At 44.1% G+C, this 115,343-nt stretch carries 72 protein-coding genes (2 of these 72 cut by a window edge); 46 read left to right on the top strand and 26 right to left on the bottom strand.

Translation table 11 applies throughout. The features are described from left to right. A protein-coding gene (gene narQ, locus R7E47_RS04880; protein ID WP_042522694.1) for a nitrate/nitrite two-component system sensor histidine kinase NarQ crosses the window boundary here: on the top strand, positions 1-163 show its final stretch. It extends 1,574 nt beyond the left edge of the window; the window shows 163 of its 1,737 coding nt (coding positions 1,575-1,737); its start codon lies off the left edge, out of view; its stop codon occupies positions 161-163. 4 nt (positions 164-167) lie between these two features. Next, complete coding sequence (locus R7E47_RS04875) at positions 168-782, top strand: response regulator (protein WP_031777156.1); 615 nt, start codon at positions 168-170, stop codon at positions 780-782. A 90-nt stretch (positions 783-872) separates the two neighbouring features. Here the strand turns inward: R7E47_RS04875 and R7E47_RS04870 are convergent, their stop codons facing one another. Next, positions 873-1,046 carry a hypothetical protein gene (locus R7E47_RS04870; RefSeq protein WP_005373524.1) on the bottom strand — a complete coding sequence of 58 codons (174 nt, stop codon included), beginning with the start codon at positions 1,044-1,046 and terminating at the stop codon, positions 873-875. A 261-nt stretch (positions 1,047-1,307) separates the two neighbouring features. Between R7E47_RS04870 and R7E47_RS04865 the strand changes: the two genes are divergently transcribed. Together R7E47_RS04865 and pepT are read left to right on the top strand one after the other, a co-directional pair. Next, positions 1,308-2,171: a DUF6279 family lipoprotein gene (locus R7E47_RS04865; RefSeq protein ID WP_005389049.1), complete on the top strand. Its 864-nt coding sequence runs from the start codon at positions 1,308-1,310 to the stop codon at positions 2,169-2,171. 170 nt (positions 2,172-2,341) lie between these two features. Continuing rightward, positions 2,342-3,571 carry a peptidase T gene (gene pepT / locus R7E47_RS04860; RefSeq protein ID WP_053304524.1) on the top strand — a complete coding sequence of 410 codons (1,230 nt, stop codon included), beginning with the start codon at positions 2,342-2,344 and terminating at the stop codon, positions 3,569-3,571. A gap of 82 nt (positions 3,572-3,653) precedes the next feature. Here the strand turns inward: pepT and R7E47_RS04855 are convergent, their stop codons facing one another. Further along, entirely contained in the window at positions 3,654-4,118 is a 465-nt protein-coding gene (locus R7E47_RS04855; RefSeq protein WP_005373515.1) for a dCMP deaminase family protein, read from the bottom strand. A gap of 419 nt (positions 4,119-4,537) precedes the next feature. Between R7E47_RS04855 and vmeY the strand changes: the two genes are divergently transcribed. Beyond that, entirely contained in the window at positions 4,538-5,665 is a 1,128-nt protein-coding gene (vmeY, locus tag R7E47_RS04850) for a multidrug efflux RND transporter periplasmic adaptor subunit VmeY (protein ID WP_017635193.1), read from the top strand. An 8-nt stretch (positions 5,666-5,673) separates the two neighbouring features. Further along, complete coding sequence (vmeZ, locus tag R7E47_RS04845) at positions 5,674-8,826, top strand: multidrug efflux RND transporter permease subunit VmeZ (RefSeq protein ID WP_086047498.1); 3,153 nt, start codon at positions 5,674-5,676, stop codon at positions 8,824-8,826. Between the two features lie 89 nt (positions 8,827-8,915). On the opposite strand, the gene R7E47_RS04840 is transcribed toward vmeZ, so the two are convergent. Then, entirely contained in the window at positions 8,916-10,685 is a 1,770-nt protein-coding gene (locus tag R7E47_RS04840; RefSeq protein WP_025767924.1) for a methyl-accepting chemotaxis protein, read from the bottom strand. Between the two features lie 100 nt (positions 10,686-10,785). Further along, a complete protein-coding gene (gene arfB / locus R7E47_RS04835) occupies positions 10,786-11,199 on the bottom strand; it encodes an alternative ribosome rescue aminoacyl-tRNA hydrolase ArfB (protein WP_017635196.1) in 414 nt (137 codons plus the stop codon). A 76-nt stretch (positions 11,200-11,275) separates the two neighbouring features. On the opposite strand from arfB, the gene R7E47_RS04830 reads away from it, so the two are divergent. Beyond that, entirely contained in the window at positions 11,276-11,878 is a 603-nt protein-coding gene (locus R7E47_RS04830; protein WP_017819896.1) for a beta-phosphoglucomutase family hydrolase, read from the top strand. 88 nt (positions 11,879-11,966) lie between these two features. On the opposite strand, the gene R7E47_RS04825 is transcribed toward R7E47_RS04830, so the two are convergent. Continuing rightward, positions 11,967-12,959, bottom strand: coding sequence for an OmpA family protein (locus R7E47_RS04825; protein WP_238855362.1), 993 nt, complete (start codon positions 12,957-12,959; stop codon positions 11,967-11,969). Between the two features lie 459 nt (positions 12,960-13,418). Between R7E47_RS04825 and aroG the strand changes: the two genes are divergently transcribed. The 3 genes from aroG (at position 13,419) to R7E47_RS04810 (ending at position 17,575) form a co-directional block, all read left to right on the top strand. After that, complete coding sequence (gene aroG / locus R7E47_RS04820) at positions 13,419-14,471, top strand: 3-deoxy-7-phosphoheptulonate synthase AroG (protein ID WP_238855363.1); 1,053 nt, start codon at positions 13,419-13,421, stop codon at positions 14,469-14,471. Between the two features lie 159 nt (positions 14,472-14,630). Continuing rightward, on the top strand, positions 14,631-15,803 hold the full coding sequence (locus tag R7E47_RS04815; protein ID WP_025767923.1) for an MFS transporter: 1,173 nt from the start codon (positions 14,631-14,633) through the stop codon (positions 15,801-15,803). A 209-nt stretch (positions 15,804-16,012) separates the two neighbouring features. Further along, positions 16,013-17,575 carry a methyl-accepting chemotaxis protein gene (locus R7E47_RS04810; protein WP_065275191.1) on the top strand — a complete coding sequence of 521 codons (1,563 nt, stop codon included), beginning with the start codon at positions 16,013-16,015 and terminating at the stop codon, positions 17,573-17,575. 141 nt (positions 17,576-17,716) lie between these two features. Here the strand turns inward: R7E47_RS04810 and tkt are convergent, their stop codons facing one another. Further along, positions 17,717-19,708, bottom strand: coding sequence for a transketolase (tkt, locus tag R7E47_RS04805; protein WP_042522667.1), 1,992 nt, complete (start codon positions 19,706-19,708; stop codon positions 17,717-17,719). A gap of 125 nt (positions 19,709-19,833) precedes the next feature. Then, complete coding sequence (tal, locus tag R7E47_RS04800) at positions 19,834-20,784, bottom strand: transaldolase (protein ID WP_005373488.1); 951 nt, start codon at positions 20,782-20,784, stop codon at positions 19,834-19,836. 466 nt (positions 20,785-21,250) lie between these two features. Here tal and R7E47_RS04795 point away from each other — a divergent pair, with 466 nt between their 5' ends. Beyond that, complete coding sequence (locus tag R7E47_RS04795) at positions 21,251-22,252, top strand: sugar-binding transcriptional regulator (RefSeq protein ID WP_005387670.1); 1,002 nt, start codon at positions 21,251-21,253, stop codon at positions 22,250-22,252. A gap of 165 nt (positions 22,253-22,417) precedes the next feature. Here the strand turns inward: R7E47_RS04795 and R7E47_RS04790 are convergent, their stop codons facing one another. The 5 genes from R7E47_RS04790 to moeA form a co-directional block, all read right to left on the bottom strand. Further along, a complete protein-coding gene (locus tag R7E47_RS04790) occupies positions 22,418-23,248 on the bottom strand; it encodes a sulfurtransferase (protein ID WP_053304520.1) in 831 nt (276 codons plus the stop codon). A 129-nt stretch (positions 23,249-23,377) separates the two neighbouring features. Then, the gene (locus R7E47_RS04785; RefSeq protein WP_053307245.1) at positions 23,378-23,878 is read right to left on the bottom strand and encodes a hypothetical protein; all 501 of its coding nucleotides are present in this window, start codon (positions 23,876-23,878) and stop codon (positions 23,378-23,380) included. Between the two features lie 12 nt (positions 23,879-23,890). Next, positions 23,891-25,996 carry an LruC domain-containing protein gene (locus tag R7E47_RS04780; protein WP_213965429.1) on the bottom strand — a complete coding sequence of 702 codons (2,106 nt, stop codon included), beginning with the start codon at positions 25,994-25,996 and terminating at the stop codon, positions 23,891-23,893. A 176-nt stretch (positions 25,997-26,172) separates the two neighbouring features. Further along, complete coding sequence (gene moeB / locus R7E47_RS04775) at positions 26,173-26,922, bottom strand: molybdopterin-synthase adenylyltransferase MoeB (RefSeq protein WP_017635207.1); 750 nt, start codon at positions 26,920-26,922, stop codon at positions 26,173-26,175. 9 nt (positions 26,923-26,931) lie between these two features. After that, positions 26,932-28,167, bottom strand: a complete 1,236-nt coding sequence (moeA, locus tag R7E47_RS04770) for a molybdopterin molybdotransferase MoeA (RefSeq protein WP_054576110.1) — start codon at positions 28,165-28,167, stop codon at positions 26,932-26,934. Positions 28,168-28,454: 287 nt separating this feature from the next. Here moeA and folE point away from each other — a divergent pair, with 287 nt between their 5' ends. After that, a complete protein-coding gene (gene folE / locus R7E47_RS04765; protein ID WP_005373478.1) occupies positions 28,455-29,108 on the top strand; it encodes a GTP cyclohydrolase I FolE in 654 nt (217 codons plus the stop codon). Between the two features lie 44 nt (positions 29,109-29,152). Here folE and R7E47_RS04760 read toward each other — a convergent pair whose 3' ends face one another. Together R7E47_RS04760 and clcA are read right to left on the bottom strand one after the other, a co-directional pair. Further along, positions 29,153-30,100, bottom strand: a complete 948-nt coding sequence (locus R7E47_RS04760) for a TDT family transporter (protein WP_005373475.1) — start codon at positions 30,098-30,100, stop codon at positions 29,153-29,155. A 261-nt stretch (positions 30,101-30,361) separates the two neighbouring features. Further along, positions 30,362-31,765, bottom strand: coding sequence for a H(+)/Cl(-) exchange transporter ClcA (clcA, locus tag R7E47_RS04755; RefSeq protein ID WP_005373473.1), 1,404 nt, complete (start codon positions 31,763-31,765; stop codon positions 30,362-30,364). Positions 31,766-32,235: 470 nt separating this feature from the next. Between clcA and R7E47_RS04750 the strand changes: the two genes are divergently transcribed. After that, positions 32,236-32,850 carry a hypothetical protein gene (locus tag R7E47_RS04750; protein WP_242542021.1) on the top strand — a complete coding sequence of 205 codons (615 nt, stop codon included), beginning with the start codon at positions 32,236-32,238 and terminating at the stop codon, positions 32,848-32,850. Here R7E47_RS04750 and R7E47_RS04745 read toward each other — a convergent pair. Further along, positions 32,831-33,244 (bottom strand): helix-turn-helix domain-containing protein, encoded by a 414-nt coding sequence (locus R7E47_RS04745; protein WP_005373470.1) that lies wholly within the window; start codon positions 33,242-33,244, stop codon positions 32,831-32,833. The genes R7E47_RS04750 and R7E47_RS04745 overlap by 20 nt on opposite strands. A 95-nt stretch (positions 33,245-33,339) precedes the next feature. Between R7E47_RS04745 and R7E47_RS04740 the strand changes: the two genes are divergently transcribed. The 5 genes from R7E47_RS04740 (at position 33,340) to R7E47_RS04720 (ending at position 39,164) form a co-directional block, all read left to right on the top strand. Next, a complete protein-coding gene (locus R7E47_RS04740) occupies positions 33,340-34,248 on the top strand; it encodes an aldo/keto reductase family oxidoreductase (protein WP_005387688.1) in 909 nt (302 codons plus the stop codon). Positions 34,249-34,615: 367 nt separating this feature from the next. Next, complete coding sequence (locus R7E47_RS04735; RefSeq protein ID WP_005373466.1) at positions 34,616-35,620, top strand: response regulator; 1,005 nt, start codon at positions 34,616-34,618, stop codon at positions 35,618-35,620. Continuing rightward, positions 35,620-36,057 (top strand): PAS domain-containing protein, encoded by a 438-nt coding sequence (locus tag R7E47_RS04730; RefSeq protein WP_005373463.1) that lies wholly within the window; start codon positions 35,620-35,622, stop codon positions 36,055-36,057. The genes R7E47_RS04735 and R7E47_RS04730 overlap by 1 nt, the downstream gene beginning before the upstream one ends. A gap of 86 nt (positions 36,058-36,143) precedes the next feature. Next, positions 36,144-37,685: an NAD(P)H-hydrate dehydratase gene (locus tag R7E47_RS04725; RefSeq protein ID WP_318083892.1), complete on the top strand. Its 1,542-nt coding sequence runs from the start codon at positions 36,144-36,146 to the stop codon at positions 37,683-37,685. A 435-nt stretch (positions 37,686-38,120) separates the two neighbouring features. Then, entirely contained in the window at positions 38,121-39,164 is a 1,044-nt protein-coding gene (locus tag R7E47_RS04720) for a GMP reductase (protein ID WP_318083890.1), read from the top strand. Positions 39,165-39,310: 146 nt separating this feature from the next. Here R7E47_RS04720 and R7E47_RS04715 read toward each other — a convergent pair whose 3' ends face one another. From R7E47_RS04715 to R7E47_RS04705, 3 genes are all read right to left on the bottom strand, one after another. Then, positions 39,311-40,600: a linear amide C-N hydrolase gene (locus R7E47_RS04715; protein ID WP_318083888.1), complete on the bottom strand. Its 1,290-nt coding sequence runs from the start codon at positions 40,598-40,600 to the stop codon at positions 39,311-39,313. A gap of 471 nt (positions 40,601-41,071) precedes the next feature. Beyond that, positions 41,072-41,398, bottom strand: coding sequence for a hypothetical protein (locus R7E47_RS04710; RefSeq protein ID WP_005373454.1), 327 nt, complete (start codon positions 41,396-41,398; stop codon positions 41,072-41,074). A gap of 87 nt (positions 41,399-41,485) precedes the next feature. Then, positions 41,486-43,177, bottom strand: a complete 1,692-nt coding sequence (locus R7E47_RS04705) for an FAD-dependent oxidoreductase (RefSeq protein WP_318083886.1) — start codon at positions 43,175-43,177, stop codon at positions 41,486-41,488. 283 nt (positions 43,178-43,460) lie between these two features. Between R7E47_RS04705 and R7E47_RS04700 the strand changes: the two genes are divergently transcribed. After that, positions 43,461-43,934 (top strand): DUF1842 domain-containing protein, encoded by a 474-nt coding sequence (locus tag R7E47_RS04700; RefSeq protein ID WP_005373450.1) that lies wholly within the window; start codon positions 43,461-43,463, stop codon positions 43,932-43,934. Between the two features lie 134 nt (positions 43,935-44,068). Here the strand turns inward: R7E47_RS04700 and R7E47_RS04695 are convergent, their stop codons facing one another. After that, the gene (locus R7E47_RS04695) at positions 44,069-47,242 is read right to left on the bottom strand and encodes an AAA family ATPase (protein ID WP_017819913.1); all 3,174 of its coding nucleotides are present in this window, start codon (positions 47,240-47,242) and stop codon (positions 44,069-44,071) included. Between the two features lie 868 nt (positions 47,243-48,110). Between R7E47_RS04695 and R7E47_RS04690 the strand changes: the two genes are divergently transcribed. The 4 genes from R7E47_RS04690 (at position 48,111) to R7E47_RS04675 (ending at position 60,872) form a co-directional block, all read left to right on the top strand. Continuing rightward, positions 48,111-49,409 (top strand): hypothetical protein, encoded by a 1,299-nt coding sequence (locus R7E47_RS04690; RefSeq protein ID WP_085569137.1) that lies wholly within the window; start codon positions 48,111-48,113, stop codon positions 49,407-49,409. Beyond that, positions 49,402-50,364 carry a formyltransferase family protein gene (locus R7E47_RS04685; RefSeq protein WP_318083883.1) on the top strand — a complete coding sequence of 321 codons (963 nt, stop codon included), beginning with the start codon at positions 49,402-49,404 and terminating at the stop codon, positions 50,362-50,364. Before R7E47_RS04690 ends, R7E47_RS04685 begins: the two co-directional genes overlap by 8 nt. Before the next feature lie 146 nt (positions 50,365-50,510). After that, a complete protein-coding gene (locus tag R7E47_RS04680; RefSeq protein ID WP_176311468.1) occupies positions 50,511-51,125 on the top strand; it encodes a phage tail protein in 615 nt (204 codons plus the stop codon). 120 nt (positions 51,126-51,245) lie between these two features. Continuing rightward, entirely contained in the window at positions 51,246-60,872 is a 9,627-nt protein-coding gene (locus R7E47_RS04675; protein ID WP_318083881.1) for a tandem-95 repeat protein, read from the top strand. Positions 60,873-61,386: 514 nt separating this feature from the next. Here R7E47_RS04675 and R7E47_RS04670 read toward each other — a convergent pair. Beyond that, positions 61,387-62,790, bottom strand: a complete 1,404-nt coding sequence (locus tag R7E47_RS04670) for a PLP-dependent aminotransferase family protein (protein ID WP_318083880.1) — start codon at positions 62,788-62,790, stop codon at positions 61,387-61,389. A gap of 360 nt (positions 62,791-63,150) precedes the next feature. On the opposite strand from R7E47_RS04670, the gene ampC reads away from it, so the two are divergent. Then, positions 63,151-64,302: a class C beta-lactamase gene (ampC, locus tag R7E47_RS04665; protein ID WP_005373435.1), complete on the top strand. Its 1,152-nt coding sequence runs from the start codon at positions 63,151-63,153 to the stop codon at positions 64,300-64,302. Positions 64,303-64,396: 94 nt separating this feature from the next. Continuing rightward, positions 64,397-65,041, top strand: a complete 645-nt coding sequence (locus R7E47_RS04660) for a CatB-related O-acetyltransferase (protein ID WP_017635780.1) — start codon at positions 64,397-64,399, stop codon at positions 65,039-65,041. Positions 65,042-65,387: 346 nt separating this feature from the next. Here the strand turns inward: R7E47_RS04660 and R7E47_RS04655 are convergent, their stop codons facing one another. Next, on the bottom strand, positions 65,388-66,350 hold the full coding sequence (locus tag R7E47_RS04655) for a peptidoglycan DD-metalloendopeptidase family protein (RefSeq protein ID WP_318083878.1): 963 nt from the start codon (positions 66,348-66,350) through the stop codon (positions 65,388-65,390). A gap of 253 nt (positions 66,351-66,603) precedes the next feature. On the opposite strand from R7E47_RS04655, the gene R7E47_RS04650 reads away from it, so the two are divergent. The 4 genes from R7E47_RS04650 to R7E47_RS04635 all read left to right on the top strand — a co-directional run bounded on the left by R7E47_RS04650 (position 66,604) and on the right by R7E47_RS04635 (position 85,553). After that, positions 66,604-77,145 (top strand): tandem large repeat, encoded by a 10,542-nt coding sequence (locus tag R7E47_RS04650; protein ID WP_318083877.1) that lies wholly within the window; start codon positions 66,604-66,606, stop codon positions 77,143-77,145. 768 nt (positions 77,146-77,913) lie between these two features. After that, the gene (locus R7E47_RS04645; protein ID WP_318083875.1) at positions 77,914-79,632 is read left to right on the top strand and encodes a hypothetical protein; all 1,719 of its coding nucleotides are present in this window, start codon (positions 77,914-77,916) and stop codon (positions 79,630-79,632) included. Between the two features lies 1 nt (position 79,633). After that, positions 79,634-80,869: a TolB family protein gene (locus R7E47_RS04640; protein ID WP_054574686.1), complete on the top strand. Its 1,236-nt coding sequence runs from the start codon at positions 79,634-79,636 to the stop codon at positions 80,867-80,869. After that, complete coding sequence (locus tag R7E47_RS04635; RefSeq protein ID WP_054574685.1) at positions 80,862-85,553, top strand: OmpA family protein; 4,692 nt, start codon at positions 80,862-80,864, stop codon at positions 85,551-85,553. The genes R7E47_RS04640 and R7E47_RS04635 overlap by 8 nt, the downstream gene beginning before the upstream one ends. 132 nt (positions 85,554-85,685) lie before the next feature. Here R7E47_RS04635 and R7E47_RS04630 read toward each other — a convergent pair whose 3' ends face one another. Both R7E47_RS04630 and tssH read right to left on the bottom strand, forming a co-directional pair. Beyond that, the gene (locus tag R7E47_RS04630; protein ID WP_318083871.1) at positions 85,686-87,317 is read right to left on the bottom strand and encodes a sigma-54-dependent Fis family transcriptional regulator; all 1,632 of its coding nucleotides are present in this window, start codon (positions 87,315-87,317) and stop codon (positions 85,686-85,688) included. Next, positions 87,304-89,982 (bottom strand): type VI secretion system ATPase TssH, encoded by a 2,679-nt coding sequence (tssH, locus tag R7E47_RS04625; RefSeq protein ID WP_318083870.1) that lies wholly within the window; start codon positions 89,980-89,982, stop codon positions 87,304-87,306. Before tssH ends, R7E47_RS04630 begins: the two co-directional genes overlap by 14 nt. Positions 89,983-90,438: 456 nt before the next feature. Between tssH and R7E47_RS04620 the strand changes: the two genes are divergently transcribed. From R7E47_RS04620 to tssG, 13 genes are all read left to right on the top strand, one after another. Next, a complete protein-coding gene (locus R7E47_RS04620; RefSeq protein WP_005373415.1) occupies positions 90,439-90,957 on the top strand; it encodes an Hcp family type VI secretion system effector in 519 nt (172 codons plus the stop codon). 72 nt (positions 90,958-91,029) lie between these two features. Continuing rightward, positions 91,030-93,108 (top strand): type VI secretion system tip protein VgrG, encoded by a 2,079-nt coding sequence (gene tssI, locus R7E47_RS04615; RefSeq protein WP_054730208.1) that lies wholly within the window; start codon positions 91,030-91,032, stop codon positions 93,106-93,108. A gap of 2 nt (positions 93,109-93,110) precedes the next feature. Then, positions 93,111-93,593, top strand: coding sequence for a hypothetical protein (locus tag R7E47_RS04610; protein ID WP_130546348.1), 483 nt, complete (start codon positions 93,111-93,113; stop codon positions 93,591-93,593). Between the two features lie 111 nt (positions 93,594-93,704). Then, positions 93,705-95,024 carry a hypothetical protein gene (locus R7E47_RS04605; protein ID WP_318083867.1) on the top strand — a complete coding sequence of 440 codons (1,320 nt, stop codon included), beginning with the start codon at positions 93,705-93,707 and terminating at the stop codon, positions 95,022-95,024. Continuing rightward, on the top strand, positions 95,005-95,997 hold the full coding sequence (locus tag R7E47_RS04600) for a DUF2169 domain-containing protein (RefSeq protein WP_005386096.1): 993 nt from the start codon (positions 95,005-95,007) through the stop codon (positions 95,995-95,997). The genes R7E47_RS04605 and R7E47_RS04600 overlap by 20 nt, the downstream gene beginning before the upstream one ends. Continuing rightward, positions 95,990-96,934 carry a hypothetical protein gene (locus tag R7E47_RS04595; protein ID WP_318083866.1) on the top strand — a complete coding sequence of 315 codons (945 nt, stop codon included), beginning with the start codon at positions 95,990-95,992 and terminating at the stop codon, positions 96,932-96,934. The genes R7E47_RS04600 and R7E47_RS04595 overlap by 8 nt, the downstream gene beginning before the upstream one ends. A 237-nt stretch (positions 96,935-97,171) precedes the next feature. Further along, the gene (locus R7E47_RS04590) at positions 97,172-99,172 is read left to right on the top strand and encodes a serine/threonine protein kinase (protein ID WP_053349228.1); all 2,001 of its coding nucleotides are present in this window, start codon (positions 97,172-97,174) and stop codon (positions 99,170-99,172) included. Next, positions 99,159-100,733, top strand: coding sequence for a type VI secretion system protein TssA (tssA, locus tag R7E47_RS04585; protein ID WP_136976740.1), 1,575 nt, complete (start codon positions 99,159-99,161; stop codon positions 100,731-100,733). Before R7E47_RS04590 ends, tssA begins: the two co-directional genes overlap by 14 nt. Positions 100,734-100,759: 26 nt before the next feature. After that, a complete protein-coding gene (gene tssB, locus R7E47_RS04580; RefSeq protein ID WP_005373381.1) occupies positions 100,760-101,266 on the top strand; it encodes a type VI secretion system contractile sheath small subunit in 507 nt (168 codons plus the stop codon). Positions 101,267-101,274: 8 nt separating this feature from the next. After that, a complete protein-coding gene (tssC, locus tag R7E47_RS04575; RefSeq protein WP_005373378.1) occupies positions 101,275-102,750 on the top strand; it encodes a type VI secretion system contractile sheath large subunit in 1,476 nt (491 codons plus the stop codon). Positions 102,751-102,811: 61 nt separating this feature from the next. Then, positions 102,812-103,222, top strand: a complete 411-nt coding sequence (tssE, locus tag R7E47_RS04570) for a type VI secretion system baseplate subunit TssE (RefSeq protein WP_033906409.1) — start codon at positions 102,812-102,814, stop codon at positions 103,220-103,222. A gap of 10 nt (positions 103,223-103,232) precedes the next feature. Next, positions 103,233-104,981, top strand: coding sequence for a type VI secretion system baseplate subunit TssF (gene tssF, locus R7E47_RS04565; RefSeq protein ID WP_042523535.1), 1,749 nt, complete (start codon positions 103,233-103,235; stop codon positions 104,979-104,981). Continuing rightward, complete coding sequence (tssG, locus tag R7E47_RS04560) at positions 104,978-105,976, top strand: type VI secretion system baseplate subunit TssG (RefSeq protein ID WP_042523537.1); 999 nt, start codon at positions 104,978-104,980, stop codon at positions 105,974-105,976. The genes tssF and tssG overlap by 4 nt, the downstream gene beginning before the upstream one ends. A gap of 54 nt (positions 105,977-106,030) precedes the next feature. Here tssG and R7E47_RS04555 read toward each other — a convergent pair whose 3' ends face one another. Genes R7E47_RS04555 through R7E47_RS04545 form a run of 3 tightly spaced genes read right to left on the bottom strand, consistent with a single transcriptional unit; the run spans position 106,031 to position 111,245 of the window. Further along, the gene (locus R7E47_RS04555; RefSeq protein ID WP_005373369.1) at positions 106,031-106,483 is read right to left on the bottom strand and encodes an Lrp/AsnC family transcriptional regulator; all 453 of its coding nucleotides are present in this window, start codon (positions 106,481-106,483) and stop codon (positions 106,031-106,033) included. Between the two features lie 31 nt (positions 106,484-106,514). Beyond that, positions 106,515-109,904 carry a type VI secretion system membrane subunit TssM gene (tssM, locus tag R7E47_RS04550; RefSeq protein WP_318083863.1) on the bottom strand — a complete coding sequence of 1,130 codons (3,390 nt, stop codon included), beginning with the start codon at positions 109,902-109,904 and terminating at the stop codon, positions 106,515-106,517. Between the two features lie 27 nt (positions 109,905-109,931). Continuing rightward, positions 109,932-111,245, bottom strand: coding sequence for a type VI secretion system ImpA family N-terminal domain-containing protein (locus tag R7E47_RS04545; RefSeq protein ID WP_005386112.1), 1,314 nt, complete (start codon positions 111,243-111,245; stop codon positions 109,932-109,934). Between the two features lie 503 nt (positions 111,246-111,748). Here R7E47_RS04545 and R7E47_RS04540 point away from each other — a divergent pair. The 4 genes in view from R7E47_RS04540 to tssK are tightly spaced (at most 11 nt apart) and all read left to right on the top strand, a layout consistent with a single transcriptional unit that may run on beyond the window. Then, positions 111,749-112,348 carry a hypothetical protein gene (locus R7E47_RS04540; protein WP_017633753.1) on the top strand — a complete coding sequence of 200 codons (600 nt, stop codon included), beginning with the start codon at positions 111,749-111,751 and terminating at the stop codon, positions 112,346-112,348. Between the two features lie 9 nt (positions 112,349-112,357). Further along, on the top strand, positions 112,358-113,851 hold the full coding sequence (locus R7E47_RS04535) for a type VI secretion system-associated FHA domain protein (RefSeq protein WP_213889011.1): 1,494 nt from the start codon (positions 112,358-112,360) through the stop codon (positions 113,849-113,851). Next, on the top strand, positions 113,844-114,344 hold the full coding sequence (gene tssJ / locus R7E47_RS04530) for a type VI secretion system lipoprotein TssJ (protein ID WP_130546340.1): 501 nt from the start codon (positions 113,844-113,846) through the stop codon (positions 114,342-114,344). The genes R7E47_RS04535 and tssJ overlap by 8 nt, the downstream gene beginning before the upstream one ends. 11 nt (positions 114,345-114,355) lie before the next feature. Beyond that, positions 114,356-115,343 carry the 5' portion of a type VI secretion system baseplate subunit TssK gene (gene tssK, locus R7E47_RS04525; RefSeq protein WP_154204268.1) on the top strand. It continues 338 nt past the right edge of the window, so the window shows 988 of its 1,326 coding nt (coding positions 1-988); the start codon lies at positions 114,356-114,358; its stop codon lies off the right edge, out of view.

The following is a 115,343-nucleotide window of genomic DNA, read 5'->3' as shown; positions in this document are numbered from 1 at the left end:
TGAACATCAAGACGAAAAATTAAATCATTACGGTATGAGTATCATGCAAGAGCGGGCCGCTAGACTGCATGCCGATCTGCACATCGAAGCATCGATAAACAAAGGTTGTACCGTAAAATTAGAATTCCAACATAGTAAGGAAGTAAACAGTGACAGTGTGTAAAGTAATGCTGGTGGATGATCATCCACTCATGCGAAGAGGTATCCACCAGCTTTTAAGCTTTGAGCCTGAGTTTGAGGTCATTGCAGAAGCAAGTAATGGCGCGGATGCAGTAGCGAAAGCGCATGAGCTAGAACTGGATCTTGTACTTCTTGATCTTAATATGAAAGGCATGTCTGGCCTTGATACTTTGCAAGCACTGCGTGCAGATGGCTGTGAAGCCAGAATTGTCATTCTAACCGTTTCAGATAGCCCAGCAGATATAGAAGCAATAGTTCGAAGTGGTGCCGATGGCTATTTATTGAAAGACACTGAGCCTGATGAGTTGGTTGAGTTGCTAAAACAAGCGCACCAAGGGGACAAGGCATACAGCCAAGAAGTTTCTAAGTATTTGAGTGAACGTTCAGAGCAAGAGGACGTGTTTGATACACTGACCGATCGTGAATCGCAGATCTTAAGAGAGGTGGCAAGAGGTTTCCGCAACAAGCAAATTGCCGATCGTCTTTTTATCTCTGAGTCTACGGTTAAAGTACATATGAAGAGTTTACTTAAAAAGCTTCAAGTTCCTTCTCGTACTGCAGCAACCGTCCTTTATCTTGAGCGCTTTGGCGACATCAAATAACATTGTTGGATTTTAATCTATAATAATAAATAAAATCAAATAGTTATATGGATTCTGACGAATAAAAAAACCGCCTTTTAGGCGGTTTTTTTACTTGTCTGGGCGAATAGAGTACAAGTCACTGTTGTGCTTACCACACTCCAAATAGTACTGATAAGCCACTTTTTTGCTTTCAGCAATGACTCTCATGCAGTGCATTTTCCCCTGTTCAAAATATCGAATCTCATATTCTACACTGGTATCAAGTTGCTCAGCGGCTGCCATACTTCGCCTCCATAAACCATCCAAAAAACATCCATGCAAATTATATGCCGTTATAGGGAGCGTCGTTCGGTACGTTTTTTAGCCGATAATTGCGCTCTAACTCACTTTTTTGCGGATAGCTGTGATCAAAAAGTTAATTTCAAACTCTATATATTATTAAGGTGGCAATCAATATTTGTCACACTGGTGTAAGTTTGCCGCAATACTAAGTGATACAGGTTGAGTATAGAACTTAATCAACAGAAAAGGGAATACGAATAAGTGACTAAATTAAAGGATGTATCTAATAAGGCGCTTCGTTATGGCCTTCTATTTTGTTTCGTATTTCTGCTTGCCGGTTGTGCGAAAAAGTTTTTATACAGCAATATCGATTGGTTCGTGCTCGATTACTTAGAGGACTATGTCTCGTTGCAAGGGGAACAAGAAGTCCTAGTGGAAGAGCGCTTATTATTGTTGGCAGACTGGCACAAGAAAGAGGAGTTACCATTATATATCGAACATTTAAAAGACCTTGAGAGATTAAAAGCGAGCGATATCACCTTAAATTACTTACAACAAAATCGAGATAGAATGCGAGCGCATTACGATAGAGTGGTAAGCAAAGCAGCACCAGATCTTTTTGCGTTAAGTTTGCAATTAACGAAAGAGCAAGAACGCGAGTTTTTGAGTAATGTACAAGAACATTATCAAGAGCGAAACGCAAAATATGCCGATAAGACAGAAGACGAAGTGCGTGAAATTATTCTGGATAACACTGAAGAGTGGATGGAAGAATGGCTAGGGAATCTATCAGGAAATCAGCGTCAATTAGCTCAAAGATTTTCTCAGCAAGTTATTTTAAACAGCCCTTTATGGAGAGATTATCGAGCCACGGTATATCAAGAGCTCGAATACTTGTTCGACAACAAATCTAATGTTGTGACTTATCAAGATATATTTATGCGACTCTTGTTCGAGCCAGAGAGTTATTATAGTGAGCAGCTTTCTCTGAATATTGACTCTAACTTTGCATTGGTTGATCAACTGACATTAGATGTTTCTCGTTCGATGACCGATAAGCAATGGCGTCATTTTCGTGAAAAGGTTAAAGAGTGGCGAGTACTGGCAGAGGAACTTTTAGATTAAATTCATGCTTCAATGAGCGAAAGCAAAGCGCAAAAGCCTTTCTTATCAAAAAATGATTCAAAGCAAATTCTTATTGAACTAAGAGCGTAACATAGCGTGAGGTTTGATGAGGCAACGTCAGCTTATCAATGCGTGATAAGGCCTCATCGTACAAAACAATGAGAATAAATATGAAACATTTAGTTGAAAGATTTCTTCGATACGTCACGTTTGATACCCAATCCAATCCACATGTGACGCTTTGCCCAAGTTCACCTGGTCAGCTTGTGTTTGCTGAGTTACTTAAAAAAGAGATGATCGAGCTTGGTTTAAGTGACGTGACTTTGGATAAAAATGGCTATTTGATGGCTAAACTGCCAGCCAATATTGACTATGAGGTTCCTCCTATCGGCTTCATTGCCCATATGGATACCGCGCCGGATGCATCTGGCAAAAACGTAAAGCCGCAATTCATCGAAGATTACCAAGGTGGCGATATTGCATTAGGGTTGGGGGATGAAGTGTTATCTCCCGTGCAATACCCCGATTTACATCACCTACATGGCCACAATCTTATTACTACCGATGGCACTACATTACTTGGCGCGGATAACAAAGCCGGTATCGCAGAGATTCTTTCCGCGGTAGCTCTGCTACTGGAAAACCCAGACATTCCACACGGCGACATTTGTATCGGCTTTACTCCGGATGAAGAAATCGGTCGTGGTGCAGATTTGTTTGACGTTAAAAAATTTGGCGCGAAATGGGCATACACTATAGATGGTGGCCCGCAAGGTGAGTTGGAATACGAAAACTTTAATGCAGCAAACGCTGATGTAATTTTTCATGGTGTTAGCGTTCATCCAGGTACTGCAAAAGGCAAAATGGTCAATGCGATGAACTTGGCTGCGAAATTTCAAGTTCAAATGCCCCAAGATCAAACTCCGGAAACAACCGAAGGTTACGAAGGGTTCTTCCATCTAAAATCGGCAGAAATGGGCGTTGCACGAAGCGAGCTAGGTTACATTATTAGAGACTTTGACCGTCAAAGACTTGAGGATCGAAAAGCCTTTATGCAGAAACTCGTCGATGAAATGAACACGGGTTTACGCCATGGTTCTGTAGAGCTAAAAATAAAAGACAGCTATTACAATATGAGAGAAATGGTTGAGCCTTACCCTCATATCATTGAGCTGGCAAAGCAAGCGATGGAAGCGTGTGATGTGGAACCGATTATAAAACCTATTCGTGGTGGTACAGATGGTGCTCGTTTATCTTTTATGGGTTTGCCGTGCCCGAATATCTTCACCGGCGGTTTTAACTTCCACGGAATTCATGAGTTTATTTCTGTTGAAATGATGGAAAAATCAGTACTCGTTATCGTCAAAATTGCTGAGCTTACAGCGAAAAAACACAGTTAAAAGACTACGTCGAGACCTCTTGCAGATTTAATAACAAAATAGCCCAGATCTTCCTGGGCTATTTAAATATTAAGATGGAATACTAGCGCACGTCTTTGTCTTCAATTTCAATGTCTTCTAGTGGTAACCAGTCGACTTTCACACCCGCTTGATCGAACATATCTTGACTGACTTGGATTTTATCTCCCCAGCGAGATAAAAAGTCTTCAGACTGCTCAGGGCAGTGTACGTGTGAGATCCCTGTTTGAATGATCTTTGCCGCGCAGTTAGGGCAAGGAAAATGCGTTACCCAAATATCACATCCGTCTAAGTCACGTTTTGAGAACAAAATTGCGTTCTCTTCCGCGTGCAGTGTTTTAAGGTATTTCAACTCGCGCTCATCGGTGTCGACACTGTCAGAAACACCATGCGGATAGCCATTAAATCCAACAGATACAATGCGATTCTGTTTAGTAATAACGGCACCGACTTGTGTTGATGGGTCCTTACTCCAAGATGCCACTAGTTCTGCCATCTGGTAAAAGCGTTTCGCCCATTTAGAAATCATAGTCATCCTCTCTGTCGAAGGCGTTGAATTAATTGAATGATAACCCATTTATATTAAAAAAATAGTCAAAATCGGGGTCTTGAGTATGAAGGCGTCACTTTTTACCTTTTTAGCCATAAAACGTTCTTATCTTGAGCACTGAATCTCACTTTACGCCCGAATACAATACTCCCGTTAGTGTTTCCAAACTCAAATTAAAACTCGCGATCTCCTAAGGCGTATATTAAATAGTTATGATTGAGTTGTATGTATATTGCTCATTGAATACCACTGTTAACTAAATTACTTTATTTTCCTTTTGTTTCTCATGTTTACATTTAGAAACACCTTGGGCGCTTTTCAGTGAAGTTTTCAGTGGCAGCAAGGAGTAAGGTTGATAGGAATTCAACAATATCCTGTTCTATAAAGACGGTAAATACATGCAAAAGAAACCACTTGTCGCACTAATGGCGGCTACAGCAATCCTCGCTGGATGCGGGGAAGCTAATAATGCCCAAACGAAAGGTCAAGCGCCTCTCGTAGTGACTCAGGATGTCACGGTTATCGACTACCAACCGAGCAAGTCTTATATCGGTCGCATTGAAGCAGTAGAAGATACCAATATTACCGCGCAGATTTCTGGCTACTTAAAAGCTCGTCACTTTGAAGAGGGGCAAATGGTAGAAAAAGGGCAGCTCCTTTACTCTATCGAGCCATCTTCTTTTGAAGCCCAAGTCGCGAGTGCTAAAGCCGCACTTGCACAAGCTAAAGCGGCGCTAAAAAAAGCCGAATTAGATCATACTCGAGGTAAAAACTTGTTGCCTCGCGGTAGTATCTCTCAATCTGAGTTTGATGCTTTAACTGCGGCACTTCTTGGTGCGAGAGCAGAGCTAGAAGCGGCAAATGCTCAACTTAAACTTGCTGAAGTTAACCTTTCCTATACTCAAATCCGAGCACCTTTTAGCGGACGTATTAGTGATACCAAAGTGAGTACGGGTGATCTGGTTTCTCCATCATCTGGCGTGCTGACAACTCTGGTGAGTTTAGATCCAGTTCATACCTCATTTAGTGTGAGTGAGCGTGAGCGTTTAGCTATGGGTATGGATCAAGTAAAAGGTGATGGCTCGGCTGAATCAAACCGCGTTGAAGTTCAGCTTGAACTGGAAAATGGACAGTTTTTTGAGCATCTTGGTAAGCTTGATTTCTTAGGTAATCGTATTGACACCAAAACGGGTACGATTGCTATGCGCGCGCTAGTGCCAAACCCAGAGCAGAAGTTACTTCCGGGTCAACACATCAAAGTGAACTTGAGAGATAAGAACACGAAAGACGTTATTGTTATCCCACGACGTGCCGTACAGACTGACTTAGAAGGTGACTTTGTGATGGTGATGGCTGAGGGAAGTGTGGCAGAGCGTCGTAACGTCGAGCTTGGCCCTCAGGTTGAACAAGGCATTATCATTCGAGAAGGGCTCGATCAGGAAGATACGGTTATTACACAAGGCCTACAACGTGTGCGTAATGGTGTAGAAGTGCGCCTTCAAGCACCTGCTGAAGATAAGCAGTAGGGGGCACTATGTTAAGTCGTTTCTTTATTCAGAGACCTAAATTCGCGCTGGTTATTTCGATCATATTAACGCTAGCCGGCGCGATCTCACTGGCGATTTTGCCAGTGGCTGAGTACCCACAGATAAGCCCGCCATCAGTAAGCGTTTCGGCTTACTACACTGGCGCGAGTGCGGAAGTTGTCGAGCAGGCCATTGCGGACCCCATAGAGACCTCAGTCAACGGCGTTGAGGATATGATATACATGTCTTCAAAGAGCGCGAACGATGGCTCTTACAGCCTAAACGTCACGTTCGATGTTGGCACCGATCCAGATATGGCGCAAGTTAACGTGCAAAACCGCGTGTCACAGATTGAGTCAAAACTTCCTCAAGAAGTTCGCATGGTTGGTGTGACGGTGAAAAAGCGTTCACCTGACTTGCTGATGGTACTTAACTTCTATTCACCTGATGGCAAATACGATGATCAGTTCTTGATTAACTACATTAACTTGAATGTAAAAGATCAGTTGGCTCGTGCGAAAGGTATCAGTGAAGTTAACGTGATTGGTGGTGGCGAATACGCAATGCGTGTTTGGTTAGATCCTGAAAAAATGGCCAACCTTAAGCTAACCACGTCAGACGTATACGCCGCTTTGGCTGAACAGAACGTTCAAGTTGCGGCAGGGCGTGTAGGTGCAGCACCATACAACAATCCGCAAGAAGTTCAGTTTAACCTTGTGACCAAAGGTCGCTTGGAAAGCGTGAGTGAGTTTGAGAACGTAGTCCTTCGAGCTAATCCCAATGGCTCTACGGTTTATCTGAAAGATGTTGCTCGCGTTGAACTAGGCAAAAAGTTCTACGATGGTAACGGTAAGTTCCGTGGCCAGGACGCGTCAATCGTTGCGTTGTCTCTTCAATCGGATGCGAATGCGTTAGAAAGTGGTCAGGCCGTCATGGAGCTCCTTGAAGGCTTGAGCAAAAACTTCCCAGAGGGAATGGAATACGAGACCAGCTACGATACAACCGTGTTCGTATCTGAATCGATCAAAGGGGTAGTAAAAACACTGATTGAAGCGATTCTATTGGTGATTGCTGTAACTTACTTGTTCTTGGGTAGTGCGCGTGCAACGTTGATTCCTGTTGTCGCGATCCCCGTTTCTCTGATTGGTACGTTTGCCATCATGCAGGCAACGGGCTTCACCATTAATACGGTTACTTTGTTTGGCTTGATCCTTGCGATTGGTATCGTGGTGGACGATGCGATTCTGGTTATCGAAAACGTCGATACTACCATGGCGAAAGACCCAAGCATTTCACCGCGTAAAGCGACGTTGCTAGCGATGAAAGAAGTAACGGGACCAATCATCACGTCGACCTTGGTTCTACTTGCGGTATTCATACCCGTCGCCATGCTGCCAGGTATCACCGGTATCATGTATCGCCAGTTCGCTTTGACCATCTGTATTTCGGTTGTGATTTCATCCATCAATGCATTGACGCTGTCTCCAGCACTTTGTTCTCTGGTATTGAAGCAGGGTGGGGGCAATACCGCTAACTGGTTCCAGGCTTTCAACAGAGGCTTAGAGCGCATCACTACGCGTTATGGCCAGATCGCTGGTTTCTTGGTGAAGAAGTCTTTACTGCTCGTGACGTTCTTTATAGTTGCTATCGCAGCGGTCACTTTCTTTGCGAAAACCACCTCTACAGCGTTTGTTCCTCAAGAAGATAAAGGCATTTTGCTGGTTAACGTACAGCTACCAGATTCAGCCTCTTTATCACGTACTGAAGAAGTCACCAATGATTTAATGAAAATGATCGGTGAAGAGCCTGGTGTGGATGGTGTGACGGTTGCGAACGGTTACTCGTTTATGACAGGCGCAGCAGCATCAAACGGTGCTTCTGTATTTATCAAATTGCATGACTGGGATACTCGTAACTCGCTGCAAGGAGAGCACTCTGCTAATGCTATCGCGGCACGTATTAACGGGCGAGCGGCGACAGAGTTACCTCAAGCGGTTGTTTTTGCGATGGGACCACCGGCGGTTCCAGGTATGGGCGCTGCGTCTGGTTTTGAGTTTGTGCTTGAAGACACGCTAGGGCGAAGTCGTACCGACTTGTCGATGGTCATGGGAGAAATGATCCAAGCGGCTAACCAAGCGCCTGAAATTGCCTACACGTTTAGCACGTTCCGCGCGAATGTTCCGCACTACTACGTTGATATCGATCGTGAGAAAGCGCAGCAATTAGGTATTTCGCTGTCGTCTATTTTCCAAACCTTGCAAGGCAACTTAGGTTCGCTTTATGTGAATGACTTCACCATGTTTGGTAAGAACTTCCGCGTAACCATGCAAGCTGATAGCCAGCACCGTAGCAGCATGGAAGATCTAGAGCGTTTCCATGTTCGTTCTTCGAACGGTGATATGGTCCCGTTAAGTACGCTAGTGAGCTACGAGCAAGTGTTTGAGCCTGATGTGGCGTGGCGTTACAACATGTACCGCAGTGCTATCATTCAAGGCCAACCAGCTCCGGGTTACTCTAGTGGTGATGCGATTGCAGCAATGGAACGCGTTGCTGCTGAAGTTCTTCCGCAAGGGTACACGTATGAATGGACAGGTATGGCTTATCAGGAAGTGCTTGCGGGCAACCAAGCCATTTATGCGTTTGCGCTGGCTTTGATCTTCATTTACTTGTTTATGGTGGCTCAGTATGAGAGTTGGAGTATTCCACTGGCTATTATTTTGGTGGTCCCAGTAGCAACGTTAGGTTCCTTCCTTGCGTTGAATCTAACTGGCACGCCGCTTAACTTGTATGCCCAAATTGGTCTTGTCTTGCTCATAGCCTTGGCGGCGAAAAACGCAATTTTGATTGTGGAGTTCGCCAAGCAAGAGCGTGAAGAAAAAAATGCTGATATCGATAGTGCAGCGGTTAAAGGAGGCACGTTACGTTTCCGCGCTGTGAATATGACATCTTGGTCATTTATCCTGGGTATCTTCCCGCTTATCTTTGCCGCTGGTGCGGGGCACGTGAGTCAAAACTCACTCGGCGTGTCGCTGATTGGTGGTCTATTGTGTGTGCTTCTAGCAGGTACATTCTTGATCCCAGGCTTCTACGCCCTGGTGCAAAGACAGCGTGAGAAAGTTCATGGCGGCAACACCAAGCTGGTTCCTCTTGATGATGAATAATCACATCCGAAGTGCGCAGTAAGCACGAAGTGACAATTGAAAAAAAGCCCGAAGCAATGATTGCCTCGGGCTTTCTATTTTGAAAAGGGTTATTTTAGCGCAGTTTTGAATTGTGCAACGGCTTCATCCATATCATGAGCTTGAGCAGAGACAGAGTTCACTTCATGCAAGCATTCCTGAGCGGATTGCATGTTATTCTCAGATATGGCGTTTAGCTCGGTGATTGAACCGCTAACTTGGTTCATCACGATACCTTGTTCTTCAATTGCTGAAGCTATGCGCTCCGAATTACCTTGAATTGAATGCATGTCAGTAATGATCTGTTGCAGGCTAGAATCCAGTTTTTCAGAAGCATTAAGTGTTTGTTGCCCTTGATCGTTACATTGATCAATATCAGCAACAACTGTAGACATTTGAGTTTGAATATCTGCAACGACCCGCGTGATTTCCTCAGTGGATTGATGAGTTCGGCTAGCTAGGGCGCGTACTTCATCGGCAACAACTGCAAACCCGCGGCCTTGTTCGCCTGCTCGCGCGGCTTCAATTGCTGCGTTGAGAGCTAGTAGGTTGGTTTGCTCTGCAATCTCTTGGATGATGTTCACGGCACCACCAATTTTATCTACATGCTGATTCAGCGAGCCAATCGACTGCTGGCTGTTTGATAAAATCGTGGTTAGTTGACCGATGTTGGTTACCGTCGCCTCAACAACTCCTCGACCTTGTTCGGCATTATTCGCTGCCTGATGTACGCCTTCTACCGCAACTGATGTGCTCTCAGAGATTTCACCTATTGTGGCAACCATTTGCTGAACTGCCGTCGCCATTGATGCTGTGTGGTCAGTTTGAGTGTGGAATTGCTCCATAACGCCTTCTAACTCACGATGCATATTATCGGTACTTGCAGTGAGTTGCGCCGATTTTTCTTGGGTACTACTAATTAGATGCTCAAGCTTATCCAATAGGTCATTGAGGTGATGACTGATATCAAATAGCTCGTCTTGACCTTTCAAATCAGATCGAAGTCCCATGTTGTTCGTTTCGCTGATACTTCGAATGGTGCCAAGTAAGCTATTCACTCGCGTATTGATTGAACGTGAAATTTGCCAAATCAATGCGAAAATAACGACTAAGATCAGAGCTGTAATGACCTGCTTGATGGTCGACATTTGTTCATCACGTTGTGCGGCAGCAGAGCTAAGGGCTGTGGAAAAGGTTTCAAATTGCTCTTCTACGGCATGGGATAATGCGCGAGTTTCACCGAGTAGGCCTTTGTCATAAGCAACCCCAACAACTTGCTTTTGGGCCGCCAATTGCTTACCTGTTTTGATAAGCTCCGGAGCATATTGCCCCTCAAGCAAGTCACTATTGAATAGTCCTGCTTTTACCGCAGAGTCAAAACGGACTAATGCCAATAACTGCTGGTGGTCTGAACGTTGTTTAGCTTCTAATAGTGCTTGTTCGTAACCGGCGAGAAGCCCACTCTTTGAATCAAGCCCGTATCGTTGGTAAGCGCTGACCAGATTCTGAAAGCCCCTTTGGTATGCGAGCAAGTCTTGCTTAAATTGTTGACTGGAAGGTAATTCATTACTCTTGAGTATGTTCGCAAGCTCTTTTTCTGTGTCTATAAACTTGTCAACATTGGCGTCAAACTTATTTAGATATTTGTCATTACTACGCAGTAGGAAATCTTTTTCATTTCTGCGTAAGTTGAGTAAGCGTATTTCTAGATCACCAACGAGTTTGATGGCGTGATTAAGATCATTGCTCTTATTTTCAAAATGGGATGACGTACCCAAAAGGGCCACGATGCCTAAAATGGCGATAACTCCGAGGAAGTAGAGTTTTTGCCTAATAGTCATATTGTTGTTTCCTGAATAAGTAACTAAAAAGAGAAATCCAATGAGATTTCCAAGGGCTAGCAAACGTTGTTCAACTAACATGTCGAGAAAACGACATGCACTAATACAGCACTTTTTTACGTTGCTGTTTTTTCGCTCCGTGCTTGTTTTTTGTATCAAGTCGTCGGCGTTGAGAAGCGCGGGTTGGTTTCGTTTTAATACGCTTCTTCTCCTGTAAAGCGGCAGCTTTTATCAATGCTTGAAGCCGATTTAGGGCGTCTTCCTTATTTTGTTCTTGTGTCCGAAATTGTTGCGCTTTGATGATGATCACGCCATCTTTACTTATACGACTATCAGAAAGTGCAAGTAATCGCTCTTTGTAAAAGTCAGGTAAGCTTGAATGCCGGATATCAAAGCGCAGGTGTATAGCGGACGCCACCTTGTTAACGTTCTGGCCACCATTTCCTTGAGCTCTAATTGGGGATAATTGAATTTCCCACTCTTGAATTGTGACGGAGTTCGAAATTTTGAGCATGATAAGTAAATGCCGGTAAGGACGATTGAAAGAGCTGATAAATTAACATTACAGATGCACAAATAGAAGAAAAGACATGAGCACGATTGATTTTAGACCCTATGAGGGATTCATATTTGATATGGATGGTACTCTAATCGATACCATGCCAGCCCACTTGGCAGCTTGGCAAGCAACTGCTGAGCGTTTTGATTTTCCGTTTTGCCAGGAATGGTTTCACAGTTTGGGAGGGATGCCGAGCTTTAAAATTGTTGAGGAACTAAATCGTGTGCATGAGCTTTCATTAGATCCTAAAACTGTCGCGACATTTAAAATGGAAACATTCGCTGCTATGGAGCTTCATGGTGACGTTATTCCTTGCACGAACATCGTGTTAGAGGAATATTTAGGCCATAAGAAAATTGCAGTCGGGACTGGCAGCCAACGAGAAAGTGCCATGCGCTTATTAAGCCATGCAGGTTTATTAGACAAGTTGGATGTTGTAGTAACCGCGAGTGATGTAGAGAACCATAAACCCTTTCCAGATACCTTTTTGGTGGCCGCGGAACAACTCGACTTGGAGGCGTCACAGTGTCTTGTGTTCGAGGATACTGAGTTGGGGAAGCGAGCTGCGCATGCAGCTGGTATGGATTGCGTTATGGTGCAAGATAATGAGTTGATCTTTTTCCCAAAACCATAGTGGCAATATCCCTTAATATGAGATCAAAATGGGGTGCAAATGCACCCCATTAATTTTTACCACATCATCGATCATGAATCATAGATGCTTATTCTGGTTGAACTAGCTCTTGGTATTCAAATGAAGGTACCACAACTTCTACGCGACGGTTTTTCTCACGACCTTCGCGAGTGCTGTTGTCAGCAACTGGGTTTTCTTCACCCATACCTTTAACTGTCAAACGATCTGAACCAATGCCAGCTGCGGTTAGGTAATCAGCAACAGATTGAGCACGACGCTCAGACAGTTTTTGGTTGTATGCCGCAGGGCCTGAGCTATCCGTGTAACCAGTAATCTCTACTTGAGCTTGAGGATATTCGTTCAAGAATGAAACAAAGTTGTCCAGACGTTCAGAAACGGACTCTGTTAACTTAGCACTATCGAATTCAAACGTACCTGTACCGTACTCTTCTTTGTGCACCTTGCTCATCATCACTGGTTCTGGATCTGGCTCGATCACTTCTTCCGTTACAACTGCTGCAACAACTGGAGCTGCTGCGAATTTGTAGTTAACACCGATACCAAAGAAGTTAGCATCCATGTCGTCCCACACCTCGTCAGACATATCTTGGTAGCGTTGGTATTCAGCGCGAACACTCCAGTTTCTATCGATCGAGTATTCAGCACCCAAAGAACCTGTTGGGACAAAGTCTGTTTCGTCATCAGACATCATGTAAGCACCACCGATCTTAGCAAATAGATTCCAAGAGTCGTTTAAGTGCCAGTTGAATTTAGGTGCAAGTGTTAAAGCCGTTAGATTGCCGTCAATCGTATTAATCGTATTAGCCCCTGACCTAGAGTTTCCTTCATAGTCGCCTAAGAAGTCTACGCCGTACTCTAGCCCGATGATATCGGTAAAGTCATAACCGATATGTAGTCCTGCACCGAACGCTTCATCATCACAAGGGCTATTTAGATAGCAAGCGTCGTCAAGTGTAGTCATGCCCACTTTGCCCCCGATGTACATTTCAGCTTGAGCAGAGTTTAAAAGCGCGCTACTACCAGCTACCACTGCTGCTACTGCAATTGCTACTTTGTTCATAATGTTTCCTTGTATTGATTGCATATTAACTTCTACTTCGTTTTATCAAAAAATTAGAAAAAACCAGCGCTTATAAGAAATTAGTTTAATATTCTAATCATTTCATATCAAGCAACAATATATTTGAACTTGATCAACATTTACTACCCAAAAATACCTCACAAACTTCTGATATTTCTTACATTGTAGTAAAGATTTTTTGGTGCATAAGAAAATTGATGATTATTTTGAACTTTTTTTCGTAAACTTTACTTTACATTGTGCGCGATGGTTAACAGGTGGTTTTTATTTGCATTTATTTGCAAAAACTGATTGCAAGTCTACGCCTAAGCCGATAAGTTACTTAAACGCTAGACAGAAAATGACCACAGCCCTTGATGCTGCTCGCTTTGTGAACAATGTTGCAATGAGTTCAGTTGGTAAAAATGGGGTCGGAAATAAAACCAGGAAGTAGAAGTAATGTTTCAAACTGATGATGTAAGAATAAATAGAGTAAAAGAGTTATTGCCACCTGTTGCAGTATTAGAGAAGTTCCCAGCGACTGAAACCGCTTCTTCGACCACTTTTGATTGCCGTAACGCCATTCACAATATTCTTGAAGGAAAAGACGATCGATTACTCGTGATCGTTGGCCCGTGTTCTATTCACGATCCGGCTGCCGCGGTTGAGTACGGTAAAAAGCTAAAAGTACTACGTGATGAACTGGGCGAGCAGCTTGAGGTTGTTATGCGAGTTTATTTTGAAAAGCCGCGTACGACCGTTGGTTGGAAAGGCCTTATCAATGACCCTTACTTAAATGACACCTATAAGCTAAATGATGGTCTACGTATCGGACGTAAACTCCTTCTTGATCTAACCGATATGGGCTTGCCAACGGCAAGTGAATTCTTAGATATGATCACACCTCAGTACGTGGCGGATTTGATCAGTTGGGGCGCTATCGGTGCTCGTACGACAGAATCTCAGGTTCACCGCGAGCTAGCTTCTGGTCTTTCTTGTCCTGTAGGTTTCAAAAACGGTACAGACGGGAATATTAAAATAGCGAGCGACGCGATTCGTTCTGCAAGCGCTTCCCATCACTTCCTTTCAGTAACAAAATACGGTCATTCCGCGATCGTAGAAACCGCTGGTAATCCAGACTGCCATATTATTCTACGTGGCGGTAAAGAACCAAACTACAGTGCAGCACATGTAGCTCAAATTAAAGATGAGCTGGACACCGCAGCTCTGCCGAAAAAAGTGATGATTGATTTTAGCCATGCTAACAGCTCGAAGCAGTTCAAGCGTCAAATGCTGGTGTCTGATGATGTATCCGAGCAAATCTCTGCTGGCGAAGAAGCCATTTTTGGAGTGATGATCGAGTCTCATTTAGTTGAAGGTCGCCAAGACTTAGTGGATGGTAAAGCTGCCACTTATGGTCAGTCGATTACTGATGCATGTATTGGTTGGGAAGATACGGAAACGGTACTTCGTCAGCTTTCTGATGCAGTAAAAGCGCGCCGCAACAAGTAAGCTCAACAGAAAAACTTTTTAAAAGCGAAAAGTGAATAGTGAAGAGCCAGAGGTACTATGCCTCTGGCTCTTTTTGTTGAGAATTACTCTCATATCTTTCTATTGTTTCTGCTTTCCTATATGTTATCTGTATACGTCGTAACCAAAAGGAATTTGGAATTGAATCGTAATGTATGGCTTCTATCCCTCTGCCAAGCCTTATTAATGACAGGGAATATTTTACTCATATCTGTTATTGCCCTTATTGGCAAAACACTTGCGCCGTCATCAAGTTTTATCACATTACCAGTTGCACTGCAGTTTTTGGGACTGATGGCCGCGACAATTCCTGCGTCGCTAATTATGGGCAAGTTAGGGCGTCGCCTTGGTTTTAGCCTTGGTAATGTCATTGGCATTTTGGGTGCTAGTCTAGCGACGTATGCATTAAGTCAACAAAACTTCTATCTGTTCTGCATGTCTACGTTTTTGCTTGGTGTTGGTATAGGTTTCGGTACTCTATACAGGTTTGCTGCCATTGAAGTGTGTGAAGAGTCGGCAAGGCATAGGGCGATTTCGATATCTATGGCGGGTGGGGTGTTAGCGGCGATCCTTGGACCTAATTTGGCGGTGTACTCACAGCAGTGGTCAGGTGATGGCTTATACATTAGTGCATTTGCTGTGCTTGTCGTGCTTTATATAACTGCGTTGGTTGTGCTACAAACCATTCGTTTTCCACCTGCACACACGCAGGCGCTACACGCTAAGGCGGATAAGCTGAGACTGATTATTCGTCGACCTAATTTCATGCTAGCAGTTATCGCGGCAATGGTTGCGTACGCGGTGATGAACATTTTAATGACAGCAACTCCTTTAGCGATGATTGGTTGTGGCTTTGATTTTGATAAAGCGGCGGGAGTGATCGAATGGCACGTGTTGGGTATGTTTGCTCCTGCGTTTGTCACGGGCCGTCTGATAGAGCGGTTTGGCGCTAAGAATATGATTTTGGCGGGTGGATTGCTATTTGTTGCTTGTATTGGAATTAATATACATGGAGTGTCTATCTGGCATTTTAGTCTTGCTTTAATCCTGTTAGGAATAGGGTGGAACTTTATGTTTATCGCAGCAACTGGGCTGTTTAGTCAAAGCTATGAAGCGAAAAACAGAAGCAAGGCTCAAGCGTTTAATGAATTCTTCGTGTTCAGTTGTGTCACCATCACCGCATTACTATCTGGTTGGCTTGAGTCTACCGTAGGTTGGCAGAATCTTAATTTGTATGTTCTTCCATTTGTGTTACTCGTTATCGCGATGTTTGCGTTAAAAACGAATAAAAAGCCAGAATCACAAACCGCTTAATTAAGTCTTAATATATAACCCGGCCTATCGTGTCGGGTTTGTTTATTAGCTCAAATCAACAATCTCTTCTTTATGTTTTTATCGATAATGTGAATTCCCACAATAAAAATGTCGATTTGATAAGACTTTTTATCTAACTTTTTGTAATAAAAATAAAAATCCTGTATATATCTTGCCGAAAATCAATAAAAACTAAAGAAGTTTCGTCTATGTCAGCCAATATTTCTCATAAAGCTCAAGAAACTCTCGTGAGGGAGTCTGAGGAACTCGTCTCAACAACGAACTTACAAGGTGTTATTACATATTGTAATGAAGCCTTTTGCCGCGTTGCTGAATACACTCACGAAGAACTTGTCGGTCAGAACCATAATATAGTTCGTCATAATGATATGCCTAAAGCCGCTTTCGGTGATATGTGGGCACGCCTTAAACAAGGTAAAGCCTGGCGTGGAATGGTTAAGAATGCCACTAAGTCTGGCGGTTACTATTGGGTTGATGCTTATGTCACCCCTATCTACGAAGACAACCATGTTGTTGGGTATCAATCAGTGCGCGTGAAACCAAAGCGAGAGTGGGTTGATATTGCGACAAAAGCCTACAAAAGCATGCGTGCTGCAGAGAAGTCTGGTCGAACTTGGTCGTTGAAAATCAATGAAACCATTCGCTATGCGATTCTACTTGGTGCACTAACCGCACCTGCAACCGCATATGCGTTGTCTGTTGAAGGGCCGTTGGCTTGGCTTGCAAGTGCGTTACCTGCAAGTGTTCTGGCTCTGTTATTCCGCCAAGAGTTAATTGATACACCTCAGCAACTTAAAAAGTTACAAAAGCAATATGACAGCGTAAGTCGCTTGATCTATTCCGGTAACACGGCATTTTCGATTGCCGATTTCCATATCAAAATGCTATCCGCAAGAATTCGAACCGTGTTAGGAAGAATGACTGACTCCGCATTGCCTTTGCAGCATTGCGCCGAAGAGCTTAGTCAAACAACGGCAGAAGTCTCAGCTGCATTAAATCAGCAAAATACCGATATTCATCGTGTGCGAGATGCTACCCAAGAGGTGGAGTTGTCGGCAAATTCGGTTTCTTCGAGTACCAATGATGCCCATATGTTGATTGATGATACATTGAAGTCATGCTTGATGGCGAAGGAGACCATTGATCAAACGCACACCAATCTAGCGCAATTAAGCCTTCAAGCTGAAAAAGCGACGGAAACGACGTATCAACTGAGTGATCAGGCGCAGAAGGTGAACCATTTGATGGAAGAGATTGGTGGAATCGCAGAGCAAACCAATTTACTGGCACTTAACGCGGCGATTGAAGCAGCAAGGGCAGGGGAGCAAGGTCGTGGTTTTGCTGTTGTAGCTGATGAGGTCCGCGCGCTTTCTGGGCGTACATCCAATGCAACTGAACAAATCCAAGCTTCTATCTCCACTATGTTGGCAACGATTCAAAGTTGGCAGAAAGATATTCTGGCAAACAAAGAGCAAACCGATGCCTGTTCTCAAGTAGCAGAACAAAGCGCGTTGCGTTTGTCTGAAGTTGAACAGATGATGCAAACCATGAGTGGGCTGATGGTTGATGTAGCAGAAGCTGCGAATAACCAGTTAAAGCTATCTAGTGATGTAAACCAGCACATTCATTCTATCGCTTCGACCGCAGAACAAAACTTGGCAGCAACACATTCAGTTGAGCAAAATAGCCGACAGTTGAAAGACCAAGTACAAGATTTCTATCAGCTCGCACTTCGATTTGAAGACAAATAGTCGTAACGAAAGTTGTGATGTTTATGTCCTGGCTGCGTTTATACGAATAGGAGCCAGATAAAAGAAAGCCCCGCCATTGCTGGTGGGGCTTTTCAGTTTTCACATTCGCAATAGAGAAAACTGACTATCTTTTTACTGCAATTACGCGAGTAGCTCTTTTGCTGTGTTCACTACGTTTTCAGTCGTGAAGCCAAACATTTTGAATAGTTCGCCAGCTGGTGCAGATTCACCGAATGAAGTCATACCGATGATGCGACCGTCGAAGCCTACGTACTTGTACCAGAAGTCAGCAATACCTGCTTCAATTGCGATACGTGCTGTTACGTCTGATGGCAGTACAGCTTCACGGTAAGCGGCGTCTTGTTTGTCGAATGCGTCTGTTGATGGCATTGAAACAACGCGTACTTTCTTACCTTCAGCAGTTAGCTGTGCTGCTGCTTCTACTGCTAGTTCAACTTCAGAACCTGTTGCGATAAGGATTAGCTCTGGCTTGCCTTCGCAATCTTTCAGAATGTAAGCACCTTTCGCGATGTCTGCTACTTGTTCTGCTGTGCGCTCTTGTTGCGCAAGGTTTTGACGAGAGAAGATAAGTGCTGTCGGTGCATCTTTACGTTCAATCGCTAGTTTCCAAGCTACAGCGGACTCAACTTGGTCACATGGACGCCATGTGCTCATGTTTGGTGTTAGGCGTAGCGATGCCATTTGCTCAACTGGTTGGTGAGTTGGACCATCTTCGCCAAGACCGATAGAGTCATGCGTGTACACTTGGATGTTCTGAATTTTCATCAGCGCAGCCATACGCATTGCGTTACGTGCGTACTCCATGAACATTAGGAATGTTGCGCCGTAAGGAACGAAACCACCATGTAGCGCGATACCGTTCATGATCGCTGTCATACCGAATTCACGTACGCCGTAGTGGATGTAGTTACCAGAGAAGTCGCTTGCTTCTAGAGACTTAGAACCAGACCACATGGTTAGGTTAGAAGGTGCTAGGTCAGCAGAGCCACCCATGAACTCTGGTAGTAGAGCACCAAATGCTTCTAGAGCATTTTGAGACGCTTTACGTGATGCAATGTTTGCTGGGTTAGCTTGAAGATCAGCAATGATTTGGCTTGCTTTCTCTTCCCACTGTGCAGGAAGCTCACCGTTTACGCGGCGTTTAAATTCAGCTGCCAGCTCAGGGTACGCTGCTTCATAAGCTGCAAATTTCTCGTTCCACGCTGCTTCCTTAGCTGCGCCTGTTTCTTTCGCTGACCATTCTGCGTAGACTTCTTGCGGAATTTCAAAAGGACCGTGCTCCCAACCTAGTTCTTTGCGTGTTGCTGCGATTTCTTCTGCACCTAGTGGCGCACCGTGACAATCGTGTGAACCAGATTTGTTTGGTGAACCAAAACCGATGATAGTCTTAGTACAGATAAGTGTAGGACGTGGATCCGCTTTCGCCGCTTCAATTGCTGCGTTGATTGCGTCAGCATCGTGACCATCGACTGCAGGGATTACGTGCCAACCGTAAGCTTCGAAACGCTTAGGTGTGTCGTCAGAGAACCAACCTTCAACGTGACCGTCGATAGAGATGCCGTTGTCATCCCAGAACGCGATCAGCTTGCCTAGACCTAGAGTACCTGCAAGAGAACATGCCTCGTGCGAAATACCTTCCATCAGACAGCCGTCGCCCATGAACACGTAAGTGAAGTGGTCAACGATGTCGTGGCCTTCTTTGTTGAACTGTGCTGCTAGCGCTTTTTCAGCTAGAGCCATACCAACCGCGTTAGTGATGCCTTGACCTAGCGGACCCGTTGTGGTCTCGATTCCTGGCGCGTAACCGTACTCTGGGTGACCAGGAGTTTTAGAGTGAAGCTGACGGAAGTTTTTCAGATCGTCGATAGACAACTCGTAACCTGCAAGGTGCAGTAAAGAGTAAATCAGCATTGAGCCGTGGCCGTTAGACAGTACGAAACGGTCGCGGTCTGCCCACTCAGGGTTTGATGGGTTGTGGTTTAGATGAGAGCGCCAAAGAACTTCAGCGATGTCAGCCATACCCATAGGTGCACCTGGGTGACCAGAGTTAGCTTGTTGAACACCATCCATGCTTAGCGCACGGATTGCATTTGCTAGATGTTTACGATCCATAGTGATTACTTCTCGATATTTGATTTAAATAGAGGGAACTCGCCGAAACAAGTTCAAATAGAATTTTTTGAAAATAGTGCTGATGGTAAAAGCGAGTAGACGGGCTACTCGCTTTTGGTAAGCAATTAAAGCTTAGCTTCGATCATCGCTTCTAGTTTGCCTTGGTCAACGGCGAAGTTGCGGATACCTTCAGCCAGCTTCTCAACAGCCATTGGGTCTTGGTTATGTTCCCATAGGAACTCTGCGTGAGTCATTGGTGCTGGACGCTCAGCTGCGCCTTTAGAATCAACTAGTTTCTCAACTACTTCACCTTCAGCTGCTTCTAGTTCTGCAAGTAGAGCAGGAGCGATAGTTAGACGGTCACAACCAGCTAGTTCTAAGATCTCACCGATATTACGGAAGCTTGCGCCCATAACTACAGTTTTGTAGCCGTATTCTTTGTAGTAGTTGTAGATCTTAGTTACAGATAGTACGCCTGGATCTTCTTGAGCTTCGAAGTCACGGCCTTCTTTCGCTTTGTACCAGTCCATGATACGACCAACGAATGGCGAGATTAGGAATACACCCGCTTCTGCACAAGCACGTGCTTGAGCGAACGAGAATAGAAGCGTTAGGTTACAGTTGATGCCTTCTTTTTCTAGGATCTCAGCTGCGCGAATGCCTTCCCAAGTTGAAGCCAGTTTGATAAGGATACGGTCGTTAGTGATGCCAGCATCGTTGTACATTTTCACTAGTTGACGAGCTTTCGCTACGCTGCCTTCCATATCGTAAGATAGACGAGCGTCTACTTCTGTAGAGATACGACCTGGGATAGTTTTTAGGATTTCTTTACCGATGTTTACTGCAAGCATGTCACAAGTATCTTGAACTTGTTGAGCTTTGTCGTTGCTCTGTGCTTTAGCGTATTCGATTGAAGCATCGATTAGAGGTGCGTACTCTGCGATTTGAGCGGCTTTAAGGATAAGAGAAGGGTTAGTTGTTGCGTCTTCTGGCTGATACTTTTTAATTGCATCAATCTCGCCAGTGTCTGCTACTACAGTCGTTAGTTTACGAAGTTGCTCTAACTTGTTGCTCATAATCGATCATCCTATTTAAATGGGCTTAAGCGTGATTTTTGTTATCACAGCTTGTGCATTTGCAAGCGAGTTAGCTAACCGTCTCATCGCATTTAATGAGACATCTGCTCAGCCAACTACGGAAAATTTCGTTACCGAACAAATGCTATGAACATTTGATCGATAGCTGAGTAAATGATGTGTCCATATTTATCCTATCTATGCTGAAAGTCAATCGCTGAAATGGACTTATAGTGAACTTCATCAACGTTTTTTTACTGTGTGTTTAGTGGTTAACCCAAATAAACGTTTGCCCTTATTGTTCAAAGCTTGAGCGTTGTCCAAGAGGGTAAAAAATTGTAGTGAGAAAATGTTATTGCGATGAGCAAATGTAGCGTTTAAATTGATAAAGAACATATGCTAAGTCAATGAGCATATGTTCACTTATTGCATACAATATCGATCCTCTTAAAGGGCGAGAGAAACCATGAGCAGTTCTAATCAAGATATTTCCATTGAAAACACGGATTTGTTGACAGAGATTTCCGTCGCGTATTATCAAGACGGTGCGACTCAGGAAGAGATATCGAGAAAATTTGCCATATCACGCGCAAAGGTTGGGCGAATGCTCAAGCAGGCGCGTGATGAAGGCATTGTTGAAATTACCGTTAAATACCATCCGGTGTTCAGCGCCAAGATCGAACAACGTTTGATCGAGCGATTCGGCGTTAAGCGCGCGCTTGTTGCTCTTGATCAACCGAATGAAGAAGCGCAACGACTACAGGTATCGGGATTGGTGTCCAATTATCTCACTAGCACGCTCAAAAACGGCATGGTGGTGACGGTCGGACAAGGGCGCAACGTGTCGTCTGTCGCTCACCATATTGGTGTTATTACGCCGCGTGATTGTAAATTTGTGTGTGGCATTGGTGGTATTCATCCGCGTGGCGGTATGTATAACGCCGACCATATTTGTCGTCAGTTGGCGAAGAAATATGGGGGGACCTCTGAAACCCTTTATGCGCCGGCTTACGCAGAAAACAGAGAACAGAAGTTGGCCTTTATGCAAAATGCAACCGTGAAACAAACGCTCGACCTAGCACGTAAAGCCGATGTCGCTTTGGTTGGTATTGGTGACATGAGCGAAAACAGTTACATGGTCGACTTAGGTTGGTTTACGCCTGATGAAGTGGTTCAGTCGAGACTTCAACAAGGTGTGGTAGGGGATTTTGCAGGTTATGACTTCTTTGATATTCACGGTAATGTAGCGAACACGGTAATGAGTGACCGAGTAATTGGACTTGGTATTGAAGAGTTTCGGCCGATCTCGGAAGTCATTGCGATCGCAGCAGAGAACAGCAAGCCGCTCGCTCTACTCGGAGCATTAAGAACTGGAGCGATAGACGTGATCGCCACGAGCGTTAGCAACGCATTAACCGTGCTCAACTTAGATGAGCAAATGCACGGCAACGCGACATCTGAACGCTAACGGAAATAGTCGGCTTTTGATGTAGTCAGGCTATGAGGAGGGACAAATCACTCATAGCCAGTTTCTATTTCGAAATGACAAGTTTGGTTTAAAAGCTGCGTTTAGTTTATTGGAACACATCATCTTTAGATAAACGTAAGATACTATGTTAAACAGACACTTGTCTTAACGCTCGATAGGTAGAGAGTGGTCAGCACCCCATTCGGTCCAAGAACCGTCGTACACCGACAGATTGTCTAGACCAATTTGATACGCCGCGAGTAATAAAATGCATGCGGTTACACCGGAACCGCAACTAAAAATAATCGAATTGTCACTATCTATCGTTAGTGCGCTAAATATCTGTTGCAACTCTGAGTTTGGTTTAATGTGACCGTTGGTCAAGAGTTCTTGAAACGGTAAGCAAACCGAATTTGGAATGTGACCACTACGTAGACCTTCTCGTGGCTCAGGCACTTCACCAAGGAATCGTGCTTTGGCTCTGGCATCGATGATGTTGGCACTTTTATTGGTTGAATGAGCAAGAACATCTTGTGCACTCAAAAAGGCATTTTGGTTGAGCTTACCCGCAAAGTTACCTCTTTCGCTTGGTTGCGATAGGGTACTTTCAACAGGGAATCCGGCTTCAATCCAAGCTGGAAGACCGCCATTTAAGACTCGAACATTATCATGTCCCATAGCTTTGAACATCCACCAAGCTCTTGGCGCGGCTAAAGTGCCAGAGTTGTCGTAAACCACAATCAAATCTTCGTTGTTCAAACCGAGTTGTAGCGCACTTTGGTTGAAGCCTTCTTCTGTTGGCATCATATGCGGCAGGGAAGAACCGGGTAAGCAAAAGTCATTGTCGTAATCAAAGCGTAAAGTATTTGGAATCCACTTATCTTGAATCTTTTTACCTTCAGAAGGGATTTGAAACGCAATACTAGCGTCGAGGAGCTTGACGTTAGGTTGGCCGAGAAGGCTATTGAGTTCATCAGTACTAATCAGTGCTTGCATTGTCTTTAGTTTGCTAGGTGGATAATCTTACTGTTTTACAACAAAAAAATCGCATGTTCAAAAGAACGATGCGATTTTTAAGTTAAAGATTGAAGATTTGTTCTGAAAGACAGCTTTCGATTTACCCAGTTACATGGTCCAAGTGTTGTCTCCAGAAGTAATCACTTTCTGAATTGGGTCACTACCGTCATAGAACCAAATTTCAACAAGTAGGCTACCTTGGCTATCAGAAACATTAAAGTCGACATTTGCTGTACCATTGTTGAGTGGAACCGATGCGACTTTGCTTGGGTATTTTGCATCGTAGTTACCTGAACTGTTCTCGACAAACTCTTTGTACACGCTTAGGTGTGCTCGTTGTGAAGAGAAACCACTGATGTCTACATTGAGCGTACCTTCCGTCACTGGGTTGTAGCTAAAGCCATCTGGTACTACTAGATCCTGCATGGTTGCATCTTCTACAGTTACGGTAGTCTCTTCTACGGTTGTTTCTTCCTGTTGGGTTGTGTCTTCCTCTGCAACGGTGGTTTGGGTTGGTGGAGGTGGTGTACTGTTACCACCTCCGCCGCCACCGCCTCCGCCACAAGCCGTTAGTGCTAATCCCATGATGATTGTGATAAGTGCTTTCATAATGTTATCTCCCTATGGAATGTAGCATTTGTTAGGTGTTGGAGCGGTGTGCCAATCTGTGCTTAGTTCGCCACCAGACTCAGCCCAAGTTTGGAAGTGAGGGTATGCATCGACCATGTCTACACGCTCTAGCGGCCAATCCCAATCTTCTACTATTAACAGTGCCCAAGGTAAGTTGTTTGCTGTTTTGAAGTACACACCTTGTGCAGGGTCACTGGCATCGACGCCGACACCGAAGAGGTTTTGGTCATCAAACTGTTCTGTTGGTGCTTGGTCTGCTAAGTGAACTTCCCACTTACGCCCTGGTTGGAAAGTAATACCATCGCCATGGTAAGTGCCCGGTGTTGCAAAGATGAACGGGTCGTATGGCATGGCTTGAATGGCTGAACGGTCAGATCCTTCAGTGAAGTACACATTCAAGGTAAAGGTGAGTGAGACGTTATCATCACAGCCAGACTCTGTGCGGAAGTAGCTACAGCTGCTCGCCGCGTGTGTGCTTAAGTCTTCACTGATGATGAAAATTGCTTCATCAGAAATACTTTCCAAGCCATTAGATGCTTGTTCTACACCATTGAAGGATAGTGTTGTTAATCCGTTTTCAATCGAGCTTCTCAATACACCCGGTAGTCGGATTGCGAAGCCATTTTTGTAACTTGCACCGTAAGCCGCTAGGTCGCCAGTAATTTGAATACTCTCAACATGACCCGCAAGACTGGTTTCGGTGATGCGGAATTTTACGACCACATCGTTCATGTCGTAGTCTGCGGTGTATGGCCAGTTATCTTCGTAAGCGACGGTGGCGTAATCTTCTGCACTCGGGAAATATTCCACTGAGTAACCATTACCAGTGATGGTAATTGGGTAATCTTCCACCTCACCAGACGTCGAACCACCATCGTAGTTTAATCCGGTTTGTTGGCTAAAGCGGAATCGGCTCCAGCTAGACCCTTCCGTTGCAGCGGTTGAAACTACAAACGGTAGGGGATTATTACCCGCAGACAGTAATTCGTCAGTAAAGACTTGTTCGCCTTCATCATCAAAGTCACCATCGCGGTTCCAGTCAAACCATGCTGATAGGTAGCCAGAAGTGGAAGCCGTCACATTCACAATTGAACTTAAGCCTGGGTCAAGTGCGGATACAAAACCAACACCATCTTCATCAGCTGTGCCAACAGAGTTGTCGTTTGCTTGACCGTCGGCATCACCATCTGGAGCGACTGAACCAAGCCAAGTTACACCGTCCACCTCATGGCGAGGACCGTTTGACGCAAGCGTGGTGTGGTAGCTGTCTGGAGCATCACCAAAATCAATTGGCTCGTCTTCGTCAATCACTGGAGCATTTGCACAACGTGCTCCATCATTTTGGCTTGAGCTTGGACCGTTGGATACAAACTCAACCGCAGGAACGATACCTGCTGCGATATTGGCTGCGTTACCTTCCGAAAGGTCAACACGATAGATTTTGCCGTCTTGGTTGCGTGACACGTAGTAGTTGCCGTTTACATCGAAGTAGCCAGCACCAAATGTGCCTAGCTCGCCAGTGTCACCTATCGCAGTCGTATTACCATTCGATGGGTTGAACTGGTATAGCACTCCAGAGTTATTGTCGATGCCGTAAAGGGAGCCGTCGCCTGGGTGGAATGCAAAGTCGGTTAGATTCACCGTCGCTGTTGAGCTGATTTTCACGATGCTCAATGTCGCATTTGGATCAGAATCGAGCGGAGAAAGGTCAATGGAGAAAAGTCCTTTGCCTTTGCGGTACAAGTAGTAGACGTGGTTGTAAACGTCACCTACGTAAAACGTGTGGTCAGTAGGAAGACCCGAAACATCAAGTGTCTCTGCTTGGAAGTCTTGACCAAGGCGAACAATCTTTTTGTTTGTGGTGTCGTAGCCGTAGATATAACGGTCAGTGAAGTTAAAGCCTACACCGTTGATGCCCGAAGCCAAACCTGTGTCGTCCTCTAAAAGAGTCGTAGAACCTGTAACCAAATTGACGCCATAGATTTGAACCGGGGTTGATTGGAACAGGTATGCTTTGCTTGGGCATGTGTCAAATGGCGCCGCTTGTGCATAAGCGCTCGCTATTAGAGACCCAAGTAGTAGTGATGTCCTTTTCATAATTCGCCCTCTCATTGGTTCGTGATATATGCAATGAAAGGAATGTGCCAACTTTTAAGTTGTTGAATTTTATTGGGTTAATATTTGTAAGAAGAAGGGTTTTAAATCTGATTGTCAAAATGAGAAAAAAGCCCAGCATCGAGTTGGGCTTTTTGGGAATGATTAGAGGTTTAGAACTAGCTACAAACCGGACAGGTGGGCATTTTCATCAGATTCATTTCTCGCCAAGACATGCTGAGCGCGTCCAAAATCAGAATTTTGCCTTTCTTTGGTTGGCCGTAATCAGCAATCACTTTAATCGCTTCCATCGCTTGTACTGCGCCAACAATACCCACAACAGGCGCCATGACTCCGGCTTCGACACAACTTAACGCACCGCTGCCGAAGAGGGCACTTAAGCACTGGTAACATGGTTGCGCTGGGTCATCATAAGTAAACACACTCACTTGGCCTTCCATGCGAATGGCCGCGCCTGAAATTAGCGGTGTTTTGGTCGCAAAACATAGGCGGTTAAGTTGATTACGCGTATCGACGTTATCTGATGCATCGACAACAATAGTGTGCTGCTTAATCAGGCTTTCTAACGCTGTATCATCAAGACGTTTTGCGATGGTATCTACGATAATGTGCGGGTTAAGCTCGCGTAGTGCATCGGCCGCCGAGTCTACCTTCTTACAACCAATATCCGCATCGTGGTGCAGCACTTGGCGCTGAAGGTTAGACAGCTCGACGATATCATCATCAATCAGCGTGATTTTACCTACACCAGCAGTCGCCAAATATTGGCTTGATGCGCAGCCTAAACCGCCAGCACCAAGCATTAATACCGATGCTTGTTTGAGTGCTTCTTGTCCTTCAAAGTCAAACTGACGAAGAATGATTTGGCGGTTGTAACGCAACATTTCCTGATCGGAAAGAATATCCACAACGACTTCCTAGTAAAGGGTTGAGTTGAATAGTTGAATCTGAACCGTTTCGCCCACTTCAACTCGGCCGCGTTCACGTTCCAAGACAACAAAACAGTTCGCTAGGCTCATTGAGCGGAATGCGCCAGAGCTTTGGTTACCGGTTGTTTCAACCACAAACTTGCCATCTTCCAATGTGTAGATACCACGTTGGTAATCGGTACGACCTGGCGCTTTCTTAAAGGCGGTTTTGGTTGTTGCTGGAATAGACTCGGGTGCTTTCCATTCGGTGTGGCCTGCAAGTTTTGCCAGCATTGGTTGAACAAGCACGTACATAGTAAGAACTGCAGAAACAGGGTTACCCGGAAGACCACAGAACCAAGCAGTGCTTAGCTTACCAAACGCGAAAGGTTTACCCGGCTTGATTGCTAGCTTCCAGAAACCGATCTCACCAAGTTCTTCAAGAATGTCTTTTGTGTAATCCGCTTCGCCAACGCTGACTCCACCAGAGGTAACAACGACATCAGCCAACGTTTGTGCTTGTTCAAAGGTCGCTTTGAGCGTTTCTGGGCAGTCGGGGATGATGCCTAAATCGACGGCTTCACAACCAAAGTTTTCAATCAACGGTTTGATGCCGTAACGGTTGCTGTCGTAGATTTGACCTTTGTCTAACGGTTCGCCTAGTGGTTTAAGTTCATCACCAGTAGAGAAGAACGCAACTTTGGGTTTACGCACTACTGTCACATGGCTTATACCAAGAGACGCAATCATCGGAATATCGCGAGGTGTTAAACGTGCACCTTTTGCCAGTACGATGTCGCCTTGTTTGATGTCGTCACCTGTTGGGCGGATGTTGTTTTGTGGCTTCACGTCGGTTTGGTTGAACTGAATGCCAGCATCTGTTACTTCAGTGTTTTCTTGCATGATAACGGCATCACAACCCTGTGGGATTTTTGCGCCAGTCATGATGCGAACACAGGTACCTTGAGGCCATTCACCTTCAAAAGGTTGTCCTGCAAATGATTTACCTGCCAGAGGCAATACAGAAGATGACTCAAGATCTTGAATGCGAATAGCGTAGCCATCCATTGCTGAGTTATCGAACGGCGGTACGTGGATAGGAGACAAGATATCTTCTGCCAGTACAAAACCGAGTGCTTCAGCAAGTGGAAGAGAAAGCGTTGTTTGGATAGGTTTGATTCGCGATAACATTTTGTCCATCGCTTCTTCAATTGGCATCAAGCCAGGTGCGTCGCAGCAGCCCATTGAGAAAATCCTGTGTTCTTTTGTTTTGTGGCAACTTTACCATAAAAGGGGACTGAGTAAGAATGTCCACCTATAAAATATGGGTGTAATTATTCAAAAATCCGAGTATCCTTGTCAGCCATCCAAAAGGGGTAAAAAACCTGCGGAGCTCAAGAAAATCAGCTCAGTACCTTCATCTGATGTGACTTGGTGTAAAGACACGAACTGAGCAACTCAAAGCGAAAAGTATGAATGCAATTTTGATTGGGTTTGTACGAAGGCTGAAGTAAAACAAAAGAGGAAGTGGAATGTCAGGTCTTAGCGAGTCAGCGAAGTTAGTAAAAGAAGCGCTAGAGCAACGCGGTTTGGAAACGCCAATGCGTCCAAACAACGTAAGTCGTGAAGAGAAGAAAGAGAAGATCGAACACCACATGCGTGAGATCTTAGGTCTACTTCAACTTGACCTTACCGACGATAGCCTAGAAGAAACCCCTCACCGCATTGCTAAGATGTACGTTGACGAAATCTTCTCTGGTCTGGATTACTCCAACTTTCCTAAAATCACGGTGATTGAGAACAAGATGAACGTGAGCGAGATGGTTCGCGTGAAGGACATCACAGTGACCAGTACTTGTGAACACCACCTTGTGACCATCGATGGCAAGGCTGCTGTGGCTTACATTCCACGTGGCAAGATCATTGGCCTGTCAAAGATCAACCGTATCGTTCGCTTCTTTGCCCAGCGTCCACAAGTTCAAGAGCGTATGACTCAGCAAATTCTTGTTGCACTTCAAACGTTGCTTGAGTCCGATGATGTGGCAGTGACGATTGACGCAACACACTACTGCGTGAAATCTCGCGGTGTGATGGATGCAACCAGCGAAACCACGACAACAGCATTGGGCGGTATCTTCAAAAGCAACCCAGCAACGCGTGCCGAGTTTCTGCACGGTTTACGTTAGGTAACCAAGCACTATTCTAAGAGGATGGCAAACGCCATCCTTTTTTATGCTTGTTTAGAAAATGACTTCATGATTTCTGGCCAATACATTTTGACGTAACCTGCCGATACCCAAACAACCAATACAGTCGCGATACTGAGCTCTAGAAAACCAAAGTCGTGCAGCCAGTGCCAGTGAGGGTGCGATTCGGCAAAAAAAGAGGTTAAGCGATGCATTGCGATAGCGCTGATCACGGAAGGAAAGGTTACTGCCGCGATAGAAGGTTGAAACTTCAAGCGAAGTAAGCGGAAGTAACATAAGTAGATCAATAAAGTCATAGTGATGGCGATCCCTGCCAATGCGCCTGTTAGTATCGGATCAGGTAAGGGAAAGTTCACCAAGTATGCTGCTAATGACAAGTTTACCGGCGCGGCCATAATCGCGAGGGTCGGTCTTGCTCGCCTTGGTAGAGAGCCGAAAAACACTAAACGATACAACACGAGTGGCAGCATGAAGAAATAAATGCCGATGCACATCATCGCTAATGTTTCGGAGAATAAGTTGTGACCTAGTTGAGAACCGGCTAGTGAACTACTGATTAGCCCCACCGGATAAAGAAACCAACTCGGTACGATATTGGACATTTTGAAGTTCATTAGCTGAAAGCTAAAAAACAGCACCATCATAGTAAAATGCAGCAAAAGCGCCATAAACCAAAGTGGATAAGCGATGATAGGTGCTACAGCGGCAAGATAATCTGCAAGGATCAGTAACGCCATACTCATTGGTGCCATTAAACTACCACTCAGTGGGTGACGAATGTCGACCATGAATAATCGTGGATTCGCGGCATATTTTATGAGTACAGGGGCGAGTAAAAGTGCGCCGAGTGACGCCAAAAATGGGCGTATCGGTTCACCAATCTCAGGAACATAGAGTGCCCAAGCTTGCCCTAAACCTATCATACCTAGTGCCAACGCGGCTTGAGACGGCGGGACACTATAAAACTGCACAAGTCTTCTCCAGTTCAAATCTACTCCATTTGATTTTTGCCTGAATGAAACGAAACATGACGATTTGGGTGAAATGCTCTATTTAAGTAGCGAATACTAACAAGTATGGAGAGGGGTTTCTCATGAAAGGTGGTGAGCAAATATCAGAAAATGATAATTTTGTGAGTTTGGTATCGAATATTTGGGAAAAGATGCAAAAATGCAGAGTTTGTCGCTCCAAACCCTTCGATAGTCTGGAGCAAAGTGATAACAAAGAGGATGTTATGTTGATTGATTCTCCGGTAGATCCTGCTGGCGTAACTTTTCGTTTTTGATTGTGCGATGCAGCAGCTGGCTGTAAATAGGTTGTCCACCCAACAATTGAGCAATAATCACAGCGCCCAAACAAGTAATGATCAATGGCAGGATTAAGTAGTAGTTATTCGTCATTTCAATCACTAACAGAATACCAGTAATCGGTGCACGTACCGTTGCTGCAAACAGGGCACCCATGCCCGCAATCGCAAATACACCAGGCTCGATATCAAGCGCAGGGAGTAAGACATCAGCACTTGCTCCGAACGCATAGCCAAATAAGGTTCCCAGAGCAAGCATAGGTGCAAAGATGCCTCCCGGCGCACCAGAACCAAAACAGAGCAGGGTTGTAATTACACGACCAAAGAAAAGCAAAACTAAAATGGATACCGAGTAGTTACCGTTAGTAATGTCAGGAATAAGGCCGATACCACCACCAGTTAGTTGGGGTACGTACAAAAGAAGCAAGCCAAACACGCCTCCCAGTAACGAACCTACAATCAAGTAGCGCTTACGATCGTTTTTGTGAATTGCGACAAAACTGTCTTGTGCCACGGTAATCAGTTTATTGAAGATCACGCCAAACACGCCAAACAATGCGCCAAGCAATAAAAACAGCCATAGGGTTTGAAGCTCTGGCGACTGGTATTGCGGCATAGTGATAACGGCGTCTTGCCCGTTGATGGCGCGAAACACTATGTTCGCCATAATGGCAGAAATGATCACTGCGCGAATTGAGATCAAAGAGTAGCGAAACTGAGGTCGCATTTCCTCCACAACGAACATAATGCCTGCGAGTGGGGCATTAAAAGCCGCAGCCAAACCGCCAGCAGCACCAGAAGCGAGCAGGGAGTGGCGGGTATCGTCATCCTTTACCCGGAATATATCGGTCACCATTCGACCTACAGCACCACCCATTTGAACGGTTGGGCCTTCACGACCCAGCACCATACCTGAGCCAAGTGCGCCCATGCCGCCGAAGAATTTTACTGGTAGAACTCGCCACCAGCGCACTGGACGAATATTATCCATTGCCCCTTCGATTTCAGGAATACCAGAACCTGCCGCTTCTGGCGCAAAGCGGTGCACAAGAAAATAGCCAATAAAAGCTAAAAGTGCGCTAATGAGAACCGCTGCCAGCCACAACGGTAGAACATTACCAATTTCGCTTCTTAACCATTCTGTTCGTGTTTCAGAAACGAAATGAACGGCAAGCTCGAAATACGTACCGACAAAACCAGCCAACGTACCCACAATGGCGGCCATAATGAGAACAGAAAATGGTGTTGACCCTCGAGAGACAAACTGGTTAATCGCATCTTTCGGTACGTGCGCCAACACAGATTTCACAATTCTCTCGCGTTTGGTCATTAACAAGCTCTCCTGTTGCTGGGGGAAGGGACGAAAGAAAGTATACGCTTCGCAGAGTCTAGACCTAATCAATAAAGATGCAATTTAGCTTTTCACTATTGAGTGTTCGAAGTATCGCGATATTATTCATTCACTCAGATTGTGCTATTGCTCTCATAATTTAGGATAAAAAACTTGTTTTTTGAGAAAAATGAACCATGCTTTAATTGTAAAGCAACATGACTGCTTCAGAAGGAGGGATGTGAGGTTTTACACACAATTTGGATGGATTCAAACCCTACGGTAAGTCCTCGTTTTATGTTCGGGATGCATCAATAGACATCGCCGATTCGCACACTCACGATTGAGTAACGAGGTAGAGGCGCACGAACATGTGCGCCTTCTTAATTTCTGCGTTATAACTTTCATCACCATAACTTTCATCGCCACCTGCCACTATTTTTCTCTTGAACATTTTCTTGCAGTTAGTAATGTCTTGGTTCGATGTCAACCAACTAGAGCAGTGCATGCGCTTTTATCTTCGACTCTTACTTTCTTTATGTTGTTGTTCGGTAACGTTTCCGGCACTTTCAACGCCGAGCTGGTGGCAAGACACGTTGTCAGCTATGCCATATTCCAATCTAAAAGAACGTATAGAAAAAAGTGGGAGCTGGTATAGTTGCGAAGTGCAGCTGCTAGACAATTCAACGTTTATCAGCGCATTTTGTTTGGATGATTTTTCGTACTACCAGCAGCACTTGTATGGTGAAGTGGTTTTGAGAAGAGAAAGTGCTCAGTTCTCGTTTCTCACTGAATACGAGTGGCAGCGTCTGAATGACTTACTTCTCAACTTAAGAAAGGATGGGTTAGTTTTACGCAGAGTTACTATCGGACAAGAACACTATGATGTCGTTGAAGCTCTGGAAAAGAAATCTTCCGAGCTTGTCGATAAAGAAGTTATTTTGTTGATGAACCGCTATCCACAAGAAGCGATTCGAAGTTTGCTTTGGGTAAAACCGGACGAGTTTCTGACGCCATCACCGTCCTTAAATGTGCAATTGCGCAGTGATGGCGAAATTATCGAGGTCAAAGTGACTCGTTTTTAGATTCTTTATGGAGAGATAGGAAGGTCGCCATTGCAGACTCATCCAAAAAACCATCCGATTTTTTGTGAGCGCGCAGGTATTGATAGCCTGCGATTAGCTTGCGGTGTATCTCTTCTGCATCGTCTGACAACGGCTGATTCATAACGTGTTGAAAGGCAAGTTTGTACGCATCCATATCCACGACTTCAGCACGGCGATATAAATAACCACATCCCGTTGCTAACCATTCAAGAGAGCAATTGGCGCGCATTGCAATTTGATTTGCTTTAGTTAGGCTAGGTTCACTGCCTTTAAGGTATTTGCGTATTAAAGCTTCAGACACATCGACGCGTCGAGCGAACCCGCTGATGCTTTCTTCTCCGATCAGGGTGGCTAGGCGTTGGGCAAAAGACATATTTCGTACTCCAGTTCGAATTGCGAAAGTTTACCCGTTGAGCCGGTACGAAAACAAGACTACGATGAATGCAGATCAATTGAAGGAGAAAACCCATGGTTGCAAAAGTAGTAACTGCACCAAAAGGCCCAGAGTTCTCAGAGCTGGTTCAAGGATATTGGCGTGCAGTTGAGTGGGGAATGACGGCTCAAGAGCGTTTGTCATTTCTTAAGCAACACATTGAGTTAGGCATTACGACGGTCGATCACGCCGACATCTACGGCAATTACGAGTGTGAGGCGTTGTTTGGTGAAGCGCTAGCTTTAGACAAGAGTGTTCGTGAGCAAATTCAGATCGTGACGAAATGCGACATCAATTTGTGTGGCGATAAAACGCCAGAGCGTAAGATCAATCACTACGACACGAGCTCAGCACATATCTACCAATCGGTGAATAACTCGCTAGAACGTTTGAATGTGGATGAAATCGACGTACTTTTAATTCATCGTCCTGACGTGTTAATGGATGCAGACGAGGTTGCAGAAGCATTTTCTGAGCTTCATAAAGTCGGCAAAGTGAAGCACTTTGGCGTGTCTAACTTCACTCCACGCCAGTTTGAACTGCTGCAATCTCGCTTAGGTAAGCCGTTGGTTACTAACCAAGTGGAAATCAACCCACTTAACTTTGAGGTTGCACACGATGGAACGCTTGATCAAATGCAAATGTTGCGCACGCGACCAATGGCTTGGTCTTGCCTCGGTGGTGGTTCAATTTTTAGTGGTGACAGTGAGCAAGCTGTTCGTGTCCGTAACGAATTAGAAGCAATTCGTGAAGAAGTGGGCGCAGCGAGTATTGACCAAGTAATTTATGCCTGGGTACGTCGTTTGCCATCTAACCCTATTCCAATCATTGGTTCTGGTAAAATCGAGCGTGTGCAAACTGCAGTCAATGCATTGAATATCGAACTTACTCGAGAGCAATGGTATCGAGTATGGGTGGCTTCTAAAGGTCACGGTGTGCCATAGAATTGATATCTTATCGATGAAATTGTTATTAAAGGCATCCTCTATCAGGGTGCCTTTTTAGTTTTAGCGCGTTACTGTTTACCCATTATGGAAATGGAAAGAATGAAATTCGAGCAAAAATGGGCTTTGGATGTTTGCTGCAACTTTTTGCTTACTTTGGGTGGAGGAGTTTTACCCATGTTTGTTTTATGTCACTAAACAGCGAATGTGATGCTTGCTTTTTAGTCATTTTGTTCACTCATTCATTCATATTGCGTATGCTTATCGAATAATAAAGAAATAAAAAACTCGTCAGTTTTCTCGTATTACATGCTGTAACAATCTGTTAGACTCCGGCGCAGATTGTGGAATATAAAAAGGTGATTGAATGTCTTTTCCCGTACTCATCTGTGATGATTCAGCGTTAGCACGCAAACAGATGGCGAGATCACTACCAGCCACATTGAATGCCGATATTACGTTTGCTATCCACGGAAAAAACGCGCTAGAAGAACTCGAAAAAAACGAGTTTAAATTGATGTTTCTTGATTTGACCATGCCAGAAATGGATGGCTTTGAAACACTAGAGCACATGCAACGGTTGGGGGATAAAACTCCGGTGGTTGTGGTGTCGGGGGATATCCAACCTAAAGCGAAAGAGCGCGTGTTCGCACTGGGTGCAAAAGCGTTTATTCAAAAACCGATCGCCAAAGATGAACTCAAGAAGGCGCTTAAAGAGTTGGTCGAGCCAGAACCTCGTCCTCAAATTATCACGCCTGTCTCTATTGAGTTACCGATTTTACGTCGTCGCGATATTTACATGGAAGTGGCTAACGTTTCAATTGGTCGAGCAGCCGATGCGTTGGCGCGTCACTTTGATGTGTTTGTGCAACTACCTCTGCCGAACGTCAATATCTTTGAAGTGAGCGAACTTCACATGGCCCTACGCGACTTGGCGTCGCATGACAACGTATCGGGTGTTTGTCAGGGATTTTGTGGCGAAGGTATTGCTGGCGAAGCGCTAGTGATCTTGAGTGACTCAAGCGTATCTGATCTCAAAAAGTTGATGAAAGTACCAGCAGACAGCGAAGAGCTAGAAGAGCTTGAGCTGCTAATGGATATTTCTAATATTTTGGTGGGGTCGTTCTTAAATGGTTTAGGCGAGCAGTCTGAAGTCCGATTCTTCCAAAGTCCACCAGTACTCCTTGGTCAGCATATCTCAATTGACTCGATCATTGAATCTACAACTGGAGCATTCAGCCGCACGATGACATTCGAAGTGAGCTACAACATTGAAGGAACGTCGATTCGTTGTGACTTGTTGTTTATGTTTGTGGATGAATCCTTGCCGCTGCTTGATAACAAACTGTCTTATCTAATGGAGGAGTTCTAATGTTGAATATGCCAGCAGAGTTTGAACAATTCCATTGGATGGTGGATATGGTACAAAACGTCGACATGGGCTTAGTGGTCATTGATCGAGATTACAATGTACAGGTCTGGAATGGGTTTATGACTCATCACAGTGGTTTGCAGTCTCATGATGCGATAGGTCGTTCTATATTTGATATCTTCCCTGAAATCCCACAGGAGTGGTTTAAATTAAAAACAAAACCAGTGTATGACCTAGGCTGTCGCAGCTTCATCACATGGCGACAACGACCTTACTTATTCTGCTGTCGCAATGTTCGACCAGTTACGCAGCAAGCGGAGTTTATGTACCAGAATGTTACGTTGAACCCAATGCGCACACCGACTGGAAAAATCAACTCGTTGTTTTTGTCTATACAAGACGCGACGGCTGAAGCTCTGATGTCTCAGAATCAATAGCGATAAAAAACTTTCTCAAAAGCCAAGGTCCGCCTTGGCTTTTTTGTATACTTATAGTTGTGTTTCCCAATGCGTAGAACGTGAATATGGACTTTAATCTCGCTCTAAAACTCTACACCGCAGAGCAAGTAAAAAACGGTGAAACGCTGGCTGCGCAAATGGCTGGTGTTTCTATGTATAGCTTAATGCAACGCGCTGGTATGGCCGTGTATGAGCGCTTTTTACATCTGTATCCTAAATCAAAAAATATCTTAGTGATTTGCGGTAAAGGGAATAACGGTGGCGATGGTTACGTATTTGCATCTCTTGCGAAACAAGCTCAACTCAATGTACATGTTTTCCAAATTGGTGATGTATCTGTGCTAAAAGGTGATGCTTTGCGCGCATACCAAGACTGGCAGTCAATCGACGGTGTTAACAATGATTGGGATGAATGGAATACCGCATTGCTAGAAGCAGATGTGATCATCGATGCCATGTTAGGCACTGGTTTAAGCGGTGAGGTTCGTTCGGAGTATCGTCGCTATATTGACCAAATTAATCAAATTCATACCCCTGTGATTGCAGTCGACGTTCCTTCTGGTCTGTCTGCTAATACAGGTGCAGTTTTAGGTGATGCTATTCGTGCCGAGCATACTGTAACCTTCATTGGGGTTAAGCAAGGCTTATGCACTGGACAAGCGAGAGATCGAGTTGGCGAGCTCTACTTTTGTGGTTTAGGCGTCAATACTAAGTTTGATACTATCGAAGTAGAAAGTGCATTAGGTATTGATCATCAGGTTGTTTCAAGATTAATGCCCAAGCCAAATCCAACGGTCCATAAAGGTGACAACGGGAAGTTGCTTTGTGTTGGTGGCAATCAAGGGATGTCTGGAGCGATTCGTTTATGTTCCTCCGCTGCGATTAGAGCCGGAGCGGGTTTAACTGCCGCAATTACTCACACGAGTAGCCTTATTCCACTGCAGGTTGGTTGCCCAGAAGTAATGAGCCAGAGCATCACCGCTGACTTACTCAGGGATACTGAGAACGACTTAACTAAACGCATTCGCTGGGCTGACGTATTCGTGTTTGGTCCTGGCTTTGGAGATGATGAGTGGGCTTATCAAGCCTATCAATATCTGGCTCAAGAGCAGAAACCTAAAGTTGTTGATGCTGATGGCCTCAATATTCTAGCGATGCTGAGCCAGCGATGCGATGGCACTCTGGTGTGCGACAACCATCGAGTGATCACGCCGCATCCTGGAGAGGCAGCTCGACTACTAAATGTAACCATTCAACAAATAGAAAGTGACCGATACTCTGCTGCAAGACAACTGCAAGAGCGTTATGGCGGTGTAGTGGTTTTAAAAGGCGCGGGGACGCTTGTTTACGATGGAACGAGAATGTACGTCTGTCTAGCGGGTAACGCCGGAATGGCGACGGGGGGAATGGGAGATGTGTTATCTGGAGTCATTGGTGCATTACTAGCCAAAGGTTTACCAATTTCTGTTGCCGCACGTTTAGGTGTGGTACTTCACAGTCATGCTGCCGATATAAACGTGAGTCAGCATGGTCAAATTGGTCTTTTGGCAAGTGATGTCGTTAGCACTCTTCGTACCGCTATCACCCAAGAGCTCTATCGAGTTTAATTAGATTTCATGCATTGCTGAGAAAATTCGTCGATTTTTTTGAGTACTTTTTTCGAATTAGCAGGGCATCTTAGTATTAGGTGATTGAGTTTTAGGCAGATTTGAGAGGTGATGCGTTTTAATTTTTAAGATATGACGCAAAGGTTTGCGCAATGGGTTAACTTAAGTGCTTTCTCAAGTTGTTGATAGTTATAAATAATAAGAGGTTTTGGTGACTTGGGGAGCGTTTTTGATATGCGATTTTCAAGATGGTATCACAAAAAAAATTCAAATATCAGACTTGTAGGAAATAAATCACAGCCTATAATGCTGAAAACCGGAGCGTCTGCCAACGCTCCGGTTTTTTTGTGTCCGAAGAACAGTGAACTCGTCTGCCAACGAAATCACTACGCACTCTGAAATGACACATATACATATGAATCAAGGAATTACACAATGCGTATCGAACAAGAACTTAAGTTAGGTTTTAAAGATGTACTGTTTCGCCCGAAACGTTCTACCCTTAAGAGCCGTTCTCAAGTAAATTTAACCCGCGATTTTACATTCAAGCATAGTGGTCGTCAATGGTCTGGTGTGCCAGTAATCGCAGCAAACATGGATTCGGTTGGTAGCTTTGCAATGGCTAAAGCCCTAGCTGAGCATGGTGTAATGACCGCTGTTCACAAGCATTACACGGTAGAAGATTGGGCTGAGTTTGCTAAATCAGCAGATAAAGTAACCATGAATAACGTTATGGTGTCTACTGGGACATCTGACGCAGACTTCCAAAAAACCAAAGACATCATGGCACTTTCAGATGAATTTATTTTCATTTGTATCGACATTGCAAATGGTTACTCAGAGCATTTGGTCGAGTATGTTGAACGCGTGCGAGCAGAGTTCCCAGACAAGGTCATTTCTGCAGGCAACGTGGTTACTGGTGATATGTGTGAAGAGCTAATCCTAGCTGGTGCAGACATCGTTAAAGTGGGTATCGGCCCAGGCTCTGTATGTACAACTCGTGTAAAAACGGGTGTTGGTTACCCGCAGCTTTCTGCAATCATCGAGTGTGGTGATGCAGCGCACGGCCTTGGTGGCATGATCGTCGGTGACGGTGGCTGTTCTTGTGCGGGTGACGTAGCGAAAGCATTCGGTGGTGGCGCGGATTTCGTAATGCTAGGTGGGATGCTAGCGGGTCACGAAGAGTCAGGCGGCGAAGTGATCGAGAAAGACGGCGAGAAGTTCATGAAATTCTATGGCATGTCGTCGAAGAGCGCGATGGACAAGCACTCAGGTGGTGTCGCTGGCTACCGTGCGGCCGAAGGTAAAACCGTATTATTGCCATACCGTGGTAGTGTTCAGGGCACTATTCAAGACATCCTTGGCGGCGTTCGCTCAACATGTACATACGTAGGTGCAGCAAAGCTTAAAGAGCTAACCAAGCGTACTACATTCATCCGTGTTCAAGAACAAGAGAACAACGTGTTCGGTAAAGAGTAAATCGACTGAATGTAAAAAGTGTAAAAGCAACCATACGTTATATCTATAGCAGATAAAACTATACTATATGCAGCTATGAGCCAGAGTGAGATTGATTTCTTACTCTGGCTTTTTGCTTCTCATTTGTTTGCGCTTCAAAATTAACTCTAAGCGATTTTAATAGTTGGTCGAGATTCGACTTGTTCAAACGGTAATGATGTTGTAACTGGCATGAGCTGTAAAACGCTTGAAATCTGACAGTCTCTATTTAACCCAATATAGTCTTTGACATTAGCGACTCGCCAAGTCATGTCTCCGTAAGTACGCAGATAGAACGCGGGTGATTGATGACTGTTATGTCTAATAACGCTCCATTGGGTAATATCACTAAAAAAGACTTCAGGGTTATCGGATGTCTCAAACTCATTCGCCATGATGCCCAAAGGTATATCAACGCGATTAAGTAGCTTTTGTCCGAGTGAGAAGGCTTCGTCGAAGTTAGTTGGTTGTTCGCTTAACTGCTCAATTGCATAGGTTTGTACAAATCGAGACGGCGGTGTTGGGTCGGCGGGTAGACCCATCAAGCCAGCGCCATTGATTGATTGAAGTGGGCCAGGCACTTGGACATGACGTTGCATGGTTGCTTCATTGTTCGGTTCTGGGTTGTAGTTGCGCAAATTGGAAAAATAAGAGAGGTGATTGACATGCCAATGGTAATTTGGGCAGTTAGTCATTACTCCAACGTAGGAGTGGTCCACAACCACTTTATAATCATCAAAGTCGTATTCGGTACATTGATAGCGTGCTTGCTGATTTTCCTCTTTGCTGAACATATCGCTTTCTTTGAATGCTCGATAGATATGCATATTACCGTTAAGAAACTCAATGACGGCACTGTCATTATTTGCATCGTGAATCACGAAATGCTGGTCCAAAGCCATGTTGTCACTCTCTGTTTCACCAGTTGAAATAGTCGAGTTAAACACGTAAACGGGGTGGGTGGTGAAGTAGGTCACCATCTCGTCCACAGTATTAAACGTAGACAAGATAAAAGTACCAAACAGGCCGCTGCCTAATGCAAAGGCATCATCAGGGATGTGAGAGGTCGATACATTTTGATTGAGAATGGGCAAGTACAGTGACCCAACAGAAAGGCCAGATTCATTAATGCCATCAGCTGTTAAAAGAGGGTTATTATACCGGGTAATGGCATTGCAGTGTATGAAGCTCAACTCTCCCTGCCAATTTGCTCGAAACTCACATTCTTTACTGTGACGTTTTGGCGGCTGACCATTGAAAACACGGTCGGCTTTTCCGTCGGAAGTAAAGGTCGTAATTTGGTAAGTTTGTTGGGCTCTAAACCAAATCTCGGTCTGAAGGTTAACTGCAAACTCCATGGTTCTAGCGGATAAGGTTTGGTTGTTGCAACCATAATTGATATTAACATCTGTACACATAGCCATGCTTTCCGTTGTTTATCTTGAATGATGAATATCCAAGAAACCCTCTGAATCAAATGCTTAGAGATTACGTGGATATAGATGAATTGCGCTTTAGTAATGGTTTTAGCCATTGAGATAAGCGCATGCTATTAAGTTAAGCATTCAATCAAAAAACGTCAGTAGCAGTTTAGTATCAGTTGATAGAGTTAAAATAAAAAGTGATGTATTAAGTAAAACTCTTTGATCTTAGAAATTAATAATATATTTATTTTTTCAATCTTGGTTACTCTAGATTTAAAGTTTATTTTAAAAGTGATTTGTATTTATTCGATTATCTTGCAGTGGTGATATAAAGTGAGAACATAAAGTTAACAATTTCAGATTGTGATTGAAAATGGGGAGAGTCTTCAATCCAAATACCGAGAAATGAAACTGCCCGAGAAGTTGTGCAACTGTCTCGGGCGAAGTGATGAATCAGGTGAGCAGCTATAAAGTTTTCTCACAAGAACCGCTAAGTGGTGGAGATATTTTTAAATTATCATTAAAGATTTCTACAACGACGGGGCCTTTATTTTCATCTTTTGCATAGTATGCACAGGACTTGTCCCCAGTATAGGTTTTACCTGCCTTTTTGAAACTGTAATACCAGGAGTCATGGGTAGCGGCACCGGATTCAAAACTAGCAGATTCAGATTGTTCGCCAATATTCAAGTCGAAATGAACCTCCATTTCCGGAGAGTCTTTAAATCTCACATATCCGGTGATTTTATCGTTGGAGTTATTTTTAACGTAAAATGACCCCTTAGTTGTCATAATTTTTCCTCTTTTTTAATTTCTATACGTGATAGAACGGCCAAATGACGTTCTGTTAATATATGCTTTTTAAGATGCATATTGATGTTAAATGATGGTCTTATTAGTTCTAAGGTGATTAAACTTATCCTTAGCATATTTTTCTTTTATACCGATTAAGTCGCGGTAGCTTCGATCAAAATAAACGCTTGTCGGAATTGCCGGATCTTTAAAGCTGATGAAGGCACCATAGGTTCCCGGTATATCAGCTTCTCTGGCTTTATCAATCCAGTCCATGGCTCTGTTTACATCAACAAGTCCTGGGTTATTTTGTAGTTCTAGTTTTTGCTTTATCTCTTCATTCCACCAGGTTTGGTATTGGACTGTATATTGACACTGGCGGTAGGGGAAAGATATGTCTTCAAGGTCGTCTGAGTGATGATAAAAACCGCCAGTGATCGCCCCTAAGGTTACGTAACTAAATAGCCCTTGATCGCGGTTTTCTGGCTTTATCAAAGGTGAAGTTAAGCTTTGCAAAAGTGCAGTATAGCCTTCTGGTTTAAGACCTCGCTCTGACACCAATCGCGAAGTGATTTTGTGAGGTGCTGGGGCGTCATAATCGGGAGGGAAAGGAGAACCGTTTTGACACAAAGAATCGCGCCCCCATGTGCTCATCAGGGAGTGATCGTATTTCTTCCCGTCAAAGTCAGTGCCATGTGCTTCATAGACTTGAACTAAATCAGGGAAGCAAGCGCCAAATTGAACGGCTATAAATTGGTGAAGATCTTGTTCTGTTCCTTCCCAGTAGCCATACATGGTGCAGTGATGGCTGATGGTTTCAATATCACAGTGGTTAGATGATTCAGGCAGAGCATCAATTTGCAAGTTGGTGCCAAGAAGTTTAGGCGTATCGAGGCTTTTTATAGCCTGCTCCCAATTTTTTAGCACATCTATGGTAGGGTGCGTTGGTATTGGCTGAAGCATACCGTTGATTTTTGGATAGAGGTTCCACTGAAGCTCGAAGCGGTGGATCTCTTTGGGTAAAGGGAATGTTTTTACGCGTAGCTCGGTAACAATGCCATAGCTCATGCCTCCGCCGCCTCTTAGTGCCCAAAATAGGTGAGGGTTGGACTCTGCTGAGACTTCTGTGATCGTACCATCACCCAATACCACGGTTGCACTCACTAGGTGCTCACAACACATGCCGTATTTTCGCGTCCAAGGGCCCCATCCTCCGCCTTGAATATAGCCAGTCAACCCAACTGTGGCACAGGTTCCATGTGCAATCATTCGATCATGCTCTGCAAGTTTTGGTGTCAGTTGATAGAAGCGATAGCCAGCACCAATGGTGGCAATATTGTCACACAATTGGAAGGTCTTAATTCTGCTCACGTCAATCAAAATGACGTTGTCACCACTGCATTCACCTGCGTGATCATGCCCTCCTGAGCGAACACGAATCGGGAGATTGAATTGAGTTGCTGTTAGATAGGCTTGCTGAACTTCTTGCGTACTTTCGCACATGACAATGACAAAGGGTTGGTGTTGATAGCGAGTATTGAAGATGAGTGACTCGACTTGATATTGGTTCAAACCGGGAACCGGTGAAACCGTGTTTTCAAGAGGTGTCAGTAATCGTTCTTTAGGAAAACCGCACTTATCCATTTTCTGAATAAACAGTTTGGCATTATTGACTGAGATTGAGTACGCGCTAAGTACAGCGAGGCGTTGTATTTGAGGGTTAGGGTGCTGTTCTACCACTTGGTTTTCTTTAGTTCCCTGCATCCATTCATGTTCCATTATTTTTTCCATTTGGCTTATGTATTGAATAGTTGTTCAAATATTAAACCAAATGCATACATTCACCATATCAGTTTGGTATCAGTTGTTCTGTACAAATCGCCAAAAGCATCAGCGAGAGAGCAACAATATCTGGTTGATGAAAAGAACGATCGGCATCTGCGTGACCGTGGATAATTTATGTGGTCAAGTAGATCTGAGCCTAAATTGATACTGAACCAGAATGACGTGTTATCTACATTGAATGGGTCACTAACGACAATAAATTCAGTTGGAGAACACAATGAAAATGGACTCAAAAGAATCACAAGCAATTTTTACTGCTCATTATCAAATTGGTAACGGCTTACCTGGAGGAGTGAGCTTCGATGTTAATCTACTCGTGGCCAGCGAAGACAAATCAATAGTGGGTAAAGGACATATCTTTCAGGCAGTTAACCCACCGTTAAATGTGGTGTCTGATCTCAATGGTAGTTTCAACTATCAATGCACGATGCGTGATTGTCATATCATGGTGACGTTGCAGGGCTACCAGCCTTATCTAGGCATTGCTCCTTTAGGAGCTGATCTTCATAACGTAACGCTCAACCTCCTACTTAATGATGATTGGAAGTCAGGCGTGGCATTCTATCGATATAAAAATAGTTCAGGTAAATGGATTGAAGCAGCAAATCAACGCGTTACTCTACTTTTGCCTGAGCATGTTCCTAGCATCGAGAACTTTAAGGTGGAGCAAAATGATCTTGCGCCAGCATAAATCTCATCAGCGATGACACTGTGCCAAAACACAGATATTCGATGGTTTCGAATATCTGTGTTTGACGAGGTAAATCGAGTAAACACGATGACTTGACGGTGCAATTAATCGACTTTCTTCGTTTATTGAATATTTCATGGTTGAGTAGATGTGGAGAGCCAATGGTCGAGCTCATCAACACTTATTTGAGCCTGATTCAGTTGATGCTTACGCGCGGCCTGATTGAAGTTTAACAACTCAGAGACGGAGCTGGACTGGTCGAGTAAGGCAAGCATCAGATTCGCTTGTTCAATATAAAAATCACCCCATGGATGCGGATCTTCTTGGGTGAAGTTAGACAGCTTATCGCGATATTTTCGAAGTAGCGTAGGCTGCTTATACTGCCACGCTACTTGGATTCCTTGTTGGTAAAAGCGTAAATAGTTATGACCAACACAGGTAGATTCTAGCCAAGCCTCACCAGTGCGCAAAGCGGAGAGGGCCGTTGATTCATCGCCACAAATAAGTGCCTTGGTAGATACGAGCCAAGGACCAATAAAATTGTGTAGCTTATTGATATGAACAAGATCTAGAGCCGTGTCGATGTCCGAAAGGGCTTTCTCCTCTTTTCCCTGATACCAGTGCAATCTTGCACTGGACTCCAAAAGAAAAGCGACAAATCGATGAGCATTAAGCTGTTTTGAAAGTTGTAGAGCGGTCGAGATTTCGTTTTCAGCTTGCACCAAGACATTACGGTCGAGAAAGATCCATGCAGCCGTAAGCCTAGAAACAATTTCTGCTCGGCGGTTTGCCGTGAGATAGGCAAGATTCGAGGCATGCTGAGCCTGTTTTAGTGCTTCGTCAGATTGCAGTTGATAGATCATCACTGTTGCCAGCATGTAGCGATTAGCAGTTTCAATCGAAAGCAACTGATGCTCTTCACACAGTTGCAAACACTCGGTTAAGTGCTCGTATGAGCGAGCCATTTTTCCTTGTGCGTAGGCACAATCACCGAGGCCGCCAAGCGATTTTGCTTTCGCGCGAAAACAGTTTGCTCGTTGACTGTAATCTAATGCAAGTAAATGTTCTTTCTCACATTCGTCTAGCTGCCCAGTGGGGAACAGCATATTACCTCTCATCGAGTGAATTTCACACAAAGATTTATTTAACGTCAGCTTTTCGCACAGGGCTTGGGCTTGGTCTAAAATCGACATCGCTTGTACAAAGTTGTCGGTTAAACGGTAGGGGTTAATGAGGTCTAAATAGTATTGAACACGTTCAGAATCATTTTCTGTGTGATGAATCGCTTGCTCAAGAACCTCAATACTCTCTTTGATGCGTCCCATCGAATACAGGCAGTTTCCTTTCATATTTAGTGCATACGCCATCTGTGCTTTAGGTGACTCTTTAATAGCGTATTCAATAAGAGTCAGTGCTTTTTCAAATTGATAATTGCTCAGGTAATGTTTGGCGGTCTGGTCAAGAACAGTAAATACACCTTCGCCCTTGGCATGATTGATATGGACTGCATATAAGAACCGATCTCGGTTCTCATACCATTTTGCGCAGGCCATGTGTATTTTTGAACACTGTGACTTGTCTATTTGACGGAAAACAGCATTACAAATCAAATCATGATGGAAAAGGTATTGATCGCCATTGAGTTTTACTAAGCCAGCGTCGACTAACTTATCTGGTACGTAGCCGGGAATTCGAGTGATTTCACGCAGTTGCTCCAGTTGAAAGTACTGCCCCAACACAGATGCAGTACAGAGTGCTTGGCGATCTTGGGCTGGAAGTTGAGCTAATTGTATCGAAACTAAATGTTCCAATGACTCCGGAACGTCTTTATCAAACTGAGAACAAAGTAGTGTTTGGCGTAAGTATAGAGGATGGCCTTTCGCAAGCTTTATACAGTCATTGATATGTTTATTCTGTTGGCATGTGATTGAGCAAGCTAACTCGTAAGACTCTTCAGATGATAACTCCCTAAGTTCGATTAGATTCACGTTGGCAAACCAAGATTGTTTGGAACTAAGTCGTTTTTGCTGCCTAAACGTCAGAAAGAGTAAAATATTGGTGTTTGTAATATAAGGTAGCAGTGTCTCAAGAAATGCCAACATTACCTCGTCGGCCCAATGGACATCTTCAACAATAATCAAATGCGGTTTGCTGGTCTGCCGTTGTTGAATTAAGAAAGGGATAGATTGCTCTATCGTTTGTTTCAGCGTTTGGAACTCCATTAAGTTCAGCAGCTGTTTTTCTGATTCGTTGAGTGTTACCCCCATTAACCAATAAAGGCAGAGATGGAAAGAAGAGGGAATTGATGACTCGACAGTCTGCTGACGAATAGAATCATCGGTATCTTCACGAGTAAATGAACAAATTGCCCGAGTGAATATATTTTGAGGGGACAAGAGATCAGCACTGCCATGATTCAGGATTTGAATCTCTGTGGTTAAACACGAAGAACGACTCAAAGACGAAATGACCTGGTTGAGTAGGCTGGTCTTTCCTATCCCTGCGGTACCAGTAATACAATACGTTTGGCCTGCTTCTTGTTTTTGCCATCGCTTGATTCCGCTATTCAATGTTTCTAGTTCAAGTTTACGCCCTACGAAACAGTCAGTATGGTTTTGGTGCAAGGATACAAAATGCCAGTTGTTGAAGTCTGGCTCTCCTGTTAGAAAAGGTTTTATTGGTCTGGCACAATTGGACGAGATAAAGCAAGGACAAGCAGCTATTTCTCCCCAAGGGATTTTAACTAGGATTTCATTGATTGGGGTTATCGCATTCGGATGTTCCGATAGCTCAGTGATTCGATGCATGTATTTCACATTGATAAAAGACCGAATCGAAGCCGAAAGAGCAACCTTTAATTGAAGGGCTAGTTGTCGAATTCGCTCAAAAATATATTCGTCCGATTCCTGTAAAGACCAAGTAAGAACAAACGTTCGGTTTTGTATTATGGGTGTAGTGTTTTGGCTGAGAAGTAAGGTTTGCAGAGCCTTTGCGGTCAAATCACACTTTGCTTCGATTGCAAAAATAAAAAAATATGGTGGTGATGAAGATACATTTGTAAATAATGGTTCTGAGGCCCGATCTATTAAAAGGTCCTCTACGGGGACAGAAAAGTATTCCGCGAGATTGGATGCGGTACGATACAGCACATTCGCCCCAGACTCTGCTCGCTTTATAGAAGCAATAGATACGACAAAACCCTGTTGAAAGCATTCTTCCGCCAGTTTTTCTTGGCTCAGTCCTAATTTCTTTCTCAGTTCTTTGAGTCGTAATACGTTGAGTGGAATTCTTCCATCCCTATTTGCCATATTTCACTCCGTTGTAACGTATAGCTTTTCCCAGTAAACCTGAATCGATTGGATATGTTGAGTGAATAAATTTATCTTATTTCACCACATATATAATACTAGTAGTTAAAATGTTATATACGAAAATGAAATGGGCATTTTAATCTTCAAACCACCTTAATTCATTGTTATATTAGTGGTGTTTTTTTATTAATAATTTTGATATTTATTTTTGTGAGTTCATGTTTTTCTTAATAAGTTTTTTGAAATATCTTTAAACTTATATCTTTTAAAAGATTGCACACCTTAAACTTATATTGGACTTCATTAAACTTTAAAAATTAAATTCTTTAATTTTAGAGATATAAATTGACAATCTTATTTTTAGTGTTTTTTTTGATCTCTATTCTGGCTAACTGATTTTTTCTAGTCTATAAATCAAATATCGGCAATTTCAAAATAACTGCCGAAAAAATTATTTTAATTTAAATATTATAAATAGTTGGCTTTATACTATGGATATTGGCTTTTTCTGCCTGTTAAAAGGCTTTCATATTACACCACACTTGAGTGCCGCGCTTACCTCTATTAAGGAGACTGCGTGGCTGCCATATGTCAAACGATCTTGCCATCGAGGGGATTGGCAAGCGCTTGCTTTAGAAGAATCACATCGAAAGGCCTATTACCCTAACTATTTACTACTCTCTGAATTTACAGGATTAGAACTGTTTTTATCTCAATTTTTCTGCCCAATTTTGTCAGTACGGTTTATGAAGTTAGAGCCGGGAGCTGAGATATTGTAACGCGGACCTCTGGCATATGTTTTTCTCAAGTACAGGTGTGTTACATCATTAACTACTGCTACAGCGGCAAGTGAGGTTCATGAATTATGCAAAAAGGCTCATCTATAGAATTCTACCAGCAACGTCCTCAATCTCGTGAGACGGTCGGTGTTGAAGAAGTGCAGCAACAAACTCAACAGTTTGGTTTTGCTGAACCCGAAATGGATGAGCTGCTTAAGTACTCATTACGGACTCAACTTGAGGCTATGCTCCCAAACCAACTCAGCACGGCTGAACGCCAACGGCAACTGAAAGAGAGTTTCGCTGCGGCAGTTGAGCTCGTATTGAAGGAGACGAAAGTTGAGCACCGAACACTGGTGCAAGCCTTTCAGAGCATGTATGGCAACGCTTGCCAATCTCTTTCTCTGGCTAAACTCACTCAAGAGGAACTGACCCGACAGTACATTTCCACGTCTGGGCTGGTGATGTCCCCACTTAACTGTAAACACACCATCAAAGATGTGTACCGAATTAAAGGCTTTGCGTGTGGTATAAACAAAGCTATCCAACATATGCTTGCCAACAAGTCACAGGTTAAAGTGCTTTATCCAGCTTGCGGCCCCTTTGCACCATTGCTGCTGCCTTTACTTGCTCACTACAAACAAAGTGATCGAATTAGCGCAGAGCAGCTTCAGGTGACACTAGTAGATATTCACCCCGGAGCCATTAAAGCACTCAATCAATTGATCGCGGATCTCGATATCGCAGACTACATTGAAGCCTTAGTGGAAGAAGATGCTACCCAATTTTCGCCAACTCAAACGTTTGATCTCCTGATACTTGAAGCGATGCAGCATGGCTTTAGTCGGGAAGGGTTCCTCAGCATCGCGAAACATTTGGTTCAATATTTACATATTCAAGGCGAAATGATCCCCAATCAGGTATCTGTGCGCGCCATGATGGTCATCGGGGAGACGGAATTTAATCAACAATGGGAAAAAGCAGAGTATGCACATTCCAACCATTGCCAGCCGGAAGCGATCGATGATCGAATTGATCTGGGAGAAATTCTTAACGTCAATAAAGCCATGTTGCTCAGAAGCGAGATTTTTGAGCTAGATGGTGGAATAAAAATGCTGCAAGGCAACACCATTGAGCTGCCGAAAGATGTGCCAGATATGGCAAAACGTATCCTCGCCATTTACAGCCATATCGATACTTACGGAGATGCGATGGTCGGACAATACGACTCTGGTATTACCCATCCTAAACCCGACATGACTTTTTATGTGGATGCCAAGCCCAAAGCTGTTGAACACCATTACTTTGAAGCGAAGGGAGGGGATAAGGTCAGTTTCTATTATCAGTTAACCGGATTGCCAGGTTTTGTCGCCACCCATGGATGATTTCGATATGCAGCAAAAATACGTCGTTTTTACAGGAAGTTGTTACGCCTTGCCCATCATTCAGTTGTTGGCACAACAGCATAAATTGGCGGGCGTGGTAGTACCGGAAGGAGAACTAAATCCTGACTTACAGCAGCTACAGAGCTATCTGAGCGCTCAATCGATTCATATTGCTCAGTATACCGCCAATGACAGCAGTGCTTTGATAGCGCAACTCGATGTTTGGCGAGTCACGGATGGCGTTATCTATTTGTTCAGGCACATAGTTCATTCCTCGCTGTGTCAGTTTTTCAACGGAAACTTGTACAACATTCATCCGGGAAAGCTGCCCGAGTATCGAGGCCCGATGCCTCTCTATTGGCAATTAAGAGACGGTTTAGACACCTTTAGCCTCACCCTTCATCGTCTTGAGGCATCGGCTGATTCCGGCGCTATAGGAATGGAGTTAGAGGTACCATTTCACCCGTTTGAGACCTTAACCAGTGCTCAGAAAAAAGCGTCACAAATGACGGCTAAGCTGATGTATGACTTCCTCATCGCGCAACAAAAGCAAGGGCTGGTTTGGCGTGAACAAGTATCAAACCCCAACGAAGTAGCACGAGCAGTAAACCAACATGATCTGCACATTCGTTGGAACGTGCAAACGAGTCGCGAAATCGTCAACTTAGTGCGAGCAGGCAATCATGACTTCGGTGGTGCGATGTTGAGCTTGCCAAGTGGTGTCGCCAATGTTTTGCAAGCAAGCGCAATGGAGACTTCTTTAGTCGGTGTTGAGGCGGGGAGCATTCTCGAGATCAGCCCACAACATGGGTTACAAGTGAAAACGTTAGATAGCGCCATATCAATAGATGTTATTGCTACACCGCAAGGCGTGTTTTCGGGTTATCGCTATGCGCAAATGGCTGGGCTAGATGCTGGGATGTCATTGCTCCAGCACGCTTCAACTTGTGAGTAAATAAATATCTCAATACGGTGCTTTGCGGCAGTGATGAAGCCCGTAACGGTATTTAGTAATGCGAGATTGGAAAGTTTTAACCAACCACACCAATTTCGTTATGAGCTGGTTTTAACTTAAGTGTATACGTTGAAAGGAAGAACAGTATGGCTACAGAACCGTATCTTGGGGCACTAACCGCATTTGGTGGCAATTTTGCAATTAGAAATTGGGCAATGTGCTCGGGGCAAATGCAGGCAATTGAAGATAATCCAGCGCTCTTCTCTCTAGTTAGCACTCTATACGGAGGTGACGCCCGAACTACCTTTGGTTTACCTGATTTGCGTGGCCGCAGTCCAGTTGGTGTAGGCACACGACCTGGGGGGATGGATTATCATCAGGGAGAAAGATTGGGTACTGAACTGGTAACTATTGATATAACTCAAATGCCAGCACACTTACATACGGCAATTTTTACCCCTCTTGGCACTTCTGCACCTGTAACAGGCAGGATGCAGGTTGCTACCAATGCTGCAAATACACAGGTACCCGATAGTAATTCGTATATAGCGCAAAACTCTACCCCCGGGTTCTATAAACCGACGTTTCAGCAACCAGATTTGACCGAGATCGAAGGCTTAAGTGTGTCTGGTAGTGGCTCGGGCGGAGGTACTGTAACTGTGACTGAAACAGGCGGTTCAATGCCACTTAATATTTTGAGCCCGGTATTGCCGATTAATTGGTTAATTGCCACTGCGGGAGTATACCCACCGCACAGCTAATCAACCAAGAAAGAATTGGCTGAATCTTTAGCTAATCCTTTCCTATAAAAAAATTAAATATTTAAGTTGATTATGATAACCCGGCCATGTTGATAAGGCCGTCATCTTCAGGAGAGGAAAATGAGATTACATCGTCAGGTTGCGATCGCAATTACAACAGCATGGGTGTTCTCAGCGTTTTTTTCCGGTGGAGCCTGGGCTGCACAGCAAACGATTAACTACTCTAATGGTTCAGGTTCCAATTTTAGTGAGGTGGAGACCGGCGTCACAGGGGGTATGCCCTCAGTCACTCTTACCAATGCAGGTACTGTATCTATGGTATTAGATGCGGGCACTAGCTCGGATGGCACTCCGTTTACTGGCCTAAATGACCTCAGATTTGTAGCTGGTGTTCTTTACTCAAATACCATGATTAATGAGTTCAACAATCGTGGCTTCCGCTTTTTTGAGAAATCAAGTACTAACTTCAGTTTCGACGAAATTACCTTTATGCAGGGGTCGGCCCGAGACTCAGATAAAACGTATCAACTTGTGTTAACTGGCTTCTCTAATGATACTCAAACAGTGACCGAAACTGTCACCTTGCCAAAAGGTGGTGAAGCAAACTCAGGGTTACAGGACTTGTTTACCCTGACCCGTGGTACAGATTTTAATGATTCGGCATGGCAGGACGTTGATACAGTGACTATGGCGTTTACCCGAAGTCCGGGTGCTGACTCTCGTTATCTTATCAGAAGTATCAAGATTGATGACGCTGCGGTTTCAGACTCTACCGCGCCTACTTTTGTCAGTGCGAGCTCAACTCCCACTGATGATGCAACCAATGTTTCTGTTAGCAACAACATCGAGATTGCCTTCGATGAAAATATTGAGCTGAAGAGCGGCAATATTACCATTCGTAATGTTACCGACAGTCGCGACTTTGAAGTATTTAATGTTGCCACTGAAAGCGATGGCACAACAACATCACCAGGCGCTGGTCGCATCAGTGTTACCAACAATAAAGTTTACTTAAACCCAACCAGTGATCTGGCAGGGAACCGGACCTACGCCATTCATATTGAATCCAGTGCCGTGGCTGACAGCGCAAATAATAGCTTCGCTGGGATCATCGATGATGCCACATTTAACTTTACGACAGTCGATACCACGCCAAATGCGCCATCTACACCCGATTTAGATGCTAGTTCGGATACCGGGCCATTAAATACTGATAATATTACCAGTGACACTACACCAACGTTTAGTGGGACTTCTGAGAGTGGATCGATCGTTACTTTATACAGTGATCAAGTCGGTGGAGGTGCAACGGTTATTGGCACAGGCACTGCTACTGGAGGAAACTGGCAGATAACAACCAATGAGTTGGCGTCTGGTATTACACATGCAATAAGTGCTAAAGCGTCTGATAGCGATGATAATGTTAGCTCGGCATCCAACGCGTTAAGTGTCACCATTGATACAATAGCACCATCCGTAGTGAGCATTACCACGCCGATTGAGGCTGACAGTATCGTCAACGCTGCAGAAGACAACGATGTGTTGATCGCTGGCTCCGGCGCGGAAGCAGGCAACAGCGTGACCGTGACTATCACAGACAATAACAGCTCTGTCAGTCGTACGGTGACGGCCGACAACTCAGGCAACTGGACGCTGAGCGGCAGCGAGCTGGATGTCAGTGGCCTGAACAATGGCACCCTGACGGTGTCTGCAACCCAAGCAGATATAGCAGGTAATATCTCCACCGCAGCTAGCCAGAGTGTTACCCTAGACAATGCAGCCCCATCAGCAGTGACCATCACCACGCCGATTGAAACCGATGGTATTGTCAATGCGGCAGAAGACAACGACGTACTGATTGCTGGCTCCGGCGCGGAAGTAGGCAACAGCGTGACCGTGACTATCACGGACAATAACAGTTCTGTCAGTCGTACGGTGACGGCCGATAACTCAGGCAACTGGACGTTGAGCGGCAGTGAGCTTGATGTAAGTGCGTTTAACAACGGCACCCTGACTGTGTCTGCAACCCAAGCAGATATAGCAGGTAATACTTCTACCGCAGCCACCCAGAGTATTACTCTGGACAATGCAGACCCATCTGCTGTAATCATCAATACGCCGATTGAAACTGATGGGGTCGTCAATGCGGCAGAAGACAACGACGTACTGATCGCTGGCTTCAGTGCGGAAGCAGGCAATAGCGTGACCGTGACTATCACGGACAATAACAGCTCTGTCAGCCGTACGGTGACGGCCGACAACTCAGGCAGCTGGACGTTGAGCGGCAGTGAGCTTGATGTCAGTGGCCTGAACAACGGCACACTCATAGTTGCTGTGACGCAATCGGATACGGCGGGTAATACCTCCAGAGTGACCACCCAGAGCATTACCTTAGATAACGCCGCACCATCAGCTGTGACCATCACTACACCGATTGAAACCGATGGTATTGTTAATGCAGTGGAAGATAACGATGTGTTGATTGCTGGCTCCGGCGCGGAAGCAGGCAACAGCGTGACCGTGACTATCACGGATAACAACAGCTCTGTCAGTCGTACGGTGACGACCGACAACTCAGGCAACTGGACGTTGAGCGGCAGCGAGCTGGATATCAGTGGCTTGAGCAATGGCACCCTGACTGTGTCTGCAACCCAAGCTGATATAGCAGGTAATATCTCCACCGTAGCCACCCAGAGCGTAACCCTAGATAACGCAGCGCCATCCGCTGTTACCATTTCCACGCCGATTGCAATCGACGGTATCGTCAATGCGGCAGAAGACAATGATGTGCTGATTGCTGGCTCCGGCGCGGAGGCTGGCAATAGTGTGACCGTGACCATCACGGACAATAACAACTCAGTCAGTCGTACGGTGACGGCCGACAATACCGGGGCTTGGACGACTATTGGCAGTGAGTTTGATGTAAGTGCGTTTAACAACGGCACCCTGACGGTCGCGGCGAGCCAGAGCGATGCGGCGGGCAACACCTCCAGTATAGGTAGCACAACAATTACGTTAGATAACGTGAGGCCAACTGTTTCTTTGAGCAGCTCAGACCTTGATTTGATCTCTGGCGAAACGGCGAGTATCACGTTCACCTTAAGTGAGTCCTCAAGTGACTTTACTGAGTCAGATGTCACCGTCACTGGCGGCAGTTTGTCTAACTTTGCGGGCAGCGGTGACAATTACACGGCCACCTTTACGCCGGATAGAGACAGTACAAGTACAGCGACGATTAACGTGGCGGCAGATTTCTTTACCGATGCTGCCGGGAATAGCAACACTGCTGCGCCTCAACTGTCTATAACCGTTGATAGTTTAGTGCCGAGTGTGACTATCTCCAGTGATAAATTGGCGCTGAAAGCGGACGAAACGGCGACCATTACCTTTACCTTAAGTGAAGCGTCGAGCGATTTTACCGAGGCGGATATCACGGTTAGTGGCGGTACTTTGTCTGGTTTTGCTGGCAGTGGTAGCAGCTACACTGCGACCTTTACACCAACGGAAGAGAGTGCGACGAGCGGTACTATTGAAGTTGCCACAGGCACATTTACCGATGCCTCTGGTAACACCAATAGTGCAGCTACACCACTTTCCATCAGCGTCGATACTGTGCTTCCAACCGTTAGTATCACTAGCTCCAGCGCTGCGTTGAAAGCGGGTGAAACGGCAACACTCACGTTTACCTTGAGTGAAGCCGCAACTGATTTTTCCGAAGCCGATGTGACCGTGGCTGGAGGAACTCTTTCTAACTTTGCGGGCAGTAGCGCCAGTTACACGGCTACCTATACACCTGCAGAAGAAAGCACTGAGGATGCAACTATTGATGTTGCAGCCGAGAAATTTAGCGACGCAGCTGGCAACCTCAATACAGCAGCGACTCAGTTGTTGATCTCAGTGGATACGGGGATCCCGACTGGACATAGCATCAGTATTGATCAGGAGAGCATTAACAAAACCAACGAACAGGCGATGAGCTTTACCTTCGCAGCAGCTGAAGTGAACGCGATGTTCACTTATAGCGTGACCGACGGTACCACGACCATTGACGGCGCTAGTCAAACAATTTCTTCGGAGACCATGCAAGTAACGGGCATTGACGTCACTGTTTTGCAAGAGGGGACGTTGACAGTAAGCGTGGTGGTAACCGATGTCGCAGGCAACGCATCTGATGCAGTGACGGATACTGTGACCAAACGCTACGATGTCGCGCCAACGGTAGTTGATGATAGCTTCTCGACTGAGGAAGATACGGCGAAACAATTTAATCTGTTAGCCAACGATTCCGATGTTAATGATGACATGGTCGCTTCTTCTACAACGATTAAAACGCAACCAATTAAAGGTCAGGTGTCGATCAGCAACGGCGTTGTTACCTATACGCCAAATAATAATGAGACAGGCACAGATAGCTTTACCTATACCGTGAAAGATGCCCTGCTGCAGGAGTCGCAAGAGGCGACAGTGACCGTCGCTATCATGGCTATAAATGATGCGCCAGTCGCTAAAGCGCTGACCATCAACACCGACGAAGATACCGCAAGCGCAGCAGTCAGCGCGCGTAGTCAAGCGGAGGATGTTGAAGATGGCATCCCAACGGGTGATTTATCGTTAGTTAGTTTGCCTCAAAAAGGACAAGTAGCCATTGATCAAACTGTAGGCACTTTTGTATATACGCCGAATCCGAATGAAAATGGTAGCGATAGCTTTACTTACACGATCGCAGACAGTGAAGGCGGCGTTTCTCTTGCGGCCACGGTCAGCGTCAATATCGGTTCCGTCAATGACTCACCAGTAGCGGAGGAAGACAGTTTTACTTTTGATGAAGATATCACATCGACACTCGATATTTTAAGTAACGACAGTGATATTGAAGATGGGTCATTCACCCCGAGTAGTATTACCCTGCAAGATCTTGGTCAAGGAGAGGGGGTATACAGTTTTGCCACGGTCAGTGTCAATGTCGATGGGACCTTAAAGATTGTGCCAACAGCGAACGTTAATGGTCAACATAGCTTTACCTACATGCTAACCGATAGTGGTCAAGCAGTCTCAGTGCCTGCAACCGTCACGCTCAATATTACGCCAGTGAATGATGCCCCCGTTGCTGTTGATAACAGTGCACAACTACTAGAGGGAGGCTCCTTCGAGGTCAATGTATTAGGCAATGATAGTGATGCCGATGTTGGAGACAGTTTTGAACTCACTAGTGTCACAGTCGTCGATACGCCAGCACATGGCAGTGTGAACGTGACGGCGTCAGGAGCGATTGTTTACAACCCCAATGAGAACTACTTCGGTGAAGATAGCTTCACCTATACGGTGGCAGACTTAGCAGGTGCTGTATCTAACGCCGCAACAGTGACCATGACAGTAACACCAGTCAACGACGCACCAATGGCGCAAGCACAGTCACAAACGCTTGATGAAGACAATAGTTTGGTGATCACGCTGGTTGGTTCAGATATTGATAACGATGATGACACTCTGCAGTATCTTATCACTGAGCAAGTCAGTCATGGCGTGCTAGAGCAGTTGACCAATAATAGTTGGCGCTATACACCAGAAGCGGACTTCAATGGCTCCGACTTCTTCTTGTTCAAGGTCAACGACGGTGATCTCGAATCGACAGAGGTTCGTGTCGATTTGACGGTTAATGCAGTCAACGATACACCAACCGCGACCGATATCAGTGCTACGGGAGAGGAAGAAATACCGCTGACCATTACTTTAAATGGTAACGATGCAGAAGGCTCATCTTTGAGCTATCAAATTGTAAAATCGCCAGTCAACGGTAATGTTACCGTCACAGGCAATCACGCGGTTTATACGGGTAACAGTAACTTCTTTGGTCAGGACAGTTTCACTTACAGCGTAAGTGACGGAGAACTTACCTCTGGAGTGGCGTTAGTGACCATCACGGTGAATAACGTTAATGACGCGCCAGTGATTACGGGTACCCCATCGGCGCAAGTTGATGAAGATAGTGTGTATCAGTTTGTGCCCGCGGCATTGGACAATGACCCAGCGGATACTCTGACCTACTTGATAGCTAACAAGCCACCTTGGGCTACATTTGACAAGACAACAGGAGCGCTTTCTGGCACGCCAAGTAACCGTTATGTGGGGACTTATCCAGGTATCGTGATTAGCGTATCCGATGGCACTATTTCTTCCTCATTGTCAGCTTTTTCGATTACTGTGAATAACGTTAACGATGCACCCGTTATCTCTGGTTCACCAGCAACACAAGTGAATGAAGACAGCACCTATCTGTTCACGCCACAAGTGTCAGATGTTGACAGCCAAGCCTTCACCTTCAGTATCGTGAACAAGCCATCTTGGGCTAGCTTTGATGCATCAACAGGCACGCTTAGTGGTACACCAGATAATGGTGATGTTGGCAAATATCAGGGCATTGTTATCTCGGTTTCTGATGGTCTCACGACCACAATGCTCAATAGATTCAGTATTGTGGTTAACAATGTCAATGACGCGCCAGTGATCAGTGGCACTCCTGCTCTTACCGTCAACGAAGGCAGTACGTACCGCTTTGCGCTGCAGGCATCGGATGTTGATAGTAGTAGCTTGAGCTTTTCAATCCGCAATAAACCATCATGGGCAACCTTTGATAGAGCAACTGGGTTGCTAAGTGGTACGCCGGAAAATGAGCATGTTGGCAGCACCAATAATATTGTTATTAGTGTCTCAGACGGTGAGCTAAGCACATCTTTAGCAGCGTTTAGCATCACGGTAATCAACGTTAATGATGAGCCAGTGGCGGTTAATGATACCTATGTCTTTACCGAGAGTAACGATGGTAGCTACTTATTGGATGTACTCAGCAACGACAGCGATGTTGATCTAGATACATTACAACTGGAATGGGTTAAACCTACATCTGGAACGGCAACGATTGTGGGCAGTCAAATCCAATTGGTAACGACCTCAATTGGTACAGTGGCAGTGCAATACAGTGTGAAAGATGGTAACGGTGGAAAGGCCACCGCGAAAGCAATTGTGACAATTAAAAGTGCGAAATTGGACGCACCAACAATAGCCGCACCTTCAGATATCGAAGTGAACGCAACTTCGCTCTTTACTAAAGTTGCATTAGGCTCTGCTGTGGCACGAGATAGTACAGGCAAGCTATTACCTGTTTCATTGGTCGACAGCACGACCTTTTTCCGACCTGGAACTAATACGGTCTATTGGCGCACTCAAGACTCTGATGGAAACGTCGTTGAAGCTAGTCAAACGGTAACAGTGTATCCACTGATAAGTATCTCCAAAGATGCGCAAACCACGGAAGGCACCAATCATAGCGTATCGATACACCTTAACGGTCCTTCGCCGAGCTACCCAGTAATCATACCTTATACGGTTTCAGGAAGCACGGACAGTGATGACCACACGCTCACCTCTGGTGAAGTGGTGATACCTAGTGGTACCGAAGGCAAACTTTCGTTCGAACTACTTAATGATGGACAAAATGAGGGCGTTGAAACCTTAGTGATTGATCTGGACAGCACCCTTAATCTAGGTAGTAAGCGTCGTTACACCTTGACAATCTTTGAAGAGAATGTGGCTCCGAAGGTCACGGTAAGTGTATCTCAGGCGGGGGAGCAGCGGAGCCAAATTGAAAATGGTGTTGAACCGGTCGCAATCACGAGCAGTGTTAGTGATGCCAATATGTCCGATATACACAGTTTCAGATGGAGTAGTGATAGCGATGTACTTAACCAAGCGATTGCGGGGCAGATGTACAGCGAAACATTGACTTTCTCTCCGCAATTACTGAGTTCAGCGATTTACAATTTGCAATTGACAGTTACTGACAATGGCACTCCACCATTATCAGTGACACGGAATGTCTATTTAGAAGTGGTACAAACATTGGCGGAGCTCGGGAGTGAAGACAGTGATGGCGACTTAATCCCGGATGATCAAGAAGGTCATAATGATAGTGATGGTGATGGTATCCCTGATTATCTTGATGCAATTTCTGACTGTAACGTAATTCAACAGGTTGTGTCAGAAAAAGATCGCTTCCTCATTGAGGGGCAGCCAGGTGTCTGTTTACGCAAAGGAATAACCATTCTGACTAACGCAACAGGAGGAGCTTTATTGCTGGATGAGGAGCTTCCTAAAGATATCAACATGAAGAGCATAGGGGGAATCTTTGATTTTGTAGTAACTAATTTGCCGCTGCCCGGCCAAAGCTATCAATTAGTTTTGCCTCAGCGTTTACCTGTTCCAGCAAATGCAGTGTACCGAAAGTATAACGCTGAACAGGGGTGGATAGACTTTATTGAGGATGCTCAAAACACGGTTTCTTCTAGTGCTGGCGAGGCTGGTTATTGTCCGCCACCAGGGCACAGTTCATGGTCACAGGGTCTGACTGAAGGTGACTGGTGTGTACAACTTACCATTGAAGACGGTGGTCCGAACGATGATGACGGATTGGCTAATGGCAGTGTCGTTGACCCTGGCGTCGTTGCCGCTCGTGTAAGCAATAATACACTCCCTCAAGCGATTGACGACAATGCGTTTGTTAGTCTCAATGGTACGGTGACGATCGATGTATTGAGCAATGATGCTGATGGTGATGGGCTGAAGGTAAGTCGCGCTTCTGTAGATATTGGTAGTGTTAGTGTGGTTGATAACAAACTAAGTTATGTCACTCAACCACAGTACTACGGGGAGGCTTTGATCACTTATAGCGTAACGGATGGTAATGGTGGAACGGGATCGGCGAAGGTGACGGTAAATGTGGTAAACAGTCAGAATCCGAATGCGGTGGACGATAATATTACCACCGATGATCGTACCCCTGTCACGGTTTATGTCCTTGCTAACGATACCGATCCGGATAACGACACATTGAAGTTGGTTTCAGTCCAAGCGCAGTATGGGCAGGCGGTCATGAATGCAGATCAGAGCGTGACCTATACCCCTACCTCAGGGTTTGAAGGCAATGATGTGTTGACATATATCATTCAGGATAGCCAAGGCCTGCAAGACGCGGGGAAAGTTATAGTGACCGTTAAGTTGGTAAGAGATGTAAAGGTTGAAAATACTTCAGCAGGATCATTGGGTGGCATGGTGTTGATGCTTTTGATTTTGTTAGGAGCCATGCAACGTTATGGAAGAAACAGTGCTCTAGCACTAATTGCTGTGTTTAGTTTTAGTAGTCAAGCGGGCTGGTATGTTGATGTTCAAATGGGGTCAAGCCATGCAGATGAGCGTGATGCTGTTAAAGGTGATAACGTAATCTCTACTGACAACACCGGGTTCTATCGCTCTGTCGGGTTGGGATATACTTTTTCTGATCAATGGTCTGGAACTATTCGTTATATTGATATGGGTGAAGGTAGTGCTACATTGCGTAGTGCTACTACTTCACCAGAAGACTATCACGCCAATGTCGCATCTATAGCCCCACTCCTTGTTAAGGGCATGGGCTTCGACATCGGTTATAAGTTCTGGCAATACAATTCATGGTCCGCAAAACTGAGTTTGGGGGGCTTGTTCTGGGATACCGATATTGAAAGTACGTATCAAGGCAGCAAGATAACGACGGAAGTGGATGGTTTTGATGGATATATTGGTGCAGAAATTGGCTACAACCTCTCAGATAATTGGGAGATCGGTATCCAAGGCGCTCGTTATTTTTTACATGAAAATGATGTTGATATAATTGCGGTACAACTTCGTTATTTTTTTGAGCCGTTAACAGCGTATTAACCTAGGGTTTGGTATTTTTCGATAATTTGTATCCTAAGCGATCATGAAGCGATATGGTAAATTACTGGAGATTAATGTCGTGATTGTGATCTTTATTATATAGGTCAATACTCTATAACAAATCCTTAATTACCTTGAAGTCTTTTCTTCTTTAACATCTAGCGAAAGATAGTGTTTTGATAGAGTGTTAAGCAGAACTTACTGTTCGATATTAGAAAAATAAGGTTCATTGAATGCTCGATGTGAACTTAACTTAAAAGAAGATGATTTACGCAATAGGGTTGTTGGTAGTGCTGCAAATGTCAGCGTGATACGTCGCTTTACTTTGAACCTAGTACGTTTACAGTCGAAGAAATATAGTGTTGGGGCTGAAGCCAAACCAAGCGTGTCAGAGCGACACAGTTCGTATTGAACCCTTATTGGGTTGAAAAGCGTTCCACGCTGGCTGTCGCCCTGATGCTGATAACTGCGACGATAAATTGATACCGAGCAAAACGATAATTTTATATCTGTTTTAATCCAATATTGATTGAATAATATCAAATGCTTTTTCTATTTTTTGGGTAGGAATAATGCCAAATCCAAATAAGAGGGCATTAGAATGATTGTTGATAGAAAAATGCGATGATGGGTAAACCGCTACATTTGATGAAGCAAATTTATTCATCATTTGTGTCGCGCATCCCGATACTTCAGCTGCTATATGCAATCCACCTTGGCTTGGAATACGTTGTAAGCAATCTATGTTGTCAATTAATTGAGTGAGTTTATGGTACCTTTCGCTGTAGATTTTATTCATATTGAGTAAATGGTGAGAGAAATGACCGTCACGCATGAATTCGTCAAGTAGGATTTGAGACACTACAGATGTACTTCTTCCCAAGTGCCATAACATATTTGAAATTGGCTCTATTAAAGACTTTGGCGGAATCATATAGCCAATGCGTATGCCGGGAAATAGTATTTTAGAGAAACTGCCTATCATAACGACGCAGTCATTTTTGTCTTGTGACTTGAGAGCTTTCTTACTGGTATTGAGATAGTGATATTCCGAATCATAATCATCTTCGATAATGATTGCGTTATTAACTTCTGCCCATCTCAGCAGTTCTAACTTCCTGTCAGCTGAGTAGCTAAAGCCTAAAGGGAACTGATGACTAGGCGTTGTATAAATAATTTTGGCATTAGAAGCGATTGATTCAACGACAACACCTTGGTCGTCCATCGGCACGGAGCCTATTTGCGCGCCAAGTAATCGAGCTTGATTTCGAAAAACAGGATATCCTGGATCTTCCGTCGACACGAGATCCCCGGGAGAGAGTAATGTAAGGAGAGTCGTCATTATTGCCTGCTGGCACCCTTGAGTAATGATGATGTCTTCAGGGTCACAGATTACGCCTCTCGAGTGTCTCACATACTCGCAGATAGACTCTCGTAAACAAGCTAACCCTTGTAAATCACCGCCATGTGCAAACTCTGGAGTTAATGCATTGAGCCTACTCAGTCTTGAGTGTCGCCAAATATGCTTTGCTATTCTCTGATGATCAGGAACGCCTAAAGTGAAGTCATAGTCTAGATTCTTTGGTGCGATGATCTCTGGCTTCTTCGATGCGTTAGTGCCAAACACCCCTAGTTGGTAGTGTTTTATTGGTCTCTTATCTTGATTCACCGTTTGTTCTAGAGCATTACTTACGTACGTGCCAGATCCTGCCTTTTTTACTATCCACCCCTCGAACTGAAGTCGCTCATACACCGAAATGACAGTGTTTCTTGCTATGCCTAACTTTTTCGACAGCATGCGGGTTGACGGTAATCTCTCATTTGATCGTAATCTGCCTTCTAATATCCCTTGGTATATCTCGGAGTAAAGTTGTTGGCTGGTGACTTTTCCAGTTTCGAAGTGTAGTGAAAATGGCATCGTTTTCTCTGTAGACGTTGAAAAGTGGTTCTAAAGCGTTGTGAGGATGTGGATCTGTATATACCAAGTATATCTACCTAGTATACCGTTATCGTGATATGGAGAAAGCGTAATTGAGTACACTATTTCCCCATTTTGGAAACGGATGTTACTTACATTCGTATCTAACCGGCCTACCTATCAACGGTGATCAGGTTTAGACCTGTTTATATCGCACTAAAAATTTGAAGACACAGTGTTATTCATCGAGGGTTAACGATTGGAGTTCTTCAAGTCAGGATTACTTTTATATAAAAAGTTAAAAGCCTTGGAATAAACTAGAAATTAATTATAAGTTAAAATTAAAAAATTGAGGGTTCAATGAAGTTAAACAATGCCTTGCTGGCCATTTTATCGCTCACTTCTTTCGTCACGTTTGCGAAAACGGAGTTAACGGTTAGCAGTCAATTAAAGAGCGTAGTTGATGAATGCGCTAAAGGATTAATCAACGAATACGACATTCCGGGGTTGGCTGTTGCAGTAACGATTGATGGTAAACGTTATTTTTATAATTACGGTTTGGCTGACGTAAGTAAGGGGAGTTTAGTCACCAACGACACAATTTTTGAACTCGGCTCTATCAGTAAAACTTTTGCTGCTACTTTGACTGGGTACGCCCAAGAAAAAGGTAAGCTAGACATGGATGACAAGGTCAAAGATTATATTCCAGAATTAGAGAATAGTGCTCTGGGTAATACCAAGCTAGTTAATGTCGCCACCTACACTGCAGGTGGTCTACCATTGCAATTTCCTAGCGAAGTAACGAACGACGCTGAAATGATGCAGTACTACAAAACGTGGAAACCGGAGTACGAAGCCGGTACTAAGAGGAAGTACTCAAACCCTAGTATTGGTCTATTTGGCTACATCGGTGCCTTGAGTATGAAGTCAGACTATACGGAAATGATGGAAACCGTCATCCTGCCTGAGCTCGGTATGACCAATACCTTTGTCGATGTACCAAAGGATAAGCTTAACAACTATGCTTTTGGTTATAGTTCTGAGGGAAAACCCGTTAGAGTTAATCCAGGTATTCTTGATGCACAAGCCTATGGTATTAAATCAACAAGCTTAGATATGCTTCAATATATCGAAGCAAATATGGGTCAAGCGCAACTTAATACTGATATAGAAAATGCGCTAGAGAGAACTCATACTAAGTATTTTGATACCGACACGTTTACACAAGCCGTAGGATGGGAGGGTTATGATTACCCCGTTTCACTTTCGCAATTATTGAAGGGTAACTCCAGCGATGTAATTCTCAAAGCTAAACCGGTTCAAGCAAGTGTATCTGGTACTCTCGGTCGTGACGTTTGGTATAACAAAACGGGCTCAACAGGTGGCTTTGGGGCATATGTCGCGTATGTACCCTCTGAAAAAATAGGCATAGTGATTCTGGCGAATAAAAACTACCCTAATGCAGAAAGAGTAGAGGCTGCTTACCATATTATTAGCTCAGTGGTGAAGTAAATTTTAGTGGTAATAGGCACTACGTAATTATTAGAGCTTATTTAGATACATACTATCTACAGTGTTTTATTAGATAGTATTTATAGGAGTATTCATGAAAACTAAGCATTGGTCTAAGGTGACTTTGCTACATGAAGTTGTTACGAACCCAAATATAACGATTAAAGGTAAACATAGTTATTACAGTGATTGTTGGGACGCCGGTTTTGAAGAGTCTGTTGTAAGATATCTACAAGGCGATGAGTTCAGCCGAGATTGGGAACCAAAATGGAAGATTGATAAGTTACATATAGGTGATTTTGTCTGTATTGCAGCGGAAGTTGTGATTGTTATGGGGGGAAACAGTACACATAGAGCTGATTGGTTCTCCTTGTACCCATTTATGGACTTTATTGAAGAAGCGTACGTCGGGAAAGGAGATACTCATATTGGCGATGGCGCCTGGCTCGGTATGCGATCCATGATAATGCCGGGTGTGACTATCGGAGAAGGAGCAATCGTTGCGGCAAACAGTGTGGTGACGAAAGATGTTGAGCCTTACAGCATGGTTGCGGGTTCACCAGCTAAGCATGTCAAATATCGCTTTTCTCGAGAGACGATAGACGAACTGCTTGCTCTTAGGATATATGATTGGCCTGATAAGAAAATCGACAGCCTGAAGAGATTTTTATGTTCAGACGATTTAGAAGGGCTGAGAAAGGCAAGCGCTGAATATGATAGAAACCATTCAGTATCATGACAACGTCACCATTTAAAAAATCAGAAAGAGGCCATTGTTGGGCCTCTTTGTATTAAATATCTAACCAATACAATGAGTAATCATTTTATTCTTTTATTGATTTTTTATGTGAATATGATAGTGGCGCGTACCACTTGCGTTCAAGAACAAGAGGACAACGTGTTTGGTAAAGGGGAAACCGATGGAATATCGGGAAACTATAATTATAAAGAGCCGCATGTAGCGGCTCTTTTTGATCCTGAAATTGGTTAGTGCGACAGACTACGAAGCGCTCAGAGGGTTACGAGGACTCGCTTCAGATAAATGAAGAAAGAGCGAATCGAAGTGGCTGTTGTTACCTGTTTGACTACTTATACCGTTGCCATTCCGCTGTTAATTCCGCTTTTTCTTTTCTCGCTGCAATCAGCATTTCTATATTTACGTCAGTGTTTGGGTGCCTTTGAATGTATCGCTCGTAATCAACCGGAACACCATTGATGTGCAGTTCAAGATGTAAATGCGGCCCTGTTGTTCTTCCTGTGTTACCCGTTTTCCCTATCACTTGTCCTCGGCTGATCTTCTCACCAACATGGACGTTGCGCTGAGATAAGTGTAGGTAGCGTGATACAGAGCCATTTGTGTGGCGGATATTAATGTAGTTGCCGGCAAAACGGTTGTAGCGGGACTTTAAAACGACGCCATCAGCAATACTACGAATCGGTGTACCTACAGGTGTGGCATAATCAGTGCCTAAGTGCGGAGTCGTTATATTGGTCACTGGATGTGTTCGCTTTAAGTCATAGTCAGAGCTCACTCTGTAGTTTTTATCAAAGGGTGAAGAAAACATGAACTGATTATTTATCGACACACCATGCTCATCAAATACGTTACCGTGACCATCATTGATAATAAATAAATCAGTTTTACTGCCTGAATAGTAAAAAGAACTAATGTAAGTTTCATTTTTACTATTTAATTTAGTTCTTAAGATAAAGTTATCACCTCTTTTAATAGAGTCAATAATATTAAACTTGCTTTTGATAAGTGCTAATAGCAAGTTGATCTCTTTTTGACTCACTCCTGATTTTAATAATGAAGCGACAAAAGAGTATTCAACAACACCGATAGTGATTTTTTGCCTACGAGTCTTCTTTTTAATTGATGGCTGCACATTCTCACTTTCGAATTCTAAAGGCTTGATGGTAGGTAGCCTATCCACAGGAGTGAGGAAGTAGTGAGAAAGCGATACGCTAATCAATATGATTAACGCAGTAGTGATAAGGGCTACGGTAGGAGCTTGCACACTCCTTTTTATTATTAAAATAGTCATTAGTTTTGTTGATTTATCAATACTGACAGTTGTGCGTAGAGTATAATATTTTAAATAAAAACTAGCATTAAAGCATGAGTAATTCCTCTGTTTTAACTAAGTTAATAATTATAGGATGTGATAATAATTTTAATAATTCAGTCAAAGTGACGGTTGGCTTGGTGTTTATGCCTATTTTGTTGGTGTTAATGTCACGTTGAGAAAATATTTTTCAATAATATAATCTCGGGAAAATATATTTTGCCAAATTACTATGTTCGCTAAAAATACGCTGAAATTAACATTAGGTCTTACGCTTACATCTCTTTTATTGAGTGCATGTGGTGGTGGTGATGGAGGAGACAACACACCTCCAGCTAGAAGCAAAGGAAGCATTTCCGGTATGGTGTTTGACGCCCCAGTCAATGGCGCCAAGATTGAGGTTTTCGAGTTCAAAAATGGAAACTTAGGTCGGAAGTTGGCTAACACGACGTCTGATGCCTTCGGAAACTATCTGCTAGAGTTTGAATCGTCGTCAATGCCTCTTTTTGTTGTTGCAAAAGAGGGGAGTTATACCGATCCGTTTACAAATGAAACGGTATCTGTGAGTAATGCGAAGACACTTAAATTTGAAGGTGTTGTGAACTTTAAAGAGGGGAGTGAGCAAAAGTTAATGCTTACTCCGCTGTCGAACTTGGCAGCAGGCTTGGCAAAGTACAAAATTTCTCAGGGGGCCACAGATGAAAGTGCCTTTTCAACTGCTTTGGATAGTATCAATAGCATGTATGGCTTTGACGTAAATGAGACCAAACCTATTGATATTACCAAAGGTGGGCAAAGCAGCTTTGCTAGTGTAGGGCATCAATACGGCGCTTTATTAACAGCATACTCGTCTTACTCTTACGATCTTATTAAAAAATACGGCAACAGCGATAACGTCTACACTTCGATGCACTTCGCTGACATCCAATATCGGGATGTTATTGCAGATGGTGTTCTTGATGGTCTTGAAGTGAGCCAGACTTCCGGAGCAGTGACTCCCCTCAGCTTTGGACAGAAAAAGATAAACAGCGACGTTTATACACGTGACTTATCTCAACATGTTTTGATCGTGGTAAACGACCCAAGTATCAATATTTCTGGTACTGATGCTGCCGACTATGTCGACTTTAGTAAGAAGCTTAATGACTTAGGTACATATGGCAGTACAGATGGCGTCATTCCACCGCGAGATGGGACGGAGATTGATACCACAGCGCCTATCGTGACACGCATTGACCGTGATGTACTTGCTGGCACCGATAAAGTTGATCTAAAAATTGTTGATGATATCGGTGTAGAAGACGTATCCGCTTTTATTCAATATCAGATTAATGGCTCTTGGTCTGGTGAATTTCAATGTAACGACATACAAGATTTTGGAAGCACATTCTGTTCGGTTGAATTTGATGATTTTGAAGTTGGCCTTCGAGAGACCAACGTTAAAGTTAACATTAATACCAAAGAGATCGATAGTGTAGATATGAACCCTGCCACAGGGCTCTCAAACGTAACAGCAGCACGGTTAGTCTTATATACAGCGGATGTACTGGGTAATGAGTTAATTCCAGGCAGCCATTCGGGTCTTCATATCAACTTTGAATGGGATAACGATGCGCCTGTTATCGATATTACATCGGCGAGTGCAATTAATAACCAACTTAAAGAATACGTTCTGAAAGGGGTTGTAAAAGAAAGCTCGCAAGAGATTAGTTCGGTCAGTATTTCATTTAAAGATGGCTTACATGAGGGCGTCACATGTTCTCCTGTCACTGTAGAGTCTGGAAATGCTTGTGAGTTTAGTAAGGCTTACCCAACTGATGAATTCCTATCTACGACGGTCTTTGAGGTTCGAGCGAAGGATAGCAAAGGCAATACGGGCTCTGCGCAGCATGCAGTAAGTCGTGACGATCAAGCGCCAGCACAGACGATAACCTATCCTGAAGGTACCTCAATGACGTACGTAAATGTGGGTTTAGATGGTGAACGAACCACTTACGATGGTATCTACTCTCAAGATACGTACACCCCAGACAATGTTCAAGCAAGCCGCGATTTCCTGAAGATTGATTATGCGTACGCAAGTTTAGGGATTCAGAACTCATTAAAAGGGATAGATTTTAGTAACTTCAACGCTAATTTATTGAAAGAGAATAAAATCCCTTATGTTCGTGTGAAAGTTTCAGACGTAAACACCGATACGGTTTTAGGCTCCAACGCTAATAAGCTTAAGCTCGTCGTCAAGTACTACGTAAGCCAAAACAACGATAACAACTACTCACTTCAGCAAGTTATTGACACAACCGCATCCGATGACGATTACATCGCAAAAATTCCGCACGAAACGCTGTTAGATAGCAATGGGCGAGTAGAGGATGTCATCTATTACATTCCTTTTGTAAGAGATATTTTGGGTGACAGCTTTAAATCGGTATCAGAAAACAGTAGTCAAAAGTTAGTCATTCAAACCATCGATGAGTCTGATAACGAAAGCACTCCAAGAGAAGTATATTTTAGAAGTAGCTTTGACCTACCAACCATAAAAGTGGTGACACCATTTATTGGTGCGCGAGCTCAACTTGAAGGGTTGAGCCCAAGTGGTGAATTCACTTCACTTGCAAGTTGTACCACTATCCAGCAACTGGAAAGTGACCAGTCCATGGCTCTTGACGTAGCGAGTTGTGAAACCACAACTGACGTAGTGAATTATGATTTCATGCGTGTTCGTTTAATTGGTATCGAAGGCAGTGAGCCATACTATTACCAATGGAAAAGAGATCCAGGGACCAAGAAAGTAACGGTTGACTTAAACAAGGCCAATATTGGTGTGTATTTTAAGCTCAAAGGTTCTCAAACTTACTATATTACTGAACTATCGACATATCAGACTGGTTTGTTTGATTTCCAGTGGGATCAAGTGACAGCGGGAGAGAAAACTTCAGAACGTGCGATTCAAATTCTTGATGAGGTGCGCTACGCGTTATCAGGTACGAATAACAACTCATTCTTTGGGTTTGACCCAACGGTTGTGTCTTATGCAACCAATGAAATGCTTACGACTAAAGCGATTCCAGACAAGCCATCAAATGACTATCTACACCGATTCCTTGTTGAAGCAATTGATAGTATTACCGAGAGAATGCCAAGAAATAACTCATTAGATTTTGCATCTGCTATTTACGATGATTTTAGCTACGATGGAAAAGCAAATGGTATAGGGGCCGGAGGAAGTCAAGTTACGCTCGATTCTTACACGTTTGGCGCTGAAACTTACCGAAAAGACCTGGCGCAATCCTATTATGAAATCATGGCGAGCAAATACGGTATTGAGACCAATATCGCGCAGCTCTATGCTGATGATATTTCGATGGCTAATCCTGACTTAAATGGTAAGAACATTTTTGATTCAGAGGGTAGCAGTATCGATACCTTGCCTCCGCAGCCAAAATTAACCATTGAAAGCGGCAGAGAGACGATGGTTGGTAATAGGCTTTATATCGCTGGCGAGGTTGTTTCTAAAATTGTCCTAGACGATCCTTCTGGTATTGTAGGAACCGACGCTCACGGCCCGAAGTTTAGCACGATGTGGTATCAAGCCAATGAGCCAAACATTGAAATACCACTGGACATCAACATCGTAGAAAACTCAGACAGCAGCAATGCTTATCGAAAAGAGTACTTCTTCACCCTTAACTCCCAGTCTAGTGAACTAAAAGATATTATAGAGTTTGCCGTGGAGACCAGTGCTATGGACCCACATGGCAATGCGTATGGTTATAATGGTAAATCTCCGTTTATAGAATCGGTGTTTATTGATAACGATTTCCCTAAGGCCAGTTACCTTCCACCCAATGATGTCGATGGTAAACCTGTAGAAAACGGTATTTATTTAAATGCGAACAATACTCATGAATTAACCTTCAAGGTTGAGGATATTGTTGGTGATAAGCTTGCCTCGAGGGGCCTTGTTTTCTACCAGCAAACCGGTGAAAAAGTAACATACACACCAGAAAACTTTGCAAGTAACTCGAAAGACGCGTTTAAAGTCAAACTATGTACGGGCGAGATTTGTTCAAATCAAGGCTCTACGATTTATCCTGGTGATGGAGATTGGTTAGTTGTTGCAGCAGCAGAGGACAACTTAGGTAACTCCGTTTCAGAGTTAACTAGCACCGCTCCGAGATTCAATATTCGTATCGACTCTGAAGCTCCTATTGTAAAAAGTGAGCAGGTTCAAAGCCGTTTAGGTGGTAATAACCAATGGGCACCTGTCATTGATTGGGGGACGTTAAGCTCAGGCAATAACGTAAAAATAGATTTACGCCGCGGATCTGGTCAGGCTCTGACATTAGAAAGCTGTGACCCTCTAACAGAGGCGTGTGACGTACCATACCTAGTTGGTGAACAGCCTGACGTCAAAGTCCAACTGGTTTCAAAAGCATTTGATTACGATGAATGGAATGAATTTTACGTCACTGCGACGGACAACGCTTACCCTGCCAATGTTAGTACAACAGGGAAATTTACCTTCCAAGTCGATAACAAAGGCCCTGAAATCATCCTAAATACGCCTTGGGTTGAAGACACATTGTCTAAAGAGAACTATGTCATAGGGCGTGAGTTCAATGTGCGATTTAAATCCGTAATAGACGATTCAGACCTTGAGCAAGTCTCGCTGTATCAAAGTGGTAAAGATTCGCCAATTAAGACAATTGTGCCAACGGATTCATCTAAAGAGTTTGTCATGTCTCTTATCAAGAGTGACACAGATAAAATAGACATTTCTGAAGATGAAAAAACAACGTCATTGTATGTAAAAGCAACCGATATATATGGTTTTGAGTCTAGTTCTAACACGCACAAGGTTATTCTTGATCGTGATGGGCCAACATTAGGATTAAGTGGTTTCAATGCGAATGACTACTACTTAGGTAACTATGTCTTTGACCTAACGGCGCTAGACCTAAATGCTAACGGTGATGTTTCAATTAATGGCGTAAATAGAGAAAGCCTAGAGTATTGGACGTTTAGCGATCTGGAACCATTACCTGGCTCTCCTGGTACAAAAATCAATGAGGATCTCAAAGTGAGCCTTGGTGATTTAGGTACGGGTACACACAAGATTCGTTTAAAAGGGTCTGATGTTCGTGGCAACACAACCTTAACCAGTGATGAGCAAGATTTTACCGTAAAAGTATACAACTCCATCCCGCAGGTGACGCTGGCGATGAGTTACACGGATGGAACGCCAATTACAAACAACACCATCTATCAAGATGGGAATATCGTACTTACGCTTGATATTGTTGATGATAGTGGCGTTGATCGAATTGACTCAACGTATAGATTCTCTGGAGAGCAAAACGGGACTAACTTTACGTTCTCAGAAACCGCAGATGGCACTTGGACTGCAACGTTGCTTTCTACACAAATTGCCAAAGATGGTAATTATGAACTTGATATCAAAGTTTATAACAAAGTTCGTTACCTTGATGAAAAAGACCGAAAGGTTGGAAAAGTAAACCAAACCTTTAGCGTACAGCGTGAAGGCGTGGTTCTAACAATTGAAAGCCCGCTGGACTTCCAAAATTACTTATCTGATGGTGTTCTTGATGTCACCTTTACTACATTGAGTGCGGTCAAAGCCAAAACGTTAGAGTGTTGGGTTCGTGAAGAATACAACTCTCTGGATGCGCCACCAACTAATGAGCAACCAACTTCTGGTGTTATCAACGTATCGCAAGAACCTTACAGTTGTAGTGTCAATGTTGGGCAAAACATGACCAAAGCACCTGTCACTTTGATCACTAAAACCTTGGGTACAAATGGGCGTGAAACGATCAACAAGTTCAATTTCTCGATGGTGGATATTGATGCACCGACAGTCGTAGATGGTAACTCATACAGTTTTAAAGGAAGTGATGTTTGGTTTGATGAAGCTTTGAAGAAGAAGATGCTCACATTTGAGCTCTCTTTCAATGATGCTTTATCAGGCGTGAATACCGAAAGTTCAGATGAATATCCAAAGTTGGTTCGTAATCTTGGCAACAAAGCTTATACACCAACGACTTGTGCCAAAGGTGTTGGAAATATCAAGTGTACGTATTCTGAATCCTATGCCGATATTATTGATGGCCTGAGTACAACTCAAGAATACAAAATCAAGAACTTATCTGATTTAGCAGGAAACTTGACGCCAGAGCACGATCTACTGCTTGAATTACCTAAAGGTTCGGTAGTCGTTGAAATTACTGATCCGGTTGGAAACACAACCATTAATGGTCAGCAGCTTGTCGCCAAATTCAGAATTAAGCTGTATGAAAACTCTAGACTAGACAATGTGATGGCCAGGTTTGGAACGGAATCCTACAACTATAAAGATAATCCGGAGAAGTTTGCACAATTAGAGGTGTGTGCAGATGATCCAACCTACAAGTGTTCAACATTTACAAGTGAACTTCCTAGCGATGCGGATGGAAAAACGATCAGGACAACGATTACCGCAACGGATGTGTGGTCGAGAGTAGGTGAAGCGACCGTTGATATTAAAGTTGACAACACACCTCCAAGTGTTGGCGATGAGATTATCGTAACCGAATCGCCAACAAATCCTGATAATGTTCGTTTTCGTTTTGACATAACGGACACTGGTAGCAGCCTGGCAACAGTAAACTACTCGGTTTTAAACCCGAGTTATCAAGAAGAAAGAGTAGAGGATGGGAATGGTTCATCTACGTACTTTGAACTACCGAAATCTCAGTTAGAGGGGCGTGGTTCAATCACAGTAGACATCAAAGCGACAGATAGCGTCGGACTGTATTCTGATATCAGAAAAGTCATTGATATTAGTGTTCCTAAAGTCACAGTTGATTTCGATGGAATTACGAGTTTGCAGGGTGGGAAACTGTTTTTAACCAAGGCAAGCCAGCCGTTTACGGTATCTACGGTGGAAGGAGAAAGAGTGAAAGCTTCACAATATTCTGTGGAGCTTATTCCAAGCCTCGGTGATTCCTTGCGTTACTCAGGTGATGTTATCTCATCTAGTGGTAATGGAATGATGAACTTTGCCGTCGATAACCAAGGGTCATATACCCTTAAGGTGACGGTGACGGACTCAGTTGGAAGAGAGAATACAAGCTTTGAATTACTAGGCAAAAGTTATGATGGAAAGGTTATCGAATCTATTGTTGATTATGACGCTCCAAGTATTTCGGGCTTAAGTGCTAATCAAACCTCTAAGGTGCCGACAAACGATAAGTATCAACTAGAAATTAGTGCATACATTACAGATAAAAATTTAAATCTCGTCACGTCAAAAGCGGTGAGTGGTGGCAGCACTGTGGCTCCTCAAGCGATTACTGAGCCGACAACCGAAGCGGGGCCTTATGTCATAAGCTATTTGTTACCGAAAGGCGATCATACAATCACGGTGGCAGCAACAGACAAGGTGGATAACAAGAGTGAAAGTTCTATTGACGCGCATGTGGAAGCGGCAACCGTTCCCGGGCTAAGTATCTCTACCGCCTCAAGCGCCCCTCTTTTTGGAGGCGAAGAGATTACGCTTGCGTTTAACTTTACAGAAGAAGTTACGAACTTTGATATCTCAGATGTCCATCTTGTCGCTAGTGATAGCGGTGTAACAGGAACGTTAAAACAAGATACTTGGTCGACTTCAGACAATATTACGTGGACGGTTAACTATGTCAGCCCAGAAAAACAAGATAAAAATATCACTATTCAGGTAGAAGACAATAGCTATCAAAGTACCAACACCATTCCTGGAAAAGGAAGCAGCTTAAGTATCGCGGTTGAAGGAACCTTACCAAAACTAACCAATGTGACATTTAACCCCGAGCATCAGAGCGTGGGGCAAAGCGTGAGTGTCTCGCTTGAGTTTGATAAAGAGATCCAAGAGGCGACCGCTACGCTTGGCGGCAATCGCATTAGTTCTCTGTCAGCAACGGCAGATAAAAAGGTCTGGGTTGGTGATGTACAAGTTCCGAGCACCGCGCTGTTAAGTGTCGACTTGGTTGTTAGTCAGTTTAAAGATTTGACTGGCAACATAGGTGAGGATAACACCGCTCACGAATTGCCAATCACGCCAACCTTAGCTATTACGCCAGTGGGCAGTGTGGATGAAACGCATGCCGCCACGCTACAATTCGAAGGTACGTCGACACGTTTTGACGGCCAGTCCCTGCGTCTTGAAGTGAAAGCCCAAGGCAGCGCGACGGTATTGAAAAGCAGCAGCGCGACAGTACAAGCCGGTGGCACTTGGACCAGTAACGCGATTGATATGAGTCATCAAACCAATGGCACTTACATCGTGATGGTGACGGGGACGAATTCAGCGGGCATTGAAGTGAGTGAAAGCCAGAGCTTTACACTCGCGCAGTCTCTGCCAACGCTGACTAACGTGACGTTTACGCCTGAGCACCAAACCATCGGCCAAAGCGTGACGGTGACGCTGGAATTCGATAAAGATCTGCAATCCGCCGCAGCGGAGTTAGGTGGTACAACGATCACTTCATTAGTGGCAACCGCGGACTCAAGTGTTTGGACTGGTGATGTGGTGGTACCAAGTACGTCGGAGCTCAATGTGGCGTTGCTTGTTCGTGACTACCAAGACTTATCAGGGAATACCGGAAGTCAGAGCACGGCTTACTCCATGCCGATCACACCAACCTTAGCTATTACGCCAGTGGGTAATGTGGATGAAGCGCATGCAGCCACGCTACAATTTGAAGGTACGTCGACACGTTTTGACGGTCAGTCCCTGCGTCTTGAAGTGAAAGCCCAAGGTAGCGCGACGGTACTAAAAAGCGGCAGCGCGACAGTACAAGTCGGTGGCACTTGGAGCAGTGACGCAATGGACATGAGTCACCAAACCAATGGCACTTATACCGTTATGGTGACGGGGACGAACTCAGCGGGCATTGAAGTGAGTGAAAGCCAGAGCTTTACACTCGCGCAGTCTCTGCCAACGCTGACTAACGCGACGTTTACGCCTGAGCACCAAGCCATCGGCCAAAGCGTGACGGTGACGCTGGAATTCGATAAAGATCTGCAATCCGCCGCAGCAGAGTTAGGTGGTACGACGATCACTTCATTAGTGGCAACCGCGGACCCAAGTGTTTGGACTGGTGATGTGGTGGTACCAAGCACGTCGGAGATCAATGTGGCGTTGCTTGTTCGTGACTACCAAGACTTATCAGGGAATATCGGTAGCCAGAACACGGCTTACTCCATGCCGATCACGCCGACCTTAGCCATCACGCCAGTGGGCAATGTGGATGAAACGCATGCCGCCACGCTACAATTCGAAGGCACGTCGACACGCTTTGACGGTCAGTCCCTGCGTCTTGAAGTGAAAGCACAAGGCAGCGTGACGGTACTAAAAAGCGGCAGTGCAACAGTACAAGCCGGTGGCACTTGGATCAGTGACGCAATGGACATGAGTCACCAAACCAACGGCACTTATACCGTGATGGTGACGGGGACGAACTCAGCGGGCATTGAAGTAAGTGAAAGCCAGAGCTTTACACTGGCTCAGTCTCTGCCAACGCTGACTAACGTGACGTTTACGCCTGAGCACCAAGCCATCGGCCAAAGCGTGACGGTAACGCTGGAATTCGATAAAGATCTGCAGTCCGCCGCGGCGGAGTTAGGTGGCACGAAGATCACCTCATTAGTGGCAACCGCGGACCCAAGCGTTTGGACTGGTGATGTGGTGGTACCAAGTACGTCGGATCTCAATGTGGCGTTGCTTGTTCGTGACTACCAAGACTTATCAGGGAATACCGGAAGTCAGAGCACGGCTTACTCCATGCCGATCACACCAACCTTAGCTATTACGCCAGTGGGTAATGTGGATGAAGCGCATGCAGCCACGCTACAATTTGAAGGTACGTCGACACGTTTTGACGGTCAGTCCCTGCGTCTTGAAGTGAAAGCCCAAGGTAGCGCGACGGTACTAAAAAGCGGCAGCGCGACAGTACAAGTCGGTGGCACTTGGAGCAGTGACGCAATGGACATGAGTCACCAAACCAATGGCACTTATACCGTTATGGTGACGGGGACGAACTCAGCGGGCATTGAAGTGAGTGAAAGCCAGAGCTTTACACTGGCGCAGTCTCTGCCAACGTTGACTAACGTGACGTTTACGCCTGAGCACCAAGCCATCGGCCAACGCGTGACGGTAACGCTGGAATTCGATAAAGATCTGCAGTCCGCCGCAGCGGAGTTAAGTGGTACAACGATCACTTCATTAATGGCAACCGCGGACCCAAGTGTTTGGACTGGTGATGTGGTGGTACCAAGCACGTCAGAGCTCAATGTGGCGTTGCTTGTTCGTGACTACCAAGACTTATCAGGAAATACCGGTAGTCAGAACACGGCTTACTCCATGCCAATTACACCGACAATACACCTAGACGTTATCAACGATGTTACTGGAGTGGAAAGCGTGACAGTAAGTGGTAGCAGTGAACGATTTGAAGATGGTGAGTTCATAGATATCAAAGCAGTCGACGCTGATGGTACAGAAGCCACAGGCATGGCAACCGTGCTTTCAGACTCATGGACAACTGATTTAGATCTTTCAGGACTGAAGGAGGGGGTAGTGACGATTTATGTAAATGGTACCAACAAGCTTTCCGCCTCTGCCGAAGAGGCTCAAGCAACATTTAACTATGATCGTTTCGCAAGTACAGCCTCCTTAGGTGCTGTTTACAACCGATATTTTAGTGATAACAAAACTTTAAAAAATGCGGCATAAATAAAGCGAGCGTTTAGCTCGCTTTATTTCTTTGGGACTTTTTGTGATATTTATCAAAATAATTGCCTTTATTGATAAGTTACTCGAATTAATGAATCGTCTTAATACAAGGCTGAATAACTATAATAACTAGGCCAATGTTGCTTTTAGGTGTGTATGACGTGATTGTGATGGTCGCTCGGCAGGTGCTGTGGTGAATGTGTCGCGTTGAAAATCTTTTTAAATATTATATATTTACGCTCGTTTCTATACTCTGAGTATAGTGTTCTGCATGAGGTCGATGGGTAATACCTCGCCTCTTTAACTCGCGATGAAGCAAATTTAATCCTAGCAAGCTTCAGAGCAGTTACTTTTGTGAGTGCGTAATGCGCTCACCTTTTTATTTAAACTTCCTCAGTAACAGTCAATTTGTTGTTTGTTGCTGAGGAGGGCACCTCATAAACTTCTGAATTTCCTCGTGCTTACCTGAAGCGCACGTGACTACAATTTTTGTTAACTTCAGTCCATAAATTAAATTTTTTTTAGATAGTAAGATTTTACCATTTTGACAGAGTGGGTGATGTTACTGGCTTTTATTGTGGTCAAATCGCATGTTTTGATAGCAAAAATCACCATTTTTTTAGTGTTTTTGATTTCGGGCGATTTTTCTATCTCGTTGAAAATAAATGGCTAAGTAAGTAGGATACGCAGACCAAATCGTACTTGTAAGCCTTATCAGCTTAATTGTCACCGCAGCCATATTTACGATGTTGGTTGTGGAGAATTCAAATGCATTTAGTTTGCAAATTTATACTTAGCTCGAAGCTATCCTCCAACGAGCTATCTTATGTTCTTACACCGGACGAGTGTATAGGGCAGCTTTCGCGTTTGCGAAATTCAGATGACATTCTTAGAAACCTCCCTAAAGAGTTGGCGCAAAAGATTTCCATCTCTGCCAAAAAAACGACCCGCGCATTACTAGCTGCTATAAGAATCGAATTGGGAAAAGGCAATTGGGTGTCATTATCTACCGTTGCACGTCGGTCGCCATTGACGGACTCTCAGCTGCAAAGCTTCCCTAGACTTAAATCACTCGTTGACTCTGTACCTGCTTCGAATGAAAGCAAAGCTTTTAAAGCAGGATACAAGCAGGTTACCGACGATGTTGCTTTAGTTCGTAGTTACACGCATGTCCCCTCTGAGCCAAGTCCAGATCAAAAAATCGTTGTCGAGTTTGCAGGGCAGTGGTCTAGCAACGCGGCATGTTTGATGTTGGGAAAAACCGAAGCTCAAAAAGAAAAAGTGACTGTAGGCAAGGCTGATACAGAAAACAAACACCGCAGCCTCGCGACGTTTAAAGATCTCGATGCTGAAGGTAAAACGCTTTATATCAAAATTCCTTGCTCCGACCAGCCTCAGCCAATCTTGCTTAAACTCGCCGAAGACCTGCAACCCGTTGATAAAGAAACTCAGATGGATGAGTGGGACAACGTGTTGGTGCCAGTAGTTCCAGTTCATAAGAGTGATTCAGGGTATGTATCTATCGATCGCGGTTATATTTATGTCGTTTGGCAATCAGAAGTTTGGCGAGAAATCCAAGTTCAAAACGACGGACGCTTTTCTGATGTCGATCTATCACTCTACCAAAGCACTAAGTCCTCGCCTCAAAGATCAGTCGATATTAGCTTATATGACGAAGACTCCGAAGCATTTCTGTCAGGGGAAGCGTTTCAGTTGTACCAAGACGGTAAAAAAGTCTTTGAGGGTGTGTTGGACGAATATGCTTGCGCCCGTGTTTTTGGTCTTACTGCAGAAGAAGTTGAGGTAGTGGTTGCGGGTTGGCCCAACGAAGGCGAAACATACACAGAATTACTTCAAACCGAATTGAGTCCATTTAAGGCTGGAAGTAAAACAAAGAGAGAGCCTCTTGGTGTTCCTTTGCCTCATATTTGGCTTCCATACAAAATAAACGGTAGCGTACAAAGTGATGTTGCTCTCTTCTATTCTCGGACTCAACTCAATACTCAGCAACTCAATGAATTAAAGAGTGGAAATAATGAAAAAGCGGTTAAAGTTAACCTCAGTGATTATTCTTCCGCTCACAACTTTGATGCGAGCTCTGAACCTGTGATTTCGCTGCCGAATCTAGATACTCAAGCGCCAAGCAAATCAGATTACAATATCATCAGCCAAAACGAGCAAGGTGTTGCTGCCGCTGTTGTTAACTCACCAAGTGAAGGCATTGTAATCACATATAAAAGTAACCCTCAGTGCGATCAACCGGATGATTTTTTCCAACTGGCGTGTGTTGATGAAACATGGAGCCAAAAGATTTTTTTGCGCGAGGCTGAGTTTGTGGATGAGTATTGTAAAGAAGTCGTGTTTAGCGGTTGGTTACCAGAAGTTAAAAGGGTCAATCTCACTCGTCATTGCCGATCTCATAACTCAGATAAAACGGTCTTAATGTCAGTTATTTATCAAGACATTGAACTCACGGAACTATTATAAAATGAAACGAACAACGTTAAGTATCACGCTTCTTTCGACAGTTATGTTATTAAATGGCTGTGGTGAAGAAAGTAATCAAACTTCGAATACGGTAACAACACAATCCGTAGAAAAAGAACCTACTCAGAAGGCTTGTTACGATGTCGGTGAAACAACGTCACTCGATCGCATAGATGTAACCGGACCACGCTGCCAATGGCAAAGTGAGCACAACTTTATTGTTTACTCTGAAGATCTGTCCAAGCCTGAATACCCAGGTACACTTCCCGTAAAACCAGGCTATGCTGTTCGCAGAGCAAAAGAGTGGCCTCGTGAAGACTTGTCTGATGCGAGCTCTTATGACAAACCTCGAATTCAGTTTTGGTGGAATAATGTCAGCTCACGAGACCCTCTCGTAAACGATTACGAAAATGGCTACAAAATTTGGAGCGTGAAAATTGATGGGACAGATTTACGTTTAGTTACGGATGATATGCCAAGTATGGCGTCACCTCAGACCTTTGTGACGAGCCGTTCCCCTAATAATCGTTATGTGGCATACGCATACAGTTATGGCGAGCCTCTGATAAAAGCGATCTTTGACTTAAAAACGCAACAGACCATTCAGTTGGGCAGTGCGCGCACCAAGCCATATTTAGTCTGGGCGGACGACTCTAGTTACATCTATTTCTCAGATGGTTTTAAGCGTTTTAAATACACACTAGCTACGGGAACCAAAGAAGAGGTAGATGTACCGTTGTCTGAAGATACGGTCATTGTAGATGGCAAGTTAATCAATGCCGCGGGCTTGGGGGTGGGAGTTTATGACGCCAAGACACTCAAACGCTTATACACGATTTTACCTGAAAAAGAGTTTGAAGACTCCGTCGATATTGAAAAGCGTATCTACCGCCAAATTGCCATCAGCCCTAATGGAAAATACGTGTGGGCAGTAAACTCGTACCGTAAAGTGTTGATCAACGTTGAAGAAAAAACGTGGCTTGCGTTTTCTAAGGAAGGCGATGAAAAGAACGTTTATGCTAAAGTGGGCAATATCAGTAACAACGGTAATGAAACACAAAGAGGAGCAGCAATAATAACCATAAGACGTTATGGGCCAGATCTCCGTTATGAAATGAATGGAAATGGTGCTCAGTCATGGAAGGTGATTCAATCTGGTCAAAACACGATAACACCAGTGTTATATAATGCCGATGCTAATTATGGACGCTTTCTGGAGGTAGATAACGATGAGTAATAACTTTAAGTATTTACCAACAGATGTCTATTTGTTCGGTGTCGATTTTCCTAATATTGGGGATGCACAGAACCCTCAATATAGAGCGATTAATATCGAAAAAGATCTGACCTCATTAGAAGAGTTGAAAAATATCCGCCCTATGTCACGTCTTCCTATTGCCATAAATTTAGGTGAGGAAAGCGCTGCTCTTTGGGCGACAGACGATTTAGGCCGTTTACATGTACTCGGTGATTCAACGCAGAAAAACCCAAAAACCAACGTCAATCAGGTTTTGGCACTGCGTTCGCCCGTACATGAACTAACACAGAAGACGTATAAGCTGTCTTTTCCTGAATGGTCAATGCTTACAGAGTTGGCGATTGGTGCGCAGAGTAAGGCTCGCCCAATCAAAAAGGCGTGCGCAGACCTCGCTTCTATCTTAGAAAAGCTAAAGGGGTATGGCGGTGATCAAACGCTTAACTCGCTAGAAAAAAAAGTGGAATATGCTGTTACAGAAGTAAAGCGTTCACAGCTCGCACCAAAATATGAAGTAGGTACTCAAGCGCTAACTGATGAGCAAGTTACATATAACAAATGGTATGACTCTGTACCTGAAGATAAGCCCATTCGTGGTTTTATCGTGCCAACTTTTTCATTTCTCGCTGTAGCGTTTTCAACCGATGATTATGACCTCGCTATTGTTGATGTAAAGCGTTTCGACGAGACAACGAGTACACATAAAAGCTTACAAGAAGAGGACACTGTAACGCAGGCTAAACTTGATAAAATCAGCGGTTCGCATCGTCCAATCGCGTTGTTTCCGTTGGCGTCAGAGGATTTTACTGATGGCATGTACACCATTGAAGTGGTTTTCGACCGAGAGTTAGCAGGTAAAATTCCCGAATTTGCCCAGAATGCCACTAATGTAACCAAAGAGTATGATGAGTTTGGACTTATCTCCAGAGTCACCTACGAGCTACGAGAGTACATCACGCTTAGCCAAACGACACCGTTTGGTAAGATCGCGGTTGTTGCGGGCGACATGATCTCACTTGAAGAGTCTTTGATATACCAATTTCCTACGCAGTTTAAAGCTCTACAAGCCTTCCGAATGGGAGAGCTTGAAAAACTAGAGAATAGCGGAACGACTGCCAGTATGAGTGCTGCGCTGTGGGAGATTGGTACAAAAGTTACGCCAAGTTTGGTTAATGCTGGCATTAATATTCATCAAAATCCCTCCAGTAAACACGACGTGGTTGGAAGTTTAGCAAACACGTTTTGGGGGCAAGTAGATAAGGGCGCATTACCTCCAGCCATGATTTCGGCATTGGAGTTTTCATTTGGGGTATCGGCTACCGCAGCAGCTTACCAAACTCTTCAAGATTTACGCCAAGCGGCATCGGAATCCGAGCGTGCAGCACAAGTGGGCTTAAAAGTGCTCCTCAAAGAGAAGGGGTTTGACAAAAGTAAGTTCTTTACCAAGGTGATTGAACCTGCGAGAAATGGTAATGCCCACGTTGTGGCGGGGAGTGCTGCTAGAACGTGGTTGACAGGTAACGGCAGTATCAAAAGCTTTTTGTCGCCCTTTGCTGGTGCAGGGCTCAATGCAATCAACACCTTCTATGAGATAAAAGCGATCACTGACAAAAGCGAGCAATTACGCTTAGCAGAAGAGAAAGCTAAACTCAGGAAAAGTTATTTTGAGCAGGTATCACGCGATTATCTGAACTGGGTACCTGTCTGGAAAGAAAGTCTGAAGAGCGGGGAATTACTACTTAAGCAAATCATAGATAAGTTAGGCGACAATGTAACGTTTACTGACAGCATTCCTAATGACGTTGCTGAAGACAGTGCAATGTTTGTTAAAGACCATAAAGGTGCCGGTTTACGTTTGGTTTTTCCTTTTGATAACAACCAGGTTCAAGCCCCTCACTTGTCATATTTGGCTGCTGTCGATAAAGAATTATCTAAGATTCCAAATGCCGTTGTTGAAATCGAAGGGCATGCCTGTCAAAACGGTGATTCAGAATATAACCAAAACCTTTCGCAGCAGCGAGCGCAGCATGTTGCTGAGTTCTTTTCTTCAGTTAGTGACATTCGATTTTTTGGCGAACGTCGACCGATAGTCGAGGTACCAAACAACGAAATCAAACGCGAAAACGCGCAACTTAATATTAACCGACGTGTTGAGGTTCGAATCTACCTACAAGAGTTTGCGGCGAGAATTCCACCGAGTCGACTCGGCTTTAAGGCTATGGAGCAAGCGCGTTTAGCTCAGTTAAATGCGAACTTGGGAGAAGAAGCAATTGCAAAAGAGCTCAAGCTAGCTATCTTCGAGATGATCGTTGGTATGGCTTGCTATGCTCCGATAATAGGGCAGGCAGCAAGAGGCTTTTTCGTTGTCAAAGAAGGCGGAAAAATGCTGATGAGTGGTGCCCAGTTGCTTGACTCTGCACTCTTTGATTATTACTTGTCTTCTTACAACGAGGTTAGAAAAAGCGTATCTGCAATTGAACAACTTAGCCATGAAACCACAGAGATTATTGATTCATTGGCTGAGATTAATACGCAATTGACTGAGGTGTATTTTACGTCATCAGATGCGTTAGTTGAGCACTTAGGAAAAGCTACGGGTGCAAAGGAGCTGATTAAGCGCTATCAACGCCGTGCACTTGCTATTAATGGTTTGGTGCTTTTGATTCAAAGAGCTTGTGCTGAGGGCGAACAAGAGTTCACAGAACAGTGGCGAATATTAGCTATCGATGAATACATTCAGCGATATATTGAAACCGATGGTTGGATATTAAACACAGAGTTAAAAGAAAACTTGTGCAACTTGTGGATCCAAGAACTCATGCGTCGTGAGGGACGCAAGCAATTAGTTGAAAGTTACGGTGAAGAAATAGCTGAACAAATCATTACTCGTAACAAAGCCAACTATATTGCTCCAAAAAGGAAAGACGTTTCTGGGGCGTTTAATGTCGCGTTTCCAGTGCAAGACAAGCTCTATAATCGCGATCAACAACGAGGCTTAGTGGAGTTTGCGACACAGTTTAATGTTGAGTCTAAAAAATTATCAGAAGAGGACCTAGGGTTCGTTAGGTTATTAGTCTCTGAGCCTCATGACAACTCTAAATGGGTCACCTTTGATGAGTGGGAGAAGGTACGATTAAAAGCAAATAAAAAGGTGCGATTATCGCCTTTCCACCGTTTGAAGTGGCAAATGGTGTTAGGCAAACAAAGTCTGAAACAGATGACGTCAAATGTGTTTCAGTGTGAGATGTCTTATCAGCGCACTGACGGTTTACTTAATACCAGTGGACCTAAGTTTAATTTGATGTTCAAGCCGATGAAACACGAGGAATTTAGTGTAGATCCCAAAGGTGAGTTGGCCGAATTTTTTGAGGCGGAAAAAGCAGACGGCAAAGTCCTTATTGGTTGTGAGTTTGAACCGTATTTTTACTTTGGCGATGATGTCTTCTCTGGAGTGAAGCCTTTGATCGCTAAGCACGATTTAGTCGATTATAGCGGATACTTATCTCAAGTTGCTCTCGGTCCGATTTTTGGGCAGGTGATAAAAATTGACTCCCAACAAGATGTACTCAAAGAATATGTAAACAGCGGTGGCTTCAAAAATATGACCTATGAGTTCACTCTATCTGGAAGCAACTATAAGCTACCAGTACGAGTGGACAAGACAGTCGGACGATTTATTACGTCACCTAGACAGATTCCTGTAGGAGTCGATACAAACCATAACTATACACTCTCTGCTAAATCGGGCTTTATTGCGAACGGAAATAGTGTGTCAGAGAAAGATTTGTTAACGCTAGATTTTGTCTTACATAGTAAAGTTCATAAAGGCCCGACAAAGCCTGTTATCGATGACATTAAGCACAGTGCGATTGCGGTCAACTACGGAAATAAACGACAGTTTATGAACGAAGACAGTATGTTCACTACTGCTGATGAGCTCAAAGGTTTTGATTGGACTTCGAATAAGTCATTCGCTATGGAAGTTATGCTTATTGGTGGCAAGCACAGAAAAGAGTCGTATGAGGGACAAAACCTCGAATGGCAAAGTGTTCCAGTTTCACTAAAGCTATCTACTACTTTTGATAATGAAGCCGTATTCGGATCTGAAACTACCGCTGGTCCTGAGTATCTAAGTAACCTTACTTATATTGGGATACTAAAGAAAGACGGTTCTAAATGGACGCTAGATGACAGCGATGTGATTAACAAAAATATAGACGCAGATTTTGTCTCTGAGGCTCTATCCAACATAGACATGGATGAAGATTTCGATGGTAAGGTGGTCTACGCGTCTCGTTTCGAGTTCGCATTTAAAGCGCTGAACGGGCAAGAAATCAAGGGGCTTCGACCATTTGGACCCGTTGTCTCGACATCTGGTCGATTCCAAGAAGCAGTTCTAAAGGTGTCCTCTCTAGTACAACGTAATACAGCGGAAAAAACGCCGTTTAAACTTGAAAGCTTTGAGATGTCGTTGGGCAGGCAGTACAAAAATGTAGATGAGTTATCTTATTTTTCTGATTGTGAAGACCCAAGCTATAAAGTTGATAAAGATATGTACATCAACTGGGCAAAACTGAAACCTGAAGAGCGTACAGAACGTTTGGTAACTTGGATTAGAGACCCATACTTAGCAACTATCATTGAAGCGTCGATTCTCAATAAATAAAAAAACCGCCTTCGGGCGGTTTTTCTTTTCTTATCAATGGAAACTGAAGTAAGATTTCTCGCTTCTCGCTTCTCGCTTCTCGCTTCTCGCTTCTCGCTTCTCGCTTCTCGCTTCTCGCTTCTCGCTTCTCGCTTAACCCGCTGCAGAAATGTCGTATTTCTTCATCTTATGGTTGAGAGTGCTCATTGGCAGTGCCAATTGCTCGGCGGCCTTCTTGGTGTGCCAATTGCAGGCATTTAAGCAATCGATGATTACTGTACGCTCGTATTGGCTGACAACGTCCTTAAGGCTCTTTGAAACGTCTTCTAAATCCGCTTGTGCTTGCTGCTCGTAAGCAGGTTGCTCTGGGGTAGGTGAAGCTGCTTTCATGTCGATACTTGGTACATCTTCTGGGATTTGTTCGCCAAACTCAATGTGAGTAATGGTTTCAAAATCGGACAGTAGCACCGAGCGCTCAATGATGTTCTTAAGCTCACGCACGTTCCCTGGGTATTGGTAGGCAAGCAGCTGTTTACGTACGTTGGCACTTAACCCTGGCGCTTGCGGCAAACCTAGCGTGTTGGTGGTGTGTTGCACGAAATGTTCGGCAAGGGGAATAATGTCCGACTTACGGGCTCTCAGGGGCGGCAATGTAATCGGGAATACATTCAAGCGATAGAACAAGTCGGCACGGAATCCGCCATCTTTGATTTGCTGCATAAGGTTACAGTGTGTTGCCGCGATAACGCGAACGTCCACCTCAATCTCTTTGCTAGTGCCGATTGGGCGAACTTTACGTTCTTGCAGTACACGCAGTAACTTCGCTTGTAGTAGCATTGGCATATCGCCAATTTCATCTAGGAAAAGCGTGCCGCCGTTGGCTGCTTCAAACAAACCGACTTTGTCTTTGTCCGCGCCAGTGAATGAGCCTTTCTTATGGCCAAAGAGTTCTGACTCTAATAACTGCTCTGGGATTGCGGCACAGTTTTGTACGATCAAAGGTTGTTCTGAACGGTTAGAGTTTTCGTGAATGTATTTCGCTATCACTTCTTTACCAGCGCCCGTTTCACCACGCAACAGAACGTCGACAGGAAGAGATAGCACCTTATCAAGACGATTCAATACATTGAGCATTTCTTCGCTCTCTGCAATAGGACCTTGATAGGCTTTCTGGGTACGTTTTTTGAGCTGAGTGTTCTCGCGCACTAGGGCTTGATTGTCGGCATTGAGATTTTTTATTACTTGCCCGTATTGCTCTAACCAAACGGCTTGGCGAATATTACTCGCAGCCATACGACAAAACTCAGTCAAGACTGCCTCGTTATCGATGACGTTCAAATCGAGTAAGACTAACAGTCCAATGGTTTTGCTTTCGCTATCAATCAAAGGCCAAGCCAGTAAGTTCTCGCTTTTTAATCCCAGTGTCTGTTCTGTTTGATAGATGCTTTCGCAGTCATAGCCGTTGTACTTATACAACTCGTTAATCAACACCACTTCACCATTACGAATGGCAAAGTTGAATGGATCGTTCTCACTGGCTGAGTCTAACTGTAATGCTTCCCAAGGGTGGGAAACGATAGTTTTATCGTTGTGGTGAGCGGTACTTGGAATCAACGCCTGCCCAGTCTGGTCCAAAACGTAAATGATGCCGTGCTTTGCGAGGGTCATTTGTCTCGCAGCGGTCAACACGGCATCCAAGGTTTGGGTAAGCTGGCTGCGATCAGCCAAAGACTGACTGATCGCAAGTAGGGCGTTACTAAGTTCGCTATGGTTAGCTGAACACATAGGTTAGTGTTCCTTGCTCATCGACAGACACTTCGATTTGCGTATGTGAATCATCCTTGTCATGCACTAATAGCTGAGTCGATAGTTGCGGCAGCAACTGACGGTTGATGACCGCGTCGATGTTACGCGCGCCCGTTTCAGCAAGGCGACAGTTACCTAGTACGAACTCAACCAAGCTGTCTTCGTAGCTTAGCGACAACTTGTGATGGCTCTGTAGACGCTGAGAAACTTTGTTCAGCTTGTGGTGAATAATTTCTGTCATTGCTTCATCAGACAGCGGAACAAATGGTAGTACTGACATACGTGCCAACAGCGCTGGTTTGAAATGTTGGTTCAACGTAGGACGAATAGCTTCTGCGATGATGTTCGCATCGATGTCTTTTGATTGATGAACCAAAGATTCAATCTCGTGCGTTGCAAGGTTACTGGTCATGATGATCAGCGTGTTCTTGAAATCGATGGTTCGGCCTTCGCCGTCGTTCAATGTACCTTTGTCGAACACTTGGTAGAACAGGTTCAACACTTCAGGATCGGCTTTTTCCACTTCATCAAGAAGAACAACAGAATATGGACGTTGACGAACCGCTTCTGTCAGCATGCCGCCTTCACCGTAACCTACGTAACCCGGAGGTGAACCGATTAGGCGAGATACCGTGTGCTTCTCTTGGAACTCAGACATGTTAATGGTCGTCATAAAGCGCTCACCACCAAACATTTGATCAGCGATCGCACGAGCCGTTTCGGTTTTACCCACGCCACTTGGGCCAACCAGCAGGAATACGCCTGTTGGTGCGTCTGGGTTACCTAGACCAGCTTTCGCAGTTTGAATGCCTTCAGACAGTGCATCGATAGCGTATTCTTGGCCTTTGATGCTTTGTGTTAGGCTTTCTTTCAGTTTTAGCGTGGTTTCTGCTTCGTCTTGAAGCATCTTACCCATTGGAATACCAGTCCAGTCCGAGATGACGTGGCTAACTTCATCTGGGCCCACTTCAAAGTGAACCAGTGGGTTGCCATTGCGGATTACATCTAGCTGTTCTTGGCAGGCCGAAATGGCAATGCGAACGGCTTCTTCATCCATTTCTGCATATGGAGAAACGTCTTGCTCTTGTTCTGAATCTTCGTCTGCAACAAGCTCTTCTTCATTTGTTTCTCCAAAGACCAGTTCATGTAAGCGAGAGCGTAGAGCAATCATCTCTTGGATCTGCTCTTTTTCTTTGTGCCATTGCGCTTCTTGTTCTGCTAGCTCTTCTTTCGTTGTTTCCATTGCCAGTTTTAGGTCTGGAATGTTAGCAAGGCTGTGCTTGTCGCCAGTTTGCTGCAGAGCATCACGCTCAAGTGCTTCAAGCTCGCGCTGTTGAGCTGCAAGTTCTTGTTGCAGTGTCTCTACAGAAGCAGGAATGGCATTAAGGCTGATGTTCACTCGTGCACACGCCGTATCTAGTACATCGATCGCTTTGTCTGGCAGTTGACGACCAGAGATGTAACGAGCAGAAAGTGCTGCCGCAGCAGTGATAGCATCGTCACGCACGTAAACGTTATGTGACTTCTCGTATGCTGGGCGCAGACCACGAATGATCAATGCTGCTTGCTCAGGAGACGGTTCGTCGAGTTTCACCAATTGGAAACGACGCGCAAGAGCAGGATCTTTCTCGAAGTACTTCTTGTATTCCGACCATGTTGTCGCAGCGATGGTTTTCACTTCACCACGCGCTAGGGCTGGTTTTAGCAAGTTTGCCGCGTCGCTGCAGCCTGCTTGGTTACCACCGCCAACAAGGGTGTGTGCTTCATCGATGAATAGAATGATAGGGGTTGGCGAGTTTTTCACTTCATCCAATACTGCGTTTAGGCGTTTTTCGAATTCGCCTTTTACGCTTGCACCAGCTTGCAGAAGACCCATGTCCAGGCCGTAAAGCTCAACACCTTTGAGGTTGTCTGGTACGTCACCTTGTACAATCTTAAGTGCCAAGCCTTCTACTACTGCGGTTTTACCAACGCCCGGTTCACCAACAGCAATAGGGTTGTTTTTACGGCGACGAGCAAGAATGTCTACGATTTGGCGGATTTCTTGGTCGCGGCAGAAAACAGGGTCGATTTCGCCTTTGCGTGCTTTACCAGTGAAGTCGGTTGTGAACTTGCTCAGTGCTGAACCATCTTCACGAGCTTGTGTTTTCTCTGAAGTAGCAACTTGCGCCTCAATAGAGTGGCTTGTTAGCTCTGCAAAGTTACGCTTAAGGCTGTCAGGGTTTACCGCCTCAAGGATAGAGGCGTAACCATGCTGGCCGTAACGGAGAGGGTTGCTAACAAGAGTAAGGAGTAAGGCACCAGAGCGGATTTGTGTTTCGGATAGATCTAAAGAAGAAACCAGCCAGCTTTCTTGCAACCATTCGATTAATAAAGCAGAAAAAACAGGTTTGCTGCCATTTCCTTTGGCGTTGGTGTCGAGTGTGGATCGAACCGATTGTCTTAATAAGTTCTCAGAACAATCAAAATGACTTAATAAGACGTCAAAATCACTATTTGGCCTTTCTAATAGACTCAGTAAATAATGCTCAATTTGAACTTCGTTTGCTTTTTCAGAGACTGCAAGTGCAGCGGCGTCTTCTAATGCTACTTTTGCAATCGGGTGTAGACGCTGAATTAATGAAGAAAGGTTTATATTTATCATAGCCATTTTATTCTTTAGAGGAAAAGAGGTAGCGGCTATTATACTAAAAGTGATTGCGTTCTTTTTTTATCAAGATATTTTGACTATCGTTTGTTGGTTATTTTTAATGATTATTGTGACATTAATGTTTGTGGTTATTTTAATGGCGTTGTTATTCTAAATTAATTGATAGTAAAAGTGTCGGATTTATTAGTTTTAATGACTTTATTTACACAGTTTTATATGGTTATTTTCACTTTTTAAAGTTAGAACAATTTATTATTATCTTAATCCAACTTTTTGGTTTTTTATCCAATAAATTGTACTCAAGATATTAGTGAATAATGCCTTAATTTGTATAAATTGTTGTTTTTATTGTGTTTTTAAAGTTGGCACGGACTTTGATTATACCAACTAGTCGCGGTGATAAGCGATTTGGTGATTTAAACAAAACAGATTTTAGAAAAGGAAATAGCGATGCCAACTCCAGCATATATGTCTATCCAAGGTGAGACTCAAGGCCATATTACTAAAGATACTTACTCTGCAGATTCAGTAGGTAACACATGGCAAGAAGCTCACGTTGATGAGTTCCTAGTACAAGAACTTGATCACGTGCTAACAGTTCCACGTGATCCACAAAGTGGTCAGCCAACTGGTCAACGTGTACACCGTCCACTTGTTGTAACTAAAGTTCAAGATCGCTCATCTCCACTACTATTCAACGCACTAGTATCTGGCGAAAAACTTCCTGAGTGTGTGATCCGCTTCTACCGCACTTCAGTTCAAGGTAAACAAGAGCACTACTACTCAATCAAATTGATTGATGCGCTACTTGTCGATATCCAAACTCGTATGAACCACTGTCAAGACGCAGCAACAGCTGACCGCGTGACAGAAGAAGTGCTTAAGTTCACTTACCGTGCGATCGAAGTAACTCACGAAAACTGTGGTACTGCGGGTAACGACGACTGGCGTGCTCCACGCGAAGCTTAATTGCTCGTCGCGTAAAGATTCAGGGCCAACGATTGTTGGCCCTAATTCGATTATTTGTATCAGGTAAAAGATATGGTGAATGACGTAGAATTTAAATTTGAAGTGCCTGGATGTGGGCATGAATTTCGGGTCGAGAGCTTTCATGTTCATGAAGAGTTATCTAAGCCTTTCCACATCAATCTCTCATTACTTTCACTTGATCCAGATATCTCGTTCGATGAGTTAATACGTAAAGCAGGAACATTGACACTTTACGGACAAGGTGTTGGGGCTGCGCGCGTGTTCAACGGCGTGGTGAATGAAGTTCGTTACTTAGGGACTGGACGTCGTTTTTCTCGTTATCAATTAGTCTTGGTTCCTCAAGCTTGGTTCTTATCTCAGCGCCAAGATTGTCGTATTTTCCAGCAAAAGTCAGCGCAAGACATCATCACAGAAGTACTCGATGATGGGGCAGTCACCGATTACCGATTTGAAGTGTCGGGTACTTATCCTCCAAAAGAATACGTTCTGCAATACCGTGAGTCTGACTTGCACTTCGTGCAGCGTATGATGGCTGAACACGGTATGTGGTATTACTTTGACCATAGCGATTCAAATCATACGATGGTCATTGTCGACAGTAATGACGCGATTGCACCTTTGATAAGCTCGCCACTAAATGCTTCATACATTGGGCCGATTGTTTATCATGCCGATGGTGGCGGTGTTGCCGATCGCGAACATATCTCTGATCTCGAGTTAGTTAACCGCGTTAGAACGGGACAGGTTACGTACACAGATTACAACTACGAACACCCTAAAATTCCACAAGAGATGACACAGGCTGGCGAGCTAGACCAAGATCTCAAGCAGTTTGATTATCCTGGACGATACGTCGACCCGCTGATGGGTCAGGTGAGAACCACGGAGTGGATGTCGGAACACATAGTCGATAATCAACAAGTGGAAGCAACGAGTGACGTAATGCGCTTAGCATCTGGTTACAGCTTTAACGTCAGTGACCACCCGCGTTCTGAGATTAACCGCGATTACCTCATGTTGTCTGTAATGCACACAGGTCAAGATCCGCAAGTGCATGAAGATGAAGCGAGTGGTATGCCAACCACTTACTACAACCAGTTCTCGTGTATTCCACGTGATGTGGTGTTTAAAGCGCCTAAACTAGCAGCACCAGTGGTTGATGGCCCTCAAACGGCGGTTGTTGTAGGACCAGAAGGTGAAGAGATTTACACTGACAAGCTTGGTCGAGTGAAAGTACAGTTCCATTGGGATCGCTACGGTGATAACAACGAGCATTCAAGCTGTTGGATTCGTGTAAGCCAATCCATGGCGGCGCCAACATGGGGCGCAGTTTATTTGCCGCGTATTGGCCATGAAGTCGTAGTGACTTTCCTTGAGGGGGATCCAGATCGTCCGTTAGTTACGGGCGCAGTTTACAACGGTTTGCATTTCCCACCGTACTCTTTGCCAGAAAACAAAACTCGTACCACGTTCCGCACGCAAACGCACAAAGGAACAGGTTACAACGAGTTGAGTTTTGAAGACGAAGCGAACCAAGAAGAAGTCTATATTCACGCTCAAAAAGACATGTCGACCAAGGTGCTCAACAACCGTTACCGTGATATCGGTCAAGATGAATTCTTGAAGGTTGCACGTCACCAAACGAATGAAGTTCATGGTGACCATAAAGAAACCATTAATGGGCATAAAACGACACAAGTAAACAGTACGTTTACCGAGACAGTCGAGCAAGACGTTACCGTTACATACAACGCGAACGAAGCCCAGTATGTGAAAAACAATTCTGACTTAGAAATTGGTGATAACCGTACGACTAAGATAGGTAAAAATGATGACTTAGATATTGGCGAAAACAGTAACCTTACTATCGGTGCGTCTAAGAGTTCAGATATTGGTGCGGATGATAACCAGACGGTTGGTGGCAACTTAACGGTATCAGTGAAAGGGAACACCGCTTACAAAGCTGATGGTGCAACGCAAATTATCAGTGGCGACAAGATTGTATTGAAAACGGGGGGTTCCTCTTTAGTGATGAACAGTGATGGTTCAATAAAGTTATCAGGCTCGGCTATTACGATCGAAGGCAGTGACAAAGTCGTCGTGAAAGGTGGCAACGTAGTGGTTAACTAACAATGGAAAAACAACCTCTTACAACAGAAGTAATATCAGAGCAGCAAGCCGAATCAACGGCTTGCTTTTCGCGTTTTGGAAGAATAGTGGCTATCAATGAGTCTATGGGCAGTGTGCGAGTTGATTTTGATGGTAACCCATTTAAGCAGCCACTCACTGCGAGACTAGGACGTGGCTTTCGTCGTTCTGAACTGCAAATGGCTATCGATAATCGATTAAGTTGTCGAGTTGAGTTTTTGAACGACGACTTAAGCTTGCCTCTTGTGACGGACATTTTCTTCTCCATTCTGGATGACTCTGACGAGTTTGTATTGCGAGCGAAGAAGATGGTTATCGAGACAGAACAAGAGTTGGTAGTCAAAAGTGGTGAGACAGAAACTCGCTATAGCGGGCGCGATGGACGAATTACCACTAAAGCGAAGTACGTCACTTCTCAAGCAGAAAAAGCACAAAAAATTCAAGGCGGAACGATCGCAATTAACTAACTACCTAGCGTTAGCTAATGGTTTTGTGTTAACAAGTCACGCCAAGTGAGCTAATTACTTCGAGTTAACTAATTGCAATCGCGTTATGGCACGCTAATAACGGATAACTAGATGCGACAAAGAATCGGTGTCGAGCACCTAAAGGCACCCATAACCAATCAAGAAGTCGAAGGCGCGTTAGCAAAAGCTGAGCGCGCTGTGAATGACCTTTCCCAGTTGCCAGTAACATGGCTGGATTTCTGTAATGAAAAGCTGTCCATTGCTTCTGAAAGTATCGGGTTTTTAATCAGGCAGCGAGTTCAAATTCACAAAAGGGGTTATCCAAGTCGTGAGTTGGCGTATCTCAAGCTGATCGAACGCCAAATTGAAGAACTGAAGCAGGTGTACTTGTCGTTTTATCGGCTAGCACCGGGGTTGATTCATCAGTTAAGAGGCCAGGAGCCAGAAATTTACAGCTGGCTGATGCTACAGGGGGAGTTGGGCTCAGAGTTGGATAACCTTTTGTGCGGATTGAGTTTACTCGAAGATATTGACGCTAAAACTGCAATGGTCATTGCCGTACAATCTCCGGTTGAATCTATGGATAGTACGCTTTCGGAGCTTATTGAGGGTAATGCGACATCCAGTGCGTTTTACTTTGAATGCTTACGTGTACGTCAAACATTAAGTGTTTCTCTCATCAAGCGCTGGCACAAAGCCAGCATCATTAGCTCTCAAGTTGCTTTGCCACTGCTCGCTTTACAAGACGTAAAAGAGGGGATTGATTGGCTTAATGACAATGCAGGCAGCGAACAATACCTATTTGAACGTTTGATTACCAAACGTGACAGAGGCACTTGGTTCCGTCAGAGCTTTGGCATCGAACCAAATAGATTACCATCAGCGCAAGTGCTCACTTATGCCAAGTTGCTTGAGTTAAAAGAGTTTGAGGCGTTTGATATCTCTTCTTCATTAGCACCTGTTGATTTTGCGCTGAGTGGCGATTGGAAACTGGTGCCCCAAATCATCGAGCACTTGGAAAGTCTGGAGGAAGCTGAAGGTGAAATTTGGCTTCAAGCCTTGTATGTCGTCTACGGAAAGCTTCTTCCTCTGAATCCGCAAGATGTTGGTGTCGAGTATGAATGGGAAGAGATCGTAGATCTGCTCAATGAGTGGGTGGAAGATGAAAAATATATCCAAAATCTACCAAGCCGCTTGGGTTACGCATTGAGCTTCGAGTCTACGTTAGCTGCGATGCAAGATTCTAACGTTGATGTGCTGTTCCGCTATTGGCTATGGCTTCAACTCTGTATTCAATCCAGAGCCTACGTGCCTTGGGATATGGCAATGCCGATTCATCAACAAGACTGGAACTTTAACAATTTAAAGGCCGCACCTTCTGCGAGCGAACGATTCAACTTAAGGAATAGCAATGCAGTTATGGGATATTGAGGCGCACCCTGAGCTATCACTTAAAGGTCGTTTTCAACGTGACGAAAACGGCGATGAAGTGTGGGTTGTGGTCGCCAAACGCACATGGCAATTCGATGGTGTGGTTTGGCACGAATTAGGTGAAAGTGAAATCTTCGATGATCCCCAATATTTGGGCGAAGAAGGCTTCTCTGCGATGAAAGTTGACCACGAGTTCGCGTATACCAAAGACAACACAGATGTACTTGTTTACGGTAAAGCGCGCAGTTACGCGAAAAAGCCAGTGACATACCAAGAGTGTCGCGTGTTGATTGATGGTCATATCGATAAGACTCTCGCTATTCACGGGGAACGCGTATGGGTTGAGCATGCTGGTAGTATCACGCTGAGCAATCCAGTTCCATTTATTGAAAAAGACATTGATTACACTTGCGCGGTAGGCGGTGATTTACGTAACCGAATAGGTGGTGGGGTTGCCGACTCCAACAAAGAATTGCTTGAACAGAAAGTACCCTCGATTTTTTATCCCCGAGAGGACTGGAGTGCCGCCGCGAAAAAACTACGCGTTGCGGGGTTCGGGCCAGTGCCTCCGTTCTTTGAGTCGCGCCAGAAGCTGGCCGGCACGTTCGATGACGATTGGATTGAGAATCGCAAGCCAATGTTGCCACTCGATTTTGATAAGCGGTTCTTCCAAAGCGCGCCTATTGATCAACAGTGCAAAGGCTTCCTTCGTGGGGGGGAGCGTTTGATGATGAGTGGCTTTTGTCATGATGACACGCTTTCATTTCGAATTCCTAAAGAAAAATACCGTGCGATCGCGACGTTCAAAGATCAAAGTTATCAAGCTGATATGGCGATGTACACCTTATTCGTTGATGCGGAAAAGAAAACTATATCAATCAGTTACACCGCTGCGTTTCCTTGTCAGGGCAAGGAGCATTTGTTGGTGTCGACATCCATCACTAAGTTGGAAGAGGTAAGCGAGCATGCATAATTCAACAGGCCGTTACGTGCTAGGGATGGAAGTGATGACGCCAACCGGTATGAATTTAGATATTGCTAGTGCAGTTTCGTATGCTGACTTAGGAAGATTCGACCAATGTGTAGGGGATGATGGTATCGAGCGTTTTACTTACGCCAAAATCGAATACACCAAAGAAAGTGAGCAGTTTGAGAAAACGTGTGAGTTAATCACCCACTTGCTTGATTCATTGTTAGCACAGTTACCACGTTCATTGAGACCAATACCTTTGCTTATAGCGGTGCCTGCGTCTGTTTCACTAGTAAAGGTGCGAGAATGGCTTGGTGAAAGTAACTATGCTGAATTTCTCTCTGTGGTGAATGCTGTTCATGCCAGTGGGCCTAGTTTCGTTCTCCAGGCCATGAAATCATTGGATAAATATGATGCTATGATGTGTATCAGTGTCGATTCCTTGGTGAGTTCGATGCAAACACTCATCGACGATGCGATGGTAATGAGTACCAATAATCCATGGGGCGTTATTCCGAGTGAGGGTGGGGCGGGTTTAATTCTTTGTCGAAGAAATACCGTAGAAACATTGAAACTTAAGCCTCAAGCGCAGCTTGGCTACATTGATACGGAATTAAACACTTCAGACCGAAGAGGCATGTTTCGACTTGTTCAACGTGCGAGTAAAAAGCTCGATTTATTTGGTGAAGTGTATTCCGATATGACGAACCTGCGCATGCATTCGGAAGATTACGGTTTTGCTCTGGGGGCTAAAGCAGAACGATTCACGAACCCAGAACAACCGCAGCTTATCAATGAGTTGTGGGGCACAATGGGCAGTTGTTCTTCTCTCGCTTTAATTGCCTTTGCGGTCAGAGAGCACCACTTTAAGCAACCAACTACGTTGTTAATGTTCGACTTTCATGGTGACAAAGGAGTTCTCCAATTACTGCAATGTTAGTGGGCACTCATCGATCAAATGGCAATGAAAATATACTCATATTATTAGGTTGAAGTTTGTAACACGAAAAAGCGTATAACTCATGCAGTGAAAGCGTAAGTAAAAAGGTCTAATAAGTTAGTAATAATAACTAAAATAATAGGCTTACTGTTTGTTTTAAATACCAACCTTGATACAAGTACGTTCAAGAAAATATTATTCAACTCTAATAATATTTATTCTATGAAAGAGTACTAAGTGTCTAATAATCAGAGTACAGCCAAAGGATATATCGATCAGTTGGTTGTTAAAGCTATTGAGAAAAAGAAACTGAATGAGCAAAGGCTAGCAGAAAAAAATAAGCCGAAGCTTGAGTACGTGCTTTTTTCACAGTTTGATGTATTAGACAAGCTTCCTTCTAAAAATGGTAAGACAACGGTTTACCATCTTGCAAAAAAAGGGCAGCCAGAGAAGCAAATCTGTTGCAAAGTTATCAATGATGACTCGCCAGAATTTGCGAGCAAAATGTTGATTAACGAAGCGAGCAGGCTGGAGCTTTCTCAACACCCTAGCGTGGCTAACTTTGTAAAAATCGGCAATGAATTTGAACGCCCATATTTGATGTACGAGTGGATCCAAGGTGAATCACTGGCAGAAAAAATGGAGCGTCATTCTTCTAAAGGCTTCCGCCACGACCACATCGCTTGGTTGGTGTATCAACTCGCTGGCGCTCTAGAGTTTATGCATACAAGAGGTATCTGCCATCTTGATATTAAACCATCTAACGTATTAGTGAGTGAAGGCGATTACGTTAAGCTCATTGATTTCGGCGCTGCTCGTTACATTGGAGAGACAGAACCTTACGCAGAAGCAAGCTTGAGCTACGCTTCCCCTCTTTATATAGAAACTGGCATCGCGGAACCGCAAGATGATGTTTACTCTCTCGCTTTGCTCGCTGGACATCTATTTTTAGGCTCAATATTTGGTGATGCTTGGAATAAGCAGTTAAAAGACCGAAAGCGTCCGGCTTTGATCCCGGCTCATATTTGGAAATTGCTGAAAGAAGTCATCAACAAACCAAGAGGGCATGGCTATACCGCTATTTCTTTTGCTCAACAGTTAGCGCGAATCGATACGCAATCAATTAGCTCAAATTCTAACGCACCAATTTTCAGTAGCTTGCGTAACGCGGACTTGCTGCTTACACACTGTAAGCCAAATGATAAAACGGCGTATGGTCGCTTTAAAATATTAGAGGCGAGCTTAGTGTTGAGTGTGCTGGCAACAGCAGGAAGTTATTTGTATCAACAGAATAAAGATCAATTGGATGCCATTTTTTCCCGAGGTGTCACTACTGTAACTCACGTTATTACGCCCTCTGAAACGGCTTCTTTTTTGGCTCAGCCTCCATGGAAAATCAAAGAAGAATTGTCTCAAGCTACTCAGAGTATTGATATGACAGAAGCTTATCGAACAGCATATCAAGCTCAGCAGTTAAGCCTCTCGAATTTATATGAAGAAAAACAGGCTCAGTTAACGTCGTATCAATCGTTAGCGGATGGCTTACCAATGGCATTAGTCGAATTACGTAAGGAGCTTGTCACCTTGCGAGAAACCCTTGTTCGTGACGGTGCTCTGTTTCCATATGCGGATGAGGCGTTGACTAAAGTGATGTCTGGGTTAAATGTCGCGTCTATCGATTCCATGAAAGTATCTGCCATAGCTGGCAGTCGAGATAAGCAGATTGCTCGCTTAATTTTAGATGGTGAAGCTAAGCTCGCAGAAAATGAAATGAAAGAGGCATGGTTGTTAAACCAGTCACAAGCCTATTTTTACAACCAAATCTTACCAAAGGCTGTGATGGAAAATATTAATGACTCCATCGATAAACATGCAGAGGCGCACTTTTACACCAAAGCAATTGAAGAAGCTGAATTAGCCAAAGCCTACTTCGGTAATACGCCAGAACTAGACAAAAAAATAAAGGATTTAATCGTCGCAAGAAGCGAATTTATTTTGTTTAGCACCGTGATGGAGCAATCCGTTTACGACAAACAAAAGCTACATGAATCCCTTGCCGATTTAGAACGGAATGCACCAAGTAAATTTACAGAAATCACGAAAATTCTAGATAGCATGGCGTCGGATGCGATAGAGCAGAGCCATCGATTATCTAAGCCAGCAAATGGCGCAATTGCGGTAGCGCGTGCGTTGAGAGATTACTTGACTGAAGGAGACGTGAATTTTGTCCAACATTGATATCGATCGTCTGCTTAATCCTATTTCTGATGAATCTCCAGTGGGAAACGATGCCCGTTACGAGTTTTGCTATGAAATGATGGAGTCCGAAGTGAAGAAATTCGGTTCCTTGTTTGGCGAAACAGTAGATTGGAGCGTGGTAAAAACGCACGCGACCGAAGTTCTAGAGCACCACAGCAAAGACTTAAAAGCCATTTGTTACCTCGTTCGCGCGCTAACAGAAGAGTTTGGTCTGCAAGGCTTTGAACAAGGTCTAAAGCTGCTTAGTGAGGCGTTAAGTCGCTTTGGCGTTGAATTGTATCCTTCCCGAAAGCGGGGTCGAGATGGCGCGGTCGAATGGTTGAACCATCAGTTTAAACTGGTCAGCAGCAAGTTAGCGGAAAGTGCTCAGTCATGGGAGTTGGTATCAAACTGCATTTCGACTATTGAAGAAGTGCAGCGCCAGTACGACGAGGTTTACCAAGACTCAGAAGCGGATTTCTTTGAGATTCGCACTCAGCTCAACGTCTTATCTCAACAAGCTGCGGCTGATGAGCAGAGCGATGATGCAGTCGTTAACGTCGAACAAGCGGCGCCTGCACCAGCTACGCAGTCTGCTGCCGAAGAAACGCCAGCGCAGAGTGAAGTGCAAACCGCACCGGTGAAGGCGGTTCCGCCGGCCCCTAAACCTGCGCCAGTTAAGAAAGCGGTGGCAAAAGAAGTGGATGTCGATACGGACTTCTCTTCGCCGACGGCTTCTAAGCGCACCTTGAAGAAGGTTGCGGAAGTCATGCTTCATGCGAACCCAAGTGATCCGCTGGCTTACCGGATTTATCGTCATCTGACTTGGGATGACATTGATGGTCTACCCGACCACCAAAATAATCAAACGCCTTTGAGCTTGGCAGTGTCGTCCGATCAACAAGCGGAATACCGAGATAAAGCTGACCAAGAAAGCGACATCGACACCATTAAGCGTTTGGAGCGCACATTAACGGATGCGCCGTTTTGGCTGACGGGCCATTACTTCGTGTATTCGATGCTTAATAACTTGGGCTTTGATGATGCAGCGCTTGCTGTGAAACAAGAAGTGACGCGTTTTGTTGAATCGCTAGAGGGCATCGAGCACCTCTCATTTAAGAATTCTATACCATTTGCAGATGAAGCGACCTTGAGCTGGTTATCGACTCAAGATACTACTTCTTCGACTTCTCAACCCGTTGTTCAAACGGTTGTGATTTCGCAGGAAGACTCGCTGCCAATGGAGGATATCACTCTAGAAAATCTAGGGGAATGTGCCGCAGAGCTTGCCCGCAAACTTGAGCTGGATAGCTCGGGACGTGGGCAGTTCATGCTGTATTTGCAATTGATAGCAGCTTACCAGTCTGTTGGATTATACCCTTTGTGTTTGCCGTATCTTGAGAAGGGGTGGGAAGTACAAAAAGCGTTTAATCTCGCGAGCTGGGAACCCCACTTATCGTCACAGTTAGAAGACCTAATTCGAAAAACACTCCATCGGTTATTTGGAAGCAAGGATCTTCTACCTGAGAAGTATGAAGAGTGGAAAGCAATTTACGACTAATTAAAGAGTTAGATAAGGAACGAATTATGTCACGTGACGGCTCGGTGGCTCCTAAAGAGCGAATTAATATCCGTTATGTTCCAGCAACTGGCGATACGCAAGAAGACGTAGAGCTGCCGCTAAGCATGATGGTAGTTGGCGACTTTACTGCGCGTGCAGATGAGACACCAATTGAAGAACGTACTCCAATTAACATCGACAAAGACAACTTTAACGAAGTGCTAGAGGGCATGTCTCCAAACGTTAAAGTCAACGTTGAAAACCGTCTTTCTGATGAAGAAGGCGGCCAGATTGGTGTTGATCTGACGTTCCAAAATATGAAGGACTTCTCTCCTGAAGCGATCGCGAAAAGTGTACCTGAACTAAACAGCCTACTTGAGCTTCGCGAAGCCTTGGTTGCACTGAAAGGTCCTCTAGGAAATGTTCCTGCGTTCCGTAAGAAGATCGCATCGGTTCTTCAAGATGAAGAAGCGAGAAAGAAACTGTTGGATGAACTAAGCATTGGCAACGACCAAGACGCGAAAGAAGAGTAAGGGATATCATGTCTGCAGAAGCACAAGCGCCAGAACAAGAAGCAGCCTTAGTTGAATCAGGCTCACTTCTGGATAGCATTCTTAACGAAACACGTTTAAAGCCAAGTGATGAAGGTTTTGACGTTGCAAAACGCGGCGTAGAAGCATTCATCAGTGAGCTACTAAGTAGTTCGAACACAGAGAAAGTCGACCAATCTCTGGTTGATCTGATGATCTCTGAAATCGACCAAAAATTGTCTAAGCAAGTTGATGCAATTCTTCACAACGAAGAAGTTCAAGCGATTGAATCAACGTGGCGTGGCCTTAAGTACCTGGTTGATCACACTGACTTCCGCGAGAACATTCAAATCGAACTGATCTCTGCAAAGAAAGACGAAGTTCTTGATGACTTCGAAGACGCGCCAGAGGTGGTGAAGTCTGGCCTGTACAAGCAAATCTACACACGTGAATACGGCCAGTTCGGTGGTAAACCTGTTGGCGCCGTCATTTGTGATTACGCTATGTCAGCTTCGTCGCCTGACATCAAACTGATGGAATATATGGCGAACGTAGGTGCAATGTCTCACGCACCATTCATCACGTCGGCATCGGCTAAATTCTTTGGTCTAGACAGCTACGAAGAGCTGCCAAACCTAAAAGATCTGAAGTCTGTATTCGAAGGTCCACAGTACGCGAAATGGCGTGGTCTGCGTGAGCACGAAGATGCACGTTATTTAGGTCTATGTACGTCTCGCTTTATGTTACGTACGCCTTACTCTGTAGAAGATAACCCAATTAAGGCGTTTGACTACGATGAGCAAGTGACAGACAGCCATGATAACTACCTATGGGGCAACTCAGCGTACGCGATGGCGTCTAAGATCAGTGAATCATTTGCTAAGTACCGTTGGTGTCCGAACATTATTGGTCCTCAAAGCGGTGGTACTGTACAAGATCTACCGGTTTACAACTTTGAAGCTATGGGTCAAATCGAGACTAAGATCCCAACCGAGATCCTGGTTTCTGACCGTCGTGAGTATGAGCTAGCAGAAGAAGGCTTCATTGCGCTAACCATGCGTAAAGGTTCTGACAACGCGGCGTTCTTCTCTGCAAACTCTGTTCAAAAGCCGAAAGTGTTTGCGAATACGCCGGAAGGCAAACAAGCAGAGATGAACTACAAGCTAGGTACTCAGCTTCCTTACATGTTCATTATCAACCGTTTAGCGCACTACATCAAAGTGCTACAGCGTGAGCAAATTGGTTCTTGGAAAGAGCGTTCTGACCTAGAAATCGAATTGAACAAGTGGATTCGTCAATACGTTTCTGACCAAGAGAACCCGCCAGCGGAAGTTCGTGGTCGCCGTCCGCTTCGTGCTGCGAAGGTTGAAGTATCAGACGTAGAAGGCGATCCAGGCTGGTACAAAGTATCGATGTCTGTACGTCCTCACTTCAAGTACATGGGCGCAAGCTTCGACTTGTCTCTAGTTGGTAAGCTAGACCAATAACCCATTACTGAAACCATCAAGCAGCCAGTGAAGACTGGCTGCTTTTTTCGTAGGACCGCATATGGAAAAAGGTTACCGTCTTTTAGAGCGGATCGAGCTAGGAGAACCAAAAAACTGCTACGAGAAAGTGGTGTCTCATAAGCATTTGATTGAATCCATTCACTCGCATCTCGCTGACTTGTTGAATACGCACTCCGGCAACGCAATGATCGACAATGAGTATGGTCTGCCAGATTTTAACGACGTACTTTCTAACAACACAAACCTCGTTCGCCATATTCAAAAAAACATCACGTCAACCATAGAACGCTTTGAGCCCCGACTGTTTAATGTCGAGGTTCATTACCGTGAAGACCACCATAATCCATTACAACTCGGCTTTGGTATTCGCGGCGAAGTTTCCCATAACGGCGGTAAAGTCCCAATGTCGATCGATGTCTACATGGGAACCGACGGCCAATTTAACGTTTAGTAGGTGCCACTTGAGTAACAGTAAATACTTTCAAGATGAACTCACGTATTTACGCGAGTCGGGTAGTGAGTTTGCCAAATATCATCCGAAGTTAACTCACTTTCTCTCTGAAGGAACTTTTGATCCAGATGTCGAACGACTGCTGGAAGGTTTTGCTTTTTTGACCGGACGCATCCGCGAAAAGATTGACGATGAACTTCCTGAGCTAACGCAATCTCTGATGACTTTGCTGTGGCCACATTACATGCGTTCGATTCCGTCTTTGTGTATTAGCGAACTAAAACCGCATACCGGAAGTGTTACTGAGAAAACCGTGGTGAAACGTGGTGCGGAAATGGCCAGCGAACAGGTAGAAGGCACGCAGTGTTTGTTCCGTACTTGTTATGACGTCAATCTATACCCAGTTACGATTACTAACATCGAACAAACTAACAGCCGTACCAGTTCGATGATTGATGTGACGTTATCGACGGAGCATGGCCTGGAACTGTCTCGTATCGGTTTAGATACGTTGCGTTTGCACCTGCATGGTGAGATTCATATTACTCGCACTGTCTTCTTATGGCTGTTCCGTTATCTAGATTACGTCGAGTTGGATGTTGGTGGCGGCTACAAACATCGTTTAGGGCCAGAATACGTTAAGCCAGTCGGGCATGAAGAGGACGAGGCGCTGTTGCCTTACAGCAAAAATTCCTTTGCAGGCTACCGTTTGCTGCAAGAATTCTTCTCTTTGCCAGATAAGTTCATGTTCTTCGACATTAAAGGCTTAGAGTGGCTAAAAGGCATTCCACAGCGCAGTACGGTCAAAATCAAATTCCACTTTAAGCGTGCTTTGCCTTCAGAGGTGGTGCTTAAAGATAAACACTTAAGGTTGCACTGCACACCTGCCGTTAACTTGTTTGAAAAAGACGGCGATCCAATCCGTTTAGAGCATCGACGAAACGAGTACAAGGTGCGTCCACAAAGTAACACTCAAGAGCATTACGAGGTTTATTCCATTGAGCAAGTGGAGAGCTGGAGTAAAGACGAGCGTCGCCGAAAACCACTGATTGAATTTGAATCGTTTGAGCACCAAATCAACCAGCGTGATAAGAGAGAATTCTACAAATCCAAAGTGGGCGAGCGAGTAAGCGGAAGAGGGTTAGAGCGCTATATCTCATTCCATACTCACAATGGCGACATCGCGGATTTAGGGACTGAAACCGTATTGATGAAACTGCAATGCAGCAACGCGGATTTGGCAGAACGTCTTTCAGTGGGTGACATCACTTACGCGACCCACAAGTCACCAACGTATGCGACGTTTAAAAACATTACTAAGCCAACACAGTCAGTAAGTCCTCAGGTTAATGGTGAACTTCAATGGCAGTTGATTGCCAACATGTCGCTCAACTACTTGTCTTTGGCCAATATCGATGTGTTGAAAGTGTTGCTCTCGACTTACGACTTCCACTCTCGAGTCGATAGACAAGCCCACCGCGCGTCGATTCATCGACTTGATGGCATTATTTCTTCAGAGATGAAACCAATTGACCGCGTGTTCCGTGGCGTTTCTGTGCGTGGTAACCAGTTCAAGCTCGTGACGGACTCTAAGTTCTTCGTAAATGAAGGCGATATGTTCCTTATGGCCACGGTATTGAATGAATTTATCCGTTTGTATTCGAGTGTGAACTCCTTTACCGAACTAGAGGTGTTCGATGAAGCGACGGGCGAGGTTTACAACTGGGCAAGCCTAATCGGGCAGCAGACGATACTATGATTAACACACTTTCTGATAAGTCGAATGAGTTTAGTTTCTACCAAGCGGTGTTGCTGTTAGAGAAACACTACCAGCTGGAGCCAAACTCAAATTTTGTTGCCGTGGGCGAGAACAAATACTTCCATCAAGAGCGAATTGAGTTCAGCGTGTCGCCAAACCTGTGCTTTCCAAAGAGTGATATGGATTTTATTACTCATATGGAAAGAAACGGAAAGCAATATTCACGTATTGAGACGAACTTTCTTGGCTTGCATGGTTCAAGCTCGCCCCTGCCAGCGTCTTACACTGAGAAACTCGTCGGTCGTGATCCCGATGATAACCCAGTGAAGGATTTCTTCGACTTTTTCCACAACCGCTATACAAGCTTACTGTATCGTGTTTGGAAGAAATACCGATATCACGTGCAGTACAAAAGCGGGGCAAGCGATGCGTTTTCTGGGCGCATACTGCATTTGGCTGGTCTCTCTAGCGTTATGCAAGATTGTGAAGTCGCGGAGTTAGATCGAGCGAAAGTTCTGTCTTACGTGAACCAGTTATCTACGCGTACACGTTCACCTAAGCTTATTTCCGGTATTGTTTCGCACTACTTTTCACTGCCGAATGTGCGAATCGAAGAATGGGTTTATAGACGCGTAGAAATCGCTGAAAGCCAGCGTAACAAACTCAATCGTTCCAATTGTGTATTGGGGCAAAGCTTACACTTGGGACAAAGCATTGCGGATTTGAACGGCAAGTTTAACTTGTGTATCGACAACATTGATTTTGAAACGTTTAAGCAGTTTTCCTACGATGGTGAGTTACATAAGACGCTGGTGGGCTTGATGCGCTTTATTCTGCGTGACCCAATGTCGTGGGACCTAAAGTTGACAGTTAACCTAGACAGTATTCCAGAAAACAAACTGGGTAATGGAGAAGGGAACCAACTAGGTCAAACGTTCTGGCTAGGAAACCCAGGTGATAAAGACGCCAAAATTCGACTTATCGGAAGCATATAAGAAAGCCGCTCAACGAGCGGCCCTTTATGTTTTCCTCAAAGAGGTCAGAAAAGCTTAACGACTGATCGGCTGATGCAGTACAACGGTAGTATCAAGCCTTTGAATGCCGTTAAATGATTCAATTTCATTACAAAGATGATGAATAGACTGCAGGTCGGGCGCTTCAATTAGGGCAATAATATCAAAGTTGCCACCAACAACGCTCGTTAAGCGAACCTCAGGGATTTCTTTAAGTGCATTCGTTACATCATTCTTCTTACCCTTTTCACAAGAGATCAGTAGATAACTAGCGGCTTTTCGCCCTTCATTTTCTACACGAATCTGTGCGGTATAGCCTTTGATAATACCGGTCTTTTCTAAACGATTAATTCTTTCTGCTACTGCTGTTCGAGACAAACCAATGTTTCGGGATAGATTTGCAATCGACTCTCGCCCATTCGACAATAGACTTGAAAGTATTTTTCGATCTAATTTATCTAAACCTTGTAAAGTCATGTTTGAAATCATGTGTTCTGCCTATTTTGTTTTTATATTGTTATTAAATCGACTCAGGGAGCGTAAAGTTATACAGCTCAGCAAGAGTGAATGGGTTTTTCTGTGTCAACGGAGTGATGCGTAAGCTCAAGTCCCTCCCTGACACTTTTATGTCACTGACAAAGCTGCCGTTATGAGTGTTTGTCAAGGTCGAGTCACCTAGCAATCTGTATATCGCCCATTGACCACTCTTATTTAAAACGTGCTGTCTGCCTTCATCGGTTACATCCTGGAGTGTGATACTAATATTGAAGTCACCATTTTGCGGTGGCCATGCCATTTCACGAATGCGGCTTGGACCGTGGTAGTAACTTATATTGGTATCTGCAATTTTTAAGCTCGCTCTAATCGCACTAGAATCAAGATCGAGTACTCTTGCACTAAACGGAATATGAACGCGGTTAGTGCTTTTATTAATTAATGTGTCTCGAATAACGTTATAGTTACGCAGTTGCACTAACAGAGCCGGAGAGATTGGCATCGTCTCGCCATCCACCTGTTTTGGCGTCCACAAATTGGTATCGTAGAACGGTGCAAAATTTTTCTGAATAAATGTGTCTAACAAGCCACCTGAAGCAAACAGTAATTCAAAATCTTCAATTGAGATTTCCTCGGTCGCTGTTAGATCAAATGGGTATCGTCCCAGCCCTATCTCTTTAAACTTGGTGTAAATCTCGCTGTACCATTGGGTTTGAATGCCTTTAGCGGACTCTTTAATCATGACTGACCAGCTTTGTTGAACCACATCTAACAACCAGCTACGAACGGGTTCCGGTGATTTTTGGGCAATCTGTTTAAGTTTGATTAATGGGTCAGCTTCACTGCTGTTCATTCGATGCTGAGCTGCCGCTAGCGCCGCCATTTGCGGGTCAGGTGCATCAGCGATGTCTTTCATATACGTGCGAACACGGCTTAACGCAGCTACGGTCTCATCCCAAGGAGTAGGGGAGTTTGGTGTTTCACTGACCTGAAGTTGGTTTAATAAGTGAAAAGCTTGTTCAACACGTTTCATCAACAAGTAATCAGGCTTAACTACTTCCTCTACTGCGTCTGATGCGGAGTCTGCCGCTGCCACGAGTTTCGGGTCTAGCTTTGAAATCAGAGCATTTTTTTCACCAACGGGTGAAAATTGTGTGTTGGCATAGACCTGCTTCAGTACGGTTGTCATTGGTGAAGAAGGGCCCGAGATTAAGTCTATCGCGTTCGTTAGATCGCCGACATTGTCATAGTTCTGGACTTTTAGTTCACTCAGCGCATTGCGCCAATTACTGATGTAGTCGTCAGTATATTTTTTACGTACTTCCTCTTTGAAGGCTTCTTGTTCTTCACTAGTAGGAATAACGTGTTGTGACAGACCTAAAACCCAGTTGTCACTGATGACTTGTTGTGACATTAGGTCCACGCGTGGTCGATAAAAAGTGCTAAAACCAGTGGAGGTATAGATCTTATCTACGATCAAGCGTTCGCTATCGATTGGTGTGTTGAACACATTGCTAAACTCAAAACCCACAGCTCGTTGCAGATCTAGGGTTCCTAAATCAATCGAATTTGCTTCGTTTAAAATGCCTGCATAAACGAGATCAACATTCGAATTTGCTAGCAATGAGCGACGTGTTGCGCGAACAAGATCCATATTGATATCAATTGGATCAAACTGTGTGCGAAAGTAAGCGTCCAAATAGCGCATCGCCTGATTGACGACGTCATTTTGGTTGCTCAAGTCGTTCATCATTTGGAGAGTTTGATGACGCAAAAAACGGATATCACGCTTTGTTGGATCGTTTAGCATTAGATACCCCTTCAATAGAGGTAAAGCGCGTGTAAAAGTGTTTTGATTTTGTGTCAGTTGTAGACGGTAACCTTTCTCAATGAGAGGTATCAACTGTTGAGCAACGTCCTTAAGTAATGCTTCGTATGCGATGCGAGTGCTTTGATCCAAACGGCTAATGTTGAGTGGTAATATCTCTTCATCCAAAGCCTTAGAACCTTTAAGCCACGCCCCATAAGAAGGCTCTATTGCTTTCGTCGCCTTCGCTAAAAGCTCATTGAATCTTGCATCTTGCTCCACTTGCGATTTGTCATCGATACTCAAGAGTTGATTCATCACATGTAAGTTACTGTCTAATGTCGTGAAAAAGAAGTAACTGCCCCCAGTAAGCAGGATAATAGAGCCGAGTATTGCCAAACGGCTTTGTCTCTGAATTAGACGAAGATACGTCTTGTTTTCGCCCGCAAAGTCGCTTTCCGGCAATATTTGTGAATCAATCAGAAAGCGAGAGAAATAAGGCGTTTCTGTTAACTGTGTATGCTCTGACGCGATAATAGGTAAGTTGAAGTAATTACTACAACTTTTTGCAAGTAAATTGTACTTGCGACCGCCTTGCAGACTCGAACTAAAGAAAATCTCACGGATGTCTAGTGAATAGACACCGTTGTTAACATCACATAGACGCTCAAGCACATAGCTGACTTCAGACTGACATAGCTCAAACTGCTTAGGGAAAGCGAGTATTGCTTGTTTCTCATCAATGTCCGTTGAATTAGCGGATGCATCTAGCGCATTACTTTCAAGCACTCTCACTAGATTTCGATAGCTATCGCGGTAGTACTCTGCAAATACACCCTTGGCTTCTTTTAGTGGGATAGAGAGGAACTCAACACGTGTCTTGAGAGAGCTAAAGTGCATGTATTCTTTAAAGCCATCTAACTTGTCTAGCTTTGACATAATCAAATAGATTGGCAATGCTGAAGACGTTTTAGAGTTGATGGTACTCAAGCGCGCCAATAACGACGAAATGGTGTACTCTTTTTGTTCTGGTTCAGAGACGATCATGAACTCGAAATCGATGAAGAATAGACACCCAGAAAATGGCTTTCTAGGTCGATGATGAATAACTTCTTCAATGAACGTATTCCATAAAGAAGCATCACTGCTTGATACTTCCTGGAACACTAAGCGTTGGTCTGGTTTGATGTATACAGCGCTGTCAGATTCGTACCATTCAAAAAAGTCATTCTTAGCGGTTCTAGTGCGATCCATCGGTTTGATTGCACTAGAATTAAATAAAAATTGACGTCGCCCTGACCCTTTATTACCAAGCATCAGGTAAATTGGTTTCTTGCCTGAGTTAGCAAGAAGAGGCTGGATAACCATAGAAAGTGCTTCTTCCTCGGTTTCCAAATGTTGAGCTTTAGCGTTGTTCTTTTTCTTCAACCATAATGTGAATTGAAAAATGACGTAAACAATGGCGATAGCACCAAGGGTCAGCCAAAGATAAAGTTGATCGATTTCGTCAAGAAAAAGCAGATAAATAGTGGTGATAATTGCAGCCACTAAAAACATTAATATGGTAGAAATCACCACTGGATTTCTAAACAGTTTTTGTTTGAACATAAGCCTAAAACTTCTTTAATTGTATTGTTATTTATTGTCAGTTTTTTCAGCTTGTAGCTGACTCAATTTATATAGGTAGATGTTCAGTAAAAGGGTTGCGCGGTCAATTTCCTTTTGCTGTGAATACTTTTCAGCGTATTCAATACGACCTAAAAGCGGGAATAACGAGTTACTGTATTCGTACGCCTTTTCAGAGTTCTTATCTACATTCTGTCTAGCTACGTTGGCAAACACCGTTCTTGCGTCTGAGAATCGCTTATAAACATCCATAAACTGGTCTTCTAAATGGGCGCTCTGTGTCAAAAAGTTCTGACGTAGTTGCTGTGCAGAAGACGAATCCGGATAGATCGCGATTAATTCATTGGTCAAGCTATCGAGCTCGCTGACGTTACTTACTTTTGCCGAGTCTAAAAACCAGTTATTCATCATAATATCGACACGATTAATGGCCTGCGTTTTCAATGACTGAGCATATTTTTTATTTTCGTAATCTAACGAGGCGACCAAATTTACAAGTTCATTAAGTGAAGCTTGATTAATTTTTTGTTCCAATGTTCGATAACGTTGTTGCTCGTACATGAAATGTGAACATATCGCAGTAACAATCAAACCAATAACGAAGTAGATCATAAATCGACCAGACTTTGCCGGTGATGCTTTCTCTTGGCTATTTAGGTTGGGTGATGACACCGGTGCCGGAGAGGGAGACACATTCACTTTAATTTCAGGTGCCTTCTGCGTTGCTGCAGGAGCGCTAGTGTTGGCTTGTTTTTTCTCGCGTAACTCAGCCGCAATTTGTTGTTCTTTTATCTGCTCAATCCATTGATTCAAAATACGGCGAATGCGACCTAATGACGGCGCTTCAATACCGTAATGAAGACGAAGCTCTTCCTCAATCCTCAAGCATAATTGATGTGCTGCCTCTATCAATGGAAGCTCTTCTGGTAACGCCCGATGCTTATTAATTCGTTTTTCAGTATGCTCTACCATCCATTCAATAGCGCTCATTCGTGCCTTTGACTTTGAATGCTCTGGATACGCGTTGAACCAATATACGACACATACATCAAGTATTGAGTTTAACCCTTCAACAAGGCCTCTTAAGCCGTCGTTATAGGTTGATGCAACGGTAAAGTAACAGCAACAACGTAGGTCTTTCGCTTGGGTACTCAAGATCTTTTTTGAGAGTGTTTGAACCGTTTTCCAAGAGACTCTCCCTGTGACTTTATTCAGGTTGTTTATTTGACGTTTAATTTCGTCAAAATCCTCAGAACCATTAGGATTAGAGCCGCTTGGGTTATTTTCATCGATTGGTCTTCGAGCGAAGTCGGTAAAAAACATAAGGAAAGTTCCAACTGATCATATAGAAGTATTAAGTTATATAGGATTTCACTACTGTTATATTAAATTATAAGCAGTGCACATCTGACGCAATTCTATAGACAAAATAAGCGGATTAGATAATAAAAATTCATTAAAAGAAATTAAATTACTTTTAGTGTGATCTTTGTTCATAATATTAATATCAATAGTTAAGTCTATTTATAAGAAGAAACTTATATATGAAGATGAGAACGTTGATTAAAAAGTAACTAAATTGTTATCGGAGATTACGGTTTGTTCAATTAGCAATCAAATTCTGTGACTTCTATTTAAATAGAAAGATTTACTGTCTCGTCACTTAATCTGTAGTCGGTTCTTTAGTTTTTGTTTGTAGGTAAAACAACCAACCTGATAGTTGAAATGTATTAAATTATAGGTGTTTTTTTAGGCTTATTGAAAAAGAGAATATAATTGATATCTTTCGCCTCTAAGTAGAATATCGGTTTTCCTAGAGGGACGAAATGCTAAAACCAAGTCAAATTGGGCTGATTTCAGCCATGTGTCTATTTTCTTCTGTTGCAATGGCAAAAGGGGAGCGATATGGACTCTCTACCAGTATGTTGACTATCGATAGCATTAAATACGATGAAGGTAAAAGTGGTGAGCAGGATACGCTTAGGTTCGGCTTGGTTCATACTCGTCCTATTGATGAAAATAATAACCGTTGGCGTTGGTGGTTAGGGCTAAACTATCTAGCAGAAGATATTGAAGCGCCAGCAAACGGCTTATATCAAGAAGCGACGAACTATGAACTTCGTGTTGTTCCTCAATATGCGTTGACTTCTTGGAGTGTTTTCACGCCATACGTTGGTGCGGGCTTGTCTGTCGGTTACTCGCAATATTCTAATCGCTGGCAAGTAGACCAAGAGGGCTATCGTTATGAGAGTGTTGAAGACATCGACCAGTTTGAGTTAGGTGCGGTTGTGACCCTTGGTACTGCTATAAAGTTAGGCAGTAATCCTGACGCCCATATACAAATTATCCCGCAGGCCTCTTATATCCTTCCGGTTGTAAATGATGGAATTGGTGGGCTTGAACTATCAGTTTCTTTGCTCTTTTGAGGTTCGTAAATGTACTCAAATCAGCTAGTTTTATTTATCTCAAAGTGTCCAGAGGAATACACCGGTGCAAAGCATATTGAAATGCCTGAAAGTGGTGGTTCGATAGGTCGTTCCCCAAGCTGTAGCGTGTCTTTAGCCGATCACAACCGCTTTATATCGGGCACTCATTGTTTGCTCAGCGTGTATGGAGATACCTACTATATAAGTGACGTATCAACTAACGGCACAATGGTAAATGGGAATAAAATACTAAAAAATCAACCCGTTGCGATAGTTGATGGTGACATCATTTATTTAGGGCAATATGAGATTGGTGTTTCTCTTGAGCACGTTACCTCAACACTAGACATCGCCGCTGATATTGCTCCTGAGCGAGTATCTAGCGATCCTCTGGTTAGTCTAGGAGATGCGGTTGTCGAAGAGGAAGAAAAAGTCGGTGCCTTAGAAGATTTGTTTATGGAGACTAAACAGGATGACATTGATTGTCATGATCCTGTTGCTCACCTTAACTTTTCGATGCAGCGAGATGACGATTACTTAATTCGTGATAATGAGCGTACAGAATCTGAACAACCTAGAACCGTGGAAAGCACACGTCAGGTGGTCGATGACAGTTTCAGTATATATTCCGAATTTGATCAACCAAGCCTAATCCCTGAAGACTGGATGGCTGTGGAAACCAAGAGTAACGCATCAGTCAATGATGCATTAGCGCCAGAAAGCGGTAAGGTACATAGAGCCGATATTGCCTCAGCTGAGGTGATGCAACCTGGCACAGTAGCCCCAGATAGCACGATTCAAAGACAACATCGTACGCCTAATGTTACTGAGATGGTCGTAGAGCAGGCTAACACAGGGTCAAAATGGGAAGAGATGACCCAATCTTTTACGCCTTCTCCTAACACTAATCAGCAACTTCAAATACCTACGGCAGAGCACGCGATAAACAGTACGACGAAAGCACAAGTCGATACTGATGCGGCCGTTTGCTCTCAAGATATAGCGCAAGCGTTTTTTGATGGTTTGGGTATTCGAAACCCAGAGTTGATGACAAACGAGGCGCAGTTATTCAAGCAAATGGGCACTTGCTTGCGTTTATGTATTGATAACCTACAGAAAGAGTTGCACGAAGTGGAATCGTTAAAAGATGAGCAGAGTGCGAGTGAGGCTAACTCGAACATTGCAGAGCTAATGCTCACTTTGAATAGTCAGCAATTACTGGCTCCAAATGAACTGGTTGAACAAATGCTCGATGAGCTGAACGACCACCAAGTTATGTTTAACAAAGCACTGAATGAGCTCATTTTAGAACAGTCAGAAACGAACGATCCCGTAGCATTTGCTAACAGGGTCACTAGCCAGTCTTTGTTCTCAACTAAGTCAAAGCTGTGGACCGAATACCTAGATTTCTACACTAATAATCGTCGCCTGCTTAATGAAACATCCTTAAAAGGGCTGATTAAGAAAAACTATAACAAAGTGATTAAGGGAAACTATGCGTAGTATCGCCGTATTACTCGGATTTGCCATGTTGTCCGGTTGTTCCATGTGGGATCAATTTAAAGAGTCCACGGGTATCACACCAGAAACTTCGTCCATTGAATTGGTTATTGAGGCATCACCTGTACTCAATGTGAGAAATGGGGGCCAGTCATCTCCAGTTATTCTCCGTCTTCACGAATTAAATTCGCCAGTTTTATTCCGAAGCTTAGATTTTTTTGCGCTGTTTGAAAACGATAAAGCGTCGTTGGGTGATGAGTACATCAAACGTTACGAATATCAAATACAGCCAGGTGGAAAAGTTCATGAAATGCTAACGCTAGACCCTGACACTCGTGCCGTCGGTTTTTCAGTGGCTTTTCGTGATATTGATGGTTCGTCATGGCGAAAAGTGGAAGTTATTGAAGAGAAGAGCGAGTACTACATCAAGCTCAAGTTAGAGGGCAGTGAGTTAATTTCTGATAACACTCGCGGCATTGAACAGGTTTACTTTTAAGGGATAGAAACATGTCTTTATACAATCCAGTTGTTTGGCAAGATGGAATGTTCATGAAGCCGCAGCATTTTCAACAACTCGATCGTTCACAAAGTAAACTTTCGAGCATGCTGAGCGCCAATGCGTCGCCTTTGCATTGGGGAATTAAACGTTTAGAAATCAACTCTCAGTTACTAGCACTGGGTAAAATCGGTATTACTCGTGCTGAAGGTATTTTACAAGACCGGACACCATTTGAGCTTCCGTTGCTTGCCGAGCTGCCTGAAGTGAAAGATGTAGATCCTTCGATTGCCGATAAAGTCGTTTATTTGTGCTGTCCGTTACCATCGGAACGTTCTGAGTTGTTTGGTACCAAAAAAGACGGTGCGCGCTATACGATGGAATCTCAAGAAGCGGTTGACGCTTGTTATGATTCGGAAGACATGGCAAATATCGTCGTCGGTAAGCTTAACTTTTGCTTAATGTACGATCATGAAGATAAGAGTGCTTACACGTCTATTCCGATCTTAAAGATCTCAGAAGTGAAGCCTGATGGCAGCGTGATCTTAGATGATAGTTTCATTCCTACCTGTATCGATATTCATGCGTCGACAGTACTGAGTAAATTTGCGACCGAGTTTGCTTCTATGTTGAAGCATCGCGCGGAATCGATAGTTCAGCGATTAGGGGTGGTGGATCAACAAGGCGTATCATCGGTTTCTGACTTTATGCTATTGCAAGCGCTCAACAGATACGAACCCTTGTTTTGGCATTTCGCAAGCACAGAAGCTGTGCATCCTGAGTCTTTGTATCGAATTCTTCTTCAGGCAGAGGGTGAGCTTTCGACGCTGTGCTCAACGACACGCCGACCTATTGAGTTTACGAAGTACAATCATGGTGATCTTACTAGCTGTCTTTCTCGCGTCCTAGACAGTGCGAAAATGACATTGAGCGTGATGTCTGAGCAAAGAGCAATTCCACTAACCTTAAAAGATCAGAACTATGGCATCAGAACGGCAG

The organism is Vibrio sp. Vb1026 (genome assembly GCF_033338745.1).
Taxonomy (GTDB): domain Bacteria; phylum Pseudomonadota; class Gammaproteobacteria; order Enterobacterales; family Vibrionaceae; genus Vibrio; species Vibrio alginolyticus.
Note: the sequence above shows the minus strand (reverse complement) of the source record. Positions and strands in the feature narration are given on the sequence as shown.

Coding starts and splice junctions, on each gene's coding strand:
- R7E47_RS04715 (WP_318083888.1), bottom strand. CDS start 40,600: ATGTGTACAGATGTTAATATCAATTATGGTTGCAACAACCAAACCTTA.
- R7E47_RS04785 (WP_053307245.1), bottom strand. CDS start 23,878: ATGAAAGCACTTATCACAATCATCATGGGATTAGCACTAACGGCTTGT.
- R7E47_RS04870 (WP_005373524.1), bottom strand. CDS start 1,046: ATGGCAGCCGCTGAGCAACTTGATACCAGTGTAGAATATGAGATTCGA.
- R7E47_RS04855 (WP_005373515.1), bottom strand. CDS start 4,118: ATGATTTCTAAATGGGCGAAACGCTTTTACCAGATGGCAGAACTAGTG.
- R7E47_RS04840 (WP_025767924.1), bottom strand. CDS start 10,685: ATGACTATTAGGCAAAAACTCTACTTCCTCGGAGTTATCGCCATTTTA.
- R7E47_RS04620 (WP_005373415.1), top strand. CDS start 90,439: ATGCCAACTCCAGCATATATGTCTATCCAAGGTGAGACTCAAGGCCAT.
- R7E47_RS04780 (WP_213965429.1), bottom strand. CDS start 25,996: ATGAAAAGGACATCACTACTACTTGGGTCTCTAATAGCGAGCGCTTAT.
- R7E47_RS04725 (WP_318083892.1), top strand. CDS start 36,144: ATGGACTTTAATCTCGCTCTAAAACTCTACACCGCAGAGCAAGTAAAA.
- R7E47_RS04745 (WP_005373470.1), bottom strand. CDS start 33,244: ATGTCTTTTGCCCAACGCCTAGCCACCCTGATCGGAGAAGAAAGCATC.
- tssE (WP_033906409.1), top strand. CDS start 102,812: ATGGAAAAAGGTTACCGTCTTTTAGAGCGGATCGAGCTAGGAGAACCA.
- vmeY (WP_017635193.1), top strand. CDS start 4,538: ATGCAAAAGAAACCACTTGTCGCACTAATGGCGGCTACAGCAATCCTC.
- clcA (WP_005373473.1), bottom strand. CDS start 31,765: ATGACCAAACGCGAGAGAATTGTGAAATCTGTGTTGGCGCACGTACCG.
- R7E47_RS04875 (WP_031777156.1), top strand. CDS start 168: ATGCTGGTGGATGATCATCCACTCATGCGAAGAGGTATCCACCAGCTT.
- R7E47_RS04705 (WP_318083886.1), bottom strand. CDS start 43,177: ATGGAACATGAATGGATGCAGGGAACTAAAGAAAACCAAGTGGTAGAA.
- R7E47_RS04605 (WP_318083867.1), top strand. CDS start 93,705: ATGCGACAAAGAATCGGTGTCGAGCACCTAAAGGCACCCATAACCAAT.
- R7E47_RS04700 (WP_005373450.1), top strand. CDS start 43,461: ATGAAAATGGACTCAAAAGAATCACAAGCAATTTTTACTGCTCATTAT.
- R7E47_RS04630 (WP_318083871.1), bottom strand. CDS start 87,317: ATGTGTTCAGCTAACCATAGCGAACTTAGTAACGCCCTACTTGCGATC.
- ampC (WP_005373435.1), top strand. CDS start 63,151: ATGAAGTTAAACAATGCCTTGCTGGCCATTTTATCGCTCACTTCTTTC.
- R7E47_RS04690 (WP_085569137.1), top strand. CDS start 48,111: ATGCAAAAAGGCTCATCTATAGAATTCTACCAGCAACGTCCTCAATCT.
- R7E47_RS04720 (WP_318083890.1), top strand. CDS start 38,121: ATGCGTATCGAACAAGAACTTAAGTTAGGTTTTAAAGATGTACTGTTT.
- R7E47_RS04795 (WP_005387670.1), top strand. CDS start 21,251: ATGAGCAGTTCTAATCAAGATATTTCCATTGAAAACACGGATTTGTTG.
- R7E47_RS04730 (WP_005373463.1), top strand. CDS start 35,620: ATGTTGAATATGCCAGCAGAGTTTGAACAATTCCATTGGATGGTGGAT.
- tal (WP_005373488.1), bottom strand. CDS start 20,784: ATGAGCAACAAGTTAGAGCAACTTCGTAAACTAACGACTGTAGTAGCA.
- R7E47_RS04740 (WP_005387688.1), top strand. CDS start 33,340: ATGGTTGCAAAAGTAGTAACTGCACCAAAAGGCCCAGAGTTCTCAGAG.
- R7E47_RS04670 (WP_318083880.1), bottom strand. CDS start 62,790: ATGCCATTTTCACTACACTTCGAAACTGGAAAAGTCACCAGCCAACAA.
- R7E47_RS04710 (WP_005373454.1), bottom strand. CDS start 41,398: ATGACAACTAAGGGGTCATTTTACGTTAAAAATAACTCCAACGATAAA.
- R7E47_RS04790 (WP_053304520.1), bottom strand. CDS start 23,248: ATGCAAGCACTGATTAGTACTGATGAACTCAATAGCCTTCTCGGCCAA.
- tssG (WP_042523537.1), top strand. CDS start 104,978: ATGATTAACACACTTTCTGATAAGTCGAATGAGTTTAGTTTCTACCAA.
- vmeZ (WP_086047498.1), top strand. CDS start 5,674: ATGTTAAGTCGTTTCTTTATTCAGAGACCTAAATTCGCGCTGGTTATT.
- R7E47_RS04735 (WP_005373466.1), top strand. CDS start 34,616: ATGTCTTTTCCCGTACTCATCTGTGATGATTCAGCGTTAGCACGCAAA.
- R7E47_RS04810 (WP_065275191.1), top strand. CDS start 16,013: ATGTCAGCCAATATTTCTCATAAAGCTCAAGAAACTCTCGTGAGGGAG.
- tssM (WP_318083863.1), bottom strand. CDS start 109,904: ATGTTCAAACAAAAACTGTTTAGAAATCCAGTGGTGATTTCTACCATA.
- tssI (WP_054730208.1), top strand. CDS start 91,030: ATGGTGAATGACGTAGAATTTAAATTTGAAGTGCCTGGATGTGGGCAT.
- R7E47_RS04610 (WP_130546348.1), top strand. CDS start 93,111: ATGGAAAAACAACCTCTTACAACAGAAGTAATATCAGAGCAGCAAGCC.
- R7E47_RS04545 (WP_005386112.1), bottom strand. CDS start 111,245: ATGTTTTTTACCGACTTCGCTCGAAGACCAATCGATGAAAATAACCCA.
- R7E47_RS04645 (WP_318083875.1), top strand. CDS start 77,914: ATGCATTTAGTTTGCAAATTTATACTTAGCTCGAAGCTATCCTCCAAC.
- R7E47_RS04595 (WP_318083866.1), top strand. CDS start 95,990: ATGCATAATTCAACAGGCCGTTACGTGCTAGGGATGGAAGTGATGACG.
- R7E47_RS04650 (WP_318083877.1), top strand. CDS start 66,604: ATGTTCGCTAAAAATACGCTGAAATTAACATTAGGTCTTACGCTTACA.
- tssH (WP_318083870.1), bottom strand. CDS start 89,982: ATGATAAATATAAACCTTTCTTCATTAATTCAGCGTCTACACCCGATT.
- R7E47_RS04660 (WP_017635780.1), top strand. CDS start 64,397: ATGAAAACTAAGCATTGGTCTAAGGTGACTTTGCTACATGAAGTTGTT.
- R7E47_RS04640 (WP_054574686.1), top strand. CDS start 79,634: ATGAAACGAACAACGTTAAGTATCACGCTTCTTTCGACAGTTATGTTA.
- R7E47_RS04600 (WP_005386096.1), top strand. CDS start 95,005: ATGCAGTTATGGGATATTGAGGCGCACCCTGAGCTATCACTTAAAGGT.
- R7E47_RS04675 (WP_318083881.1), top strand. CDS start 51,246: ATGAGATTACATCGTCAGGTTGCGATCGCAATTACAACAGCATGGGTG.
- R7E47_RS04635 (WP_054574685.1), top strand. CDS start 80,862: ATGAGTAATAACTTTAAGTATTTACCAACAGATGTCTATTTGTTCGGT.
- aroG (WP_238855363.1), top strand. CDS start 13,419: ATGTTTCAAACTGATGATGTAAGAATAAATAGAGTAAAAGAGTTATTG.
- folE (WP_005373478.1), top strand. CDS start 28,455: ATGTCAGGTCTTAGCGAGTCAGCGAAGTTAGTAAAAGAAGCGCTAGAG.
- R7E47_RS04655 (WP_318083878.1), bottom strand. CDS start 66,350: ATGACTATTTTAATAATAAAAAGGAGTGTGCAAGCTCCTACCGTAGCC.
- R7E47_RS04680 (WP_176311468.1), top strand. CDS start 50,511: ATGGCTACAGAACCGTATCTTGGGGCACTAACCGCATTTGGTGGCAAT.
- arfB (WP_017635196.1), bottom strand. CDS start 11,199: ATGCTCAAAATTTCGAACTCCGTCACAATTCAAGAGTGGGAAATTCAA.
- R7E47_RS04825 (WP_238855362.1), bottom strand. CDS start 12,959: ATGAACAAAGTAGCAATTGCAGTAGCAGCAGTGGTAGCTGGTAGTAGC.
- R7E47_RS04685 (WP_318083883.1), top strand. CDS start 49,402: ATGGATGATTTCGATATGCAGCAAAAATACGTCGTTTTTACAGGAAGT.
- R7E47_RS04750 (WP_242542021.1), top strand. CDS start 32,236: ATGTCTTGGTTCGATGTCAACCAACTAGAGCAGTGCATGCGCTTTTAT.
- R7E47_RS04555 (WP_005373369.1), bottom strand. CDS start 106,483: ATGATTTCAAACATGACTTTACAAGGTTTAGATAAATTAGATCGAAAA.
- R7E47_RS04535 (WP_213889011.1), top strand. CDS start 112,358: ATGTACTCAAATCAGCTAGTTTTATTTATCTCAAAGTGTCCAGAGGAA.
- R7E47_RS04695 (WP_017819913.1), bottom strand. CDS start 47,242: ATGGCAAATAGGGATGGAAGAATTCCACTCAACGTATTACGACTCAAA.
- R7E47_RS04830 (WP_017819896.1), top strand. CDS start 11,276: ATGAGCACGATTGATTTTAGACCCTATGAGGGATTCATATTTGATATG.
- tssJ (WP_130546340.1), top strand. CDS start 113,844: ATGCGTAGTATCGCCGTATTACTCGGATTTGCCATGTTGTCCGGTTGT.
- pepT (WP_053304524.1), top strand. CDS start 2,342: ATGAAACATTTAGTTGAAAGATTTCTTCGATACGTCACGTTTGATACC.
- tssC (WP_005373378.1), top strand. CDS start 101,275: ATGTCTGCAGAAGCACAAGCGCCAGAACAAGAAGCAGCCTTAGTTGAA.
- tssB (WP_005373381.1), top strand. CDS start 100,760: ATGTCACGTGACGGCTCGGTGGCTCCTAAAGAGCGAATTAATATCCGT.
- moeA (WP_054576110.1), bottom strand. CDS start 28,167: ATGGGCTGCTGCGACGCACCTGGCTTGATGCCAATTGAAGAAGCGATG.
- tkt (WP_042522667.1), bottom strand. CDS start 19,708: ATGGATCGTAAACATCTAGCAAATGCAATCCGTGCGCTAAGCATGGAT.
- R7E47_RS04540 (WP_017633753.1), top strand. CDS start 111,749: ATGCTAAAACCAAGTCAAATTGGGCTGATTTCAGCCATGTGTCTATTT.